General features: G+C 56.3%; 100 protein-coding genes and 1 riboswitch (2 of these 101 running past the window's edge). Of the genes, 53 read left to right on the top strand and 47 right to left on the bottom strand.

The genetic code is table 11. From position 1 onward, the window contains the following. From ACR0CW_RS12165 to ACR0CW_RS12155, 3 genes are all read right to left on the bottom strand, one after another. Positions 1-576, bottom strand: partial view of a sugar ABC transporter substrate-binding protein gene (locus tag ACR0CW_RS12165; protein ID WP_155148560.1) — the 5' portion only. Its footprint begins 345 nt before the window's first position; 576 of the gene's 921 nt are visible here — the first part of the coding sequence; the start codon lies at positions 574-576; its stop codon lies beyond the left edge, outside the window. Between the two features lie 124 nt (positions 577-700). Next, positions 701-1,714 carry an inositol 2-dehydrogenase gene (gene iolG, locus ACR0CW_RS12160; RefSeq protein ID WP_480787988.1) on the bottom strand — a complete coding sequence of 338 codons (1,014 nt, stop codon included), beginning with the start codon at positions 1,712-1,714 and terminating at the stop codon, positions 701-703. A gap of 207 nt (positions 1,715-1,921) precedes the next feature. Further along, positions 1,922-3,901: a bifunctional 2',3'-cyclic-nucleotide 2'-phosphodiesterase/3'-nucleotidase gene (locus ACR0CW_RS12155; RefSeq protein WP_480787987.1), complete on the bottom strand. Its 1,980-nt coding sequence runs from the start codon at positions 3,899-3,901 to the stop codon at positions 1,922-1,924. A 185-nt stretch (positions 3,902-4,086) separates the two neighbouring features. Here ACR0CW_RS12155 and ACR0CW_RS12150 point away from each other — a divergent pair, with 185 nt between their 5' ends. Beyond that, positions 4,087-5,532: a serine hydrolase domain-containing protein gene (locus tag ACR0CW_RS12150; protein WP_480787986.1), complete on the top strand. Its 1,446-nt coding sequence runs from the start codon at positions 4,087-4,089 to the stop codon at positions 5,530-5,532. Between the two features lie 11 nt (positions 5,533-5,543). Here the strand turns inward: ACR0CW_RS12150 and ACR0CW_RS12145 are convergent, their stop codons facing one another. Together ACR0CW_RS12145 and ACR0CW_RS12140 are read right to left on the bottom strand one after the other, a co-directional pair. Continuing rightward, positions 5,544-6,434, bottom strand: coding sequence for a DUF5666 domain-containing protein (locus ACR0CW_RS12145; protein ID WP_480787985.1), 891 nt, complete (start codon positions 6,432-6,434; stop codon positions 5,544-5,546). A gap of 2 nt (positions 6,435-6,436) precedes the next feature. Further along, a complete protein-coding gene (locus tag ACR0CW_RS12140) occupies positions 6,437-7,255 on the bottom strand; it encodes a DUF6502 family protein (protein ID WP_480787984.1) in 819 nt (272 codons plus the stop codon). 152 nt (positions 7,256-7,407) lie between these two features. Here ACR0CW_RS12140 and ACR0CW_RS12135 point away from each other — a divergent pair, with 152 nt between their 5' ends. From ACR0CW_RS12135 to ACR0CW_RS12095, 9 genes are all read left to right on the top strand, one after another. Further along, on the top strand, positions 7,408-9,024 hold the full coding sequence (locus tag ACR0CW_RS12135; RefSeq protein WP_480787983.1) for an amino acid adenylation domain-containing protein: 1,617 nt from the start codon (positions 7,408-7,410) through the stop codon (positions 9,022-9,024). Continuing rightward, positions 9,024-10,337, top strand: a complete 1,314-nt coding sequence (locus tag ACR0CW_RS12130; protein WP_480787982.1) for a ferric reductase-like transmembrane domain-containing protein — start codon at positions 9,024-9,026, stop codon at positions 10,335-10,337. The genes ACR0CW_RS12135 and ACR0CW_RS12130 overlap by 1 nt, the downstream gene beginning before the upstream one ends. Positions 10,338-10,339: 2 nt before the next feature. Continuing rightward, on the top strand, positions 10,340-11,110 hold the full coding sequence (locus ACR0CW_RS12125; RefSeq protein WP_480787981.1) for an enoyl-CoA hydratase-related protein: 771 nt from the start codon (positions 10,340-10,342) through the stop codon (positions 11,108-11,110). A 358-nt stretch (positions 11,111-11,468) separates the two neighbouring features. Further along, complete coding sequence (locus tag ACR0CW_RS12120; protein ID WP_480787980.1) at positions 11,469-12,629, top strand: LacI family DNA-binding transcriptional regulator; 1,161 nt, start codon at positions 11,469-11,471, stop codon at positions 12,627-12,629. Next, positions 12,626-13,981 (top strand): ABC transporter substrate-binding protein, encoded by a 1,356-nt coding sequence (locus tag ACR0CW_RS12115; RefSeq protein WP_480787979.1) that lies wholly within the window; start codon positions 12,626-12,628, stop codon positions 13,979-13,981. The genes ACR0CW_RS12120 and ACR0CW_RS12115 overlap by 4 nt, the downstream gene beginning before the upstream one ends. Positions 13,982-14,038: 57 nt before the next feature. Next, positions 14,039-15,271 carry a carbohydrate ABC transporter permease gene (locus ACR0CW_RS12110; RefSeq protein ID WP_480787978.1) on the top strand — a complete coding sequence of 411 codons (1,233 nt, stop codon included), beginning with the start codon at positions 14,039-14,041 and terminating at the stop codon, positions 15,269-15,271. Continuing rightward, entirely contained in the window at positions 15,271-16,479 is a 1,209-nt protein-coding gene (locus ACR0CW_RS12105; protein WP_480787977.1) for a carbohydrate ABC transporter permease, read from the top strand. The genes ACR0CW_RS12110 and ACR0CW_RS12105 overlap by 1 nt, the downstream gene beginning before the upstream one ends. 5 nt (positions 16,480-16,484) lie before the next feature. Next, positions 16,485-17,732: an MGH1-like glycoside hydrolase domain-containing protein gene (locus ACR0CW_RS12100; protein ID WP_480787976.1), complete on the top strand. Its 1,248-nt coding sequence runs from the start codon at positions 16,485-16,487 to the stop codon at positions 17,730-17,732. Then, positions 17,732-18,787 carry an ABC transporter ATP-binding protein gene (locus ACR0CW_RS12095; protein ID WP_480787975.1) on the top strand — a complete coding sequence of 352 codons (1,056 nt, stop codon included), beginning with the start codon at positions 17,732-17,734 and terminating at the stop codon, positions 18,785-18,787. Before ACR0CW_RS12100 ends, ACR0CW_RS12095 begins: the two co-directional genes overlap by 1 nt. A gap of 430 nt (positions 18,788-19,217) precedes the next feature. Here the strand turns inward: ACR0CW_RS12095 and ACR0CW_RS12090 are convergent, their stop codons facing one another. Together ACR0CW_RS12090 and ACR0CW_RS12085 are read right to left on the bottom strand one after the other, a co-directional pair. Further along, positions 19,218-20,564 (bottom strand): DUF1963 domain-containing protein, encoded by a 1,347-nt coding sequence (locus tag ACR0CW_RS12090; protein WP_480787974.1) that lies wholly within the window; start codon positions 20,562-20,564, stop codon positions 19,218-19,220. 329 nt (positions 20,565-20,893) lie between these two features. Further along, entirely contained in the window at positions 20,894-21,862 is a 969-nt protein-coding gene (locus ACR0CW_RS12085) for a LysR family transcriptional regulator (protein WP_170333544.1), read from the bottom strand. Positions 21,863-21,990: 128 nt separating this feature from the next. Between ACR0CW_RS12085 and ACR0CW_RS12080 the strand changes: the two genes are divergently transcribed. The 7 genes from ACR0CW_RS12080 to ACR0CW_RS12050 all read left to right on the top strand — a co-directional run bounded on the left by ACR0CW_RS12080 (position 21,991) and on the right by ACR0CW_RS12050 (position 29,563). Further along, positions 21,991-22,998 carry a TAXI family TRAP transporter solute-binding subunit gene (locus tag ACR0CW_RS12080; RefSeq protein ID WP_480787973.1) on the top strand — a complete coding sequence of 336 codons (1,008 nt, stop codon included), beginning with the start codon at positions 21,991-21,993 and terminating at the stop codon, positions 22,996-22,998. Positions 22,999-23,079: 81 nt separating this feature from the next. After that, complete coding sequence (locus tag ACR0CW_RS12075; RefSeq protein ID WP_480787972.1) at positions 23,080-25,293, top strand: TRAP transporter permease; 2,214 nt, start codon at positions 23,080-23,082, stop codon at positions 25,291-25,293. A 4-nt stretch (positions 25,294-25,297) separates the two neighbouring features. Further along, positions 25,298-26,536: an NAD(P)/FAD-dependent oxidoreductase gene (locus ACR0CW_RS12070; protein WP_480787971.1), complete on the top strand. Its 1,239-nt coding sequence runs from the start codon at positions 25,298-25,300 to the stop codon at positions 26,534-26,536. 28 nt (positions 26,537-26,564) lie between these two features. Beyond that, positions 26,565-27,305: an aspartate/glutamate racemase family protein gene (locus ACR0CW_RS12065; protein ID WP_480787970.1), complete on the top strand. Its 741-nt coding sequence runs from the start codon at positions 26,565-26,567 to the stop codon at positions 27,303-27,305. 36 nt (positions 27,306-27,341) lie between these two features. After that, the gene (locus ACR0CW_RS12060) at positions 27,342-28,070 is read left to right on the top strand and encodes a TSUP family transporter (protein WP_480787969.1); all 729 of its coding nucleotides are present in this window, start codon (positions 27,342-27,344) and stop codon (positions 28,068-28,070) included. 61 nt (positions 28,071-28,131) lie between these two features. Continuing rightward, entirely contained in the window at positions 28,132-29,103 is a 972-nt protein-coding gene (locus tag ACR0CW_RS12055; protein ID WP_480787968.1) for a D-cysteine desulfhydrase family protein, read from the top strand. A gap of 115 nt (positions 29,104-29,218) precedes the next feature. Then, positions 29,219-29,563 (top strand): RidA family protein, encoded by a 345-nt coding sequence (locus ACR0CW_RS12050; RefSeq protein WP_155148518.1) that lies wholly within the window; start codon positions 29,219-29,221, stop codon positions 29,561-29,563. A gap of 382 nt (positions 29,564-29,945) precedes the next feature. On the opposite strand, the gene ACR0CW_RS12045 is transcribed toward ACR0CW_RS12050, so the two are convergent. From ACR0CW_RS12045 to ACR0CW_RS12035, 3 genes are all read right to left on the bottom strand, one after another. Next, complete coding sequence (locus ACR0CW_RS12045) at positions 29,946-31,055, bottom strand: DUF4172 domain-containing protein (RefSeq protein ID WP_480787967.1); 1,110 nt, start codon at positions 31,053-31,055, stop codon at positions 29,946-29,948. A 486-nt stretch (positions 31,056-31,541) separates the two neighbouring features. Next, entirely contained in the window at positions 31,542-32,609 is a 1,068-nt protein-coding gene (locus ACR0CW_RS12040) for a ParB/RepB/Spo0J family partition protein (protein WP_480787966.1), read from the bottom strand. After that, positions 32,602-33,987 (bottom strand): AAA family ATPase, encoded by a 1,386-nt coding sequence (locus ACR0CW_RS12035; protein ID WP_480787965.1) that lies wholly within the window; start codon positions 33,985-33,987, stop codon positions 32,602-32,604. Before ACR0CW_RS12035 ends, ACR0CW_RS12040 begins: the two co-directional genes overlap by 8 nt. A 581-nt stretch (positions 33,988-34,568) precedes the next feature. Between ACR0CW_RS12035 and ACR0CW_RS12030 the strand changes: the two genes are divergently transcribed. Beyond that, complete coding sequence (locus ACR0CW_RS12030; RefSeq protein ID WP_480787964.1) at positions 34,569-35,828, top strand: replication initiation protein; 1,260 nt, start codon at positions 34,569-34,571, stop codon at positions 35,826-35,828. Positions 35,829-35,878: 50 nt separating this feature from the next. On the opposite strand, the gene ACR0CW_RS12025 is transcribed toward ACR0CW_RS12030, so the two are convergent. After that, on the bottom strand, positions 35,879-38,185 hold the full coding sequence (locus tag ACR0CW_RS12025; RefSeq protein ID WP_480787963.1) for a Tex family protein: 2,307 nt from the start codon (positions 38,183-38,185) through the stop codon (positions 35,879-35,881). Between the two features lie 174 nt (positions 38,186-38,359). Here ACR0CW_RS12025 and ACR0CW_RS12020 point away from each other — a divergent pair, with 174 nt between their 5' ends. Genes ACR0CW_RS12020 through ACR0CW_RS12010 form a run of 3 tightly spaced genes read left to right on the top strand, consistent with a single transcriptional unit; the run spans position 38,360 to position 41,443 of the window. Beyond that, entirely contained in the window at positions 38,360-39,835 is a 1,476-nt protein-coding gene (locus ACR0CW_RS12020) for a DUF4153 domain-containing protein (RefSeq protein ID WP_480787962.1), read from the top strand. Further along, on the top strand, positions 39,813-40,490 hold the full coding sequence (locus ACR0CW_RS12015; protein ID WP_480787961.1) for a response regulator transcription factor: 678 nt from the start codon (positions 39,813-39,815) through the stop codon (positions 40,488-40,490). Before ACR0CW_RS12020 ends, ACR0CW_RS12015 begins: the two co-directional genes overlap by 23 nt. Further along, positions 40,478-41,443 (top strand): sensor histidine kinase, encoded by a 966-nt coding sequence (locus tag ACR0CW_RS12010; protein ID WP_480787960.1) that lies wholly within the window; start codon positions 40,478-40,480, stop codon positions 41,441-41,443. The genes ACR0CW_RS12015 and ACR0CW_RS12010 overlap by 13 nt, the downstream gene beginning before the upstream one ends. Before the next feature lie 14 nt (positions 41,444-41,457). Here the strand turns inward: ACR0CW_RS12010 and ACR0CW_RS12005 are convergent, their stop codons facing one another. Further along, entirely contained in the window at positions 41,458-42,381 is a 924-nt protein-coding gene (locus ACR0CW_RS12005) for a tyrosine-protein phosphatase (protein WP_480787959.1), read from the bottom strand. A 104-nt stretch (positions 42,382-42,485) separates the two neighbouring features. Here ACR0CW_RS12005 and ACR0CW_RS12000 point away from each other — a divergent pair, with 104 nt between their 5' ends. Then, entirely contained in the window at positions 42,486-43,388 is a 903-nt protein-coding gene (locus ACR0CW_RS12000) for a LysR family transcriptional regulator (RefSeq protein ID WP_480787958.1), read from the top strand. 81 nt (positions 43,389-43,469) lie between these two features. Here ACR0CW_RS12000 and ACR0CW_RS11995 read toward each other — a convergent pair whose 3' ends face one another. The 7 genes from ACR0CW_RS11995 to ACR0CW_RS11965 form a co-directional block, all read right to left on the bottom strand. Further along, positions 43,470-44,480: a FecCD family ABC transporter permease gene (locus tag ACR0CW_RS11995; RefSeq protein WP_155148497.1), complete on the bottom strand. Its 1,011-nt coding sequence runs from the start codon at positions 44,478-44,480 to the stop codon at positions 43,470-43,472. Beyond that, a complete protein-coding gene (locus ACR0CW_RS11990) occupies positions 44,481-45,431 on the bottom strand; it encodes an ABC transporter substrate-binding protein (protein WP_196223531.1) in 951 nt (316 codons plus the stop codon). A 12-nt stretch (positions 45,432-45,443) separates the two neighbouring features. Then, positions 45,444-46,220, bottom strand: coding sequence for an ABC transporter ATP-binding protein (locus ACR0CW_RS11985; RefSeq protein ID WP_170333510.1), 777 nt, complete (start codon positions 46,218-46,220; stop codon positions 45,444-45,446). After that, a complete protein-coding gene (locus tag ACR0CW_RS11980) occupies positions 46,217-46,573 on the bottom strand; it encodes a DUF1636 family protein (protein ID WP_480787957.1) in 357 nt (118 codons plus the stop codon). The genes ACR0CW_RS11985 and ACR0CW_RS11980 overlap by 4 nt, the downstream gene beginning before the upstream one ends. A 241-nt stretch (positions 46,574-46,814) precedes the next feature. Then, a riboswitch (cobalamin riboswitch) is annotated at positions 46,815-47,021 on the bottom strand. Positions 47,022-47,080: 59 nt separating this feature from the next. Then, positions 47,081-47,584: a hypothetical protein gene (locus ACR0CW_RS11975; protein WP_480787956.1), complete on the bottom strand. Its 504-nt coding sequence runs from the start codon at positions 47,582-47,584 to the stop codon at positions 47,081-47,083. Continuing rightward, on the bottom strand, positions 47,581-47,802 hold the full coding sequence (locus ACR0CW_RS11970; protein ID WP_480787955.1) for a hypothetical protein: 222 nt from the start codon (positions 47,800-47,802) through the stop codon (positions 47,581-47,583). The genes ACR0CW_RS11975 and ACR0CW_RS11970 overlap by 4 nt, the downstream gene beginning before the upstream one ends. A gap of 214 nt (positions 47,803-48,016) precedes the next feature. Further along, positions 48,017-50,071, bottom strand: coding sequence for an alkyl/aryl-sulfatase (locus tag ACR0CW_RS11965; protein WP_480787954.1), 2,055 nt, complete (start codon positions 50,069-50,071; stop codon positions 48,017-48,019). Between the two features lie 303 nt (positions 50,072-50,374). Between ACR0CW_RS11965 and ACR0CW_RS11960 the strand changes: the two genes are divergently transcribed. Together ACR0CW_RS11960 and ACR0CW_RS11955 are read left to right on the top strand one after the other, a co-directional pair. Then, positions 50,375-51,571, top strand: coding sequence for a hypothetical protein (locus tag ACR0CW_RS11960; protein WP_480787953.1), 1,197 nt, complete (start codon positions 50,375-50,377; stop codon positions 51,569-51,571). Further along, positions 51,517-52,059: a tetratricopeptide repeat protein gene (locus tag ACR0CW_RS11955; protein ID WP_480787952.1), complete on the top strand. Its 543-nt coding sequence runs from the start codon at positions 51,517-51,519 to the stop codon at positions 52,057-52,059. The genes ACR0CW_RS11960 and ACR0CW_RS11955 overlap by 55 nt, the downstream gene beginning before the upstream one ends. 2 nt (positions 52,060-52,061) lie before the next feature. Here the strand turns inward: ACR0CW_RS11955 and ACR0CW_RS11950 are convergent, their stop codons facing one another. The 3 genes from ACR0CW_RS11950 to ACR0CW_RS11940 are packed head-to-tail and all read right to left on the bottom strand — an operon-like array spanning position 52,062 to position 55,835. Next, the gene (locus ACR0CW_RS11950; protein ID WP_480787951.1) at positions 52,062-52,727 is read right to left on the bottom strand and encodes a D-lyxose/D-mannose family sugar isomerase; all 666 of its coding nucleotides are present in this window, start codon (positions 52,725-52,727) and stop codon (positions 52,062-52,064) included. A gap of 14 nt (positions 52,728-52,741) precedes the next feature. Further along, entirely contained in the window at positions 52,742-53,671 is a 930-nt protein-coding gene (locus ACR0CW_RS11945) for a carbohydrate kinase family protein (protein WP_480787950.1), read from the bottom strand. Positions 53,672-53,711: 40 nt separating this feature from the next. Continuing rightward, positions 53,712-55,835 (bottom strand): family 1 glycosylhydrolase, encoded by a 2,124-nt coding sequence (locus tag ACR0CW_RS11940; RefSeq protein ID WP_480787949.1) that lies wholly within the window; start codon positions 55,833-55,835, stop codon positions 53,712-53,714. A gap of 171 nt (positions 55,836-56,006) precedes the next feature. On the opposite strand from ACR0CW_RS11940, the gene ACR0CW_RS11935 reads away from it, so the two are divergent. The 9 genes from ACR0CW_RS11935 (at position 56,007) to ACR0CW_RS11895 (ending at position 66,996) form a co-directional block, all read left to right on the top strand. Continuing rightward, positions 56,007-56,789, top strand: coding sequence for a sugar phosphate isomerase/epimerase family protein (locus tag ACR0CW_RS11935; protein ID WP_480741962.1), 783 nt, complete (start codon positions 56,007-56,009; stop codon positions 56,787-56,789). After that, the gene (locus ACR0CW_RS11930; RefSeq protein WP_480787948.1) at positions 56,789-57,826 is read left to right on the top strand and encodes a LacI family transcriptional regulator; all 1,038 of its coding nucleotides are present in this window, start codon (positions 56,789-56,791) and stop codon (positions 57,824-57,826) included. Before ACR0CW_RS11935 ends, ACR0CW_RS11930 begins: the two co-directional genes overlap by 1 nt. A gap of 29 nt (positions 57,827-57,855) precedes the next feature. Next, the gene (locus ACR0CW_RS11925) at positions 57,856-58,605 is read left to right on the top strand and encodes a basic amino acid ABC transporter substrate-binding protein (protein WP_480741960.1); all 750 of its coding nucleotides are present in this window, start codon (positions 57,856-57,858) and stop codon (positions 58,603-58,605) included. Positions 58,606-58,672: 67 nt separating this feature from the next. Then, positions 58,673-60,316, top strand: coding sequence for an amino acid ABC transporter permease (locus tag ACR0CW_RS11920; protein WP_480787947.1), 1,644 nt, complete (start codon positions 58,673-58,675; stop codon positions 60,314-60,316). Continuing rightward, the gene (locus tag ACR0CW_RS11915; protein WP_480787946.1) at positions 60,313-62,277 is read left to right on the top strand and encodes a beta-galactosidase; all 1,965 of its coding nucleotides are present in this window, start codon (positions 60,313-60,315) and stop codon (positions 62,275-62,277) included. Before ACR0CW_RS11920 ends, ACR0CW_RS11915 begins: the two co-directional genes overlap by 4 nt. 162 nt (positions 62,278-62,439) lie before the next feature. Next, complete coding sequence (locus ACR0CW_RS11910; RefSeq protein ID WP_480787945.1) at positions 62,440-63,564, top strand: extracellular solute-binding protein; 1,125 nt, start codon at positions 62,440-62,442, stop codon at positions 63,562-63,564. Positions 63,565-63,682: 118 nt separating this feature from the next. After that, the gene (locus ACR0CW_RS11905; protein ID WP_480787944.1) at positions 63,683-64,795 is read left to right on the top strand and encodes an ABC transporter ATP-binding protein; all 1,113 of its coding nucleotides are present in this window, start codon (positions 63,683-63,685) and stop codon (positions 64,793-64,795) included. Between the two features lie 12 nt (positions 64,796-64,807). Next, on the top strand, positions 64,808-65,728 hold the full coding sequence (locus ACR0CW_RS11900; RefSeq protein ID WP_155148465.1) for an ABC transporter permease: 921 nt from the start codon (positions 64,808-64,810) through the stop codon (positions 65,726-65,728). Then, complete coding sequence (locus tag ACR0CW_RS11895; RefSeq protein WP_155148463.1) at positions 65,725-66,996, top strand: ABC transporter permease; 1,272 nt, start codon at positions 65,725-65,727, stop codon at positions 66,994-66,996. The genes ACR0CW_RS11900 and ACR0CW_RS11895 overlap by 4 nt, the downstream gene beginning before the upstream one ends. A 40-nt stretch (positions 66,997-67,036) precedes the next feature. On the opposite strand, the gene ACR0CW_RS11890 is transcribed toward ACR0CW_RS11895, so the two are convergent. From ACR0CW_RS11890 to ACR0CW_RS11845, 10 genes are all read right to left on the bottom strand, one after another. Further along, a complete protein-coding gene (locus ACR0CW_RS11890; protein WP_480787943.1) occupies positions 67,037-68,956 on the bottom strand; it encodes a beta-galactosidase in 1,920 nt (639 codons plus the stop codon). After that, a complete protein-coding gene (locus tag ACR0CW_RS11885) occupies positions 68,953-69,813 on the bottom strand; it encodes an SMP-30/gluconolactonase/LRE family protein (protein ID WP_480787942.1) in 861 nt (286 codons plus the stop codon). Before ACR0CW_RS11885 ends, ACR0CW_RS11890 begins: the two co-directional genes overlap by 4 nt. Continuing rightward, positions 69,813-70,415, bottom strand: coding sequence for a 2-dehydro-3-deoxy-6-phosphogalactonate aldolase (locus ACR0CW_RS11880; RefSeq protein WP_480787941.1), 603 nt, complete (start codon positions 70,413-70,415; stop codon positions 69,813-69,815). The genes ACR0CW_RS11885 and ACR0CW_RS11880 overlap by 1 nt, the downstream gene beginning before the upstream one ends. Next, the gene (locus tag ACR0CW_RS11875; protein ID WP_480787940.1) at positions 70,412-71,305 is read right to left on the bottom strand and encodes a 2-dehydro-3-deoxygalactonokinase; all 894 of its coding nucleotides are present in this window, start codon (positions 71,303-71,305) and stop codon (positions 70,412-70,414) included. Before ACR0CW_RS11875 ends, ACR0CW_RS11880 begins: the two co-directional genes overlap by 4 nt. A 4-nt stretch (positions 71,306-71,309) precedes the next feature. Beyond that, positions 71,310-72,077 (bottom strand): SDR family NAD(P)-dependent oxidoreductase, encoded by a 768-nt coding sequence (locus ACR0CW_RS11870; RefSeq protein ID WP_480787939.1) that lies wholly within the window; start codon positions 72,075-72,077, stop codon positions 71,310-71,312. Next, positions 72,077-73,786, bottom strand: coding sequence for an IlvD/Edd family dehydratase (locus ACR0CW_RS11865; protein WP_480787938.1), 1,710 nt, complete (start codon positions 73,784-73,786; stop codon positions 72,077-72,079). Before ACR0CW_RS11865 ends, ACR0CW_RS11870 begins: the two co-directional genes overlap by 1 nt. A gap of 24 nt (positions 73,787-73,810) precedes the next feature. Further along, complete coding sequence (melA, locus tag ACR0CW_RS11860; RefSeq protein WP_480787937.1) at positions 73,811-75,151, bottom strand: alpha-galactosidase; 1,341 nt, start codon at positions 75,149-75,151, stop codon at positions 73,811-73,813. Positions 75,152-75,173: 22 nt separating this feature from the next. After that, positions 75,174-76,022: a carbohydrate ABC transporter permease gene (locus ACR0CW_RS11855; protein WP_155148447.1), complete on the bottom strand. Its 849-nt coding sequence runs from the start codon at positions 76,020-76,022 to the stop codon at positions 75,174-75,176. 1 nt (position 76,023) lies between these two features. Beyond that, positions 76,024-76,950 (bottom strand): carbohydrate ABC transporter permease, encoded by a 927-nt coding sequence (locus ACR0CW_RS11850; RefSeq protein ID WP_155148445.1) that lies wholly within the window; start codon positions 76,948-76,950, stop codon positions 76,024-76,026. A gap of 94 nt (positions 76,951-77,044) precedes the next feature. Beyond that, positions 77,045-78,304, bottom strand: coding sequence for an ABC transporter substrate-binding protein (locus ACR0CW_RS11845; RefSeq protein ID WP_155148443.1), 1,260 nt, complete (start codon positions 78,302-78,304; stop codon positions 77,045-77,047). 144 nt (positions 78,305-78,448) lie between these two features. On the opposite strand from ACR0CW_RS11845, the gene ACR0CW_RS11840 reads away from it, so the two are divergent. Together ACR0CW_RS11840 and ACR0CW_RS11835 are read left to right on the top strand one after the other, a co-directional pair. Continuing rightward, positions 78,449-79,243 carry an IclR family transcriptional regulator gene (locus ACR0CW_RS11840; RefSeq protein WP_480787936.1) on the top strand — a complete coding sequence of 265 codons (795 nt, stop codon included), beginning with the start codon at positions 78,449-78,451 and terminating at the stop codon, positions 79,241-79,243. Then, entirely contained in the window at positions 79,240-80,298 is a 1,059-nt protein-coding gene (locus ACR0CW_RS11835) for an ABC transporter ATP-binding protein (protein WP_170333472.1), read from the top strand. Before ACR0CW_RS11840 ends, ACR0CW_RS11835 begins: the two co-directional genes overlap by 4 nt. Before the next feature lie 52 nt (positions 80,299-80,350). Here ACR0CW_RS11835 and ACR0CW_RS11830 read toward each other — a convergent pair whose 3' ends face one another. Beyond that, positions 80,351-80,860, bottom strand: coding sequence for an N-acetyltransferase family protein (locus tag ACR0CW_RS11830; protein ID WP_480787935.1), 510 nt, complete (start codon positions 80,858-80,860; stop codon positions 80,351-80,353). A 164-nt stretch (positions 80,861-81,024) separates the two neighbouring features. Between ACR0CW_RS11830 and ACR0CW_RS11825 the strand changes: the two genes are divergently transcribed. Genes ACR0CW_RS11825 through ACR0CW_RS11810 form a run of 4 tightly spaced genes read left to right on the top strand, consistent with a single transcriptional unit; the run spans position 81,025 to position 85,177 of the window. Continuing rightward, the gene (locus ACR0CW_RS11825; RefSeq protein WP_480787934.1) at positions 81,025-81,984 is read left to right on the top strand and encodes a dihydrodipicolinate synthase family protein; all 960 of its coding nucleotides are present in this window, start codon (positions 81,025-81,027) and stop codon (positions 81,982-81,984) included. Next, a complete protein-coding gene (locus ACR0CW_RS11820; RefSeq protein WP_480787933.1) occupies positions 81,975-82,907 on the top strand; it encodes a 4-hydroxyproline epimerase in 933 nt (310 codons plus the stop codon). Before ACR0CW_RS11825 ends, ACR0CW_RS11820 begins: the two co-directional genes overlap by 10 nt. Beyond that, on the top strand, positions 82,904-84,145 hold the full coding sequence (locus ACR0CW_RS11815) for an NAD(P)/FAD-dependent oxidoreductase (protein ID WP_480787932.1): 1,242 nt from the start codon (positions 82,904-82,906) through the stop codon (positions 84,143-84,145). Before ACR0CW_RS11820 ends, ACR0CW_RS11815 begins: the two co-directional genes overlap by 4 nt. 9 nt (positions 84,146-84,154) lie before the next feature. Beyond that, positions 84,155-85,177 carry a trans-3-hydroxy-L-proline dehydratase gene (locus ACR0CW_RS11810; protein ID WP_155148435.1) on the top strand — a complete coding sequence of 341 codons (1,023 nt, stop codon included), beginning with the start codon at positions 84,155-84,157 and terminating at the stop codon, positions 85,175-85,177. A gap of 94 nt (positions 85,178-85,271) precedes the next feature. Here ACR0CW_RS11810 and ACR0CW_RS11805 read toward each other — a convergent pair whose 3' ends face one another. Continuing rightward, a complete protein-coding gene (locus ACR0CW_RS11805) occupies positions 85,272-86,288 on the bottom strand; it encodes an Ldh family oxidoreductase (RefSeq protein ID WP_480787931.1) in 1,017 nt (338 codons plus the stop codon). A gap of 136 nt (positions 86,289-86,424) precedes the next feature. Here ACR0CW_RS11805 and ACR0CW_RS11800 point away from each other — a divergent pair, with 136 nt between their 5' ends. Then, positions 86,425-87,114 carry a GntR family transcriptional regulator gene (locus ACR0CW_RS11800; RefSeq protein WP_170333828.1) on the top strand — a complete coding sequence of 230 codons (690 nt, stop codon included), beginning with the start codon at positions 86,425-86,427 and terminating at the stop codon, positions 87,112-87,114. 11 nt (positions 87,115-87,125) lie between these two features. Here the strand turns inward: ACR0CW_RS11800 and ACR0CW_RS11795 are convergent, their stop codons facing one another. After that, entirely contained in the window at positions 87,126-88,070 is a 945-nt protein-coding gene (locus ACR0CW_RS11795) for a c-type cytochrome (RefSeq protein WP_480787930.1), read from the bottom strand. A gap of 97 nt (positions 88,071-88,167) precedes the next feature. Here ACR0CW_RS11795 and ACR0CW_RS11790 point away from each other — a divergent pair, with 97 nt between their 5' ends. Genes ACR0CW_RS11790 through ACR0CW_RS11780 form a run of 3 tightly spaced genes read left to right on the top strand, consistent with a single transcriptional unit; the run spans position 88,168 to position 90,573 of the window. Continuing rightward, positions 88,168-88,692 (top strand): RNA polymerase sigma factor, encoded by a 525-nt coding sequence (locus tag ACR0CW_RS11790; protein WP_209016296.1) that lies wholly within the window; start codon positions 88,168-88,170, stop codon positions 88,690-88,692. Next, on the top strand, positions 88,689-89,435 hold the full coding sequence (locus ACR0CW_RS11785; protein WP_480787929.1) for a hypothetical protein: 747 nt from the start codon (positions 88,689-88,691) through the stop codon (positions 89,433-89,435). Before ACR0CW_RS11790 ends, ACR0CW_RS11785 begins: the two co-directional genes overlap by 4 nt. Before the next feature lie 58 nt (positions 89,436-89,493). Then, positions 89,494-90,573 carry a helix-turn-helix domain-containing protein gene (locus tag ACR0CW_RS11780; protein ID WP_480787928.1) on the top strand — a complete coding sequence of 360 codons (1,080 nt, stop codon included), beginning with the start codon at positions 89,494-89,496 and terminating at the stop codon, positions 90,571-90,573. Here ACR0CW_RS11780 and ACR0CW_RS11775 read toward each other — a convergent pair. Further along, positions 90,546-91,436 (bottom strand): LysR substrate-binding domain-containing protein, encoded by an 891-nt coding sequence (locus ACR0CW_RS11775; protein ID WP_480787927.1) that lies wholly within the window; start codon positions 91,434-91,436, stop codon positions 90,546-90,548. The genes ACR0CW_RS11780 and ACR0CW_RS11775 overlap by 28 nt on opposite strands. A gap of 108 nt (positions 91,437-91,544) precedes the next feature. On the opposite strand from ACR0CW_RS11775, the gene ACR0CW_RS11770 reads away from it, so the two are divergent. Beyond that, entirely contained in the window at positions 91,545-92,546 is a 1,002-nt protein-coding gene (locus ACR0CW_RS11770) for a sterol desaturase family protein (RefSeq protein WP_155148421.1), read from the top strand. Positions 92,547-92,615: 69 nt separating this feature from the next. Beyond that, positions 92,616-93,440, top strand: coding sequence for a 3-methyl-2-oxobutanoate hydroxymethyltransferase (locus ACR0CW_RS11765; RefSeq protein ID WP_480787926.1), 825 nt, complete (start codon positions 92,616-92,618; stop codon positions 93,438-93,440). Between the two features lie 18 nt (positions 93,441-93,458). Here ACR0CW_RS11765 and ACR0CW_RS11760 read toward each other — a convergent pair whose 3' ends face one another. Then, the gene (locus ACR0CW_RS11760; RefSeq protein WP_480787925.1) at positions 93,459-94,763 is read right to left on the bottom strand and encodes a UDP-glucose dehydrogenase family protein; all 1,305 of its coding nucleotides are present in this window, start codon (positions 94,761-94,763) and stop codon (positions 93,459-93,461) included. Between the two features lie 488 nt (positions 94,764-95,251). On the opposite strand from ACR0CW_RS11760, the gene ACR0CW_RS11755 reads away from it, so the two are divergent. Next, complete coding sequence (locus ACR0CW_RS11755; protein WP_480787924.1) at positions 95,252-95,641, top strand: hypothetical protein; 390 nt, start codon at positions 95,252-95,254, stop codon at positions 95,639-95,641. Between the two features lie 118 nt (positions 95,642-95,759). Here ACR0CW_RS11755 and ACR0CW_RS11750 read toward each other — a convergent pair whose 3' ends face one another. The 8 genes from ACR0CW_RS11750 to ACR0CW_RS11715 form a co-directional block, all read right to left on the bottom strand. Continuing rightward, complete coding sequence (locus ACR0CW_RS11750; protein ID WP_480787923.1) at positions 95,760-96,836, bottom strand: DUF2793 domain-containing protein; 1,077 nt, start codon at positions 96,834-96,836, stop codon at positions 95,760-95,762. A 252-nt stretch (positions 96,837-97,088) separates the two neighbouring features. Then, positions 97,089-98,525 carry a mannose-1-phosphate guanylyltransferase/mannose-6-phosphate isomerase gene (locus ACR0CW_RS11745; RefSeq protein ID WP_480788053.1) on the bottom strand — a complete coding sequence of 479 codons (1,437 nt, stop codon included), beginning with the start codon at positions 98,523-98,525 and terminating at the stop codon, positions 97,089-97,091. A 71-nt stretch (positions 98,526-98,596) separates the two neighbouring features. Next, a complete protein-coding gene (gene galU / locus ACR0CW_RS11740; RefSeq protein ID WP_155148408.1) occupies positions 98,597-99,490 on the bottom strand; it encodes a UTP--glucose-1-phosphate uridylyltransferase GalU in 894 nt (297 codons plus the stop codon). A gap of 304 nt (positions 99,491-99,794) precedes the next feature. After that, positions 99,795-101,600 carry an ABC transporter ATP-binding protein gene (locus ACR0CW_RS11735; RefSeq protein WP_480787922.1) on the bottom strand — a complete coding sequence of 602 codons (1,806 nt, stop codon included), beginning with the start codon at positions 101,598-101,600 and terminating at the stop codon, positions 99,795-99,797. A 1-nt stretch (position 101,601) separates the two neighbouring features. Then, on the bottom strand, positions 101,602-102,531 hold the full coding sequence (locus ACR0CW_RS11730; RefSeq protein ID WP_155148404.1) for an ABC transporter permease subunit: 930 nt from the start codon (positions 102,529-102,531) through the stop codon (positions 101,602-101,604). A 10-nt stretch (positions 102,532-102,541) separates the two neighbouring features. Then, positions 102,542-103,465: an oligopeptide ABC transporter permease OppB gene (gene oppB / locus ACR0CW_RS11725; protein WP_155148402.1), complete on the bottom strand. Its 924-nt coding sequence runs from the start codon at positions 103,463-103,465 to the stop codon at positions 102,542-102,544. Between the two features lie 64 nt (positions 103,466-103,529). Continuing rightward, positions 103,530-105,158, bottom strand: a complete 1,629-nt coding sequence (locus ACR0CW_RS11720) for a peptide ABC transporter substrate-binding protein (RefSeq protein ID WP_480787921.1) — start codon at positions 105,156-105,158, stop codon at positions 103,530-103,532. A gap of 465 nt (positions 105,159-105,623) precedes the next feature. Beyond that, positions 105,624-106,859: a lytic murein transglycosylase gene (locus tag ACR0CW_RS11715; protein ID WP_480787920.1), complete on the bottom strand. Its 1,236-nt coding sequence runs from the start codon at positions 106,857-106,859 to the stop codon at positions 105,624-105,626. A 221-nt stretch (positions 106,860-107,080) separates the two neighbouring features. Here ACR0CW_RS11715 and ACR0CW_RS11710 point away from each other — a divergent pair, with 221 nt between their 5' ends. Genes ACR0CW_RS11710 through ACR0CW_RS11685 form a run of 6 tightly spaced genes read left to right on the top strand, consistent with a single transcriptional unit; the run spans position 107,081 to position 113,575 of the window. Further along, a complete protein-coding gene (locus tag ACR0CW_RS11710) occupies positions 107,081-107,995 on the top strand; it encodes a cytochrome ubiquinol oxidase subunit II (protein ID WP_480787919.1) in 915 nt (304 codons plus the stop codon). After that, entirely contained in the window at positions 107,992-110,082 is a 2,091-nt protein-coding gene (locus tag ACR0CW_RS11705; RefSeq protein WP_480787918.1) for a cbb3-type cytochrome c oxidase subunit I, read from the top strand. The genes ACR0CW_RS11710 and ACR0CW_RS11705 overlap by 4 nt, the downstream gene beginning before the upstream one ends. Further along, positions 110,079-110,711: a cytochrome c oxidase subunit 3 gene (locus ACR0CW_RS11700; protein WP_480787917.1), complete on the top strand. Its 633-nt coding sequence runs from the start codon at positions 110,079-110,081 to the stop codon at positions 110,709-110,711. Before ACR0CW_RS11705 ends, ACR0CW_RS11700 begins: the two co-directional genes overlap by 4 nt. Next, on the top strand, positions 110,704-111,030 hold the full coding sequence (locus ACR0CW_RS11695) for a cytochrome o ubiquinol oxidase subunit IV (protein ID WP_209016293.1): 327 nt from the start codon (positions 110,704-110,706) through the stop codon (positions 111,028-111,030). Before ACR0CW_RS11700 ends, ACR0CW_RS11695 begins: the two co-directional genes overlap by 8 nt. 32 nt (positions 111,031-111,062) lie before the next feature. After that, a complete protein-coding gene (locus ACR0CW_RS11690; protein WP_480787916.1) occupies positions 111,063-112,049 on the top strand; it encodes an HlyD family secretion protein in 987 nt (328 codons plus the stop codon). Positions 112,050-112,051: 2 nt separating this feature from the next. Beyond that, entirely contained in the window at positions 112,052-113,575 is a 1,524-nt protein-coding gene (locus ACR0CW_RS11685; RefSeq protein ID WP_480787915.1) for a DHA2 family efflux MFS transporter permease subunit, read from the top strand. Here ACR0CW_RS11685 and ACR0CW_RS11680 read toward each other — a convergent pair. Together ACR0CW_RS11680 and ACR0CW_RS11675 are read right to left on the bottom strand one after the other, a co-directional pair. Then, entirely contained in the window at positions 113,572-113,934 is a 363-nt protein-coding gene (locus ACR0CW_RS11680) for a fluoride efflux transporter FluC (RefSeq protein WP_480787914.1), read from the bottom strand. The two genes, ACR0CW_RS11685 and ACR0CW_RS11680, sit on opposite strands and share 4 nt — an antisense overlap. Further along, entirely contained in the window at positions 113,931-114,299 is a 369-nt protein-coding gene (locus ACR0CW_RS11675) for a fluoride efflux transporter FluC (RefSeq protein ID WP_480787913.1), read from the bottom strand. The genes ACR0CW_RS11680 and ACR0CW_RS11675 overlap by 4 nt, the downstream gene beginning before the upstream one ends. Positions 114,300-114,551: 252 nt before the next feature. Here ACR0CW_RS11675 and ACR0CW_RS11670 point away from each other — a divergent pair, with 252 nt between their 5' ends. Then, positions 114,552-115,343, top strand: the 5' portion of a protein-coding gene (locus tag ACR0CW_RS11670; RefSeq protein ID WP_480787912.1) for a thiamine pyrophosphate-dependent enzyme. Its footprint extends 954 nt past the window's final position; the window shows 792 of its 1,746 coding nt (coding positions 1-792); it begins with the start codon at positions 114,552-114,554; the stop codon falls past the right edge of the window.

Raw genomic sequence — 115,343 nt, 5'->3', positions numbered from 1 at the left:
CTTGGATTCAATTTCCGACGGATCGTTCGAAGTTGGCAGTACTTCAACGTTACCCCCGAAACCTTCGGCAAAGCCGGCGCAACGCAGGTCAAGGGCTACGTTGCCTACTTCGTGGTTCACACAGATCGCGGTACTACCGCCCATCGAGGCCAGCTCCGCACCGGCTGCCTTGCCCGCGTCGAACTCATCCTGACCCACGTGCAGCAAAGCGCCCAGATCTTTTGACACATCTGAACCCGAGTTGATCGAGATTACCGGAATACCCGCTGCGACGGCGCGTTCGATTGACGGGCCAAGCGCGTCCGCATCCGGGATCGAAACGATCAGACCATCGGGTTCCTGGTTCACGGCAGCATCGATCAGCTGCGACATGGCAACCATGTCGAAAGTCTCGGGCGCGCGGTATTCGACGTTTACGCCGACGTCCTTACCGGCCTGCTCGACACCGTTCTTTACCACGTTCCAGAATGCGTCATTGGCCTGGCCGTGCGAAACGACAACAATTTCCTGCGCGAAGGCCGGCGTTGCGAGCGCCAGCGCGCCTGCGGCCAATGCACCTTTAACGAACTTGTTCATTTGGTTTCCTCCCATTGGAACAAATTTTTCTTCGTGTCGGGGTCTCAACCCCAAGCATTCGGCCAAGCCGAATCTCTGCGGCCCCGCACCAAAACGGGGTCTAATTCAGTTTCCGGATATCCAATCATTTTGCAACCGGTTTCAAAATTTCGGACATCGCGACCGGTTGGCCGCTCTGCGCGGAACGCGTTGCGGCCTCGGCCATGGCCAATGCGGCAACACCGTCTTCCAGTGTCACGGGCAGTGACGATCCGGACAGGGTGGCCTGAACAAACGCATCCCATTCCGCCTGATATGCGGGCATATAGCGCTCAAGGAAAAAGTAGGTCGGTTTCGCGCCGACAACGCCGTCCGCTGTCGACTTGATTACGGTGTTTTCCAGCATGTTCTGCGCCTGTAGCAGGCCCTCGGATCCCAGCATCTCAACACGCTGATCATAACCATAGACCGCACGCCGAGAGTTCTTGATAACCGCGATCCGCCCATCATCGTAAGTCATTGTAACAACAGCTGTATCAACGTCTCCGGCGGCCCCGATTTCAGGATCGACGATAGATGTTCCTACCGCTGAAATGACCTTGGGCAGCTGCCCCATCAGATAGTTGGCCATATCAAAGTCGTGGATCATCATGTCCCGGAACAACCCACCGGACACCTTGATATAGCTGACCGGCGGAGGCGCCGGGTCAAAGGACGTGATCGACAGCATTTCAGGCGTCCCGATCTCGCCGGCATCTGCTGCGGCTTTGAGCGCCGAAAAGTTAGGGTCGAACCGCCGGTTAAAGCCAATCATCACAGGCTGACCGCTGGTGGCTGCGAATTTCTGGCAGGCGATAGCACGGTCAAGGTCCAGATCGACCGGTTTTTCACACAAAACCGCTTTGCCAGCCTGTGTCGCCGCCTCGATCAAATCGGAATGGGTGTCTGTTGGCGTGGCAATCAGAACGGCATCAATCGAAGGGTCCGCGATGATTTCTTCGGAAGGCCGCGCCTCAGCTCCGCTTTCCTCTGCCAAACCCTGAGCCGCATCCTCAATGGCATCCGATACAGCGCACAGCTGGCTTTGGGGATGTGCAGTGATGGCCTTTGCATGAACACGACCAATGCGCCCAGCCCCAAGCAATCCGATCCTCAGCATGCAGTTCTCCCGAATCTTTAATTTTCGGGTGCCAGAATGATTCTCTTTGCAACCGGTTGCAAGATATTTTTTGCATGCACCTCAGACAGCCCCGAATTAAGCCTGATCGTAGGGTCTATGCCTCCGGTCCGAACGGATCAGACCCCAGTGCAAACAACAAAAAAGGGCAGCCGATGCGGCTGCCCCAGAACTGAATTGTCCGACCTCTTACAGTTTGATGCGGAACGCAGCGAACCCATCGGCACCTTCGCCTGCATCCTCCAGTGACACGCCCTCGACATCACTCAGATAATCACGGGCTTTGGGTCCGGTTTCAAACAACACACTGGTGTTGTTGAGGGGGGCGAAAGACCAGTTTGCATCCGCCTTTGGATCGATGGTTCCCTGTTCAACGATGTAACGCACGATAACGTCGCGATTGGTGTCCGGTGCCTCGAAGATAATCGTGTCACCCATTGCACCGGGGAAAGATCCCCCACCCGACGCACGATAATTGTTGGTCGCTACGATGAACTCCATATCGTCTGTCACAGGCGCGCCATTGAATTCGAGGTTCACAATCCGCGCCGCATCGGGGTTGAGCTCTTCTCCCTTCGGGCCAAAGCGCGATGGCTGGGACAGGTCGATCTGATAGGTCACGCCATCTATGACGTCGAAATTGTAGGACGGGAAAGACGGGTTCAGCAGAATTGCGTCCTCCGATCCAACCTCGATCTGGTTGAACATTCCTGCGGACCGCTCGAGCCAGCCGCGGACCTGAGCCCCGTTTACGCGTACGGCCCGCACCGTGTTCGGATACAGATAAAGGTCCGCCACGTTCTTGATCGCGACATCACCCACCGGCACATCCGTGTAGTATTCGGGGCCGCCGCGGCCACCGGCCTTGAACGGAGCCGCTGCAGACAGGATCGGCAGACCCTCATGCTCGGTGCCTTTCAGCATCTGTTCGACATACCATTTCTGCGCAATCGAGACGATCTGTACCGAAGGATCATCTGCAACCAGCGCGAAATAGCTGTGCAGCGGCGCCGAGGTCTTGCCAACCGCGCGGCGAACATAAGCAAGGGTCTCGTCATGGTCGGTGGCAACCGAGTCCAGCACCTTTTGGTCATCCCCCACCAGCGCGGTGATCGAACGATCTTCGTTGCGTTTCGAAATGGGGCGCGCCTCGGATGTTGTGGTCACCACCCGCCACGTATCTCCGTCACGTTCGAGCAACAGATCCAGCACGCCAAGATGCGACCCCCAGAAGCCCCCCATGACAGCGGGCTTGCCCATCAAAGTACCCTTTTCGACATCCACACCGGGACGGTCGGCAAAGGTGGGCGATGGGAACACAAGATGGTTGTGACCAGTAACCAGGGCATCGATACCTTCAACCCCCGCCAAGGGTACCGAGGCATTTTCCATCCCTTCCGAATGATCCGCCTCGCCGATACCCGAGTGGGACAAGGCGATGATTAGATCGCAGCCCTGCTCCTTCATTTCTGGAACATACGCCTGCGCAGACTCAACAATGTCACGGGCCTGGACATTGCCTTCAAGATGCTTGCGATCCCAGTTCATGATCTGGGGTGGGGTAAAGCCTATGACGCCGATCTTGATGGGATGCGTGCTGCCGTCGCCCAACTCGATTTCGCGGTCAAGGATTGCGTATGGGTCAACCAGCGTTTTGTCGTCACGCGCAGTCGCGCCTTTTTCCGTGACAATATTCGCCAGAACAACCGGGAATTCGGCCCCGGCAAGCGACTTCTCGAGAAAGCTCAGACCGTAGTTGAATTCATGGTTGCCCAATGTGGCTGCATCATAGCCGATGGTGTTGAACGCTGTGATTATCGGATGGGCGTCCCCGTCTTTCATCCCGCGCTCGTAGGCGATGTAATCCCCCATTGGGTTGCCTTGCAGAAAATCACCATTATCGACCAGCAGCGAATTGGTGGCCTCGGCCCGTATCTGGTTGATGATTGAGGCAGTCCGCGACAAGCCAACCGTATCTCGCGGCTTGTCGGCATAATAGTCATACGGGAACACGTGCACGTGGATATCCGTGGTCTCCATGATCCGAAGATGCGCCTGATTGCCAGCCGCAGAAGCCGAGAATGGATGAAGCGTGGCCAATGCCACCCCGGCGGTTGTCGTTGCAAGAAACTGTCGGCGCGAGATTGAGAAATTACCGGAAACAGACATCTTCAAACCTTTCTGAAATTGAGTTTGACGTGTGTTTAGAGTGCCTTTGACAACAAAAGCATGACACGGGCGGCAATACTGGCCCTTGTCACATGTTCAACATGTCTGAGTCGTAGTCTGCGCTGATATCCCGGGGTTAGTAAAGCACGTCCTGGGCTGACACGTTTGTCAGGCTCCTAAATCTGGTGCCGCGCCGAAACGTAACGGAACAGTGGCAAAAGCTGACATGCACCGACACAGTTCGACCGGATTGGGTCGGCGATAAGGGCCTGAACAATTGGTGGGGAGTATTCGTGTTGCGCAAAGCACTTAAAATATTCGTTGGAACAGTGGCTTTGCTTGCAGTCGCTGCAACGGGGTACTTGCTGTTCGCACCGCCGGATTTGCTAAAGGTTGGCACGAATTACTCAGCCAAAATCGTGTGTTCCAATGTCTTCATTGCAGGCCGTGATCCTGACGAAGTGCTGGAGATCGACGTGCAGGCCCCGGGACATCCACTCCTCAAACAGATCTCGATTGAGGTGGACCAAGACGCACAGACAGTAGAGGCTTGGATGTTCGGCTTTTTCGCACCGGCCACATCGCAATATCGCGACGGTCTTGGATGCACAAATGTTCACGAGGCCGCGCTAGGCGACCAAACGCTCGCAGCGCCCGCGCCTTTGCCAGCCGGTCCATGGCCGCAGGGCAATGATGTGAGTCTGTCTCAAAATCCTGAAGTCCTGAACATAATGTCTGACAACGAACTGTTGGGCGAAGGCTATCGCGCGGTTGTTGTTGTTCGAAACGGACGGATCGTGGCCGAGGCTTACGCAGACGGGTTTGATGAAAACACACCGCTGCTGGGCTGGTCGATGACCAAAACGGTGACAGCCGGACTGATTGGAACGCTGATCAAGTCGGGCCGTATGTCGCTGGATGACACGCTCATAGATAGCTACCCGGATTGGTCGCAGGACAGCCGCAAGGACATCACGGTCAAGGACATGCTCGCAATGACGAGCGGGTTGCAGTGGAACGAAGAATATGGCGATGTATCAGACGTTACCAGAATGCTGTACCTCAACGATGACATGGCGGGATTTGCCTCGGGCCGTGACGCAGGCGTCGAAATCGGCACCAAATTCAACTACTCGTCCGGCACATCCACAATGCTGTCACGGGTCTGGCAGGACAAGCTGGACAAAGACAGCCTCAGCTATCCGCGAGACGCATTGTTCAAGCCGTTGGGTATGACTTCAGTTGTGTTGGAAACCGACACCGATGATACCTTTGTCGGGTCTAGTTACATGTACGCAACCGCGCGTGATTGGGCCCGTTTCGGTCAACTATTGCTGCAGAACGGGGAATGGGAAGATCAACAGCTTCTGCCGGAAGGCTACACGGACTGGATGTTCGAACCGGTAGAGGTTTCAGGCAATCTATATGGCAAAGGCCATCTCTGGCTGGAAGCGCCGGGCGGGTACCCCCCTTTCGAAGATTCAGTCTGGCTTCAGGGGCATGACGGGCAGTTCATCGGCGTATTCCCTTCGCATGACATGGTGGTTGTACGGCTTGGTCTGACGCCCTCTCGGCTCGAGTACTCTTCTCTTCCGCTAGCCAAAGAACTGATCGCCGCTTTCGGCGAGTGATGCCACCGCGATCAGCAACCAAGTTCGGCCTGCAGATCGCGGGCGCCGCTACCGCCCTGATTTTCGACACCTCTGTCGATCAGGCGACCGGTCTGACCGCATCGGATGACACTGTCGTTCTGATCAATCATCTCGGGCCGTTCGGTATAGGCAACCAGCCCGCTACCCAGCACCGTATAAAGACCATCAGGTTGCGGGGCTGAGTAATACCCCTGTACCTGGATGATGCCGACAGTTTCATCGAACAGGCCGGTCTCAAGCCGCGTCGCCTCGATACCGGATGGTTTGGGTTCACCATAGACACGGACCAGATCGCCCGATTGCAGATGTTGTGGACTGATCCCGCTGATAAGGCTGCTGCCAATCACCAATGCGCCGTTCTGGTCTGAAGACAGATATGTACCACTGATGCGCGCCTGATACTCAGTGCCGGTGAGGCGTTCGATCCGCGACGCACGAACCGCCTGTTCCTGCCACAGACCACTGACCGCAACCCAATCCCCCACCAACAAATCCGGAAGCGTCTCGCCGACAGTGACCTTGGTACCGAGAACGGCCAACTCACCGTCACCAAAATCTGTAACCTGGCCCACCAGTGGAAAAACCTGGCGGATATGGCGGGCGTGCCAACCATCATCGACTCGCTCAGCGACAATCGCGACTGTGTGACCGGGTTCCAGATCACCAGCGCTCATAGGCGCAACAGATCCGCTTATCGGCATCATGTCATCGACTTGTATGTGCAGACCGTTCACATGAATGCTGCCCAGATGGGTGATCGTCCCAACAATACCGGTACCGATAATTCCACCTTCTCGCTCTTCCTCACTGCGGCCCTGCGCCGGAGCATAAACCCAGAGCGCGATCAGGAATGCGGCCAATATGCGGGGAAACAAAACCATGGCTACTTTCCGTCTTCCTGCGTCCCATCCGGAGAGGGCAGGATATATGCGCCCAGTGCGAACCGGCCCGTATGGCCACCCTCGTGATCATGGTCCTGCAGCTTGCGAGCCAGCGCATTAATGTCCTGCAGCAAGGTCTGCGCCCGTTCATCGGATATCCGCCTCAGCTCTTCGATCGACTCAGCCGACAGGTGTGAGTATCGGACGGCACGATCGAAATTCCGCGCCGCGCCCGGTTCGGCCAGCAGGTTCTGGGTCGCCGCCATCATGTGCACCGACAGGGTCGCCTGATAGGCCGCCACCTGCTCTGCACCCCCACCCGAAGGCAGAAACGCATGGGTCAGAAGACGTAACCCCCCTGCCCCGTTCTGTTCGACGATATTCTGGTCCAGCAGCGTTTTCAGGACAGTTCCCGGCGCCATGTCGATCCGGGCAAGACGGACCAGATCGTCAAATCCCGGCCCATCCTCACCCCCCTTGCGTGTGAGTTCACGAGGATCACCGGATTCATCCTGAAATTCAGGAGATGTGGCCCAATGGCTGATTACCAGAGCCGCCGCGCTGCAGCTGCGTCTTTCCGGTGTATCCTCATCCAGATTGCGCAGCCGCTTTACATCTTTCCGGTGAAGACCCGTCAAAAGGCTGGCACGACTGTCGCTGAGCGTTGCGTCGGAGCTCTGTTCCGCTGCGGTCAGCAACGCCTTTTTCAGTGCTTCGGTGGCCGATCCTACCGTGACGCCATGCGCGACCATCGCTTGCGCCAACGGCTCAAGCAGTGCGGCCAGCGCGGATTCAAGAGGTGGCTTGGAGTTCGTCGGCATCACGTCACTCGTTACAGGTTGGTCTCTGATAACATTTCTCAGTTGTTAACCAATTCAACGGTTTCGTGACCATAATGTGATTGATTGTGACGATAAATGGGAATTTTTCCCATTATTACTAAGGCGTGACCCTCTCAGAAAAGGAAAACGCCATGCAGAACTTTGCTGTCAATCCTCTGAAAGACTACCATCCCCTGACACTCCCCAAACCCGGCAATGACTGTCTTGCTGATCTCAACTCTGCAGATCGGGCCAAATTCCGGGCCTTTGGATGGGGTCCAACACTTGCACCGCGCCACGCAACAATTGCCGACGCACTGCGCCATCAACTTCATCAGAATTCCGATGCTATAGCCGTTGAATGCAGCAGGCATGCGCTCAGCTATGCGGCGCTGGATGAAGCGTCAAACCGACTGGCCAACGTGCTGCGGGCCCATGGTGTGAAACGCGGCGATGCCGTTTGCCTGTTCCTGCACCGCTCGATCGAGATGGTGGTCGGCATTGTCGCGGTGATGAAGCTGGGGGCTGCCTATGTTCCGCAACATGTGGGTGTTGCACCCACCGAATCCCTACGCCATGTGGCAGGAGTTACCGGCGCTAAGGTTCTACTTAGCCTGAGCTCTCTAGCCGATCAGGTGCCCGTTGCGGTCAATCAAACTCTGATCACCATCGATACGATAATGTTCGATCCGATGTTGGATGCTCCCGCTCCGGATACCGCTGCTCACCGTGCCCGAGCGGACGATCTTGCGATGATCCTGTTCACCTCCGGAACGACGGGTGTACCGAATGGCGTACAGGTCACTCATGCCAATCTGGCCAATATCCTGCTGACATCGCCGGGTGATCTGGGAATGCGGCCGGGGCTGCGGGTTGGTCAGATCCTGTCCATTGCCTTCGACATGGCCGCGTGGGAGACGCTGGGTGCCCTGTCCAATGGGGCAACATTGGTCATTCGCGGTAAATCCATTCAGGATACGGCAGAACAGGTCGATGTTCTGATAGCCACCCCTTCGATCCTGAACGCGCTGGACCATAGCCGGTGCCAGCAAGTAAAGGTCGCCGCCGTCGCCGGAGAGCCCTGCCCGCGCCCGTTGGCAGATGCCTGGTCGTCGTTTTGCACCTTTTACAACTCGTGCGGCCCGACCGAGACCACGATCATAAACACGGCTGAGCCACATCATCCTGACAAACCCATCCTGTCGATCGGCCGCCCAACGCCGAACAATACGGTCTATGTTCTGGATGAAAATCTGCGCCCCCTGCCCATTGGTCAGAAGGGAGAGATGTGGGCTGGCGGTGATTGCGTAACAGCAGGTTATCTGGCCAACCCCCAACTGACCTCAGATCGCTATCGCCCTGATCCGTTCCGGCCCGGTCATGTGATGTTCCGTACCCGTGATCTGGGTCGATGGACCCCGGACGGAGAGCTCGAGCATTTCGGGCGTGTCGATGATCTGGTCAAAATCCGCGGTTTCCGGGTTGAACTGGACAGCGTCACAAATGCGCTTGAAGCATCACCCTGCTGTCAGCAGGCGGTGACCCTGCAATATGACAGCCGAAACCTTGTCAGCTTCATTTCCCCTGGCACGGCCTGTCCCAAACGGGCGACGCAATCGGTCGCAGATCGCCTGCCCTATTACTGCAGCCCGACCATGGTGATGCCCTTGGACGCCCTGCCCCGAACCCCGCGCGGCAAGCTGGATAAGAGACTGTTGCTGAAACTTGCGCAGGATCACATCACCAAGACCGGGACGGAGCTGAACTGATGACAACCGAAGCTACAAATCTGGAATCCCGTGCGCTGAACTGGCGGCGGGTCACCCGGCACCCGGCGCTGATGGAATATCGCCGACTGGCACTGCTGGTCGCGCTGGTGAATTTGGGTGTGTTCGCGATGGGGCTGCGTGAAGGTCGCTGGTTATCCGGGAATGAGTACGCGCTGTCCCTTATTGCGGACATGGCGTTGATCAACCTGAGCATCGGAATCCTGATCCGACAGCAAAGGGTGGTCAACGCTCTGTTCTGGCTGGCCACACGAGTCCCGACATCGTGGCCGCTCTGGATTCGCTGGGGTGCCGGAAAGGTGTTTCACTTTGGCGGATTGCATTCAGGATGCACCGTTGCGGGCACGATCTGGTTCGGTTTTCTGCTGTTTGGCATGGTGTCCAACCGTGTGGTCGGCGCATCCCTCCCCTCGGATCTGACCCTTGGGCTAAGTGCAACAATGGTTGTGCTGATGACAATCATGGTCATCTCAGCGCTGGGGCCAATTCGCGCCCGTTTTCACAACACGTTTGAAAAAATCCATCGCTTCGTCGGCTGGACTGTTCTGGCGCTGTTCTGGGCGCAAACGATCTCGATCACACACGATATGGGCGGTGAACTATTGCAAAGCCCGGCGTTCTGGATGCTATGCCTGATCACATTGTCGATCCTGTCCCCCTGGCTGACCCTGAAGCGCGTGAGTGTTGAGATCGAGAAGCCCTCGAACCACGCTGTAGTCGCTCGGTTCAATTACGGAGATACACCGTTCCCCGGCAGCTCCAACGCGATCAGCCACACGCCGTTTGGCGAGTATCATTCCTTCGCCAATATCCCTGCCCCGGACGAATCCGGCTATCGACTGGCGATCAGCCGGGCCGGAGATTGGACGGGCCGGTTCATTGACACTCCACCAGACAAGGTCTGGGTCAAGGGGATCACCACCTCGGGTGTCGCCCGGATCGAGGTTCTGTTCAAAAAGGTGGTCTATGTCGGCACCGGGTCGGGCATCGGGCCGATCCTGCCACATCTATTGGCGGGTGACGTGCCCAACCGCCTGATCTGGTCAACACGAAGCCCGCGCAAGACCTATGGCGATGCTCTGGTTGACGAGATCGAAGCGAACACCGAAGGGCCACTGATCTGGGACACCGATGCACAGGGCAAACCAAACCTCTCGGCATTGGCATTGCAAGCTGTACGCGACAGCGGTGCAGAGGCGGTCATCGTGATCTCGAACCAGAAACTGACACGAAAAGTCGTACACGACATGGAAAGCCTGGGCATCCCGGCCTACGGCGCAATCTGGGATAGCTGACTATGTTTGAGACAATCGAAACATCCACACAGGGGCGGGTCGCAACGATCCGCTTCAATCGGCCGGACCAACTCAACGCCCTGAACACACAAGTGATGGAAGAGGTGCTCGCTGCTGCATCCGGTTTTGAGGCTAGCCCGGACATCGGTTGCCTGCTCCTGACCGGCAATGGCCGTGCCTTTGCGGCTGGCGCAGACATCGGTGAACTGGCAGTCCAAACCTATGCCACGATGCAGTCCAGCGATTTCTTCGCAGGTTGGGACCGCTTTGCGGCGCTTCGCATTCCCAAGATTGCAGCCGTCAATGGCTATGCCCTGGGCGGCGGATGCGAGGTTGCGCTTATGTGCGATCTGGTCTTCGCCTCGGAGACCGCAAAATTCGGACAACCCGAAATCAAGATCGGCTGTATTCCGGGTATCGGTGGCACACAGCGGCTAACCCGCTTGATTGGGCGCGTTCGCGCGATGGATATGATCCTGACCGGGCGCATGATCGATGCGCACGAAGCCCTGCAGATAGGTCTGGTCAGCCGGATGGTACCCTCTGATGACCTCGCAGATATCGCAATGGAAACGGCACAGATGATCGCGGGATATGCCCCCGACATCACCCAGATGGCACGTTCATGCGTGAATATGGCCGAGCAGAGCACGCTGGACACCGGAATACGGCACGAACGCCAAACCTATCACGCGCTCTATGGTCTGCCTGCTCAAAAGGAAGGCATGGCAGCATTTCTGGAGAAACGATCACCGAAGTTTCATCCTGACTGAGCCAAGTCATCACGTTCATTCCCGGTTTTGAGATGAGATAGACTTGGTTCAGTTGCGGTCTCTTGCGAACGATGGCCTGTTTAGTCGAATACAGATGATCCGAAAAGGATCAGCTCGGCGACGGAGACGGGCCATTCAAACAGCATGCTCAGTTAACCAACTAAGCAGTGCAAGTTTCGAGCCGCGCTCATTCTTCCAAAAATTCGCGACTGAGACTCAGTAATGCGCAGATAGCGGGCTTGTAGCTTTTTTTGCTGGGTTACCGAATGGCGCGCACCTCCAAGCGACCAGGGTGTTGCAGGCAGTAAGATGAGATTTTTTTGTTGCCGAAACCGGTTTCGGAGAACCAAATAATGGAATGATAACGAATCCCAGTCTACCGAAGCGCCAATCTTCGCTCCGTCGCGACCCCTCATCCGGAAGGGTGAAGCTGGACGAATTGGCTCATCACCTCGGACTTTCAAAGAGCACCGTGTCGCGCGCTTTGAACGGGTATTCCGACATCTCAGAGTCCACCAGAAAACGGGTCGAAACTACTGCAAGGAAGATGGGCTATCGCCCGCTCAGCCACGCGCAGGCGATCCGCACAGGGAAAGTGCGTGCAATTGCGATGGTCATTAACAGCGGGGAACCGGACCGGCATAATCCGTTTCTGCAGGACTTTCTGGCAGGCGCTTGCGAAGGTGCCAGCGCATTCGATTGGACGATGACTATCTCAACGGCCAAGTCCGAAGAGGATATGCTCAACGTTCTGGGGCGCCTTGTGGAAGAGCGCAAAGCGGATGGGTTTATTCTGCCCAGGACGGAAGTCGACGACCCTCGTATCAAGTATCTAAGCGCGTTGAGTGTTCCATTCATACTCTACGGTCGAACAGGATACGGGCAGGCGGACACATACAGCGATACATCTTGGTTCGATATCTCGGGTGAAACTGCAATCCATAGCGCGGTCAGCCGTTTGAGCGGCTTTGGCCATCGTCGCATCGGCTTTGTCGGCAGCGATCCGAAATTCAACTACAGCCACCTTCGACGCGATGGCTATCTTGAAGGTCTGAGGGCCGCTGGCCTGCCTATCGATCCTGAACTGATCCGCGAGGGCGCGCGCACCCGTGATGAAGGGGCAATCCAGGCGCGAGCTTTGCTGGAGTTGGAGAATCCACCAACCGGGATCGTCTTTGCTACTGATCTGGCCGCATTGGGGTCATATACTGTTTGCGCCAAGTTTGGTCTGCAAATCGGCCAGGATGTCTCGATCCTTGGGTATGACGGCATACCCGAAAGCCAATACGTCAGCCCGGGCCTTACGACATTCAGCGTCGACTCACAGCGGGCTGGCGAACGCCTTGCTGAAATGCTCATACGGCAAACCCGTGGAGAAGCACCGGAAAGCCTGCGTGAGTTGGGCGAAGCCGTTCTTTTGGAACGGGAATCCGATGGACCACCGCGCCTGACACCTGAAGAGCTGGCGCAAAAAATTACACAATTCAGAAATGGAAATCGGGGAGGAGACCGATCATGAAACTTACACCAAAGGCATCTCGACTGATGCTTGGCACATCGCTGGCGCTGGCCTTGGCAGCCGTGTCAGCACAGGCAGATACAATTCGTTTCTGGACAACTGAGGAGCAACCAGAACGGCTGGCCAAACAACAGGAAATGGCGGACCAGTTCAAAGCGGAAACCGGCACCACCGTTGAGGTGATCCCAGTCACCGAGACCGATCTGGGCACGCGAGCGACCGCAGCCTTCGCTGCAGGCGACCTGCCAGATGTGGTCTATCATCCGTTGCAATACGCCCTGCCTTGGGCCGAAGCAGGTATCCTTGACACCGAAGCTGCGACAGAAGTGATCGAAGAGCTGGGTGCCGACACTTTCGCCCCCGGTGCGTTGGGTATGGCGGCCTTTAATGGAGAAACAGCCTCAGTGCCTGTCGATGGTTGGACACAGATGGTTGTCTACCGCAAAGACCTATTTGACGAAGCCGGGCTGGATGCGCCCAACTCGTTTGACAGCGTCTTGGCCGCACTGGAGAAACTGCACAACCCGCCTGAAATATATGGCTTCGTTGCGGCGACCAAAGTGGATGAGAACTTCATGAGCCAAGTGCTGGAACATGTGTTCCTCGCCAATGGCGTCTCGCCGGTTGGCGCTGATGGTTTCAAGCCACTGGATGAGGCCAAGACAACCGAGGTTCTCGATTTCTACAAAGCAATCTCGAAAGCGTCACCTCCGGGTGAGCTGTACTGGAAGCAATCGCGAGAGCTTTATTTCGACGGCAAGGCAGCGATGATCATCTGGTCGCCCTTCATTCTTGATGAACTGGCCGGCTTGCGGGACAGTGCGCCGCCGACAATCAACGACGATCCGACCTCAAGCGAACTGGCAAGCAAGACCGGCATCGTGACCAACTTCTCTGGCCCGTCCAATCCAGATGGCGCAGCGTGGGGTGATGTGAGGTACTTTGGCATTACCAACGATGCTGACACGGACGCGGCGATGGAATTCGTGAAGTTCGCGATGGATGACGGATACACCCAAACGCTGGCAATTGCGCCTGAGGGCAAGTTCCCTGTTCGTCGCGGCAACGCCGACAATCCGACTGCCTTTTCCGAAGCATGGGCCGAGCTGCCTGTAGGCGTTGACCGTAAGGCCCCCCTGGGTGAGCTTTATGACCAAGCGATGATCGACGAGATCGTTGGCGGTCTGGACGTTGCGCAGCGCTGGGGTGTGGCTGAAGGTCAATTGGCGCTGGCGTCGAAGATGATCAACTCTCAGGCCATCAACCGCGTGGTCCGGCAGTATATCGATGATGAGATTGACGCGGCTGCCGCAGTTGCAGCCATGAACGAAGAGCTGGCCAAAGTTCAGTAATCAACCAGCACCTGCAGCGGCGTTCGCGCCGCTGCTCGCAACCCTTCGAGGTATCCCATGTCTTCGGCCACCCCACCGACCGGAACCGGGGCTCTTGCCAAACGCGAGGCGCGTCTGGCCTGGGCGCTGCTGGCTCCGACCGTGATCAGCGTGTCGCTTGTGGTGATCCTGCCCTTGCTGGCGATCATCTGGATCAGCTTCAAGCCGTTTACCCTGTCCGACCTGCGCCCGCCTGCTCCGGTTGTCCGTGAAAGCCTGCGCGGCTCTGGTGACGATCTGCGGATCGAATACCGTCTAAGGAACTCCAGCCAGGAAATCGCCATCGAAGGCGTGACCCTGACCGATGTGCTGCCCGACGGTGTTGTAGTCGGCGAAATTGCCGCGCCCTGCGTTTTAGACGGGAAGGATTTGTTCTGCGATTTTGGAACCTTGGACGGCGGCCAGCGTGAGCGTATCCGCATCCCGGTCACGGTCGACGGCGATCCCGACGCATTCGAAGAAATCGTCGAGGACTCCGAACCGCGCCTCACCGGCAGTGGTCCGAACGTTTTGACCAACCTTGAATTCAGCCTCGAGAACTTTGCACGTGTCTTTGATGGGTCGGAGTTCTGGGGCGTACTCTGGGTCACGCTATTCTATACGGTCTTCGGGACGATTGGCGCTTTGGTCATGGGATTATTCGCCGCCTTGTTGCTCAACAAGAGCTTTAGGGGACAAGGCTTCATCCGCGGCCTTTACCTGTTCCCCTATGTCGCCCCCGTCATCGCCGTCGCTTTCACCTGGGTCACGCTTTTCGATCCCTTCTCGGGATCGGCCAACGCTTTGCTGGTGCAGATGGGGCTAAGCAGCGAGCCGATTAATTTCTTCGGTGAGCGCCCGCTGGCGCTGATCATGGTCACAGTGTTCGAGATCTGGCGCTACTTCCCGCTGTCCTTCCTGTTCATTCTGGCCCGGATGCAGTCCATCGACTCCAGCATGTACGAGGCCGCCGATATGGACGGGGCCTCTCCGTTCCAGAAGTTCTGGCTGCTGAGCATCCCGCAACTGCTGGGCATCCTGTCGGTCTTGTTCCTGCTGCGCTTCATTTGGACGTTCAACAAGTTCGACGACATTTTTCTGCTAACCGGCGGCAATGCAGGCACCCGCACGCTGACCGTCAACGTCTATGAACAGGCCTTTGCGATCTCGAACATCGGTGCCGGTGCGGCGGTGGCCGTCGTGATCCTGTTGTGCCTGATCGCCTTCAGCTTTGTCTTCTTTCGCTTCATCAGCCGTGAGGAGGGTCTGTGATGCGCAAAGGGTATCTTACAGCTCCGGTTTTGGGCGCGCTGTGGCTAGTAGTGGTCGCCACCACCGTTGCCATCACCATGTCGTTTTCAACCGGGGCCGCTTTTCGCCCGCAAGTTCTGCTCTGCCTGATTTGGGGCGCGATTGCCGGGTTGGTCTATGTCCGTTTTCCCGCGCAGCGTGCTCCGGCCCGCCTCAGCATATCAGCGTTGTTAGGCCTGTCCGGGTTGACCGGATTTGGCCCGGTTCTGATCGGCTCAGACACATCATTGCAAGCGGTTGTGGTCACGGTTATCGCCATGGCCGTCGTCATGCACCTTTCCTTGGCGGCGATCCTGAAGGAAACACCATTCGGAGCGCTTACGCGCCATGAATACGAAGAGGCAGTGATCCGTTTCTGCACTGGGTTTGGCTATATCTTCTTCACGGCAATCGTCGTGATCCCGTTCTACGTGATGGTCATGACCAGCCTGAAATCTCAACAGGCATTGTTGCAGAACCCGTTGGACTTTTCGGTCGACCTGTCTCAGGGCACCGACCTGTTCCGCAGCTACACCGAACTGTTCCGAGACTTCAATTTCGGGACCTACCTATGGACCTCGCTTTATGTCTCGGTCCTGACCGTATTCATCACGCTACTGTTTAGCGTACCAGGCGCTTACGCGGTGGCGCGGTTCCGGTTTCAGGGTCAAAAGGCGTTCTCGCGTTCGATCTTGTTGATCTACATGGTGCCGATGATCGTTCTGGCGCTGCCGATCTATATCGCCTTCTCACTGACCGGCTTGCGCAACTCGATCCTCGGCATCGTCATGATCTACCCGGTCACCACGATCCCGGTCGCGCTCTACATGCTGCAAGGCTACTTCCGGGGTCTGCCGACCGAAGTGGAAGAGGCCGGGCTGATGGACGGTCTGTCGCGTCTGGCGGTGATCTGGAAGATCACCCTGCCCCTCAGCCTGCCCGCGCTGGCATCGGTCTCACTTTATGTCTTCATGATCGCTTGGAATGAATTCCTGCTGGCTTTCATGCTGCTGGACGATCCGTCGAAATTCACTCTGACCCGAGGGGTCACGATGCTGAACTCCTCAGAAATTCCCCGTCAGCACCTGATGGCCGGTGCGGTGATCGCCACCGTTCCAATCATGGCGCTGTTCCTGGGGCTTGAACGTTTCATGACCAAGGGCCTCACAGCGGGGTCTGTCAAAGGATGACACAGATGAACCAACATACGAACCCCGACCGCGAAGCGCGCAATATCCTGATTGCCAACGATCGCGGAGGCTACACCATCCCGACCGAGGGACTGTATCCATACCAGTGGAACTGGGACAGCGCGATTGCCGCGCTTGGCTTTGCCCAGTTCGACCTCGACCGCGCCTGGACTGAGATCGAGACGCTGTTCACCGGGCAATGGGCAGATGGCATGGTTCCGCATATCCTTTTCCACCAGCAGGATGAAGGGTATTTTCCCGGTCCCGATGTTTGGGGATGCAATGGCCCGATCCCGTCTTCGGGCATCATCCAACCCCCTATTGCTGGGACCATGGCACGTAAAATCTGGGAACAGGATACCGCGTTTGGGGATACTCGCATGAAGGAGCTATTCCCTAAACTGTTGGCGTGGCATCGTTGGATCATGAAATGGCGCCTTGATGAATTCGGTGCCGTGTGCACGACCCATCCGTGGGAGGCGGGTCGCGACAACGCCCCTGATTGGGACAACTCCATGGCGCGCATGGATGCATCGGATGTTGGGGAATACCAGCGCCGCGACACCAGTCACGTGAACAGCGACGACCGGCCTACAAAGTTCGACTACGACCGATACATCAAGCTGGTTCAGATCGGCCGAGATGCGGGATGGGACCAGCAAGCCCTGTTGTCCCTGAACCCATTCCGCGTCGCCGATCCCACTATGACTTTCACCACTCTGCGCGCTGCACGGGACTTGCTGATGATCAGCGAGAAGCTCGGACTGGAGGCCGAGGGTCTGAGTGAGGATATTGAAAAGCTGGAAACTGGCGCGCGTTCGCTTTGGAACGATGACCTAGGGAGCTTCGACTCGCGTGATGCGCATACCGGGGAGATGGCCGACAGTATTTCCAACGCGTCATACTTGTGTTGGTACGCTGGCATGGAGTCCGATCGGATGCTTAAGGGATTGAAATCAGTTCTGAAAACTGTGCCTTATCCCGTTCCAAGCTATGACTCGAATATGCCGAAATTCGACGCACGTCGGTACTGGCGAGGTCCGACCTGGGCTTTCATGAACATGATGATCGGGTTTGGCTTGGAGGATATGGGGCATTCACAACAGGCAGAACAGCTGCGCCAGAAAACTGCCGAACTGATATCGGGCTATGGGTTCGCAGAATACTTCGACCCCAAAACCGGCAGCCCTGCGGGTGGCCAGGCATTCACGTGGACAGCCGCTGTCTGGCTTCACTGGGCAGGGAGGGCCTGATGGGTAGCATCGAACTAAAGTCAGTCGAAAAATGGTTCGGCTCTGCGCAAGTCATCAAGGGCGTAGACCTCAAGATTGATGAAGGTGAATTTATTGTCTTCGTCGGCCCGTCCGGCTGTGGGAAGTCTACCCTGCTACGTATGATTGGTGGCCTCGAGGACATCTCGCGCGGGTCGTTGTTGATCAATGACAGCGATGTCACGGATCACCCGCCCTCAAAACGCGGGCTGACGATGGTGTTCCAATCCTATGCGCTGTACCCGCACCTGACGGTTGCCGAGAACATGGGGTTCTCTCTGAAAGTAGCCGGTGTTTCCAAGGTCGAGATAGCCGAACAGGTCAACCGGGCCGCCGAGGTTCTCAAGCTGGGACCATTCCTTGAGCGCAGGCCAAAGGACCTGTCTGGCGGTCAGCGGCAGCGGGTGGCAATCGGAAGATCCATCGTACGTGATCCGACGGCGTTCCTGTTCGATGAGCCGCTTTCAAACCTAGATGCAGCGCTTCGGGTTGAGATGCGGTATGAAATCGCCAAACTTCACCAAAGCCTCAAGCGTACAATGATCTACGTGACGCACGATCAGGTAGAAGCCATGACACTCGCCGACCGGATTGTGGTGCTGGAATATGGTAAGATCGCGCAGGTCGGCACGCCGCGAGAATTGTACGAACGCCCTGCCAATCTGTTCGTGGCCCAATTCATCGGCAGTCCAAAGATGAACATCCTGCCCTGCACGACTGAAGGCGGCACTTACAAGCTGGAGCACGGTCGTAGTGGTGAGTTTGATCTATCCGGCAACGCAACCAAACTCGGCGTGCGGCCTGAGCATATTGAGGTGGTCGCAGCTGGTGATGGTCAAAGCGATGGTATCATTGAGGTAATCGAATATTTGGGCGCTGATACTTTCCTAATCGTTGATTGTGGCGGCGAAGAAAAAGTTACTGTCCGCCTGAATGGAGATACGGATCTTGAGCCCGGGGCTAAGATCGGACTGCATTTCCCGACTGAAAAACTGCACTACTTTGATGAAAACGGGCAGGCTTTGGGGGCGAGTTAATGCCGTTGCCAATCCATCTTGAGAGATCATGTCGAAAAAGATGCTCTGGCTCCTCTTCTTGAGGAACTCAGAGCATTCCTCGGATTTGATCATGAACATCAAATATAGGAATCGCATTACGAAGCAGGCGTGCATATCTTTCCCGTTCCGACCGATGTAGGCACTACTGAATGGCCGGTATGGCGAAACGCAGCATTTGCACCGCTCAATATCCGCTCAGGGTTCAAAGGGTCTGTTCAGGCTCGCCCCAGAGAGCGGCGGCAGGATCTCATTTTTACAAACGCCGCACGGTCAAGACACATCCGATTTTCGGTTCATATTTCATTTAGTTCGGCAAAGATCGAATGGGTAATGCCTTAGGGTCTGTGTACTGCGAATTCAGGTCGAGGCCGCAATTCGGCAGAGTCTCATTGAGAAGACCGATACCTTTCTAAACATTCGTGTGATGGTACATCTTTGTCTTTGACCAATCCCCGGCGGTCAGCGCTTCGATCGGAGTCCAGATCGAAAACCCATCTTGGTGTTCACTCTCGGTGCCAAGATAATAATCAGCTTTGATATCCAGCACGCATTGGACACTACGAAAGTCCAGGATCGAAGTCGTTTTTGGAAGTTTCTGGCCAAAAAGCCTATGTCCGCGCCAGGCGCTAATGTGCTTGCTCACAAAGTCGTGGAAACACTCAGGCAGGTCAGACAGCTTTTCCTCAAGTGTCACATCTCTTTCCAGAAGCAAGCTATGAAGTATATTTGATTGATGATCGCGGTTGAGCGAAGCGATACCGTATTTGGCATTCGCAGGCAGATTTGCCACAAGGTCCATCCGTGCAGACATCAGGCGTTGTAAGGCTTCCTGATCTACGGCGTCGCTTGGATCGTGGTTTTCCGCAAGCTTTCGAAACGCTGCAATCTCTTTCTGCAAGGGCGACAACATGTTCGAGACCTGCCGGTAGAATCTTGTTCTTTCCAGTATCTCTGGGTTGCCGCGCGCCGCAGGCCATTCACTCCGTTTCATTCGACGCAGGTCGCTCAGATGCCTGTTTCGGTCACCCCGATGGCTCCGGATTGAATAGGATGCAGCGTCCAACTCTGCCAAAGCGAGGCCCCAGTTCGTGATCCATTCGTGAGGTTCCTCTTCACCCAATATTCCGGGCGGAGTCGCCTCGGCGCTGTCTAGATAAGGAATCAGCTCAAAATGCCACTTTGGAAACACAACCTTTCTTCGATAATGGAAAGTGGCCTCCAGATCATCTGGCTCTGACCGTTCCCGCAACTGACTATGCTCTGGAAAGATCGTGATCAAATGGCCCAGATCGCCTCGGAAATTGGCAAAAACCACCATCGTGCCGGCCTCGGGAAGCCCGGGTATTCTTTGCGCAGTCTCCGGTTCCGGGGGGATTTCGCCGAGATCTATCTGGGCTACAAAATTCATCGCCTGACCCGCTGTGTTCCTCGGCCATTCAAAATCAGCGGGAAGTGCGGGCCGTCCTCCGAACCAAGAGTTCGGCGGAGGCGTATCTGCATAGGGCGACACCAACCGAATAGCCCAACCCGGTATTTCAGCTGGTCTCGTCGCATGACCTTCCAGCTCTTCCATGACTGCTCCGATTTCCTGGGAATCGACACCAGAAAGCATCTCATCAACAGTCATGTCAGTTCGTGGTTTCTCAGGCTCATCAGGACGTTTCGATGAGGGGCTGCCCAGATCCCAGGGCTCTTTAGCCATCAGCGCAACGAAAGTTGCGAAAATGCCGCCCAGCAACAGCAGAAAATGGGTCATGCTCAGCGGCGTCTTTGCTACCTGGAGCATCCAGAAAAGAGTACCAAAGCAGTAGATTATTGCGCAAATAGCGGCGATCTTTATCAGGGGTCTCAATACAAATCCTAATTCTTTGTTTTCAATAAAGATTAATGCACAAACGCAGAAGCGCAACACCCTTAAGGCACCGAGTAGCCTTAGCTTTTAAGGTCATCAACGGAGTGCTGCCGTTCATGAGGTTCGGTGCTGCAAACGCGACTGGCCCATAGATGACATTCTTTGGCCCGCCAAAGTCGATTCTAAGCGAACCTTCTTCCCCGGCAATTTTCAGTTTGAAGAGCCAAAGTTGCTTAACTCTGCTCGCTTCCCGTTTCATCTATCCCAACTGCATGAGGTTTGGCCTTCACCCCTTTCAACATCTTTAGCACTTCGGCTTTCCAACCCGCTTTGATCTTCAAAGCCAATTGAGACGGTGGACGGTGATCGGGCTCGAGAAGCGCGTATTCGTATCTTAGTGGTTTCTCAAAGGGTAAAAACGCGACCTTTCCGTTTGACAGATTTAGTTCTTGTTCAGTCGCTACGGTCAGCGGGTCCACGATCGAGTAACACTGACCAGAACTCACGAATGGTATCAATGGCAGAAAGTACTGGCAGGTCACCGTTGGATTATAGTCAGCTGAAACATCCTCAAACTCTTGTCTAATTTTGCGCTGGAATGGATGCGTGGCATGCAACCCTCCCATGGGAGCCCCGTCGAGGTCGGAAATGCTTATGATCTTGCGGGAAGCAAGCGGGCTATCACTGTCAACGGCACAAAAACAGTCTGCCCGGATCAGTTCGGTGGAATACTGAGGCTCTTTCCCGGCTGAATGCTCGAAATCCGCAAAGCCGAAATCAATATTCTGGGTCCCTGCAAGCTCCATAATCTGAGGCGAACTGCGCGTGGACAAAGTGATACGTATCTCGGGGTTCTCACCAACCGACTGGCTAATAAAACGCGGGAACAAGAAGGCAGACGGGCCAGGCATTGTAGCGATATTGAGGCTGCCGGAATGCCCCTTGATCAATCCTTCCATTGTGCTGGAAATTGCCGCAAGTCGGTCCAAAATACCTGTGGTTTCAGCTAAAAGGTAATGCGCCTCAGGTACGGGCACCAATCGTCGTCCCTTGCGCTCGAACAGGGTCAGCCCCAGTGCCTTTTCAAGATTCTTCAATGCAAGGCTGATCGCGGGCTGAGTGCGGTTCAGTTTCTTGGCAGTCTGCGAGATGGAGCCGGTTTCCATCACCTCGCGAAATACGGTGAGCTGTGTCAGGTTCATACTCAATACATAAGCGAAACCTTAGTTTTGTGAAATATAACAAATTTGTATTTATGATAATTCTCACTAGGCTTTCAGGATCGAAGTTCGGATCAACCGAATCCAACGAACCAACGACGGAGACTACAATGAAATTTGTGAAGTGTTTGACAGGCCTTGCATTGGCTGGCGCCTTAGCCGCACCCGCGCTGGCGCAGGACCCGACGTTTTTCCGCATCGGCACCGGTGGTGCTGGCGGAACCTATTTCCCCATTGGCGGCACCATCGCAAACGGTATCTCCGCCCCTCCGGGGTCGCGTCCGTGTGAAGAGGGCGGACAGTGCGGTGTTCCGGGTCTGATCGCGATTGCGCAATCCACCACCGCGTCTGTCTTTAACAATGCCGCCGTTCAAAACGGCGAGTTGGAGGCCGGTCTGGCCGCCGCCGACGTCACGCGTTCGATGTATCTGGGTGAAGGCAAGTTTGAGGGCAAACCTCACCCCAACCTGCGCATCGTGGCCAACCTGTTCCCCGAGGACCTGCATCTTGTTCTGCCAGCCGGATCAACGATCAACGATCTGAGCGATCTGGAAGGCAAGCGCGTTGGTATCGCGCAGGCTGGTTCCGGCACGCAGGTTGCCGTGCTGCAGATGCTGGACGCCTGGGGCGTCAACCGTGAAAACATGGACGAAGCCGAACTGAACAACAGCCAGAGCGCCGAACGTTTGGCCGACGGTCAGCTGGACGCCTATTTCTATGCTGCGGGCTGGCCGGTTGCCGCGATGGTGCAGCTGTCCTCGACCAAGGGCATGAACCTGCATTCCTTCTCGGACGAAGATCTGGCGAAGATCAATGAGATAATCCCGGCCTATATCCCCTCGGCCATTCCGGGCGGTGTCTATGAAGGGATCGACGCCGAGACCAAAACCCCCGCGGTCAGCGCGATGCTGGTTGTATCCTCAGATTTGTCTGACGAACTGGTCTATGAGCTGACCAAAGCCCTGTGGAACGACAACACCCGCAAACTGCTGGATAACGGCCATGCTAAGGGCAAGCAGATCACTGCTGAGACAGCGCTGGACGGTGTCGAGGCGCTGGGTGTTCCGCTGCATCCGGGCGCTGAGAAGTTCTATAAAGAAGCCGGACTTCTTCAGTAATTCAGCCTTACACAGCTTAAACGTCCGGTGTCCCTTTTGGGGCACCGGGTACTCTAAATACGCGTAATCAGGGGGGCCATCATGTCCGAGACACAGAAACTTGATGACCACGAGCTGACAGCCGAGGAACTGGCTGCCATCGAAGAACAATTCGACGAAGGTGCCGCCGTCCGGCAGGTTACACCGACGACCGGCAAGGTTCTGCGTGTCGTTGCCCTGATCTTTGCATTCTATGAATTCTTCACGGCCGGGTTTGGCCTGCCGGCCGACCACTGGCATATGGGCATCTATCTGGCCCTGCTGTTCATTCTGGTCTACGCGACTATCCCGATTATCGGGGCAAAAAGCCTCTATGCGCTCAAGGTGAGCCGGTTCCGCATCGGAAACATCCCCCTTTACGATCTGGTCTTCATGGCGCTGGGGATCGTGGCGGCCCTGTATGTGGGTGTCGCCTGGCGCGGTATTCCGTTTCTGGGGATCGAGGAACAGACGTTCCGCATGGGCAACCCCAACACTTACGATGTGATTTTGGGCGTGATCATCATCCTGCTGGTATTGGACATCGCGCGCCGCACGTTGGGCTGGGTGCTGCCACTGATCATCTGTGTCTTTATCTCTTACGCCCTGCTTGGGCCGTATTTCCCCGGCCTGCTGCAGCATCCCGGCGTGAACTTCAAAACTTTCGTGTCGTCGATGTACTTCCCGCAAGAGGGCATCTACGGCGTCACCCTTTGGGTTGTTTCGACCATCGTGTTCCATTTCGTGCTGTTTGGCGTGATCGCGCAGCGCACGGGGTTGGGACAGCTTTTCATCGATAACGCAACGATTTTGGCGGGCCGTTATACCGGCGGTCCGGCAAAAGTGTCGGTGGTATCCTCGGCCTTCTTCGGCACGATTTCGGGCTCTTCGGTGGCCAACACCGTTTCGACCGGCGCGCTGACAATTCCCAACATGAAGCGCCTTGGATACCCCGGCCATTTTGCGGGCGGGGTCGAGGCTGCGTCGTCGGCCGGTGGTCAGATCACTCCGCCGATCATGGGTGCAGCCGCCTTCATCATGGCCGAGTTCCTCGAGGTTCCCTACACAACCATCGTAATCGCGGCGATCTTCCCGGCGATCCTGCACTATGTCGGCGTCTTTGCCGTGGTGCACCTAATGGCGCGCAAGCTGAACCTGAAAGGTCTGGCAAAAGAACAACTGCCGCAGCTCAAGGCTGTCTGGGCAGAGGGTTGGGCCAATATAGTACCCCTGATCGGGCTGCTGGTGGTTTTGTTCACTGGCTACACACCCTTCATGTCGGCCTTCTGCGGCATATCGCTGGCGGTGATCGCGGGCATGTCGCGCATCAAGCAACCGCCAACACTGATCTATGCGGCGGCGTTCCTTGCTTTCGTGCTTTGGAAGTTCTCTGATGGTGGATTCGATCTGACCATGACGGCCATTCTTTGCGGCCTGTCAGTGATCGCTACGCTGAACCCCCAGAAACGGATCGAAGTGCCCGAGATGCTGGCCGCGGTCGAGTTGGGCGTGAAATACTCGCTGGCGGTGGGGGCCGCTGCCGCCGCTGTCGGCATCGTGGTGGGTGTCATCAACACCACCGGCATCGGCTTTCGCATCGGCTTCATGGTTACGCAGGGCGCGGGCAATCTGGCAACCGACCTCTACAACATGACCTCGTTTGGCAGCTTCCAGCTATTTGCTATGGAAGACCTGCAGTTGTTCATCTCGCTGGTCTTCATTGCTGTTGTCTGCATCCTGATGGGCGCAGGCATCCCGACAACTGCGCTGTATATCATGCTGGTATCCGTTGCGCAGCCCGCACTTGCACAGCTTGGTGTCCCGCCCATCGCAAGCCACCTGTTCGTGCTGTATTACGGCGTGGTGTCCGAGATCACCCCACCTGTCTGTACCTCGGCCTATGCGGCCGCAGCGATTGCCAACTCGAACCCGTTCCGAACCGGGTTATCGGCCTTCACCCTTGGACTGGGCAAAGTCATCGCCCCGATGGCCTTTGTCTATGCGCCGGTCTTGCTGTTCGTGTCCTCAACCGGGTTCAATCTGTGGGAGTTCACCTATACCGCAACAAGCTGTATCGCCGGTGTTATCGCCCTGTCGGCCGCTGTCGTGGGCTATTGGCTGAAACCGATGAATATTGCAGGTCGGGTTCTGATGGCTATTGCGGGGATCATCTTCGTTGCGCCAAGTCTGACAGCGGACCTGATCGCTCTGGCCGTGGCCTCCCCTGTCATTGTAACCCAGTTGATCGCGCGCAGCCGCAGTCAATCTCCGGCCTGATGCGATGACGGAACAAGTGACCATCATCGGCGCTGGGATCGTCGGCATTTGCTGTGCCCTGTCACTGCAGGAACGCGGCATCCCGGTTCGGCTGATCGACCGAGGTGAACCCGGGCAGGAAACTTCGTTCGGAAATGCTGGTGTGGTGTCGCCGTGGTCGATCATTCCACAGGCAGTTCCAGGCATTTGGAAGAAACTTCCCCAAATGCTGCTGGATCCGAAAAGCGCGCTATCGGTCCGGACGTCATTCTGGCCCAGGATGATCCCATGGGGGATGCGTTTTCTTGGCAAGTCCGACGAGGGGTCTGTGCGCGAAGTCTCGGATGCGATGGAGATTTTGTGCCGCCCGTCCATCGATCTATATCGTCGGCATCTGCAAGGCACTGGGCACGAAGACCTGATCGCCGACAGCTACTATATCCACGCGTTCCGCAACCCGGAAGAGGCCGACCTGGATGGGCTTGGTTATCTGATCCGCCGGGAAAAGGGAGGTGAGTTGGAGCGTGTAGGCGGCACTGAGTTAAGACACCTGGAACCCGCGCTATCTGAAGAATTCAAAGCCGCAATTGTGATCAAAGGACAGGCGCGCGCGACTTCGCCGGGTCGTTTGGGTGCGGTTCTGGCCGAAAAAGCGCGTGCGCAAGGGGCCGAATTCGTGCGATCCGAAGTCACCAAGCTGACACGCAACGAAGAAGGCAATTGGCAGATCGCCACGTTGCAAAACACATTGCACGCGCGCCAGGTTGTTCTGGCGGCCGGAGTCTGGTCTGCTGACCTTCTGAGACCTCTCGGTTTATCTGTGCCGCTCGTTGCCGAGAGGGGCTACCATGTTGAATTCCCAAGCCCTTCAGCTGTGTTGAACAATTCAATCATGGATGTGGATGCAAAGGTCGTCGCGAGCTCAATGCAAGGCGGTCTCAGGGTCGCTGGTACGGCCGAATTTGGCAGTGTCGATGCCCCAGCCGATCCGCGCAAAGAAAAGATACTGATCGATCAGGCCAAGTCTTTGGTGCCGGATCTCAATACCGAAGATGCACAGTTCTGGATGGGACGGCGTCCCTCTTTTCCCGATAGCCTGCCCGCAATAGGACCGCTCGATGGCAAAGACGGGCTCTACGCTGCGTTCGGGCATTCTCATTATGGCCTGATGATGGCGCCAAAGACCGGAGAGCTTGTGGCGGATCTCATGTCCGATCGCAGCCCAAATATCAATCTGGACCCATTCTTGCTGGCCCGTTTCTAAATCTTCAATTCGAAAGGATCTTTGCATCATGCCAATCTACGAAGGCGGCCAGAATATCTGCGGGGCTTCGATCGGGGTTTTGTGCCTTGAAAGCTATTTCCCGAAACCGCCCGGGCATATCAAGAATCCGTCCAGTCTGCCATTTCCGGTGCTCTATGAAATGATCGACGGCATTACGGTCCCGACACTGCTCAACAACCCGACGCCTGAGTTGCTCGCCCCCTTTATTGAGGGCGCAAGACGGCTTGAAGCTGAGGGCGTTCGGGCCATCACTGGAAGCTGCGGTTTTCTGGCCTTGTTTCAAAAGGAACTGGCCGCAGCGGTTTCCATTCCCGTCTTCGCGTCCAGTCTGATCCAGGTGCCACTGGCCTTTCACATGACCGGAGCGAATGCCCCGGTAGGCGTGCTAACCGCAGATGCATCAGCACTGACACCGAGGCATTTCGAAGGTGTCGGGGCTGCTGGTATTCCTGTCGCGGTGCAAGGGTTGGAGGATACCAGCGAATTCGCTGAGGTTATCCTGAGGAACACGCGGACCCGCATGGACACTGATCTGATCGAGGCCGAAGTTCTTGGGGCCGCGCGGCGACTCAAACAACAAACACCTGAAATACGGTCGCTGGTGCTGGAGTGTACTGATTTGCCTCCATATGCCGCGCGCCTTCAGGAAGAGCTTCAGCTTCCAGTCTTCGATTTGACGACACTGGCGCAGATGGCACATACCGTTGCGACGCGCCAAGCCTATACCGGCATCATGCCTTGGGCGTAACGAGACATCAGTATCGCGCGGGACGTGGGGGGGTTAGTGTCCGTTGACTTTGCCATCCTGATGGCTGCCATCGGCCTTGGCGCAATGCTGCAAGTCGGTGTTGGCATCGGGTTTAGCATCCTTGCGGGGCCGCCGATGATGATCCTGCTTGGGACTTCAACAGCGGTTCCCTTGTTGCTGCTGTTGAACACCCTTATTTCAGCAGTAGCAACGGACAGGCACGTGCTCAGGTCCGACAGACAGACAATTCGCACGGCAATTTTAGGATGCCTCGCCGGAGTCATCGCGGGGCTCGCAATCTACCCCTTGCTGAGTGAGGCGTTTGTCCTGGCATTGACGGCCAGCCTGTTGCTGATCGGGCTTATTACGACCTTGCTGCCCTTGCGGCGTTCAATTGGAACAGCGGGATTTTCAACCGTCTCTGGATTGTCTGGGCTGGCAACCGTTTGGGCGGCGACGCCCGGTCCCCTGATGGTTTTCGGATTGATTGCGAAAGGCCGCTCAGCCAAAGAGGTTGCAAAGCTGGTGCAACCCATTGCGCTTGTGGCGTACGGCATAGCGTTCCTGTTGCATAGCCTGTCTCAGCCACAGGCGTTCACTTATGGACCACAACTATGGGTTTTCGTCGCACTCACACTGATTGGTAGCCTTCTCGGTCGCGTCATAGGCCCTTATTTGGCACAATCGCTAGTCACTGCAGCTATCCGCGTAGTTTCTTTGATAGCCTGCGGTGTTCTCTCTCATCGCGCATTTACGATCGCGTAAAATCGAAGGGCAGACGATGACACAAAGAAATAACTTGGACAGATTTCCGCGAGCCCAGCTCATGTCTGGTGCAACACCTTTGGAACGGTTGGACAGATTGTCTCTAGAATTGGGGATAGACCTTTGGCTTAAACGCGATGATCTGACCGGTCTGGGGTTCGGTGGAAACAAAACACGGCAGCTCGAGTTCTATTTTGGGGACGCCCTTCAGCAAGGTGCCGATACCATTTTGATTACCGGTGCAGTTCAGTCCAACTTCGTTCGGTCCGCGGCAGCCGCTGCCGCCAAATTAGGAATGCAGTCCGTGCTGCAACTGGAAGAGCGTGTGCCGGATATGGGCAAGGAATACTACAGTTCTGGGAATGTCTTGTTGGCTCAGATTCTAGGCGCTGAACATATGAGCTATCCTGAGGGTGAGGACGAAACAGGCGCGGATGCTGCGTTGCACGCGCGCGCCGACGAACTGAAAGCTCAGGGGCGCAAACCATATGTCATACACTTGGGATTGAACCACCCACCCTTAGGTGCCTTGGGCTATGTCGTTGCCGGACAGGAATTGTCCCAGCAGATGCAGGATATTGATGCCGTCGTCGTCCCGTCTGGTAGCGGAGCCACACATGGAGGCTTGTTGACAGGAATAGCCTTGGAAGAAAACGATGCTTCCGTTTTTGGGGTCTGCGTGCGCCGGGATCGCAAAAAACAACAGGCCCGAATGAATACCGTTCTGCAGAAACTGGCGGATTTGCTGGATATCAACGCAGCACCCCTGCAGGACCGGATAAACGTTCTGGATGAGGCGCTGCCCCCGGGGTATGGCAAACTAAGTGGAATGACCCACGCGGCTCTAAAAAAGATGGCGCGCACAGAAGGAATATTCCTCGACCCAGTCTATTCCGCAAAAACCTTTGCCGGGTTGTTGCATCTGGTGACCGTAGGTGAAATCCAACCCGGGCAGAAAGTCGTCATGTTACACACTGGCGGGTTGCCTGCGCTCTTTGGGTACCAAAACGAACTGACAAACGACCAACCATAAAACCAGCCAACACTGTCCCGAAAGCCCAGCAAGACGCAATAAATCTTATCTGCCAATCGCCATTTGGCATCACACAACATCACTCAAGCTTCCCAAAACTGGAAGGGTACAAAACATGACTATCACTCGGATCGAAACCGGCCAGCGCATGAGCCGGATCGTCAAACACAACGGCGTAGCTTATCTTTGCGGCCAGACCTCGGACGCAGCTACAGTATCCGAGCAAACGCGCGATATCCTGGCCAAAGTTGAAGACCTGCTGATCAAAGCCGGCAGTGACAAGACCCGTATTCTTAAATGTGAAATCTGGCTGGCCGACATGGCTGATTTTGCCGAGATGAATGCTGTTTGGGATGCTTGGGTGCCCGAAGGCCATGCTCCAGCCCGGGCATGCGGAGAGTCGAAACTTGCTCGTAGCGTATTGAAAGTAGAAATGATTGTCACAGCTGCTTATGACTAATCCTCTTTCAGGCAGAGCCGGTAAGATCGGTGAAGTGCATTGTGAGGTATGGCAGGCATAAGCTCTCGGGATTGCTCCGTTGGTAGCAGAGTTTTATTGCCTGCCGACTAAATGCGGCCCCAACAGCGCTCAAGCCGAGTGAGAGGCTCTTTTCAGGGGTATCCTGAGCTTAGCACTGAGTCCTCACGCAATTCAGCCTTTAGTGGCTGTTTTTGGTCATGAATTTATGGTGTTGAATGCTTGCTCTGAAGGTCATGTGTGGATGTTGGCATTGATGCAGCGAAGGCCTGCTTTCACTGCTCATAGCGCACTTAGGGGGCAGTTCTGTCGCTTGACACTAGGCAACTATGTAAAAAGTACGCTGGTGCCGTTTCTCAGCCCCCTACCCTTCTTGGTCCAGTTTTAGCCAATAGCGTGTATACCGAAGTTCACCCGTTCGGGTCAGAGCACCCTTCTCTACCAGATCATGCAGATCGCGCGTCGCGGTAGCGCGCGACGTTCCGGTGATCGATATATAGTTCTCAGCGCTCAGCCCCCCGTTGAACCCGTCCGGCCCAGCTTTGAACAAACGGGCTATTACCTTGTTTTGACGGGCGTTGAACTGATTGCGATACCGGTCATAAAAATGCGTCTTGGAGATAAAGAAACCAACCCGGTCGAGAGTCACTTGCTGTGCTTTCAGGACGGTTTCGGCAAACCAGATGAGCCATGATGTGACGTCCAGCGTCTTTTGGTGGCGTTCAAGTTGGTCGTAGTAAGCCTTCCGCTCTCGCTCAATCGTGAAAGCCAGCGCGATAAGGCTTGGCTGACCAATATTCTGTGCCAGAGACTTTTCAGCCAACGCCCTGCCCAACCGGCCATTGCCGTCTTCAAAAGGGTGAATGCTCTCAAAATATAGGTGGCTCAACCCGGCGCGGATCAGTGCTCGCAGCGGTTTGGGACCATCTGGTGCAGTGCGGTTGAACCAGTCTACGAACTGGTCCATTTCAGTTGGAATACGATGTGAAGGTGGTGCTTCGAAATGCACCGTTGGGCGGTCTAATCGGCCTGATACGATTTGCATCGCATCCTCGTGGCTCCGGTAGGCTCCAATCGTCTCTAACTGCTTGTCATACGAAAGCAACATGTCATGCCACCGAAAAAGGGTGCTGTGTGACAGTGGCTCCGAATAGTTGGAGTAAACATCCACCATCATCTCAGAAACCCCCTGCTCACGAGGTTTGGATGGATAGCTGTCAGGGGTCAGTCCAAGATGCCGACGCAAGGACGACTGCACGCTAAGCCGATCCAGCATCTCACCTTCGATCGCGCTGGTTTTCAGCGCTTCTTCGCTCAGAAGGTCGATATGCAATTGGTCTCGATCCAACGCGTTTACATGATGTACCGCACCTATAACTTCCCCTGACGACAACAGGAACTGTTGTTCGTAAGGTTCAAGTCTTGCGGCGTCGTAACAAAATGTCGGCCAATTTGGGTTCTGCCAGTTCCACATCTTGAGGTATAATAACCCACTCTATAACTCACTATTTATGTAATTATGATCCATAGAGGTCAATCCTATAGCTCATCTTCCCTATTACTGTTCGATCCAACCGTCCGCTAGAATGGGCAATCTGCGAACGCACTGCTCCTCTATGTTGAATAGAATCTGATGAGCATTAGAGGTCCGAGACAGCATTGCCTTTAGAGATGCTCTCACTTTTCGAACCTGGCCAGAAGAGAAAGCTAATAAGCCCTAGGAGACCAAGTTTTCTCCGCAGGTTGAAAGGTCTAGCGCAGTACATCGTCCCTATCGACAGAGTGGTGACTGCATCTTTGTTAACTTTCTGTAAGTCGGGATCCCTGACCTATAATGCGCAATATTCCATCATTTTGGGGATCACATGGAAAGCACGTTTAAGGTACCCATTTCCGGGATGACCTGCAGCTGACCGTTTGAAGGACCGACCGCAGGCCTTTATTGGGTTTCGCAACGAAACTAGTTCAGCTTTCGGGCGATTTCACCCAATAGCTTTTGAGCTTCTTCGACGGAAATCGACCGCCCTCGAATACGAATACGCAACTCATCTGAGGTCACTTCGGCGCGCATGTCACCTCCGCCCGACAATGCCTGTGAGGGAATGCGCTGGACCTGTTGTGGACGACCGCCCTTGGCTTTGTCCTTGGACACCTCAGGAGCCTCTTTCAGCGCGGCCTCCAACAGCATCCACTCGGACTTCGGGTCTGCAACCGTCGCACCGGCCAAAGCTTCACGCAGTTTGCTTTGGGCACCATCACGCAAGGCCGCTGCCAGTTTCAGACCGGCTTTCTCGGTCAATGAAATCGGATGCTGCAACAAATCCCCAAGCGCCTCATGTACCACTGCGAAACTGCGCACCTTGGATCGCTTTGCTTTCGAGGCCGCTGCAAAGAGAACATCAACAGCGGCCTCGGTTGTTGGGAAGACCCCCTGCCCTGCTGCCAGAACCGCGATGCGTCCCCGCTCATACGGGCTGAGGTTTGCGCGCAGTTCGTTCTCTTCGACCATTGAGACATAAGCGCCCTGCCCCGTTCCGGCTTCGCGAATAAAGGCCGGGATCTCGGCAAAGCGCGGATCGGTTTCAGCGAGACGTCGAAACGCATCAAGGCGCCGGAACCCCGAAATCAGACCAAAACCATCGTCCACTTTCGTGACTTCGATTGGCGTACGTAACCCGTGAACGCGTAGCGACTCCAACAGTTCCGCCATCGCCTCTTCGTCTTCGACCATCCGGTCACGGCGAATAAAGTCGGCGTCGATTTGGTCCAGCGGCAGCATTTCTGCAACCAGACCGGCGTCCTGCGCATCGCGCCAGCGCGCCGCGTCACCCTGATCCTGCGCTAATGCGACCCGATCTGTCACAGCGGCCATACCATTCAGAGATGCGGCTTCACCGGCCACCTTGGCAATCGGGGGTGTTGTCGACTTGGTTTCAAACGGGCTGATCGAGGGTTTCGTCGCGAAACCTGCCTCCATCTGTTCCAGTTCAGTCGTATCCGGGGCGATCAGTCTTCTGCGTTTAGCCATCTGCCTCTCCTCCCATCTGTGCATCGCGCCACCAGCAACCGATCAGAACCTCTTTGAATTCCGCATAGGTCCGATCAAAGGTTTCTCGCCCGCGCACATAGGTGTCGCGGTTGAAATCGCGATAGTCTGCTTCGTAGATGCCGTTCACCTGCTCGCCAGCCTGCCCGACTAATGCCGTATAATCCTGCCGATAGGCATTCATAAAATCTCCGAAATACGCCTGGATTACGTTGGCCATGTCCGTCTGCTGGCTTGCATCGAACCGCGTGATTATCGCGCGCACTACATCCCATTCGAACTTTAGTTCCGGTAAACCAGCCGCGCGTTGCGCTGCATTCTCTCCATCTTCGATACTGGCGAAGGTGGTATAGAGCATGTCAAAGAACCGTCCGGTCGAGTCGAACTCAAGAAACGATGCCCCAAGCGGCACCAACAAAATGTCTGCCGCAGCCAGCGCATTGATCGTTAGGTACCCAAGAGCAGGAGGCGTATCGAGGAAAACGATGTCGTAATCATTCAGCACACCTTCATCCTGTAGGAAGTTCGTCAAGCCATCCCACAGCGGCCAGCTACGCAATCCCATGCGCCAGACCGGGATCTGAAATTCAGCCCAGTAAAGGTTCAGCTGAGCGCCAATCAGATCAATATTAGGCCAGTGGGTTTTCTGGATGACATCGCCGGGCAGTGTGGTCAGTGCCTCCTGCAATGTCTCATCCAACGGAATCTCAGGCTGACCAGCGGCGGTCCGAACGCGGTTTTCCTCTTGCACAGCACGCGCATAATCCTTGGCGATCAGAGGGAAGACCGTCTGCCATTCATCTGCGACCCGTCCCCCAAGTATGGATGTCATAGAACCCTGGCTGTCGAGATCGATCACCAGAACCTTGTAGCCATCCAGCGCAGCGGACATAGCCAGATGTGCAGCTGTCGAGGTTTTGCCTACGCCGCCCTTGAAATTGGCGACAGCTACAACCTTGGCTGGCAAACCTTCAGGCCGATAAGGAAGATACTCTTTGGTGCTGACACCTTCGGCTGCAAAGTGGCGTCTGAGCGTCAGGACCTCTTCCAGCGTAAACCATTTGGAACCCGCTTCCCCTTCGCCTTGCGGCAAATCGGGATTTGCTTTCAGAACGCGGCGCAGATGTGCTGGCGCGACGGGGATAAGATACTTGGTGATTTCCCAGATTGAGAAACGGCGAAGGCGCTTTTCGCCGTCAGGGGCATAGCCGCGCCGGGCAAGATCTTCGCGCCCTTTGGCGCAGAAAGCTGCGGCTTTAGCGAATCGAGAAGTCCCGATAGGATCAGGTAACTTCGTCGCTGAAATCTCGGGATCGAGATTCAAATAGGGCGGCAGGGGAGGTTGGGTGCTTTTTTTCACTGTCGATGCCTCAGATAATGTTCGCCTTACCGGCGTATATCGGGCAATGTAGCGAACATTTCGTTTCGAAGCTATCCTAGAATGCAGAGTTTTCCACAGAAGAAGCGCCCTTAGCCAGGTTTCGCCACGAAACCATTCAAATAGATAAGAACACAAGCGAACAAATCGTTTATTATCTTTAGATAGTTTACAATATTTAGCATGCTATTAGTTAACTAAAACAATTAGTTACACTAAATACGGTACCAAGATACGGTCTTAAGGGTACCTGTATACAGGATCAATGGTACCCGGATACAGGTGCTAGAGCGCCAGAATCCAGTAGCAAGGGTGCCGATTCGCAGGACATTGGAAATATTACCGTTTCAGGGTCTATTGTTGCGGTATCTGATCCGCTAGTCGAACCTGATTTGGGTGCTCGGACTCTTATTCAGGTCCCAGCCTGGGGACAACTCTGCCTCGCTGACTCTTAGGTACCTGTTTCCGGGATTTGCTTCATCCTGTATTTGGGCACCCAAACAAGATTGATCCATGGGTACCTTTTGTGCCACAAATACCAAAACGAGCAGTCAGGCAGAATCATGCCAGATACACAATTGGACATGGACCACCTTTCCGGCGCATTGCGACGGGAAACGGTGAAGAAGAACGTTGCCGCGATTCACATCAGCGGCAAGCTTTCGTTGTTGCAGCGAAAGCTATCGAATGTGTTGCTGCTCAATGCCTATGATGCGCTGACCTCTGCGACCACGCATACGATCGATGCCCGTACTCTGGCGATGATGGTCGGCTACAACTCGAATGATTTCGATACACTCCGCGCGAGCTTGCGAGCCCTGGCAGAAACCGTGGCCGAATGGGATATGCTCGATGAGCAAGGCAGACAGGAATGGGGGGTGTCATCGCTCCTTAGCTTTGCCAAGCTTAAGAATGGCGTGTGTGAATATGCGTATTCTCCGGCCTTGGCGCAAAAGCTGTATGACCCAAAGATCTACGCACTCATCAATGTGCATATTCAGCGTAACTTCAGCTCTGGTCACGGGCTGGCCCTTTATGAAAACTGCTACCGGTTTGTCCGCACAGGCTCGACCGGATGGTGGGCGCTTGATGTGTTCCGCAAGTTGATGGGGGTGGATGGCAGTGATTACTACTCCAGCTTCAAACACCTCAATGCCAAGATCATCAAGACAGCAGTTGCAGAGGTGAACAAAAGTTCGGACATTCTGATCGAGCCTGAGTTCCGCAAGAAGGGCCGCAGTGTCACGGACATTCGTTTTAGGATCAAAGGCAATCCGCAAAAAGCGATGTTCGAGATTGATGACAGCGATGGCGTACGCAATCTGGATGTCTACAAGACGCTGCGCAAACAGGGTGTCTCGGATCGTCTGGCACGTCAGTGGATCGCTGAGCATGGGGAAGACTATGTACAGCAAAAGCTCGACTATGTGACGGGGCAGGGGGACGTGAAATCGACGGTCGGGTATCTGTCGGCTGCTTTGCGTGACGACTATCAAGCGCCCGGGAAAGAAACACCACCAGAACCCAGCCCCGAAGCAATTGCCGCCGCGCGCCAGCGCGCTGAAGAAAAGGCGAAAGAAGATCAGGCCTTCGATGCACGCGCAGCTGAAAGAACAGAACGGGCGCGCAAACTTTCGATCGTCGAGGAACTGGTTTCGCGGCGAAACCCCACGCAAAGGGACGCTGATAAGCGGCTGTTCATGGCAGGACTAAGTGATGAGCTGGACCGTGAACATTTTCGTGCGCATGGTTGGCGGTCCGGATTGAACGCATCGGCGATATTTGATTTTTGGGAAGAACTGGAACCGGACGCATTCCAGTAAAAGAAACCCTCTGGCACAGGAAAGGCAGAGGGTTTCGTAGTCACCAGCCTTTATTGCTTTTTGAATGCGTCGCGCAGCGCGTCACCAAGTGCGCTGTGCTGCGCATTATGGCCAGATTTTGCGTGTTGTGATGATCGTGGTTTTGAGTGAGCATGTTGCTTCTTAGGCCCGCGAGAGGCCTGATCATCGCGGGCAGATGCACCACCGTCCTTGCGCATGGTCAGCCCAATGCGTTTGCGAGGCACGTCCACTTCGACAACGCGGACTTTGACAACCTGCCCGGTTTTGACCACCTCATGCGGATCTTTGACGAACCGGTCTGCCAATTGGCTGACGTGAACCAGACCGTCCTGATGAACGCCAATATCCACAAAGGCACCAAAGGCGGCGACATTTGTGACTGTCCCTTCCAGCACCATTCCGGGTTTTAGATCCGTGATCTCTTCGACGCCGTCCGTGAAAGAGGCGGTCACAAAGCTGGGGCGAGGGTCACGACCTGGTTTCTCGAGCTCGGCAAAGATGTCCCGCACGGTTGGCAGCCCGAATGTGTCATTTACGAATTGCTCGGCGCGCAGCCCTTTCAATGCACCGTCGTTCCCCATGATCTGGCGGATATCGCGTCCACAGGCAGCGACAACTCGTCGTGCAACGTCATAGGCCTCAGGGTGAACCGAAGAGGCGTCCAGCGGTTCGGCCCCGTCGCGAATGCGTAGGAAGCCCGCACATTGTTCAAAGGCGCGTGGTCCAAGTCGGGCCACATTCAGCAAATCCTTGCGTGATCCGAATGCGCCATTCAGATCGCGATGTGTGACAATTGCTTCGGCAAGACCCGGGCCAAGACCCGAGACATGAGAGAGCAGGGGAGCTGAAGCCGTGTTCAGATCGACCCCGACAGCGTTTACCACATCTTCGATCACTGACTCGAGCGATTGTGACAGGCGATGTTGGTCCACGTCGTGCTGGTACTGACCGACACCGATCGACTTGGGCTCGATCTTCACAAGTTCTGCCAGAGGATCCTGCAGGCGCCGGGCGATGGACACAGCACCACGCAGGGACACGTCCAGATCCGGGAATTCACGCGCCGCCAGTTCTGAGGCTGAATAGACCGAGGCACCGGCCTCGGACACGACAACCTTGGTTGGCGCTTTCACCGTTTTAGGCAACAGGCTGAGGGTGTCTGCCACCAGCCGCTCCGTCTCGCGGCTGGCAGTGCCATTGCCGATGGCAATCAGCTCGATCTTATGAGCGCTGATCAGGTTCAGAATAGCAGCCTGCGCGCCGCGCAGATCGTTCTTGGGCTGAAATGGATACAGTGTATCCGTCGCGACCACTTTGCCGGTTGCATCGACTACTGCTGCTTTCACTCCGGTCCGAATACCGGGGTCCAGACCCAACGTGGCGCGTGCCCCGGCAGGGGCGGCGAACAGTAAGTCCTTGAGATTGCGAGAGAAAACCTGAATTGCCTCATCTTGTGCGCGTGAGCGCAGATCAGCCATCAACTCAACCATCATCGACAGCGACAGTTTCACCCGCCAGGTCCAGCCCGCCACTTTGCGTAGCCATAGATCGCCCGGCTGATCGCTGCGCGTCTGCAGATGAGAGGCAACAATGGCTTCAGCCCTTGCCGCGCCTGCCTCGGGTTCCGGCGCGATATCCAGCGTCACAATTCCTTCTTTGGACGCGCGCAACATTGCCAGTGCACGGTGAGAGGGAACCTTTGCCCACAGCTCGGAGTGTTCAAAATAGTCGCTGAATTTGGCGCCTTCTTTGTCTTTGCCCTCTATCAGCTTAGAGGTCAGCAGGGCTTCGCTTTGCATGAAGCTCCGCAACTCACCCAGCAAAGTCGCGTTTTCTGTCAGGCGCTCGGTGATGATATCCCGGGCACCGTTCAGAGCGTCCCTTGTGGTTGGCACCGCTTCGGTCACGTAGGCTTCGGCCATCGTTTCGGGGTTTGCCGACCGGTCATTCAGGATTGCATCTACCAGCGGCTCCAACCCGTTTTCGCGCGCGATCATGGCCTTGGTGCGGCGTTTGGGTTTGTAGGGCAGATAGATGTCTTCCAACTGCGCTTTGGTATCAGCCTGCGCAATGGATTTGACCAGATCATCGGTCAGCTTTCCCTGATCCTTGATCGAGTTCAGGATCGTTTCACGCCGGGCCTCAAGCTCTCGCAGATAGGTCAGGCGATCAGCCAGCGTTCGTAGCTGGCTGTCATCCAGCCCGCCCGTTACCTCTTTACGGTAACGTGCGACAAAAGGCACGGTCGCCCCTTCATCCAGAAGCCTGACTGCGGCACCCACCTGCTCGGGTCGCGCGTTGATTTCCGTGGCGATAGTGCGGGCGATACGATCCAAAGGGGCCTCCTGAAATTCGGTTGGGAGAACTTCTTAGCCAGCAGGGCAGGGGAGGGAAAGAGCATCTGCCCGGCCCAAGAGAAAATTCGCCTTCTGCACAAATTCTGCACGACCGATACGCGGTGATCTGCACCTGTTCGGGCCAGACATGGTCGCACAAAAAAGGAGCAGATCATGGGACAGTATGTTGTACGGGGCGTTCCGGCCTCGGTGTTGCAAGACAGCTGGTGGCTGGACGAACCGGAAAATTCCCCGGACCGGTCTGATGGGACCACAAGTCCGAACAAGAAACTGGCCGGCGGTGCGCTCGCACTGTTGGTTGCATTGGCAGATGTGTTGTTTCTGGACTATGCGCCGGGGATTTCGCTGGCAGTGTTCGCGCTGGTTGTTGCGGGTTTAGTTTGGGTATTGCTGGGTCGGCGATCAGGTCTTTTTGGTCCGGCATTGCTTCTGATCCTCAGCGTTTTGCCTGTTGTGGAATATGTGCAGGCCTTGTCCATCGCTTTTCTGATTGGCGGATCGACAGTGGCGCTGTGCTGGGCTGTTTTGGGCAGCAGGCATGATCTGGGCGCTGCCGTCCGCCGGTTTCTGGGTCTGTGGCCTATTCTGGCTATCTGGCAATTGATCGGTGCGCTTCGCAATGGTCAGGCATTGCCTGACAAAGACAGAATTGGTCTGCAGTTTCTGCGGGCCTGGGCCTTTCCGATTGGGGGCGCTCTGGTTCTGGCGAGCCTGATGGTCTCGGCGAATCCCGTTCTGTTTGAATGGGTGGATGGTCTTTGGAGTTTTGATATCCGGTTTGAGCGGGTGCTGTTCTGGATTGGCACTGCGATAATGATCTGGCCTGTCCTGGCGGTTGCATCCCAGCCGGGAATACTGTCACCGAAGTCCGGGCCCGCCAAACAGCGAAAACTGCCGGCGATTGGGCTGAACGCGCAATCCGTGGCGAATGCATTGATCCTCTTCAATCTGATGCTGGCGGTTCAGACCGTAATGGATGCCTTTTTCCTGTGGGGTAATGTCGAATTGCCCGACGGTATGAGCCATGCCGAATATGCCCATCGCGGGGCATACCCCCTGTTGGTTACTGCCTTGCTCGCTGGCGCATTTGCATTGGCCGCGCGGCCTTATCTGACCGAGCGCAAGGGGTTAACCGGTTGGATGATGCTTTGGCTTGGGCAAAACGTTTTGTTGGTGATTTCGTCGATCCTGCGTCTGTCGATCTATGTGCAGGAATACGGTCTGACCTATCTGCGCATCCATGCGGCGATCTGGATGGGACTTGTTGCGGCGGGGCTTTGCCTGACTGCATGGCAAATCCTCAGAGGGCGGTCAAACAGATGGTTGCTGCTGCGATCTGCTGCCCTTGGACTTGTGGTCCTTTATGCGTGTTCATTTGTGAATTTTGCCGCTGTCATCGCCCGTGAAAACCTACGGCACACCGAACGATACGATGAGTACTATGTTTGCCAGCTGGGTCCGATGGCCTCGGCCGAGATTGCGGCCTCTCCGCGCCCGACGGGTTGCGCAATTTACCCCCCACATATTGACAACTGGCGCGAATGGGGGTTTCGCGTGGATCGGGTGAGCCGTAGTCTGAACGCTGAATTGGGATCGGAGACTGGCTATGAAAATCCTCGTCGTGGATGACGACCCGCGCCTGCGCGAGCTGGTTTCCATCACATTGGAGCGCGCCGGATACCAGGTCGTTACTGCGCGCGACGGGCAGATGGCCCTGACCCATGCCATGCGGGAGGCGCCTGATCTGGTTGTTCTGGATGTTGGCCTGCCCGAGTTGGATGGGCTGGAGGTCTGTCGAAGGCTGCGTGCGCGGTCGGACATACCGATCCTGTTTCTGACCGCACGCGATGATGAGATTGATCGGGTGCTGGGACTTGAACTCGGTGCGGATGATTATGTCACCAAGCCCTTCAGCCCGCGTGAGTTGGTGGCGCGAATCAAGGCCATTTTAAAGCGCAGTACAGTCCGTGGTGCTGCAACGGTTCTGCGCTATGGACCACTTGAATTGGACCCGACTGGGCATTCGGCAAAGGTGGAGGGCGAAGCACTGACGCTGACCGCGACTGAATTGTCGATCCTGCGGCGCTTGATGCAAACGCCCGAGGCAATTGTTTCGCGGCCGCAACTGATCGACGCCATTTATGGTTCAGGCAGCCCTGTCTCGGACCGTACGCTCGACAGTCACCTGCGAAATTTGCGGCGCAAGCTGGGGGATCAGGGCTGGGCAAGTGCGATTGAAACCGTGCACGGCATCGGGTTGCGGATGGGCCAATGGCAAGGCTAAGGCGTAAATGGCGCCCATCACTTGGTTTGGTTCTGGGTGGAGGATTGGCCGGAACATTGGCCTTGTCTTTGCTTGGCCTAATTGCCCTGCGTTATCTTGGCCCCGAGATTGGGTTTCGCAACGCTGCAATTCTGCTTGCCGTGTTGATTGGTCTGGCCACCGCATTTCTGGGATATTTGCTAGTACGTCTGTTGTTGAGGCCGATAACTGCACTGGCTGAGTATTCATCCGCTGTTCACAAGGGCGAATCTGCCTCGCCACCGGGTCATTACGGAACACAGGAGCTATCTCGCCTTGCAGGATCGGTTCTGGATATGGCGGCTACGCTGCAGAGGCGCGAGGCGTCGATCCGCAACTTCGCCGACCATGTGACGCATGAACTGAAAACGCCGGTTACAGCCGTGCGCGCCGCGGCAGAATTGCTGCAGGACGCAGAAGGGTTGGATGATCAGGATCGCGTCGTTTTGAATCAGATCATCGGTGCCAATGATCAGATGCAGACCCAACTGCGCGCTTTAAATCAGGTCGCCGCGTCTCGTGTGCCCGAGCATCACGGCCAAACAACACTTGCGGAGCTGGAGGCGACACTGCGCGATGAGTTTCCTGAAATTGAGCTGTCCATCGATGGTGCTGAGGTGCCGCAGCCCCTGGCTATTTCGGGCATGAAAGTGGTGTTTGGGCAGCTATTGGACAATGCGCGCCGCCATGGGGCAGGGCGGGTCAGCCTGACCTCGACCCCGGGGCGAGTGGTCGTGCAGGATGACGGCCCCGGCATTTCCGAAGGGAACCGGGACCGTATCTTTGCGCCATTCTTCACCACTGCGCGTGAACAGGGTGGCACAGGAATGGGTCTGAACATTACCTCAAATTTGCTGGCCGCACACGGTGCCCGGATCGATCTGGTTTCGTCCGATTATGGCGCCCGGTTTGAAATCCTGTTTCCGCAGGCCTGAAGCACGCTTTTTGATCAGTTCTGGATTAGCAAGTTCTGCCGGATCATCTGAACCTCAGCGTCACTGATTCCCAGAACATCACGACGATAGGCTTCGAATGAACCGTGTTTGTCGGTGATGGTCTGCAGCGATGCATGGATCTGCTCGGGATGGGCCCCAAATGCGGGTTGGAGCGATTGCGGACCTTTGCCAACCAACTGTTCCAATTCGTCGAAAGTATAGAGATTTGTGGTCAGGTAATCGCGCATCACATCCTGCTCGGAATAGCCCAGCGTCAGCAGAGTGACCGCCGCCAGATATCCGGTCCGGTCTTTGCCTCCGGCACAGTGAAAAAGCAGTGGGAAGTTCTGATCATCGGTCAGCAGATGCAGGAAACGTGAGACCTGCGGATCGAACTTGGTCGCAAAATCACGGTAGCGATCGATCCGTACCTGCGGCAGGTCTACGTTATGATCATCCAGTAATTGATCAATTTCGTCGAACTTGCCATCGAACCACAAGGGACGGATCTGCGTTGCAACTTCGACCGGCATGATCTTGGCTATGTCAGCGGGATCAGAGCCGATTGGCAGATTGACATCAAAACTGACCGTATCAAGCCGCGTGTTAGGGTGGGTTTCCAGCTCTTCATGCGAACGCAGGTCGACTATGGTTTCAATACCAATGGCGGTCAGTTCTGATACTGCGCTCTCGGACAACTCATCCAGTTGATCCGAACGAAATAGCAGATTTGGTTTGATCCCGTTGTCGGGTGTGGTCAGCTGCCGAAAATTCCCAAGCCCTTCAACGGGATGTGTCACGGGAATGGTCTCGCACTCGGCCGGAACATCAATATCCAGCGAAGTCTGACATGCCGGCGATTGTGCAGCAGCCATGTGCCCGGGGGTAAGCAGGCTCAGTGTTCCTGCACCCATGACCAGAAGAGGGAGCGTTCTCATTTGTGTTGTCCTCACAGCAAAGCCGATTCTTTCCGCGCCCTTTAACCAGACTGATATGTGATATAGAAAGTTAAACTCTATCGTAATTTCTGATGGAGTTTTCAATGTCTGATATCGATCAGCTTCGTGCGTTTGTTGCTGCTGCCGACTGTGGCTCATTCTCTGCCGCAGCACGTAATCTGGGCAAGGCTCAGTCCGTTATCAGCACGACGATCTCAAATCTCGAAATTGACCTGAATCTGCCGCTCTTTGATCGAGAAGGCTATCGGCCGGTTTTGACCGAGCAGGGCATCTCGGTGCTGCGACATGCCAGAACAGTGCTGGAAAGCGTTGACGCCTTGCGTGGTCAGGCAGAAGCGCTGAACGGTGCGATGGAGCCTAGTTTTTCACTTTATGTCGAGGATGGGTTGCTGGTCGAACGGGTCAGAAGCTTAATTGGGGAACTGTCCGAGACCTTTCCCGTGATCGAGTTGAGCATCGAACAGCAACCAAGGGACATGATCCTGAATGCGTTCGAGAGTGGCGAGGCCAATGGCGCATTTGTAACTCAGGCACTGGAAGGGGAACGACATTATCAAAGCCGCGGCATCGGGTTTCAAAGGATTGTTCCGGTTTGTCGTGCTGATCACCCTCTGGCAGCTAAGAAACGTGTCAGCCGAAGTGATTTGGCCTGTTACCGGCAGATCGTGGAAGGGTGGCCATCGTCAAGCAAACGACACTTCAGCCCGGATGTCTGGGTGTCCGTAAATCCGGATATTCGCAAGCAGTTGGTGAGCGATGGTCTCGGCTGGGCCGAGCTCCCGGTTACTACGGTCGAGCGTGATGTGTTGGATGGCGAACTAAAGGTGATTGACTATGCGTTTGCGCAGAATGCGATCCTGAAAACCGTTGATTTTCTGACCTCAAATCCTTCGGTGGATGGTCCTGTCATGAGATGGGCAATTGAACAGATCAGCAGTTGGGATCAGCGCGCCTGGATAGGTGATCATCAGGTTGGCAGAAGATAGCTGAGACCCCCCGACTCAGCAAGCGGTCTGCAAGAGAACACCCGCTGGTCACCAATCATCCCATGTGACCGGTTCAACCGGTCAGCCACGCCTTCCCGATCTGAACAGGTAAATGAACACAAAGAGCGACCCGATCGATGTTGTCACGATACCCACGGGCAGTTCCTGTGGTGCCAGCAGAAGTCTGGACAGAATGTCTGAGAGGGTCAGCAGCACGGCTCCTACAAGCGCCGCCGTTATCAACAGGTTCTTGTGAAGTGGCCCGGCAATACCGCGTGCAATGTGCGGGACCATAAGGCCGACGAACCCGATCACGCCCGCCACAGATACAAACGCTGCCGTCGCCAAAGCTGCTGCAAAGAACAGTCTGTATCGCAGTCCTTTGACAGGTATGCCCAGAGTCGAAGCGGTGAAGTCTCCGGTCAGCAGCGCATCCAGCCATCGGCTGCGGTAGAGTGCATAGGCTAGGATCAGGCCAAGCCCTGCAAGGACAAGAGGGAAGGTTTCCCACCGCGCCAATCCAAGCCCGCCCAGCATCCAGAAAATCACGGAATGGGCTGCTCGGTTGTCGCCGGCAAAGATCAGATAGTTGGTAATTGCCGAGAACAGGAATGAGACCGAAAGCCCGGCAAGGATCAGTTTTTCCGGTGCACTTGTGCGTAAGCTCTGCACCAAAGCCAGAACAACCCCGGATGCGATGAGACCACCGCAAAAGGCTGCAAGCGGCAAGGTCCAGATGCCCAGAACATCGCCGGTAACGGTGATAACCAGAACTGCACCTGCGGCAGCGCCAGAGGACAGGCCGAACAGGAACGGGTCGGCAAGATCGTTTCGGGTGGTGGTCTGAAGCACGACCCCGACAACACCAAGGCCCGCGCCGATGACAGCAGCAAAAAGAGCGCGTGGTAAACGCAGGTCGAACACGATCCGATGCAGCGGGGACATGTCGCCTTCGCTGATGCCAGTGCCAAGCGAAATGGCGGTCAGGACGTCCGCAACAGGGATCGGCGTGGTGCCATAGATTGTCGACACCAGCAAAAGGGCGACCAGAACGGCCGCCCCCAGCAGTGTTGTCCGGCCCAACGGGCCCATTCAGTTGATCTCGGCGTGCATTTCGCGCGCCATTTTCTCGATCGCTTCGATGTTTGCCGGTCCAGGTGTCAGCTCTTCGTAGCGCAGACCGATCCAGCGTTCATTCTTGACTGCGTCGGTCTGGGACATCACGGGGTGCTCCTGCAGGAATTTGAAGGTATCCGCAGCGCCGTTGCCGGTCTGGTAGTCCAGCAGAACCAGGAATTCAGGGTTCGTGGCGGCGACGGCCTCCCACGAGGTGCGGCCCCAGCTGGTGTCCAGATCATGGGTTACGTTTTCGCCACCAGCGGCAGTGATCATCGCGTCAGGGATTGCGAACTTGCCCGCGGTAAAAGGCGCATCAGCCGGACCATCCAGCAGGAAGACGCGGGGTTTCGCCAGATCTGCGGTTTTGGCTTCGATGGCAGACAGCTGGCCTTTCCAGCCATCGACCAGTGCTTCGGCCTTGTCCTCAACATGCATGACTTTGCCCAGACGCAGAACGTCATCGAACAACAGGTCCATGCTGGCTTCAGGCCGGTCCTTGTTCAGATGCACGCAGCTTTCGGTCAGGACCATGGTCTTGATACCAAAGGGGGCCAGCGTGTCCGGAGTGACTTCGCCGCCGGGCTTCATGCCATAGTACCACCCGGCAAAGAAAAGATCGGGTTCTACTGCTACCAGATTTTCGACAGTGGGGTATTTCGGCGCCAGTTCGGGGATGTCACCGCGCAGCGTATCGAATTCCGGGCTGGTCTTGTACCATCCAGTGATGCCAGTCAGGCCGACGATCTTGTCCTGCAGGCCAAGCGCAAAGGCCATGTCGGTCATGTTCATGTCGTGCACGACCAGCCGTTCGGGCGTTGAGTCAAAAACAAGCGGTTCGCCGCAATTGTCTACGGTGACCTCATGTGCGGCCGCACTGGTGGCGAGGCCGGTGATCAGCGCCACGGGCCAGAGTTTCAGGTTCATGGAAAGCTCCTGTCAGTTTGTAAGCTTGGTTTTTCGGATGTCGAGTGCGGGGATCACCCGGTCTTCGTGTTGAAAACACAGGTATTCGACGCCAAAGGTTTCGCGCACGCGCTGTGGCGTCAGGATGTTGCTGACTGGTCCAAAACCCGTCAGTCGGGTGGATTTCATCAACGCAACATGGGTGGCGAACTCAGGGATCATGACCAGATCGTGGACGATCATGACCACGGTGATACCAAGATCGGCGACCAGCGAGAGCATGCGCCCCTTGGCATCGGGATCCAGATGGTTGGTGGGTTCGTCCAGAAACAGCAGCGACGGGTTTTGGGCCAAAGCGCGCGCAATATGAGCGCGCTGACGCTCGCCTCCTGATAGGGTCGACATCTGCTTGCCTGCCAGATGATGCAGCTCGGTCAGGTCAAATATCCTGTCCAATGCCTGTTTATGTTCATCTGCAGATCGGTCGCCTTTGATGGGAATCTGCCCCAAGGCTACGTAATCTCTCAGTCGTAACCGTCCATCGGGCAGTTCCTGCTGGCTTACAACAGCGATGGTCCGGGCGCGGTCCTGAGGCGATAGCGATCGCAGGCTTTGACCGCGTATCAGTACATCCCCAAGCGCGATGGTTTCGACACCACATAGCAGGTTCAGCAGGGTGGTTTTGCCCGCGCCGTTCGGGCCTGCGATGGCCAGTACTGATCCCTCGTCCAGATCAAAGGACACACCCTGCAGCAGCACATCACCGTTCAATGCATAGTACTCGAGATTTTCGGCAACCAGAAATGTCATGCCTGACCTCCAGACAAGATGCGCGGCATGCGCGACAAGGTTTTGGTGTAAAGGGCAGGGGGTCTGTCCGTGGCATTGGTCCAGCCGTCGGCGCTGTCCTGATATTGCCAGGCAAACGCGGCCAGCGCTTCAATGTCCTGCGCTGAACTAATGCGACCGAACAGGTATTGCGCTTTGTCCGCAGCCTGAAAGCCAACGGTCGTAGGATGTGAACAGCCAGCCATGCAGGAAACCCCTCGGATTGCGAAGCAGGACGGAAGCTTGTCCGCAATCGCCGTTCGAAGCGCATCGGCACTGTCCGAGCCCTGACAGGTCTCGCAAATCAACAGGAAATGATCAGAGTTTTCAGGCATTACGCGCTCCACTTACTGACAATCCGGGTGATAAGCAATGTAATAACGTAACAAGTAATTTATTACAGCTCGGATTTGCGATGCTGTGCCACTGCCGGTTTTGAAAATACAAAGCGAAGAGTTTATTTGCTTCCGGCATGGTCCGCTCCACTTGTTGCCAAGTGCGGACAGAAGGTGCCGTATATGTACACACGCAGATTACGCGCCATCAAAGCCTCCTTCCAGGACGCCCCGCCCCGGGTTGGTTAAACATCTGATGGCAGGTCTCCTGACTTGCGGGTCGATGCTTGGCCAACCTTCCCGGCCTTTGGGCCAGTGGTCTTTTGGCTTCGCTCTCCGCCTACAGTTGCGGGGGCAGTCACGGCATTGGTACGCAGAACGCACCGCACCGTATTCCCATTTTCATCCCTCGGACAAACCGCCGGGAACCATCTCGTGTCAGCTAGTCTGGTGTCGATAGCGTTGTCAAGCGCCAGCTGAAGGCTTGGTCAACGCAGGGATAGGTTTTTACTTCACGACCCGAAGCATCGGCCGGCGGGTGGTGTCGCCGCGTCGGTCGCTACCGGTCGGAAAGCGATTGGCAAGCGTCAGACCAGCCTGAATCAGATGGGGATCCGGATAGCCGCCTGTAACAAGGTTGACGGCATCGCGCGCTTCGGGCGTGTTGTCGCGCCGCATGTGATGCAGCATCTTCATCAGCGCAAGCTCATCGCATGTCAGTGACCCACGCTGTTCAAGGCAAAGCGGGTCGTTGAAGGCCAGCCCCGCCGGGCGGCAATGCAATGTGACCTTGACGATTTTATAGATCAGATGCGCGATGTTCAGGCCCTGATCAACGCCCCAGCGTTCGATGGCCGTGGAATAGGCGTGTTGCCACGATTGCGTATCGGGATCGGCAAAACTGAGGATGAAGTGTCGCATAACAGGCAACAGTCCCAGCTCAAAATCATCGAAGTCTGGTCTGCCCGCAGCTGGTCTGTCGCCGTTTGATCCATAGACTGAAAAGCTCATGCGCGCTTCCTTTCAGAATTTGGGGAATGCGCCGACAGGCTGAGCACGTTTTCCGGCAGCTCATCTGCGGTCAGTTCTGTTTGTGGGCGGGGTGCGGTGGCATGTGCAGGGAACCGCAGGTCGGCTTCGATGGCCTCGCGGAGTTTCGGTTTCAATGCACATCCATGTCGGCTGGCAACAGCATCCATGGCCAGCAGGTCAGCAAGCGATTTTGTCATTATCTGGTTGTCTCTTGGTCAGCGTCGGGCAGGGCGGTGACCGGGCGTGAATCCAGAGAATCTGACTAGGTCGGTGCTTAACTGACAAAAATAGTCGGAAAAAGCAATAAGGAAAAGACGGACCGGTTGCGACGGCCCGTCTTCCGGCGGGAAAACCCGCCTTCCAAGGCGAAAGCCAACCCTGCGAACCTGGGTCAGCTAACTGATGGGGTTATCAGCCGCCGTTGGAATTCGCGAGCGCAGGCTGGGCAAAGTCATTCGCTTCAGGGGTCAGATCCTGCGCGCCGGTGCCCGGCATCAGTTCGAAGCCAAGATCGAACTGATCGAGTGTCGAAGCCAGTTGTGCCACGATCTCGGTATCGCCTTCAGATTTGGCGGTGCCATCTGCCAGCATGTCGGTCAGCTTACGTTCGCCGGTCATGACCTTTTCTAGATCAGCGCGGTTCAGACTGATCGACAGGTCGGCGTTTTCCGCAGTCTGGTCAACGATATGGGTCAGGGTGGCGTTGCTCATTTCAACCACAATGTTTTCATCGCGATCCGGAATCGACAGGTTGATGGTGAACTCCATGTCGGCCGCTTTTTCGCTGTTGACGCGGATGCCGAGAAAATCCAGCCACATGGTGGTCTGCATCGCCTTGATCGTGTCCGGACCGGTGGTCTCGATGGTGGCGCCCTGCGGGATACCGTTGCGCAGTTCATAGGCCGCGCCCAGGAATGAGTTGCGAACCGACGGGCTTTCCTTTTGGTACCCGATCTGCTCGAACGCGTCGGCAAGCAGGTCTTTGGCAGCCTGGTTCTGCGGTTCGGCATAAACCAGTTTGTTGAGGATCTCGGTCGCCTCCAAATACTTGCCGGCATCGACCAGTTCTTGCCCTTTCGCCATGATCGGTTCGGCCCCGCCCATCATCTCGACAAACAACGGAGCGCTGTCTTCGGGCGAAAGCGGTGTCAGCGTGGTCGGGTTAGCATCCCAATACCCCAGGTATCGGTTGATAACCGCACGGCTGTTATGCTCGACGGAACCGTGATAGCTGCGCGCCGCCCATTGCTGCTGCAGGCTTTCCGGTACCTCATAGACATTGTGCACCTCATTGATGGTGACACCCTTGTTGGCGAGGTTCAGAACGCCGTTGTTGAGGTTGGCATAGGTATCGCGCTGCGCCCGCATCACTTCCTGAATGCGGTCATTGCCGAACCGTGGCCAGGAGTGAGAAGCAAACATCACCTCTGCCTCCTGGCCGAACTCGTACAACGCATCGTTGATGTGCTTAGACCAGCTCAGCGCATCGCGGACCAGTGCACCGCGCAGGGTGTAGATATTGTGGATCGTGCCGGTGATGTTTTCCGCCGCCCAGAAGGCCTTGAGGTCTGGGAAATAGGTGTTCATCTCGGCAGGGGCTTCGGTGCCGGGCGTGTTCTGGAAGATCATACGGACACCATCAATGGTGATCTCTTCATAATCGTCCGAGACATAGCGGGTTGGCTCGATCAGGCCGGTGGTCCCGGCCGAGATGTTCTTACCGATCGACTGATCCACGTGACCATAGGGGTTACGCGGCAGCAGCACGCCATATTGGAAGAACAGGCGGCGGTTCATCACGTTGCCTGCATAGACGTTCTCGGAAACCGCATGTTCCATGAAGCCAGCTGGCGCGATGACCTCGACTCCGTCTGCAACGTCTTCGTCAGTGATGACACCACGAACGCCGCCATAGTGGTCAGCATGCGAGTGTGAATAGACTACGGCCTTAACGGGAAGTTCGCCGACCGTGTCGTTTAGTAGTTTCAGCGCTGCTGCGGCTGTTTCTTTCGAAGCCAGCGGATCAAAGATGATCCAGCCAGTGTCGCCCCGAATGAACGAAATGTTGGACAGGTCGAAACCGCGGACCTGATAGATTTTGTCATCCAGAATCTCAAACAGACCATAGTTCATGTTCAGAATTGCCTGACGCTGAAGCGACGGGTGGATCGAGTCGAATTCCTGACCTTCCTCAAGCAGGAAGTCATAGCTGCCGATGTCCCAGGCAACGGTGCCGTCTTCGGTTTTGATCTGACGGTAGTCGGGGACGGCGATTAGACCCTTGCTGCTTTCTTCAAAGTCGCGCTGATCTTCGAACGGCAGAGAGTCACGCATCAACTCCTGAAATTCGACGGTGAAGCGCGAGGGCGCTTTGCCCTTGGGGTCAAAATGTTCCTGCGCGGTCGCGACGCTGGCAGTGAGGCCCAGCAGCGCGGTTGTCAGTACCAAAAAGTTTCGGCGTGCCATATTTGGAACGGCTCCTGTGGATGGTGGTGTCAGAATTCGTATGGGGCAGAAAAAGAATGGGCGTCGCCGCGCGTATATTCGGCATACGTAGATGCGTCGGTGGCGATGATGGCCGACATTCAGGCGCTCTCCTTGACCCCTTGAAGCTCGCCGAATTGGCAAACAGTCCGCCTGTCCTAGCCATCCGCATCGTTCCGTGAAGTGCGAACATGTTGCTACCTGTGAGGTAAACAGAGTAAGAGCCGTTGATCGCACACGGTAACTCACCGGTTTTAAAAGCTTTTAGTGTTGGGGCTCTGACGAGTGACAATTTCGGAACAGGACATCCGCGAACAGCTTTCGCGCTTACTGAAGCACCCGGATTTTGCCGCGACGCCGCAACGCCGGGCATTCCTGACCTATGTTGTCGATGAGTATTTGGCGGGGCGCGCGGATCAGATCAAAGGCGTTTCGATCGCCATGTCGGTCTTTGATCGCGACGCAAGTTTTGATCAGCAGGTCGATCCGGTTGTCCGGCTCGAGGCGCGCCGGTTGCGTCAGGATATTGACGGCTATTATGCGGGCCCGGGACGAAATGACCCGATCCGGCTGTCGATCCCAAAGGGTGGATATGCACCCCGATTTGAGCGTGTGGAAATCGTAGAACCCCATTCGCAGGATGATCCGAACACGAGCGTCGAACCCGAACAGCGTTTTCGCTGGCCATATCTGGTCGCAAGTTTCGGGCTGCTGCTCGGTTTGATATTGTTTGCGGTAGTTCAGATCACTCTGGCCACCGGGCGCGATCCAGAATTGCCCAACGGACCGGTCATCGCTGTTCTTCCCTTCACATCACCAGATGATGCTCAGGAAACGCTTGCAGATGGAATTACGCAGCAACTGACCACCGAATTGGTTCGGTTTCGCGATCTCTGGATATTGCCGCTGGGTACTGTCAGCCGGTATCGCCAGCAGGAGATGGACCCGCAACAATTGCGGGACGAGTTCGGGGCGGATTTCGCACTGGAAGGGTCAGTGTTGGAAACCGGAGATCAAGTCGCCCTGTCAGCACGTCTGATCGATTTGAATGAGGGGCGCTATTCCTGGGTGCGCTCCTACACGGTCGGGCAGTCCCCGGGCGAGATCTATGCGGCTCAGGATCAGATTGTTCGGGATGTGACTGGTCAGCTGGCCGGAAAGTATGGGTTGTTGACGCAGGACGCGATGCAAACCGCTGCACGCACGCCGCCGGGAAATCGCGATGCCTATGATTGCGTGCTGGATTACTACAGCTATCAGATCACCATCAATCTTGAGCGGCATGGCGACGTACTGGCCTGCATTCAAAATGCGGTGAAACAAGACCCCGGTTATGCCGAAGCCTGGGCTGTGTTGTCGAACCTTTATCTGCAGCAGATCCGGTTCAACCTCGGGGGGATCAAGCTGAAATTCTTGCGTCAGCGGATATGGCTGCGCGTAAAGCGATTCAGGCGGATCCCAATTTGGCCGCAGGTCATCTGATGTTGGCGAACATGCGATTTGTCACGGGTGATATCGAAGGGTTCAAACAGGCCGGTCAGGCAGCGGTTGCGCTCAATCCCAACGACGCGACTGTTCTGGCCCACTACGGGATGCGGCTGGCGTTTGGAGATGATTGGGTCGAGGGGCTGGCCATCGTTGATCGGGCCATTGCGCTGAACCCCGTACACCCACACTGGTATCATTTTCCGCGCGTGTTCTATCTGTTCGATCAAGGTGAGTACGAAGATGCTCTGACCGTACTCGACCGGATCGATATGCCCGGATTTTTCTGGACACATCTCTGGCGCGCGGCCCTGAGTGTCGAGGCCGGGGACCAGCAGCAAGCTAAGACTGCTTTGGACAGATTACTGGAACTGCAGCCGGACATCGCGGCCAAAGCACCTGACATTTTTTCGATCTGGCAGCTGGATGAACCATTCAAACGCAAGCTGATGGATAGCCTGAACAGCGCCGGATTGGGCAGCTGACCCTAGTAGTCCGCCACCAGCAGAAAATCGGGTTCGGCATCCTCTTCGATGTTGGCGAAACGAGGGATCGGAGCTTCGAACACGTTGTCGGTGCGGTCATCGTTGACGGTTGAAACTTCGCCGATCAGACAATCGCCCTGTTCCGCCCAAAAGGCGTGCCAGATACCGGGCATCAATGTCACGCTTTGACCGGGTTTCAGACGCAGATGCTCTCCGGGCTGGATGGTCACTGGGCAGGCATCACTTGGCACAACCACGGGATTGTCGCGATCGATCCCACCATTCGCGTCAGATGCGTAGATCTCCATTACGAGATCACCGCCACCACGGTTGATGATATCTTCGGCTTTGACGATGTGACGGTGCATGGGCGACAGCTGGTTTTCGCGCGAAATCAGCAGTTTTTCGGCATAAAGCATACCGCGGCCTTCGCTGAGGTCTTTCTCATCGCCGTTGCGCAGGGTGAACAGAAACAGACCCAGCTCGTCGAACTTTCCCTGCCCGTAATCCGTGATGTCCCAGCCAAGGCTGCGTTCGCGAATTCCGGCGGCCTGTTTGCTGCGCATCTGATCCGGCGACCAGTCTGCAAATGGCGGCAGGACTGCGCCAAAGGAGTGGATGAAAGCCTGTGCTTCGGCCTTGATGCGATTGATCTCGGATCGTTTCATTTCTGGTCTCGTCTTTATCTGAGCTCGTGCGCCCATGGCGGGTTTGCCCCGGCGCGAGATACGGTGATTGCGGCCACTTCGGCCCCAAGGGTAAGCGCGGCATTCAGGTCTGCCGGCTTCATAGACCGTAAACCTGCTTTGGTCAGATGGCCCGAGCGGTCCAGTTCGGCCAGAACGCCAGCGTTGAATGTGTCGCCGGCACCAACCGTGTCCACAACCTGAACCGCCTTTACAGAAACCGATGTTTCCGATCCATCGGCCAGATAACCTGATGCGCCTTCGCTGCCACGGGTGACGATAACCACCGCTGGTCCGGCCTGCAGCAATAGTGGAACTTTATCATTCAGGCTTTCAGGGCCGGGGATGATCCAGTCCAGATCTTCATCAGACACTTTCACGATGTCAGCTTGTGCGATCATGGCGTTCAGCCGGGTGCGATAGCGGGTTTGATCCTTGATGAAACCCGGTCGAATATTCGGGTCCAGCATGACAGCACGCTCTGACCCATGACGCTGCAGCAAGGACGCATAAGCATCGGCGCAGGGTTCACAGGCCAGACTAATCCCCCCAAAATAGAGCGCGGAGACCGCAGGCAATTGATCCGGCATATCATCAGGTCGCAGCATCCGCCCGGCGGTGTTTTCATCAACAAAATTATAGCGTGCCTGACCATCCTGTAGCTGCACAAACGCCAATGTCGTTGGCCGATCTGAGCGAATTACATGGCTCGTATCCACGTGGCTTGTCTGCAAAGCTTCGGCCAGTTGAGTGCCGAACATGTCCGTGGAAAGACCGGTCAGCATTCCGGCCGGAACACCCAAGCGCCCCAAAGCGATGGCAGTATTGAAGATGGCACCGCCCGAATGAGGCACAAAGCCTTGTTCGCCTGAAACCGTAGGTGCGGCGATCATGTCGATCAGGGCTTCACCGCAGCATAAGATCATGCCGGGCTCCTTTGATGCTAATGGGTTTCAGGTGACGAGTTTAGTGTGCGAGCGCATTTTTGCAGAAATTGTTAGCGCCAACAATGCCAAATTCGTCTTGCTCTGAAACGTAAAGGTTCATCGAACGCCTCAGATCATCGAACCGTCCGCCTGCGTTGAAGGCTGCCAGAAAGTCATCCTGAAACAGCCAGCGGTTTTTCTCAGCAACGCCGCCCACAAGAAACACACCCCCGGCGGGCACAAGTGCGACCGCAAGATCCCCCATGATCGCGCCAAGGTGGGTGGTAAACATATGTGCCGCCCGGACCGCATATTCATCCAATCCCTCTCGGGCATCGTGCAGAATATCCTTGGCATTTCGCAAGCTCTCTTTGGCCTCACCACCAGCTATTGCGACAGCCTGATACAGGATTGGCAGTCCGGTTCCGCTCAGGAACATTTCAGCCTCGAGTGTCAGGCTATCGTCAAAGAAACACTCCGGGGCGATCTGCCGGGCGGCTTCAAAGATCTCGACTTCATCACGATGCCGGGGGGAAAGCCCCATATGACCACCTTCGCCGGAAACGGTGTGATAGTGCCCTTCGGAATAGAGCAGCGCCCCGACCCCAAGCCCGGTGCCCGGGCCGACGACCAGTCGCGTGCCTTTGGGTGGGGTGGCTTCACCCTGCAAAACCTCGACATCCGCGGCGGTGATTTCTGCTACCGACCATGCAGCGGCGGTGAAGTCGTTGATGACGTAAGTATGTTGAGCGCCCGTTGCCTTGGCCAGTTCATCCTCTGACAAATCCAGATGGGCGTTGGTCAAGCGGATGGTTCCGTTCTTCACCGGTCCGGCCCCGGCAGCGACAACAGCGCGTGGATCGGTGCCAATCTCATCACGCAAATCATGTAGCGCTGCCAGCAAATCGGGCAGCTTTCCGGTCGGGTATTTCCGCAGGTCGGTAAGCTGGCCATTGGAGACAACGCCAAGCCTTGTATTGGTTCCGCCGATGTCGGCGACCAGGTTCCAGTGTTCATGCATGGCGCCCGCCGGCTGAGACAACGGCAGGGAAACGGGCTGTACTTTTGTGAGTACGGTTTTCAGGGTTTCAGGATCTGCCATCGGCCCAAGAAAGCAACCTTTGATCGGGTGGTTTTGCTTCACAGCTCCCAGCGTAGCGTTCAGATGTTGAGACAGGCTATCGGAGCGCTGACCCGTGGGACTCGTTGCATTGTTGTCGGTAAGATAGATCGGCAGATCACCTGTGTAATCCTTGCGGATTCTGGTCAGGACCTGTGACAGTGCACCGGAAGTGTCTTTGCCGTTATGTGTGGCCGTATCCGATGAGGTAGTCTGATTCTGAGCGCCAAAGGTCAGCCCATACCAATCAATCGGAGTACCAATCGTTTCCAGGTCGTTTTGCCAACCTGAAGGCAAATGTGGCTCCAACTCCTCCAACACAGTTTCGGGATAGGCCCTGAGGAACAAACCACCCAGAATGAAGCGCTGGTAGAAATCGTTGCTGAAAAGAGCAGTTGGTGCTGTTTCTGAAGGGTCAGCCGACGCATTGATCCAATCCAGATCGAACATGGCACCCAGATTGGACATGCCCAAACCGCGCATCGCCTGAACAGCGCACCCATGCGCCAGCAACACATGGTGCATGGTACGTGCAGTGGCGCGTATGTCGGGATGTCCGGACGGTTCGCAGCTTTCGATATGGCTGTGCAAACTGATGTGCCCAGGCTCGCCGATTGGGGCGACGCTGTACATACGATCCCCGATCCGGTCCATGATCACTTCGGTAAAATCAGCAAACCAGTTGGCAACATCTGGATTGCGCCAACCGCCAAGATCAGTGATGGCGAGTGGGAGATCGTGTTGAAAGAGCGTGGCGCATGGGCGTAATTCGCGCTCCAACAGCGCATCTGCCAGAAGGTCGTAGGAATCTAGCCCCGCTTGATTGATCCCGCCCTTGCCCTCGGGCAGCACCCGAGCCCAATCGATCGGGAACCGATAGCCATCAAACCCTATAGACTGAACCAGATCAAATTCCTGGGATTGGTGGCCCAAGCGATCGCCAGCTCTGTCAGAGATGCTCGGGACATGATGTTCAACCGAATTGGCAGAGGCGACCGCACCAAAGAGGAAATCTTTGGGAAAGTCAGTACGGGTGAGCTTCATGTTCGGAACCTGTTGGGGCTGGAATGATTGCGCTATCATCTAGCAGTTCAATCACTGAAACTCCAGTTCTATGAACTCTTGATCAGAAAGTGCTCTGATTTCGGATATTCTGACAAACACGCCCGTAGGAACGACATGCTTGACAAGTCGGGTTGTGATGTTTCACGCTAATTGAAACGTTTCAAAATATTCATAAGCGACAGTATGCGGATATCGGCACAGCTTTATACCGTCCGACAGATCGGCGATCTGAAAGCCCAGCTTGAGTTGGTTGCAGGCACTGGGTTTGCCGATGTTGAAACGATTGGCTTTCATGATCTCAGCCCGTCGCAGATGGTCGATCAGGTTCGACAATCCGGGCTGAATGTAAGATCCGCTCATTTTGAGTGGTGGGAGTTTGAAAGCCGGTTTCAAGACATTCTCTTTCTGCTCAGGGAATTGGAATGCCGTGTGGCTGTCATGCCTTGGCTGACGCCCGAGGCAAGGCCCGACACTGTTAGGGGATGGAGGGCAGTGTCGGGCCAGTTGAACATTTGGGCGGATCAACTGGCGGCCCACGGTGTCAGGCTGGCGTATCACAACCATGATTTCGATCTTGAAGTCTATCAGGGTGTCACACCGCTGGATCTGATTCTTGCGCAAGGGAACATCTGGTGGCAGCCAGATATCGGCTGGTTGGTTGCGGCGGGGCTGGATCCGGCTGCAGCGATTAAGCGTTACGGTGATCGCATCATTTCCGTACATGCCAAGGACGTTGATCCGCTGGCCGGGCACGGGGACGAATGCTGGCGCGATCTTGGGCAAGGTGTCGTGGACTGGCCTGCCGTGCTGGCTGCGCTTGGCAACACTGGCTGCACTGACCTGTTTGTAGAGCATGATGAGACGCTTGATCATCGGCGTACGATGGAAACCGGCCGCCGGTTTCTGACTGATCAGCTTTGTGAGGGCGTGTAATGGCCCGTGCAACGATCAAGTCGATTGCCAAACGCACCGGATACTCTGTCGGTACGGTGTCAAACGCACTTCGCGGCACGGATTCCGTCAAACGCGAAACGCGTGAACAGATTCAACGGGTCGCCAAGGAACTTGGTTATCGTGTCAATCTGGATGGCCTGAAGCTGCGCACCAAGAAATCCTATCGCATCGCCGTTTTGGTAGGCGTCTCGGCAGATGTACCTGAGGAATGGGAGGGGGTGGAATTCACCCGCATCCTTGCCGGGATTTCGAATGCACTGCGGGGATCCATGTATGAGCTCAGCGTGTTCAGCGTGGCTGATATCGACGGGTCGATGAAGACACTGCAATCCATCGTTCGTGAGGGGTTGGCCGATGGGGTGATCTTTTCCGGCACTCGCCGGAATGATCCCCGTATCGCTTACTTGCAGGAACAGGATTTCCCCTTTGTCACTTATGGTATGAGCGACAGTTCCCAGCCCCATCCTTATGTGGATTTTGACAGTCAGGCAGCGGCGTTTGATGCGACCGTCCGTTTATTGAAACTCGGTCACCGCCGCATTGCCCTTATCAATCCGCCGCAAGAGCTGATCTATGCTGCGCAGCGGGAGCAGGGATATTCAGACGCCTTGTCTTCTGCGGGAGCGTCTCAGGATCCTGCGCTTATTTTCAGCGGCCCAACAACAGCCAAAACCGGCCAACAGGGCTTCATATCCCTGATGAAGATGCCGGATCGTCCAACCGCCATCATCTGCGCGAATGAGGCGATGACCCTTGGTGTGTTGTCGGCTGCCTCTGATACCGGCATTCGGGTCGGGCGCGATATTGTCGTAATCTCAACCGACGATCTGCAGCTCAGCCGCTATTTCGTGCCACCGCCCAGCACCTATTACGTACCGATTGCTGAGACGAGCCACCTGCTGGGTGAATTCATGCTTAAATCCCTCGACGGTGTTGATCCGTCCGAGATTCAAAAAAAGATCAGGGCCACCTTAATCGAGCGGCAACCTGACACCCCGGCGCCGGAAGCGGCGTAAACCACAGACCAACAAAGGAGAAACCGGACATGTTCAAGAAACTGCTTGCTGCCGCAACGCTAGCCGCGATGACAGCGCCTGCGGCCTTTGCCGCTGATCTGGAGGGGCGAGTGCTCAAGATCGGAACGGACGCCACGTACCCACCGATGGAAACCGTTGATGAAACAACGGGACAGATCGTGGGCTTTGACGTGGATGTGATGAATGCGATCTGCGAAAAGGTCAATTGCGTCCCGAACTTCGTCAACACCGCCTGGGACGGCATCTTTGCCGCGCTTCAGCAGGGCGAGTTCGATCTGGTGATCTCTGGCGTTTCGATCACACCGGAACGCGAAGAAACCATGGATTTTTCCGAGCCTTATATCGTGGTCAGCCAGGCGATCCTGCTGCAGGTCGACAATGCCGCTATGACACTGGATGACTTCAAGGCTGGCGGTCAGAAACTGGCGGCTCAAACTGGCACCACGAACGCGCAACTGGCCGAAGAACTGGTCGGGCGTGAAAATGTCAGCCTCTATGACAACTTCTCGGCCGCCATTCTGGCGCTGCAGAACGCGGACGTGCAGGGCGTCATCATCGATGGAACCTCTGCCGCCGCATATGAGCAGGAGTTTGCGGGCGAATTGACCGTCGGTATCACGGGTCTGCAGTCCGATCCGCTGGGCATCGTCTTTCAGGAAGGTGACGCAACCGTTGACGCAATCAACGAAGGACTGGCGGCAATCAAAGAAGACGGAACGCTGGATGCTCTGATCGGTAAGTACTGGAGCACGAACTGATCCGATAAAGCTTCCATAGGCTCCGGCGGCCGCAGTCGCCGGAGCCCTGTCCCAGCGGAGAGAATTCATGTCGCGCCTAAGCCGGATTCGCCCGAGCAACCTTGTGTTGCTCGCTGCAGCCCCGTTCATCATCTACCTGTTTGCCACGTCGTCAAAGTACCTGAGATCGCTGATCGCGATTCTGGGGGTAGGCAACAACGCAGGGCCAATCTTTATCGGGTTTCTGTTGATGCTGACTGTGGCGGTGCTGGGCTATCTGTGTGCCCGAAATGCTCGTTTCGCGACCGCACCAAACTGGCTGCGAATTGCGGCTTTGGCCGCGTTACCAGCAGCGCTGGGACTGGCCGTTCTGGGACTTGTTGCGCCTCAGGTGTTGATGCCCTTTGCTGAATCCGTGTTCTTTCATGCACTCAGCGAAAACACCTCGAGCCTAATTGATCGGACAAATCAGACCTGGGTTCTGTTTCCGGAAGTGGTCGGACAAGTGCAGACCGGATTGCAGGTGCTTTTGGCTATCTACGCGATCGTCATTGCCTTGTGCCTCGCGTCCGGCCGATTACGCAATCCGCTAAGGGGTCGCGTTACGTTGGGGTTCGAAATTCTGACCGGCGCAGCGCTGTTCTACATGCTGTTCATGGCGCATTGGCAGTTTGCCACCGGCGTCGCCATTACGTTTCGGGCCGCAATTTTCGCGTATATCTTTGCCGCAATCCTAGGATTGATCTGGGTGGGGTTACAGTCGTTCAAGCCAAAGGCACGAACAACCGTAACCTATGGTTCGATCAGTCTGGCGCTGCTGGCAATCTCGGCTTTTTTCTTCATGCAGCCGCAGGTCAGTTATGTACTGGTCGGCAGCACCGAAGCGCGTATCGCGATCGTACGTGGTACACCGCAGGCGCAGGCAGATATCATCAGGTTTGGTGAATTCGAAGGTGGCGAAGAACGGCAGTATCGCATCCGCAGCGCGACGGATCCGGCAAGTGCGTTGGAACAGATCGAAACGGTCGACAGTGTCTCAGGCGCCTTTGTCCCGGTCGAGGCGCATACGCAAGGTTATCCCGTTCTCTGGCAGACGAGCTTTCTGCCGGACAAGTATCGCAATCCGGCGCTGACTTTCGCTGTTTTTGGCTTTCTGCTGCTGACGCTTACCATTGGAGGGTCACAGCACAAGTTGCACCCGCTGGCTGTCGGGGCCGAGTTCTTTGTCGACACGATCCGGGGCATACCGATGCTGGTGATCATCCTTTATATCGGGTTGCCGCTGGCAGGTGCGGTCAAGGATGCGACTGGTGGCGGGATCGACATGACCAATATGACCCGCGGGATCATCGCGATCTCGGTCGGTTATTCTGCTTACATGGCCGAGATTTTTCGGTCCGGCATTGAGGCAATTCCCAGAGGGCAGCTTGAGGCCGGCAGCTCGCTTGGCCTGTCGCGCTGGCAGACTGCACGATTGATCATCCTGCCTCAGGCATTGCGCATCGTAACGCCGCCCTTGGGGAACGAATTCATCGCGATGATCAAGGATACATCGCTGCTGTCGATCCTGTCGGTCCGCGACATGACCCAGCGCATGCGCGAGTTTCAGGCAGCCAGCTTTCTACCCTTCGCACCCTTCAATACGGCGGCAATACTCTATGTCGTCATCACGCTTGGCTGCGCCAGCTTCCTGAAATGGATCGAGCGGCGCACCGCAAAGGACGAAAGATGAGCAAACTTGAACTGGGGGTTTGTTACTACCCCGAACAATGGGATCGGTCCCAATGGCGTGATGATGCGGCGCAGATGATCGCGATGGGTCTGGACTGGGTTCGGATCGCTGAATTCACCTGGGGGCTGATTGAACCAGAGCGGGGTCGTTTCGACTGGGACTGGCTGGACGAAGTGATCGATATTCTGGGCACGGCCGGTTTGCAGGTAATGATGTCCACGCCCACCGCAGCACCGCCAAAATGGCTGATTGATGAACATCCCGAGATCCTGCCAGTTGGACCAGATGGTCGGGTTCGTGGTTTTGGTTCACGCAGACACTATTGCTTTTCCAGCGAGATCTATTTGGAAGAAGCCTGTCGCATAGCGCGCGAATACGCCCGAAGATACGGGCAAAATCCGCACGTTCATGCGTGGCAGATCGACAATGAGTACAATGATCACGACACGGTGCTCAGCTACTCCGATGCCGCAAAGCATGGGTTCTGTCTTTGGCTGCGACAGCGTTATGGAACGATTGAGACGCTCAACCAGACATGGGGTACGGTCTTTTGGGGATCGCAGTATTCTGACTTTGATCAGATCGAACTGCCAAATGGTCTGGTCGCGAACCCGAACCCGACACATGCGCTGGACTTTGCACGGTACTCATCCGACCGGGTTCGATTGTTCAACAAGGCGCAGGTGGATATTCTGCGCGAATATGCGCCCGGACGGGACATCACGCACAACTTTATGGCCGGTAGTTTCGAGTTCGACCACCACGCTGTTGCCGCTGATCTGGATGTTGTGGGATTTGACAGCTATCCGCTGGGAAATCTGCTGGGCTCAACCCTGTCTGATCAGGAAAAGCACCGGTATCTGAGAACCGGCGCGCCGGATTATCAGGGCTTTCATTGCGATCTCTACCGATCGCAGGGGCGTGGTCGGATGTGGGTTCTGGAACAGCAGCCGGGGCCGGTTGATTGGGCCGAAAAGAACCCCTCGCCCGCCGACGGAATGGTGCGGCTGTGGACATGGGCAGCCTATGCCCATGGTGCACAGGCTGTGATGTTCTTTCGCTGGCGGCAGGCGAAGTTTGCTCAGGAACAGTTTCACACTGCACTTCTGCGATCTGATGGAAGTCCGGATCAGGCAGCAGAGGAACTAGCGCAGATCGTAGCGGAACGCGAGGTTATACCACCCGCCGTTCGGACATGTGCGAAGGTGGCAATGGTGCTGGATTACACGTCAATCTGGGCCGCTGATATTCTGCCACATGATGATGCGTTTCCGAACGCGCAGATCATCCGCGAATGGTATGCGGCATTGCGCGAACTCGGCGTTGATCTGGATTTTCTGGGGCCCGAAGATGATCTATCGGATTATGCACTGGTGATCCTGCCGCAGAATATGATCGTGACATCGGATTTTGCGGCCAAACTGCAGGATTGCCAGGCGAAGCTTTTGATTGGAGCCCGGTCAGCCAGCAAGACCGAGAATATGCATACCCCGGACAACCTCGCTCCGGGTGTTCTGGCCGATCTGGCCGGGGTTCGAATCAATCGCGTCGAAACATTGCCGGAGTTGGCGGAGGAGGCCGTTCGATTTGGCGACGCTGCCACCTTTGATTTCATTGGGTGGCGTGAAATTGTTGTGACAGAACAGGAAGTTATGGCCAACTTTGTCAGCAAATATCGCGATGGTAGTCCTGCTGTGATCAGGTCCGAGCGGGCCACTTATCTGGCAATGGTGCCGCAAGGCCAGCTTTTGCGGATGATTCTAGAGGATGTTTTGGCCTGGGCTGGAATCGAATTCACTGTCTGCGATCCGGATTTGCGGATTACGCAGCGCGGTGATCTGAAATTTGCATTTAATTTCGGCGATGAAGATATCCGCCTGCAAACGGACCAAACACGGTCCTTTCTCGTTGGTGGAGAGGTCGTTCCCCCTTACGGCGTTTGTATTTGGCGAGGTAGCTAGACTAAGCAGAGCGCGCCGGATGTAGGTCCAGCACGAGGCAATCTGCCGAACTGGACCTAAGAAAACCGCGAACTGTCACTTTTGGGCTGACGCGGGCGCCGCAAATCTCTACGCTGTTAAAAAAGAACAAAAACAACACAATCCAACTACGGGAGAAAACCAATGGTGAAAACCAAATCTGTTACCCGCCGCTCGGTCTTGAAGGGTGCGGGTGCCGCTGCTTTGGCAGCGCCACTTTACAGCAAGAGCGCGCTGGCTTCGTCGGGTGAAATCAACATCCTGATGTGGTCGGACTATCTGCCGCCCAGCTTTATTCAGGAGTTCGAAACTCTGACCGGTATCAAGGTGAACTACACCGGCATCGGGTCGAACGAAGAAATCATCAACAAGATGAAGGCGACCAAAGGTCAGGGCTTTGACATCGTCTCGCCGACCAACAACCGTTCGCTTCAGTGGGAGCCGCTGGAATTGTTGCAGCCGTTCGACATGAACAAGGTTCCGATCGATCTGGTGAACCCTGCGATGGCCAAGATCGGCACCGAGGCATGGAACTTTGGTGACAGCGGCGCGCACTGGCTGCCGCATATCTGGGGTACCGAAGGCATCGCCTATCGTACTGACCTGTGGCTGCCCGAAGGCGACGCGCCGTCCTATGGCGACGTGTGGTCGGAAGAAAACGCTGGCAAGACCATGGGCCGTGCGCACTCGATGATGCTGGGTGCGGGTCTCTACATGGAGCGCGCCGGCGAGATGGAACCGGGTTCTGTCTGGGCCGCTTATGGTGACGAAGACACCATGCGCAAGGTCTGGGGCCAGATTGCCGACTGGTGCATCGAGCGTAAGAACCGGATCAAGCTGATCTGGAACGACGCGGATACCCAGAAGAACGGTCTGCTGAACGAAGGTGTGGTTGTCGGCCAGACATGGGACGGCCCGCCGCTGGCCCTGAAATCTGCCGGTGAGCCTGTGCACTATCAGGCGCCTGTCGAAGGTGCGATGGCGTGGGTTGACGGTATCTCGATGCCGACAGGCGCGGCGAATATCGATCAGGTCTATGCCTTCATCGACTTTGCCTATCAGGCCAAACCGGCCGGTGTCGCAATCGACAGCCACGGCTATAACTCTCCAGTTCTGGGTGCCGATCAGTATTCGGGCGACACCTACAAAAAGAACTTTGCCGAAGCCTATCCGGGCGACTCGCTGGCCAACCTGAACCCATGGCCGGCCGAAGCACCCTGGTATGCTGAAACCCGGACCGAGTTCGTCAATAAGTTCAAGAGCGCCTGATCGCCTTGAAACCGGGCCCCTCGCGTAACACGCGGGGGGCTGCTACCCGTGCGCCGCCCCGGTGTAACGGACAGTTATGTGACACGGCCCTGTGCCGTGCTCCAGGGAGATACCAAAAATGAGTGCAGGGGTCGGAGTCGATCTGGAAAACCTGTGGATCCGCTTCGGTGATTTTGTCGCCGTGCGTGATGCGAACGTAAACATCAATGGGGGCGATTTCTTTTCGTTCCTTGGCCCCTCTGGCTGTGGCAAGACAACCATCCTGCGCGCCGTTTCGGGCTTTCTGGAGCCCAGCGAAGGCAATGTTCTGATCGGCGGCAACAACATGAGAGGGATCGGGCCGAACAAGCGCCCGACCGCATTGATCTTTCAGAACCTTGCGTTGTTCCCGCTGATGAAGGTCTGGGAAAACATCACCTTCTCGATGGAAATCAAAGGCGCCAGCGCTGCCGAACGCCGCAAGCGTGCTGATGAGTTGCTGGACATGATCGCGCTTCCGGGGCAGGGCGATAAGTTGCCCAGCGAATTGTCAGGTGGTCAGCGTCAGCGTGTGGCAATCGCCCGCGCTCTGTGCGCCGAACCCGATGTTCTGCTGCTGGACGAACCCCTGTCGGCGCTGGACCTCAAACTACGCCAGCACATGCGGACCGAGCTGCGTGAAATTCAGCAGCGTGTCGGTATTACTTTCATCTACATCACCCATGACCAGGGCGAGGCGTTGACCATGTCGGACAACATCGCCGTCATGCGGGCAGGGGTGATTGACCAGATTGCAGACGGCAAGACCATTTACAACGATCCAAACACCGCTTTTGCAGCCTCTTTCGTGGGCGAAAACAATGTGTTCCGTGGCAAGGTCAAACAAGTCATGGGAAGTGAAGCGCTGATCGCGACTAACCGTTCAGGTGATTTGGTCGCGCGGATTTCCTCCGCCAATCAGGGCAAGATGAAAGAGGGTGATGACGCCATGATGTTCATCCGCCCTGAAGCCTTTGCAATTGCTTCTGACGGTGCGGCCGGAGATCACTTTGTCACCGCGCGTGTGAACCACGAGGAATTTGAAGGCAATGTCTTCAACATCTTCACCGAAGGTGAGGGCGGCAAAGAGATCAAGGTCTCGATCCCGAACCTGGGTCAGTCCTTTGAGGATCACACCGGGCAGAACATCACGCTGGAATATGAGACCCGCAATGCGGTTGTCGTTCCTGCGGGTGAACTGGCTGCGGAATAGGGAGGCCCCACGATGCCAGGCTTCCTAAAGGAGTTTTTCAATCGCAACGGCACCGGAATGGGGCTGGCGATATTGGGCTTGGTCCTGTTTTGGACCATCGGCCTGATCATCCTGCCCCAGTTGTCGATGCTGGACTTTTCCTTCCGTCCGAACTTGCCGCCGCCAGAGATTGGTGGACCTAAGGACGTCTATACGCTGGAGAACTACAAATACCTGATCTACGGACCCGAAGGGGGCAGTCAATCTTATAACGCTGTCGACTTGCGGGTGTTTTTCCGGACGCTGATTGCGGCGGTCTGTGTAACGATCTTCAACCTGATCATCTGTTACCCGATCGCCTATTACCTCGGTCAGTCCAAGGGCAGCCATATCCGCATCTTTGCGATCATGCTGATCATCCCCTACTGGATCAACGAGATCCTGCGCGCCTTTGCCCTGCGGATCATCTTTGGCGAAACAGGCGTGTTGAACACGTTGTTCATGGGGCTGGGTATCTTTGATACGCCGTTTGACTTCATCCGCAACGATATCGCGCTCTATGCGGGTCTGGGCTATGCCTACATCCTGCTGATGATCTTCCCGATGTACAACGTGATCGAAAGTCTGGATGGAAACCAGATCGAGGCCGCGCGTGATCTTGGTGCGCCCTGGTGGCGGATTCACTGGCGTGTGGTCATCCCCTACGCCAAACCTGGCATCAGTTCGGGCTGTACGATGGTCTTCATGCTGAGCGCCGGCGCGCTGGCCGCGCCACAGATTCTGGGCGGGCCGTCCAGCTTGTGGTTCACGCAGTTGATCTATCAGCAGTTCAATGACAACAACGACTGGCCGCAGGGTGCTGCATACGCCATCGTTCTGCTGGTGACCTGTATCCTGTTCGTGCTGGCGATGATGCGCCTGTTCAAGGTGAACATGGGGGATATCGGGAAATGAACACTTCCTTCCTCCGCATAAGCATCTGGGTCTATCTGGCGATCTTCTTCGCCTATCTGCTGGGGCCGCTGGTGATCATGTCGATCACCGCATTCAACTCGTCCGGTTTCCCAAGGATGTCGCCCTGGGAATGCCTGACCTTCCAGTGGTTCAGTGAGCTGTTTCAGGATCAGCGCATTCTGAACGGTATCAAGAACTCGCTGATCATCGGTGCCGGAACAGTTGTTCTGTCGGTAGCGATGGGTCTGGCCGGGGCGCTGATGCTGACCCAGATCTGGCCCAAGCTGCGCGCGACCTACTACACGATCATCATCGCACCGATCCTGATCCCAGGTGTTGTTCTGGGTATCTCGACACTGGTGTTCTGGGATCGGATCAACCGAATGTTGGGTCTGGGTGCTGACAGCTTCTTGTCCAACGGTGTTTTCCTGACGGTGATCGGTCAGTCCACCTTTATCGCCAGCTACTGCATGCTGGTACTGGTGGCGCGTCTGCAGCGTTACGACATCGCCCTGACCGAAGCGGCGCTGGATCTTGGCGCAACTCATGCGCAGGCATTTCGTAAGATCCTTCTGCCGTTCATGCGTCCGGCGATTGCCTCAGCTGCGGTGCTGGCGTTCCTCGCCTCGTTCGAGAACTACAACACCACCACCTTCACCTTTGGCGAATATCCGACGCTGACGATCGAGCTGGCCCAGAAGGTCCGGTACGGCATCACACCTGCGATCTCTGCGCTGGCCTTCATCATCGTGGCGTTGACTGTGTTCTTTGCGCTGTTGAACGAAGCCAAGTTGAAGCGTCAGGAACTGGTGGCTGCGGCGCGCAAGAAAGCCACGGTTGAAGAACTGGCGGGCAAGATCAAGCTGCCAAGCTTTTTTGCAGGCAACATGGCTGCGGTTTTGTTGGTTGTGTTCGCGGTTGCCACGATCACAGTTGTGGGCACGGCGACGGCCTATAACCCCGCGCAGTGTATCGCCAACGTGAAAGAGCAGAAGCAACTGGAAGCCGAACAGCGCATTCAGGAACTGCGCAAGCAGCGTGAAGAGCGCCGCAAGCAACGCGAAGCCGAAGAGGCCGAGCAGGGCGATGCGCAGCAGTCGGCTCCGAAACCGTCAAATAACAGCGGCTTTGGCAACGTCTTTGCGCCGAACACGCTGGGCGGTGAAGAGGATGAAGGCGCTGCGGATACCGAAGAGCAACCTTCGGGCTCCAATAACAGCGGCTTTGGCGGGGTCTTTGATCCCAACAGCCTGCAAAACGATCAATAGGCACACACGCCTTGCATAAACAGCGTCCCGCCCGGTCAGGTCAGTCTTGTCCGGGCGGGTTGCGTTTCAGGATGGTGACATCGCATCCACCGATGTCATGATCGTTCCACGTAACCGGTTGTGCGTTGTAATTGATCAGAAACACATGCTCTGCCGTTTCGCGCCGTCGCAATCCGGCGGGCATGGGATGCAGCGCGATGCCGGCTTCGCGCACGGCCAACTCAATGACGCGGTCCCACAGGGCTTCATCCGGAAAGCACCCGAGATACCATAGGTTGCCCGAAGTCATCAGCGCTGGGTTTCCGTCTGAGAATGTCAGTAAATTCCCGGCTTCGCCGGACAGCCGTTCAACCCAATGCAATGCAGCGCCACCACCCTCAACTGACCGTTCACTGGTTGGGGGCAGGGTTTCGATGAGATCAACGTCGCAATCCAGACCTGACAGACCGGGGCGACCTTGTTGCGGGATTTGAAAATCATCTGTTATCGCGCCGGTTCTTGGTCCGAGGATGACCAGTGATCCGGACGCTTCCAGACGATCTGTTTGTTCAGTGTCCAGTGACGCCAGACCCGGCGCCAGGACCAGCTTGTACTGATCTGCCGGGATATCTGCAGCAGATACAAAATCTACAGACAGGCCAGCGCGTCGCAAGGCTTTGTAGGTCGAGAAAACCAGTCTGAAGTAGTCGAACCCGGCACCCTGAGGTTGGGTGTTCCAGGCCCAGTCCGAAGCATAGTCGAAGACGATCGCAACCTCTGCCACCTGCTGATGAACATCGCCGAGCTTGGTCAGGTCATCAGCCACATGCCGCGCTTCAGTCAGTGCGGGTGCTGCGCGGTTATGCGGCGTCATAAGCCCCGCGTGCATCTGTTCCTGACCAAATGAGGCCTGGCGCCAGCGGAAATAGCTGACGACTTCGGCACCATGCGCAACGGCCTCAAGTGACCACAGGCGCACCATGCCGGGCAGTGGGGCAGGATTGTAGGGCGCCCAGTTCACCGGGCCCGGTTGTTGTTCCATTACCCACCATCTGCCACGCCCGACCGCACGATAGAGATCGTGATGAAAGGCCTGCATATCCGGGTCGCCCTGCTGCAGATAGGCGGTTTTGTGTGCCTCGTCTGCCTCAAGCCGATCTGAAAGAAAGCCGATCGGATAGCTGTCCCATGTAGCGATATCCAAATCTGTCCCGACCTTGAAATGATCGAAATCCAATATGCGTCCCATGTAGTTGTGCAGCAACGGGGCATCGGTCAGCGGACGCAGCGCATTTACCTGCGCCGTGTTGAATGCAACGACCTGATCCGAACTGAAACGACGGAAAGCCAAAACATGGGATGGGTTGGGCTCGGTCACAGTCAGGTTCGGCAGATCAATCTGGTCAAAACTGTTGTATTCCATCGACCAAAAGACATTTCCCCATGCCTCGTTCAAGGCGTCGATGGTGCCGTACTCGGACGCCAACCAGTTCCGAAATGCCTGCAGGGCAGATGCGCTGTAGCTGACAGTGGTGTCATGACAGCCATATTCGTTGTCGATCTGCCAGGCGGCGACATGCGGGTTTTGCCCGTATCGTTCCCCCATGATGCGCGCGATGCGCCAGCATTCGTCGATATAGCCCTGATGGCTGAAACAATAGTGCCGGCGTGACCCGAATTTGCGCGGGTTACCTTGGGCATCAACGGCCAGCATGTCTGGGTGCTTTTCCAGCATCCAGCGCGGCGGTGTTGCCGTGGGTGTCCCCAGGACAACCTTCAGCCCGGCGTTCCCGAGCGTCTCAATCGCTCGGTCCAGCCAGTCGAATTTCAGATGGCCGGGCGTGGGTTCCATCCGGCTCCAGGCAAACTCGCCGATGCGAACCCATGTCAAACCTGTTTCGACCATGCGGGCAGCATCGTCGGCCCACATCGCCTCGGGCCAATGTTCGGGATAGTAGCAAACGCCAAGTTCCGGCTTCATAGGATGACTCTGTGTTCCGCCTGACCCTGTGCCACGTTTGGTGCGGCGAAGGTCATTCCGTTAGAAGGTTGTGTTTCGATTGTATGCGCATCCAAGCCCTCGCGGGCCGTTGTGCAGAAAAGCGTCGTCAGATCGTCGCCGCCAAAGCCGGGGCACGAGGCGTGCCGAGCGTCAAACTGCACGGCCTTGAGGAACTGTCCACTGGGGCTGTAGGCCGCAACGCGCGATGCGCCCCATTGTGCAATCCAGATGTTTCCCTCGGCATCCACCACTGCACCATCCGGGTTCAGGCCTTCGCTGCGAAGGTCCAGAAACCCCGCGCTGTTCCCTTCGGGCCAACCGGTTTCGGGGTTCAGACCCCAACGCCTGACTTGTCTGGTCACGGTATCGCAGAAATAAGCGCAGGATTGGTCCGGCGCAAAACTGATGGCGTTCGAGATGGTGATGTCCGAAACCAACTGACGCAATTCCCCACGGTAGAAACGATAGATCGCTCCGGCGCCGGGTTCGGCCTGTTTTCCCATGGTCCCGATCCAGAACCCGCCCCAGGGATCGGCGCGGCCATCGTTTGATCGGGTTACCGGATTGTCTGCTTCCATGGGTGAGATCAGTTCTTTCTGACCATTCTCCAATCCAAACCGCCAAAGACCGGTTTCTGAGGCGACAAGCAGCGTGTCCCGGTCAACCCATCCTGCGGCAGAGACATGTTCAGCAAAATCCCAGCTTTGGGGCTCATTGTTTGCTCGCGTCATCAGGCGCTTGTTGACGATGTCGAACCAGAAAAGCTGTTTCCGTTCAGGGTGCCACAGCGGACCTTCGCCCAACTCGCAGGGCCGGTCGTCATAGATGAAGCTCATCAGGCGGCCTCATCATAGGCGGCAACGATTTTTTGGGCACGATCAGCGATTTCGTTGACATCCATACCCGGCTTGTAAAGCGCTGAACCTATACCAAACCCGTCGGCTCCGGCTTTGATCCAATCACCGAAGTTATCCGGCCCGGCACCACCGACGGCAAAGACAAGTGTTCCTGCCGGCAATACAGGCCGCAATGCAGCCAAGCCGGTTGGGCCTGCCATCACACCGGGAAACAGTTTCAACCCGGTTGCGCCGGCCTTGAGTGCGGCAAAGGCTTCGGTCGGTGTGTAAACACCCGGCCAGCTTTGCAGGTTCAATTCAACGGATCGGTGGATCACATCCGCATCGTAATTTGGCGACACGATCAGCTTGCCACCGACATCGGCAACCGCATCGACCTGTTCCGGCGTCAGCACGGTGCCCGCGCCGATCAGGGCTTTGTCACCAAACTCTCGGGCCATCGCGCCGATGCTGTCCAGCGGGTCTGGTGAGTTCAAAGGGACTTCGATCCGGTCGATCCCCGCATCGATCAGGGCGTGTCCCACCGGAATGGCCTCATGCGGACGTAAACCACGCAGGATCGCAATGATGGGTCGGCTCATGCGTGTTGCCTCGTCAGGTTTCGGGCCTGCATCAGACCTGCCAGAGTTGATTGGGTTGCGTCAGCGCTTTCCACAAAGGCGCCTTGCTGTTGCAACGCATTTGAATATGCATCCGCCAGACCCGGGGCGCCAATGATTGCCAGTTGCTGCCCCAGCCAATAGGGGCGAGTGGCGGCCAGTTCGGCTCCGATCAGATAGCCTGACAGGCGTGCCCGGGCGGTATCCCCATCCTGCCCGTGCAGCAGATCGGCTGCGCGCAGGCCAAACAGTCGAGCGGCCAATTGCTCGGGTTTCGACAGCGTATCTGCAACGGCTTCGGCAAAGGCACCATCATCCCAGCCATCCGCAACCGAGTGTCGCAACACGGATTGACCGCGCAGCAGATCGAATAGCTCTCCGGTCATGAAGGTGCGAAAACTGACCACCTCGCTGGCGCTGATCTGCACCCATTTCGTATGGGTTCCGGGCAGACAGATCACGCCGTCCCAATTTGGACGGGTTGCGAGATACCCTGCGATCTGGGTTTCTTCGCCTCGCATGACATCTGCCGGATTGACCTGTTTCAGACCGGGCACAACAAAGGCCCGGATGCGGGGATCTGTATCCGGCACGCGAACTGGTCTGTTGGGCAAAGGAGCAGAGGGTACAGCCGCATACGGAGCCTCAACCCAGCCCTGCCGTGCACCCACCATGCCGCAGGCGACCACGTCGGTTGGCGAAGTGCCCAACCAGCCACCGATCAGTTCTAACAATGCCACCTGAAAGTCGCCACCCGCCACGCGGGACATGCCGTTTTCTGATTGCGCGTGATCCTGCACAGTCTCGCCCTGCATGGCCCAGGCGCGCAGGTGTGACGTTCCCCAATCGACCGCTATCCATTCTGTATTCATGGCACTACCCCGTTGTCACTACGCCGCCATCGACCACCATGCACTGACCGGTCATCGCGCGGCTGGCGTCTGAGGCCAGAAACAGCGTCGGTGCGATCATGTCCTCGGGCGTCAGATGCTCTTTCAGGCATTGGCGTTCCATATGAGCTGCCAGATCTTCGGGTGTGGCCCACATGTCCAGTTGTTTCTGTGTCAGCACCCACCCGGGCGCCAGCGCGTTGATGCGGATTTTCTGCGGCCCCAGTTCGCGGGCCAATGACCGTGTCATGCCGGTAATCCCGGCATTTGAGGTGGTGTAGATCGGATAGCCGGAATTACCCATCATATAGCTGATCGAGCTGAAGTTGATGATCGACCCGCCGGTATCCTGCATCTGCCGCGCGGCCTCCTGACAGGCAAAGTAGTAGGCCTTCAGATTCACCTCGATCATCCAGTCCCAGAACTCTGTCGTGGTCTCGGACAACCCGTGGCGTTTGTCATTGGCGGCATTGTTGACCAGTACCTTGATTGGCCCAAAGGTTTCGGCGGCCTTGGCCATCGTTGCATGCAGCAGTTTAGTATCGGTGATGTCACCTTGCAGGAACAAGGGCTCGCGCCCGTGTTTGTCCCGCATCTCTTCAACAAAGCCGGTGGCATCAGAGCGGCCGATAAAGGCGACATTGGCGCCCTGTGCCAAAAAGCCGTCGGTCAGTGAGGCACCTACCCCGGACCCACCCCCGGTGATGAAGACAGATGCGCCCTTGAGGTCGTGGAATGTGGCTGGTTGATCCATCAGTGGCTCTCTCTGGTCACAAGGCGGGTGTCTTTGCCGACAAGGAAATCAAGGTCCGCGCCCTGATCGGCCTGCAGGACATGATCGATGTAAAGCTTGGCGTAACCGCGTGTATAATACGGTGCATCCGGTTCCCACGCGGCGCGGCGAGCGGTCAGCTCTGCCTCATCGATCAGCAACTCAAGCTCGCCCTTACTGGCCGAAACACGGATGCGGTCGCCGGTTTTTACCAGTGCAAGTGGGCCACCTGCCTGCGCCTCGGGGCTGACATGCAGGATGACAGTACCGAACGCAGTGCCGGACATACGCGCATCCGAGATACGGATCATGTCGCGTACGCCTTCCCTCACCAGTTTGGCCGGGATCGGCATGTTGCCCACTTCGGGCATGCCCGGATAACCCTTTGGACCGCAGCCTTTGAGTACCAGAATGGTTTCTGGCGTGACCGGCAGGTCGTCGCGGTCGATATTGGCCTTCAGGTCTTCGATGTTTTCAAAGACATAGGCCTCGGCCTCGGTTTCCAACAACTCATCCGTTGCCGCAGAAGGCTTCACGATCGCGCCGTTGGGGGCGAGGTTTCCGCGCAATACACGCAGCCCAGCGGCGGGTTTTACCGGGTCATCGAAACTGTGGATCACGTCGCTGTTGAAACACTCTGCGCCTTCGTAATGGGCCGAGATATCCTTGTTCAGAACAGTTTTTGCCGGGCGCAGGAAGGATTTGAGCTCGTTCAGCACTACAGGCATACCGCCTGCATAGCAGAAATCCTCCATCAGATATTTGCCCGACGGCATGCAATTGACGAGCAGTGGGATGTCCGATCCGATTTCAAAGTCCTTGAGTGTTAGATCAACACCCACCCGGCCTGCCAGCGCCAGCAAATGAACCACCGCGTTGGTCGAGCCGCCAACAGCGGCATTGGCCAGAATGGCGTTTTCAAACGCTTCCTTGATCAGAATGTCCGAAGGCTTCAGGTCCTCGTCCACCATCTCGACAATCCGTTTGCCGGTCAGATGCGCCAGCGCCATGCGGCGGGCGTCAACTGCAGGAAGTGCGGCGTTGGTGGGCAGGCTCATGCCCATCGCTTCGACCAGCGACGCCATAGTCGACGCCGTACCCATGGTCATGCAGACCCCGGCGCTGCGGGACATGCCGGATTCGGCGTTCATAAAGTCCTGAAGGGTCATCTCTCCAGCGCGCACAGCCTCAGAGAACTTCCAGACATCGGTGCCGGAGCCAATGTCCTGACCGCGATACTTGCCGTTCAGCATCGGGCCAGAACTGACCACGATCGAAGGCAGATCGACCGAGGCCGCGCCCATCAACTGTCCCGGCGTGGTCTTGTCGCAGCCGCCAAGTAGCACAACGCCGTCGATGCCATAGGCGCGGATCGACTCTTCAACATCCATTGCCAGCAGGTTGCGGAACAGCATGGCGGTGGGTTTCATTTGGGTCTCGCCTAGCGACATGACGGGAAACTCGACCGGAAACCCTCCGGCCTCCCAAACGCCACGTTTGACGCCTTCGGCCAGATCCCGCAGGCCCGAGTTGCAGGGCGTCAGTTCCGACCAGGTGTTGCAGATGCCAATGATCGGACGACCATCGAAGGCGTGATCGGGAAAACCCTGATTTTTCATCCACGACCGGTGAATGAAGCCATCCTTATCCAGCTTGCCGTACCAATGTTGCGAGCGGCGCTTTTTTGTCATTGTTTTCAGCCTTCTAAATTGGGGTCAGGCAGCCTTGGCGGGTTTGCACCAATCCGGCAGCCAATCGGCATGTGCCACTAGTAGATCATTTACCAGGCTGCGTATCTGCCGCAGATCCAATTCAGCCGCAGTGTGGGGGTCCATCATGGCGGCGTGATAAATGTGTTCCGGGTTCTGCTCAACCAGTGCACGCACAGTCAATTCCTGCACGTTTATCTGCGTGCGCATCAAGGCGATCAATTGCGGGGGAATGTCCGTCACGACGGAAGGCTGAACACCGTTGGAATCCACAAGGCAGGGGGTTTCGACAGCTGCCCCCAGCGGCAATTGTGGAATCTGACCGGTATTGGGTAGATTGCCGTATGCCACATAGGGAGTATCAGTCGTGATTGCATTCATCAGGTCGGCGGCAAATTCGTGGCTGCGGACAACCTTGATATCTCGTCCGTCGGTCAGGGTTTTGGCCTGTTCCTTCCAGCCGGCGACCTGTTCCTCGCATCGTGTTGGATATTCGTCGAGAGGGATGCTGAATTGATCGATCAGGTCCTGCCGTCCGTCTTTGATGAACCACGGCACGTACTCCGCCAGATGTTCCGAGCTTTCCGTACAGAAATACCCCAGATGGTCCATCACTTCATAGCGTACCTTGTTGGGGCAACGTGGCATCAACAGCGGTGGTTTTGGAATGCGCCCACCGGCATATCCATGACGCAACGAAGGGTAGAGATCACGACCGTCATGGTCCAGTCGCAGGAAAAATGCGACGTGATTGACGCCGGCGACCTTATACCGGATTTCATCCTTGGGCAGGTCCAGATCATGGGCCAGTTCTTCGACCGTGTTTTGTACTGAATGGCAAAGACCCACATGTTTCAGTGCAGGGAAACGTTCCGCAAGCGCCCAAGTATTGATTGCCATTGGGTTGACGTATTGCAACAGCGTCGCGTTCGGGCAGAGCTGCATCATGTCCTGCGCCACATCCCACAGAACCGGAACGGTGCGCAGCCCGCGCATGATGCCTCCGATACCCAGTGTGTCGGCGATCGTCTGGCGCAGGCCATACTGTTTGGGAATCTCGAAATCGGTCACCGTGCAGGGTTTGTAGCCACCGATCTGAAAAGCAGTGATGACGAAATCGGCCCCGTCCAGCGCAGCCCGGCGGTCGGTATGAGTTGATACGGTCGCGCCTGTTCCCACCGAGCGGATCATGGCATTTGCCACGGCCTCACTTTCAGCCAGCCGAACAGGATCGATATCCATGAGTGCGAAATGGCTGTCCGCCAATGCTGGGGTCAGCAGCGCGTCGCCCACGATATTCTGCATGAAGATCGTGGAGCCCGCCCCGATAAAGGTGATCTTGGTCATTTTTCAAGTCTTTGGTTTGACGTCATTTTACAGCTCCGAGCGTCAGGCCCGCGATGAAGTGTTTCTGCATGAGGAAGAACATGGCCACCGGCGGCAGCGCCGCGACGATGGAACCGGCACTCATTAACTGATAAGCCGCCCTGAACTGAGCGTTGAAACTGGTGATACCTGCCGTAACAGGCTGACTTTCTGCGCCTTGAGTCAGCACCACGGCCCAGAAGTAATCGTTCCAGATGAAAGTAAAGATCAGCACGCTGAGCGCCGCAATTGCTGGCTTCATCAGTGGCAGAACCACGTACCAGAAAATGCGCCATTCGCTGATGCCTTCAACGCGCGCGGCCTCGATCAGCTCAAAGGGCAGAGCACGGATGAAGTTGCGCATGAAGAGCGTGCAAAATCCGGTCTGGAACGCGATGTGGAACAGGACAAGCCCGGTTTTGGTATTGTAGAGGCCTAGCTGCAGGGTCAGGTCGCGCACCGGCACCATCAGGATCTGGAAGGGAACAAAGTTACCCGCGACGAACATGAAGAAAATCCAGAGGTTCGATTTGAACTTGTATATCCCCAGCGCAAAGCCGGTCATGCAGCTAAGCGCAACTGCGCCGATAACCGTTGGAATGGTGATCAGGAATGAGTTTAGCAGGTAACGCGGCATGTCTGAATTGAAGAAGACCTGCCCATAGTTGAATGCCCCCTCAAAGCTAGATGGCATGCCCCAGTAGTTGGCGTTGGTAAAGTCAGCCTCGGGCTTGACCGAAAACAGGGCAACCGCCAGCAGCGGCCCCAGCCACAGCAGCAATGCCAATGGCAGCATGGCCTGATAGGTGATTTGCGCTGCGCGAGGTTGTTTTTCGATAGGTTTGGGAAACATCTCAGTGCCCCTTCTCTTCGCGGTACATCGACCAGAGGAAATAGGCGATGAAGCACAGCATGATCAGGAACAGGATGACTGCGATTGCGGCACCATATCCCATGCGGAAACCGTATTCGGATAGCGCGACCTCGAACATGTAGTAGGCCAGCACACGCGACGATCCGAACGGCCCGCCCTGGGTCATGATCGAGATCAGGTCAAAGGATCGCAAAGCGCCGATGATGGTGACGACAAACGCGATGAAGGTCGCGGGGCGCAGTTGCGGCAGGATGATGTGCCACAGCATCCGAAAACCTTTGGCGCCGTCCAGACGTCCGGCCTCGATCTGTTCGGGGTCTACCGCATTCAGGCCGGTGAGATACAGGATCATGCAATAGGCCGTTTGCGGCCAGAGGCCCGCAAAAATGATGCCATAGGTGACATAGCGCTCATCGCCCAGAACATTCAGCGGGCCCATTCCAAACAGGCTGAGGAATTCGTTCAACAGGCCAAAGGTCGGGTCGTAGAACCATGTGAAGACCAGACCGACGACAACCTGTGAAATTACAAAGGGAAAGAAGAAGAGCGATTTATAGAGGCGGATGCCCCACACGGTCTGGTTCAGGAACAATGCGATAAACAATCCCGCCGGGATCGCCAGCAGATAAAGGATCAGCCAGATCAGGTTGTTCTTGAGCGATATGAAAAAGGCGTCGCGGTCGACCCATTCCCAATAAAGGTCTTCATAGTTACGAAAGCCTACGTATTCGGCAGCCCCAAGTCCGTCCCACTCGTAAAGAGACAGGTTGAAGGACTGGAACACCGGGATGATCACGTAGACCATGAAGAACAACATGCCCGGAGCCAGAAACAGCCACGGCGCTATGCGCTGTTGGTTTCTGTGGAACCAGCTTTCCTGTTCTGGTGCATCAACGGCAATGGTCATGGAGCATCTCGGGTTTGGTTGGGGTGAAGGCGGGCTGACGCCCGCCCTGCAATTGGTGGTGACATAGGCCAGGCTTAGCCCGGCCTAAGCCTGATCAGTTGTCGTAAATGCGCTGACGTGCGCGTTCCAGCTTGGCCAGAATCTTGTCTGCATTGTCAGGCTTGACCATGAATTCCTGGAAACCTTCCATCGAGACCTTTGCCATTTCGGCAGGCGCGTCGCGGTCCCAGAACTGGGCAACACCGCCGGGGCTGTTGGCCGAAAGCATTTCAAAGCCCTGGTTCAGGAACTTGTCGTTATCAACCGAAGACTTTGCGTTGACGGGCAGTTGGCCCAGGTTCGCGCCGTTGTTGATTTCGGTCTGCTCGTCCGCGGACACGACAAAGCGCAGGAACTCACGAGCTGCTTCTTTGTTCGATGCGTTGGCCGGAATGTGGAACGTATCGGTTGGCGCATCTTCTGCCAGTTCGACATCAGGGTTGATCGCAACGAACTGGTAGAAGTCCAGTTGATCGTCGGTCAGACCCGCATCGCGCAGCGGTGCCACCGCGAAGTTACCCATCAGATAAGCCGCGGCATCACCCTTGACCATGAACGGCAGGGCTTCCTGCCAGCTATAGGTCTGATGGTTATCGATGAATGCGCCCATGTCGATCAGCTGTTTCCAGTTCGCGAAGGTCTGTTTGACTCGATCATCTTCCCAGCTGACTTCGCCGTTGGCGAGTTGCTGATGGAAGTCGAACCCGTTGGTGCGCATGTTCAGATAGTCAAACCAGCCACCAGCAGTCCAAAGAAACTTGGTGCCGATGGTATAGCAGGCGCGACCGGAATCGACGATCTTCTGGCAGTTGGCCAGCTCTTCTTCCCATGTGGTCGGCTCGGACAAGCCCAGCTCGTCAAAGATGTCTTTACGATAGTAGACACCCCACTGATAATAGGTATAGGGCACGCCCCATTGCTTGCCGTCGATGGTCATCGCACCTTTGGTTGAGGCCAGGTTCTCGGCAATTTCAGGCTCGGCCCACAGGTCCGATACATCCTCGAACAGGCCCGCCTCGACATAAGGCTTCATCCGGTTCGCGGCGTACCATGTGGCAACGTCCGGTGTATCCGCAGTCAGGAAGTTGCGGATCTGAGTCTTATACGCCTCACGGTCGATCACCGTCGTTTCAATCTCCAGCCCCGGATGCTCTGCCGCAAACCGGTCGATCATCGCCTCCATCGTCGCACGAGGCGCCGGGTTCGACGTGTCGAGAAAGATTCGCAGCTCACCGGTGAGTTCGGCTGATGCCGGAGCAGCAATTGCCACACTGGCAGCCAACGCCGCCGCCGTGCGCTTGAACATGGAATGCATGGTTTCCTCCCTTAGCTTCCATTTAGAGGTTCCAAATAGTGAAACCAAGTTTTATATATTGAAAACTACACATCGAATCGGTTAGCGTTGTCAATACTCTCGTGAGGAGGATGCGAGGGTATAAGTGGAGGAGATCGGGCACCCGTGGCAGGTGACGGAACAATAGGCAAAGCATGTGACGTGCTTGAACAGGTGGCCGCGTTTCAGCGGCCCGTCCGGTTTGGAGAGCTGTTGGACAGCAGCGACTTTCCAAAGGCGTCCCTGTACAGAATTCTACAATCCCTGACCAATCAGGGCATGCTTTCATATGATCCTGACCGGCAAACCTATTCGCCGGGATTGCGACTTGTCAGATTGGCGCATTCGGCCTGGACCCAAAGCTCGCTGGCGCCGATCGCACGGCCCATATTGGATATGCTCAGCGTTGAAACAGGCGAAACCGTGCATTTGGCGCAGCTTGATGCAAGCCAGGTTCTGTATGTGGACAAGCGCAACGCCAAGAACCCGGTCGAGATGTACTCAGAAGCTGGCAAAGTCGGTCCGGCCTATTGCACAGGCGTAGGTAAGGCCATGCTGGCCTATCTGGATGAAGACAGGCTGCAAAAGGCAATTTCATTGCAGAGCTTTCACCGCTTTACAGATCACACGCTTACGTCTGCTGACGCATTGCGGGCTGATCTGGAGCTGATCCGCAATCGTGGCTATGCGGTTGATGATGAAGAGCATGAGCCCGGCATCATCTGTATCGCCTGTCCGATCCTAACCTCTGGTGGACGGATGCTGGGCGCGATCTCCGTGACCGGTTCGACCGAGCGGATGGGCTTTGATCAATTGGAGAAATGGGTTCCACGCGTTCGGCAGGCCGCTGAACGGATCGGGGCCGAAGCACAAGCGTGGCGGTTTCCGGAAAGCCGCGAGAACAGGATGCAAGCATCATGACGGGCGTTACTCTGAATGGCGCAATCAAGCGCTATGGCCAGACACAGGTTATTCACGGCGTGGACCTGCAGGTCGAGGATGGCGAATTCTGTGTATTCGTCGGACCTTCGGGATGTGGCAAGTCAACATTGCTGCGAATGATCGCGGGGTTGGAAGAAACCACCGAGGGCGAAATTCACATCGGTCAACGCGAAGTCACGCATGTTGATCCCGCCAAGCGCGGCGTTGCGATGGTGTTCCAGACCTACGCGCTCTATCCGCATATGAGTGTGGCCGAGAATATGGGTTTTGGCCTGCGCATGAATGGTGTGCCCAAGGCAGAGATCGACACAAAGGTTCAGGAAGCGTCTGAAATTCTGAAACTGGGCCCGTATCTCAAACGTAAACCCAAAGCCCTGTCAGGTGGTCAGCGCCAGCGCGTTGCCATCGGCCGCGCGATCGTTCGCGGGCCGGAAGTTTTCCTGTTTGACGAACCCCTATCGAACCTCGACGCAGAGCTGCGGGTCGAAATGAGGGTTGAAATTGCGCGTCTGCATCAGGAAATCGGTGCGACGATGATCTATGTGACCCACGATCAGGTCGAGGCGATGACCATGGCCGATAAGATCGTTGTGCTGCGTGATGGGCGGATCGAGCAAGTCGGTGCACCGATGGATCTGTATCGTGATCCGGATAACCAGTTTGTGGCGGGTTTCATCGGCTCCCCTTCGATGAACTTTCTTGATTGTGACATCGTTGACGGGATGGTGCGGCATCCGGCTCTGACGGATGCGATCCCCGTAACCTCGTCTGTGCCAGCAGGTGCAACGAAGGTAACGCTGGGCATTCGCCCTGAACATATTCAGGTGGATCGCGCAGGCGACACCTGCACTGTTGATCTGACCGAAGCGCTTGGCGGGGTGTCCTACACCTATCTGATCGCTTCGAACGGCGACAAGATGATCGTGGAAGAGCGGGATGATCAGCGCAGTGCGCAAGGTGAACGGATCGGTATTTCAGTGCGTCCTGAACGTGCAATGCTGTTTGATCCGGAAAGCGGGCAACGACTGCGGTGATAGTGGTCCGCAGACCTGTAGTTTCACTGTCGGGTGAAACGCCTACACGGGTTCACGTCAGGCGATAAAGATACACGTTGTTCAGATATCCCTGATCCTCGATAAGGAAATGGGTTTCACCGATCTGCTCGAATCCTCGCGCGAGATAAAAGGCGATGGCTGGGTCATTCTCGGCATTGGTTGTCAGCCAGACTGACTCGGCTGATTGTTCTTGGCAGTATTGCAGGGCTGCGTCCAACAGGCTTCCGCCGATACCTTTGCCATGGTGGCGAGGTTGAACGTAGAAAGTCGCGATTTCCATCTCAGAGCAACCCGCCACAGGGGCTTTGCTTGCTGAGGAAACGCGGATGAAGCCGTCGATGCCGTCTTTGTTTTCGGAAACCAGAATGAACTCATCCGGGTCTGAAATGAGCGTTTCGGTTTTTGCAGTTGTGAATTCGTTCAGCGCATAGTCAGCGAAGAACCCGCTGACTCCATGTTTCAAGTAGGTCCCAATCCACACTTCAATCGAAATGGCTGCAATGCTGGACGCGTCTGATTTATGGGCTTTTCTCAAAGACATGACGCCATAGGTGCCAGAAAGCCTGCGGGGTTCAATGTCTAAATTCGTGTGGTTGAGGGTGGCGGCATAAATGATGTGGATTTTGTATCCAATATCCGCTAAGCCCTTATGCAATGAACCTCGGATCAAGCCTGGCCCCGGCCATTCTTTGAAGGATAAGCCCAATGCAATCAGATGTTTTTACCGGCACGATGCCTGCCCTCATGACCCCCTGCACAGCGAATCGCGAGCCGGACTTCGATGCGCTTGTCCGTAAGGGCCTGGAAATGATCGATGCCGGAATGTCGGCAGTGGTCTATTGCGGCTCGATGGGTGACTGGCCCTTGCTGACGGATGCCCAGCGGATGGAAGGTGTCGAGCGCTTGATAGGTGCAGGTCTTCCCGTGGTTGTCGGAACCGGGGCGATCAATACAAAGTCAGCCGTGGCGCACGCGGCCCACGCGCAGAAGATGGGTGCAGCTGGTTTGATGGTCATCCCGCGGGTGCTGTCGCGCGGCAGTTCACCCACGGCACAAAAGAACCATTTCAAGGCCATCCTGACGGCCGCTCCGGATGTACCTGCGATTATCTACAACAGCCCTTACTATGGCTTTGCAACGCGGGCTGATTTGTTTTTTGCTCTGCGTGCAGAACACTCCAATCTTGTTGGTTTCAAGGAGTTTGGGGGGAAGAATGATTTGCGCTATGCTGCCGAAAATATCACCAGCCAGGATGATCAGGTCACGCTGATGGTTGGGGTGGACACAGAGGTTTATCATGGGTTTGTCAATTGTGGTGCGACCGGCTCGATCACCGGGATCGGAACGGCACTGCCGCGTGAGGCCCTGTTGCTTGCGGCGTTGTCGCAAAAGGCTGCATCGGGTCATGCCGAGGCACGCCTGCGTGCACAAGAGCTGACCGAAGCTATTCATGTGTTGTCCAGCTTTGACGAAGGTCCGGATCTGGTGCTGTATTACAAGCATCTTCTGGTGCTGAACGGTGAGCAGGAATACCGTCTGCACTTTAATGAAACCGACGAGCTGACCGATGCGCAGCGCAACTATTGCGAACAGCAATACGCACTATTCCGCAACTGGTTTGCCGATTGGTCCAAGCAGGGCGGAGTAATCGCTGAATGCATGTGATCGACAGCCATACCGGCGGCGAGCCAACCCGGGTGATCCTGGATGGAGCCCCTGATCTGGGCGCAGGCCCTTTGGCTGAGCGCGCGCACCGGTTGGCGACTGAGCATGAAAGCTTCTATCGTTCGGTGATGTTGGAGCCGCGCGGCCAGCCTGCCATGGTGGCTGCGCTGCTCGTTGAGCCGGTTGATCCGACCTGTGTGACCGGCGTGATCTACTTTGACGTCGATGCGGTTCTGGGCATGTGCGGTCATGGGACGATCGGGCTGGCCGTGACGTTGGCGCATTTGGGCCGGATCGGCGTTGGGACGCACCGGATTGAAACCCCCGCAGGGGTAGTGACGATCGAATTACACGATCCCAACACCGTGACCGTGACCAATATCGAAAGCCGCCGGGTCCATCAGTCCGTGACCATTGACGTTCCCGAATACGGCGAAGTGATTGGCGATGTGGCCTATGGCGGCAACTGGTTCTTTATTGTTGATCCAAGCCCCATCCCGGTAGATGCCAACAACATCCGCGCATTGACAGATATGACCATCGCAATCCGCGAGGCTTCGATCGCGCAGGGCGTTGGTGGTGAACAGAGCGAACCCATTGATCATGTGATCTTTCAGGGCATTTCACCAAATGCAGACGTGCATAGCCGCAACTTTGTTTTGTGTCCGGATGACAATTACGACCGCTCCCCCTGCGGTACCGGCAGCTCGGCGCGACTGGCTTGTCTGGCAGCGGATGGACGCCTGGTGGCGGGGGAGGAAATTGTACAGGAAAGCGTTATTGGAAGTTCCTATCGCCTGTCCTATCAGTCGGGTCCGAACGGAGGGGTGATCCCCTCGATTACTGGGCAGGCCTATGTCATGGCTGAGGCCAAGCTGATCTTTGATGGGCAGGATCCGTTCCGGGACGGGATTGAGACGTGACGCAAGAGCCGGTCATTGTCATTGGTGCCGGTGTCATCGGCGTCAGCATCGCGCTGGAATTGCAACGCAAAGGCAATTCGGTCCGGGTGTTGGACCGCAAAGGGGTGGCCGAAGAAGCATCGGCAGGAAATGCCGGAGCCTTCGCCTTTGCAGAAATCGAACCATTGGCAAAGCCGGGCATCATGCGCAAGGCGCCAAAATGGTTGCTGGACCCGCTTGGGCCGCTTTCGATACCACCTGCCTATGCGTTGAAGATCGCGCCATGGATGCTGCGCTTCTGGCAAGCCAGCAGTCATGATCGCTATGAGCAATCGGTTGGCAATCAGGCAGCGTTGATGGAGCATTCTCGCGCGGCGTTGGATCGGCAAATTGCGTATGCCGATGGCGAGGCGATGATGCAGCGCGACGGGCAAATGCAGCTATATGAATCCGATGCCGAGTTTCGCGACAGCCTGCCCGGTTGGGAGTTGCGCCGCAGAAATGGCGTCGCGTTTGATCTGCTGGAAAGCCCTGAGGCCATTGCCGAGATTCAGCCGGGCCTAAGCCCGCGGTTCACCCACGCTGGGTATACGCCAGGCTGGATGAACACGACCGACCCTAAACGCTGGGTCCAACATCTGGCGCAAGTGTTCGAGGGGCTTGGCGGGACAATTGAACGACAAGACGTTCGCGCGCTGGAAGTCACAGGTGACCGGCTGCGGGTTGTATCACGAGATGGATCAACCGAATGCTCTCAGGTGATTGTCGCGGCGGGTGCATGGTCACATCAGTTGGCCGCAACAGTTGGGGACAACATACCGCTGGAAACCGAACGTGGTTACAATACGACCCTGCCTGAAGGGGCATTTGACCTGCGGACCCATCTGACCTTCCCGGCTCATGGATTTGTTGCCAGCCGTATCAACGGCGGGGTGCGGATAGGCGGTGCAGTTGAATTGGGCGGCCTCAAACTGCAGCCAAATTACAAGCGCGCGGATGTCCTTTTGCAGAAGGCCAGTCAGTTTCTGCCCGGTCTCAATACCGATGGCGGAACGCAATGGATGGGTTTCCGGCCATCCCTGCCTGATAGCCTGCCCGTTATCGGCCGCTCCTCCAAGTCAGCCGGACTGGTCTATGCATTCGGGCATGGCCATCTGGGGCTGACCCAATCGGCGGGCACAGCCGAACTGATTTCGGCAATTGTTGAAGGCCAGACGCCAGCCATCCCTCTCGATCCGTTTTCGGCCAACAGATTTTAAGGAAAGCTCATGCGCAGCAGCAAAACCATTCATGTGATTTCAGCCCATGCAGAGGGTGAAGTTGGCGATGTGATTGTGGGCGGTGTGAACCCACCGCCGGGTGAGACGGTCTGGGATCAGCGGTCCTTTATCGAAAGCGATCAGGTTTTGCGAAATTTCGTTCTGAACGAGCCGCGCGGTGGTGTGTTTCGCCATGTTAACCTGTTGGTTCCACCCAAGAACCCCGAAGCAGACGCCGCATTCATCATCATGGAGCCGGAAGATACACCCCCCATGTCCGGTTCGAACTCGATATGTGTTTCAACGGTTCTGCTGGATGGTGGGATCTTGCCGATGAATGAACCTGAAACCCACCTGATGCTCGAGGCTCCGGGCGGGTTGGTTCGGGTGCGGGCCGAGTGCCGAAACGGAAAGGCCGAGCGCATCTTTGTGCACAATGTCCCAAGCTTTGCTGACAAGCTGGATGCAATTATCGAAGTTGAAGGGATCGGCACTTTGCGCGTCGACACGAGCTTTGGCGGAGACAGCTTCGTTATTGTCGATGCCGAAGATCTGGGTTTTGCACTGACCCCGGACGAAGGTGGCGATCTGGCGCGTCACGGAGCACGCATCACGGATGCCGCCAATGAGCAACTGGGGTTCAGCCACCCAACCGAGGACTGGAACCACATATCCTTTTGCCAGATAGCTGGTCCGCTTAGTCGGCAGGACGATATCCTTACGGGTCGAAACACCGTTGCGATCAAACCTGGCAAGCTTGACCGATCCCCTTGCGGAACCGGTGCCTCGGCCCGGATGGCGGTCTTGCTGGCTAAAGGCCAGATGAGTGCAGAGGATCAGTATCATGCACGTTCGATCATCGACAGCGAGTTTCGGTGCCGTATCGTGGCCCAGCATGACCTGAACGGGCGCACCGCCATTACGCCCGAGATATCAGGGCGCGCCTGGATTACAGGAATACATCAACACATGCTGGATCCGGATGATCCCTGGCCCGGCGGATATCGCCTCAGCGATACCTGGGGGGCTTAGTTTTTGGGGAAACCTTGAACCGCCAATACCCTGCCGCGCTTCGCACTCTTGGGACATTGGCGGTACAGAAAGTACTGTGTATTCCCCAAAAGCTTTAGACCAACAACGCCAGCAAATCGGTGTGTAGCTGTTCTGGAATTTCCGCATAGCCGCGCTGATGGTTTTGGGCGCGGGCTGCAAAACGCCGTTGCGAGGGCAGGCGAGCGCCCTGATCCAGAATGTCAGCAAACAGGCGTTCGGCACGGGCATCATTGGCCTCGGCTTTCCCGCCGCTGAACTGGTTAGGGTCAAAGGCGATGATAATTTCGCCGTGATACGGCGCACCGCCCGTTCCCTCGGCAAATTCCATACTTTCAAGGCTGGTCAGATCATCAATCAGCGGACCGGCCAGAAGCTCGATCATGATCGATAGGGCAGAGCCCTTATAGCTGCCGAATGTCAGCATTGCGCCATCCATCGCCGCCTGCGGATCGGTTGTCGGGTTGCCATCCTTGTCGATTGCAACACCCTCGGGCAGAGGTTTGCCCGCCCGTTTGTAAAGCTCGATCTCGCCACGGGCAAAGGCGCTGGTGGCGAAGTCGAAGGTAAACGGGTCTTTGCCCATGCGTGGCCAGCTGAACGCCAGCGGATTGGTGCCCAGACTGCCCCGCGTACCACCCGCTGGGGCGACCCACGAGTGACTTGGCACCATGGCCATTGCCGCCAGTCCGGCAGAGGACAGGCTTTCAACCTCGGGCCAGAGCGCCGAGAAGTGAAAGCACCGATTGATTGCCATGGCGGCAATCCCGTGCGTGCGGGTTTTCTCGATCAGAACGGGCAGCGCTTTCTGAAATGCAAGCAGCGACATGCCGCCCTGTGCATCCACCCGAACAATCGCATTGTCGGAAGGTTCCAGAACCGGTTCTGCATGGCCGTCGATCTTGCCTGCCTGCATGGTCTGAGCACACATGAAGAGACGGAACAAACCATGGGACTGACAATCATCCAACTGACAAGTGGTCAGCATTTCCGCAATTGCGGCTGCATGGTCAGGGCCATAGCCCGAATGCGACAGAACCTTCAGGGACAGGTCCCGGATTTCTTCGGGTGTCAGTTTTACTGTTGTGCTCATGTCCCATCCCCTGTGCTGATAGGGGATGGATAGCGGGGAAAAGGGCCGGGTTTCAACTGCATTGGCGGGTGTTTCAGGTTGGAATGACACGAAAAGCCGGATATTTGTATCCAAAATTCAAATGACGGATATCCACTTGCCAGCAAAGCGCGCAATAGCCCGGCAGAGCCTTCCTGACGTCATCGCAAATGACTTGCGAGAACGTATTCTGAGCGGCGAACTGGCCGAAGGTGAGATTATCCGGCAGGAAGCACTGGCCGAAGAATATGACGTTTCGCGCATGCCGGTTCGCGAGGCGCTGAAACAGCTGGACGCCGAAGGGCTGGTGTTACTGACCAACAATCGTGGGGCCAGTGTCACCAAGCATTCCCTGACTGAGATTGGTGAGATTTTTGATCTCCGCGTTTTGCTGGAGGTCGATCTGTTCCGTCGCGCCATTCCGTCGATGACGTCGACAGATTTTGCCCGTTGCGAACAGATTCTCAAGCAAATGGAGGCATCATATGACGCCAATGATGTGGGTCGCTGGGGGGCACTGAACTATGAATATCACTCGGCGCTTTACGCACCCGCAGGGCGCAGCCTGACCAATGAACTGCTGCAGCGGGTCAGCTTGCAATCAGACCGCTACATTCGCATGCACCTGAGTGTGATGAAACAACGCGAACCAGCGCGGAAAGAGCACCGTGAACTTTTGCGGTTGGCGAAAGAAGGGCAGGTGGACGAAGCCTGTGCTTTGCTGACCCTTCATATCGGTCGTACCAAGGACCAGCTTGTAAAACTGGTGGCCGACAAGAGGGCATCCGAGGCTTCGCCAACAGAGTAACTCGATCAGGCTCAGCCCTGAGTTTCTGCCTGAATATACGCGATCACATCGGCGATATCGGAATCCTTCTTCAGACCCGGAAAGGCCATCCGGTTTCCTGGGATGTTTTTGCGAGGATTGGCCAGAAACTCGGTCAGTGCAGCTTCGGTCCAGACAATTCCTGAATCCTGCAGCGCTCCGGAGTATTTGAAACCTTCGACTTGTCCCGCGCTGGCATTGATCACGCCATGCAGCGTCGGGCCTACCGTGTTTCGACCCGGTTTCAGTTCATGGCAAGCCTTGCACTTGCGAAAGACCTTTTTACCCGCCTTTGGGTCTCCGGCAAGACTTGCGGTCTCTACGACTGCGGCAGCGGCCGGAGCAGCCTCAGCTTTCTTGTCATCCAATGTAAACATAAAGCGGGCGGTCACCGGAACGGTGCGCGTAATGCCGGGTAGTTCCGCGAGTTCCATCAGCTTGTCGACACCCGCGTTGACGCCAGCATCCTCGGTGCTGATGAAAACCATATCGTTGGTCGATACCATCACGGTGGTTTCGGACAAACGGGCCACGAACATCTCGGCATCGAATTCGACCTGCGTCCCGGCCAGCGACAGCACAGCCTCGGCATCCACGATGGCGGTTGCCCCGGTCGCGAGACCCGAAATCTCCTCCATATCAAACTCGGCTGTCAGTGTGGCAGAACCGGCTTTGCGAAATACGTATTCGATCATCCGTTCATTGCGGATGTCGATATTGGTCTCGACCGAAGATAGGTCAATTTTGATCTCGGCCTTGCCATCAGCGCTGACCCGTCCACTGAGATTGGTAAAGCTGTTGACCTCGCCCACGGTGTCTTTCTTGATCGTGCCATAGGCCAGATGAGAACCCTCAGGGGTCAGCGTCCAGGTCTCCGCAGACGTCTGGGTTGCAACAATTGCCGACACAATTGTGACTGCCTTCAACAGAAGTTTCATTTCTTTCCTCCTAGATTTGTGCCAGTCCTGACCGCGCGGGTCCGGCCCGTGCAAAGACAAACACACGCAGGTCGCGATTTATTCGATGGTTGGCGAAATGAATTCCGAACAGGCCGTGCGCGGCGCGATCCAGACGCATTCGAAACGCGTCTGGCGGTTTGGACTTGCCTTGTCGGGCGCATCCGATGTTGCGGATGATTTGCTGCAGTCGACCTGCCTGCGGGCTTTGGAACGGCATCATCAGGTTACATCGTATGAACGGCTGGATTCCTGGCTGATGACGATCTGCCGATCGATCTGGCTGAACGAAGTGCGTGCAAGGTCTGTTCGACGCGCGCAGGCTTTGTCGGTGACGCCCGAGGCGGAGCTGGTTGCAACCGGTCCGGATTCGGAAACGAATATTTTCGCCGCTGAAGTGTTTACACAAGTGATGCAGCTGCCAGAGGCGCAGCGGGAAACGGTTATGCTTGTGTTCGTCGAGGGCTACAGCTACCGCGAAGCTGCCGCGTTGCTGGACGTTCCCATCGGTACGATCATGAGCCGGCTATCGAATGCCCGGCAGAAACTGAAAACCGTGATGCAGCATGATTTGGCTGACACCGCGCGACGGAGTGGCAAATGAAGTTTTCCGACGAGACGCTGCTGGCGTATCTGGAAGGCAGTCTTGACGAGGATCAGTGCCGCGCCATTGAGGCTGCGGTCGAGGAAGACGTCACGCTGGAACAGCGCCTGATGTCGCTTGATCCTTTTGCGCCGGTTGTTCAGCAGGTCTTTGAAGGTTTGCCAGCCAATACGCCGCAAGTGGACTTGCCGGAAATGGTTGCAGCGTCGCCTGTCCGTTCATCCGGCGGGTATCTGCGTCTGGTGGGTGTCGCGGCGGCGACCGCAATTGCTGCGGTGGCCTTGACCTTTTGGGCCACGCGGCCGGTTGAGCCGGGTTGGGCGGAACAGGCAGCGATTTATCAGTCGCTTTATGTTCCCGAAACGATTGCGTCCCTGAACAGCTCTCCGCAATCGCTTGATGTGCAGTTTGAAATGGCCGAGGAAAAATTGGGCCGTTCACTGAACCGCGATGCATTGGAAGCATTGCCGGGGCTGGAGCTGAAACGTGCTCAGATCCTGTCTTTCAAAGGCAAACCCCTGGTGCAGATCGTGTTTGCGGACGCGCAGGGTGAACCATTTGCGTTCTGTGTCATCCGGCAGGGGCCAGCAGCGCCGAACAAGGACGTCAAACAGGCGGTTCTGAGCGGTCTGGCAACTGCAACCTGGGCGCAGGATGGCTATGGCTACATGTTACTGGGCAGCAATCCGCAGACCAATTTGGATGGCGAACTGGGTGTTCTGCACGAAACCTTCTCGGGCTAACCTCACTTAAACAGAAAACCTCTTGTGAACCGGTGGAAATGCCCAAAGAATGGCGGGTATGAAGTCGAAACGTGTCATGCCTGATCCGGATGACGAGGCCGCGGATGTTGGGCCTCAGAGCATCTATGACACTGACGAGCCGGATGAAGAGGATCTTTGGTTTCTTCCGCCCGAAGATGATGAAGTCAGGGATGACTTTCTTCCACCCGGTCCACGGGCAGACCGGCGTCTTCTTTTTGATCCGCGCGACTGGCGGGCGGCGCAGGATGAGCTGTCATCTGAACTGGCTGATCTGGCCGTCACATTCGGCGCATTGGACGAACGTTTGCGCGCCGGACCGGATGGCTGGACGCATCGTCTGGCTTTGATGGATGTATCCGATTTGGGCTGGTGGACCGGTGACCGGATCAGCGTTGACCGGCTGGCCCTGTGGACAGGGCTTCGGATCGGTGCGACCAGTGATGACGTGCAGGCCCTGTTTCGCGCAGGTTGGGCCGTGCGCCGCCTGACTTCGGGTGCACCACCTGCTGCGGGTGGGTGGGAAGACGGGCTGACGGCATTTCTCGATCGGCTGGCGCAGGGGATCGAAGATGTTCCCGAAACTGTGGGCGATCTTGCCGAAGTGATGCGTAACGCCGAAGGCTTGCACCCCGTCACACAGGCCGCGATCGCCTTTCATGCGTGGCGTGCCTTGTCGCAAGGAATAGGCCACGATACCGAGGCGGCGATCATCGCATCCCGCCATGCGGCGTCCATGGGGCGCGGTGGAGCGATGTTCATGCCTCTGGCCTTGTCGGGGCCCGGCGCACTGCGCGGTGTGGGTGAGCCGGCCGAGAAACTGTCGGCGTGGATACGCGGTGCAGGACAGGCGGCGCTGGCCGCCTTGCTGCATCTGGATCGGGTAAGCGCCTGGGAAAAACGCGCCAGAGAGGCAACCGGGGATCTCAGCGGGCGGACACCACCGATATTGATTGACGTGCTGACGGCATGGCCGATGGTTTCCGTCCCGCTGGCCGAAGAACTGACCGAAGCCTCACGGGCGGCAGCACAGCGGAACATCGACATATTCACCCGGCGTGGTCTGATCCGCGAGGTAACGGGGCAGGGCCGTTACCGCGTCTGGACGGCGGCACTGTAATCCAGCAACCAATCCCGAAAGGCACGTGCAGGCGGCCGCAGCGCTGCGCGATCCGGATAGATCAGGTGATATGCTTCCTGACCCTCTACTTCGATATCCGGCAGACAAGGCACGAGGCCAGACAGTTCCATAATGCGATCCGATGCGGGCGCGCGCGCCAATGCGACGCCACCGCCGCTGGCAGCAAGCTCGGCCGCCATCAACGAATTGTCAGCAAAGAAGTAGCGCGCTTGTCCTGCAGGCAGGCGCAGGCTTTCGAACAGATGGGGCCAGCTGGCGCGATGCGTTGAAACCTCGATCAGGTTGAACTGGAACAGGTCTTGCGGATGCTGAATCTGGGCAGCGATGTCAGGCGGAGCCACCGGATAAAGGCGTTCGCGCAACAACTCGTCACCATCGGTGCCAAAAAGTGCGGGATTGCCGAAGACGATTTGCAGATCGGTAAATCGGTTTGCGAAATCAGCGACCATGTTCCCTGTCGACAGCGACAGATTGATCTGCGGGTGATTGGTCTGAAATTCTGTTAGGCCACCCGCAAGAATGCCGTGTGCAAACAGCAGAACGGATTGCACGTAGAGCCTCTGTTCCCGCGTTTCGCCGAACAGCCCCGTGGTCGCTGTTTCCAGCATCAGCAAGGATTGCTGCACGGATGGTAGATAGGCACGGCCAGCTTCGGTCAGTGTCACGGCATGGGCGTGGCGATGGAATAGGGGAGTTCCCAACCGGGTTTCCAGTGCCTTGACCTGTTGACTGACGGCGGCGGCGGACATGTTCAGCTGCACGGCCGCGCGGGCAAAGCTCTCGGTTCGCGCTGCTGCCTCGAACACGCGCAGCCAGTTGAGGGATGGGATACGAGTTGCCATGCACGCAGACTAAGCAAAACTTAGGCTGACCGGCAAGACATTACGTTCTGAGGATTACGCGACGAGTCGTACTGTGCGTGGCAGCGAACAGAAAGAATGAGCTACGTCATGTCAGATCCCGCCACCCAACCGCGCCCCAAGCGCAAGATCTGGAACTATACCCCGCAACTGCCGATCCAAACCTCGCCCTATTGGGACTGGCCGATGAAGCCGCTGGCTACATTGCGATACCTGTTGCAGAGCTGGAATCCGCTGGCTTTGCGGGCGTTTCTGCTGGTCTTTGCGATCATCACCTGGAACTACCTGACACCTTCGCTGGCCCGGATCGAGACATTGAGCTGGGACTGGGTCGCTGAGATATGGTTCCGCAATTTCTGCATCCTGATGGTGGTAGCAGGCGGTTTGCATCTGGCCTTGTGGAAGTTCCGAACGCAGGCTGACGAATACCGCTATGACATGCGCCCGATGATGAAGGGTGCAAAGGTCTTTACCTTCAAAAACCAGGTTTGGGACAACATGTTCTGGACGCTTGGCCCGGCACTGACATTCTGGACCTTTTGGGAGTGTTTCATCCTCTACTCCTATGCCAACGGCTGGGTAACGATGATCACTTTCGACAGCAATCCGGTCTGGTTTATCGCGATGGTGGTGTTCATCCCGATCTGGGCTGGTTTCCACTTTTACTGGCTGCATCGGCTGCTGCATGTCGGTCCGCTCTACACCAAGGTTCACGCGTGGCATCACCGCAATATCAATACAGGTCCTTGGTCAGGTCTGGCGATGCATCCCGTCGAAAGCTTCTTTCTGATGTTCGACACGATGATCTTCTTCCTGCTGCCGTCGCACCCGGTCCACGCCATTTTCCTGCTGTTCCATCACGGGATCGGCGCCCCGACCTCTCATGCCGGGTTCGAGCATGTGAAACTCGGCAACAAGGCCAGATTCCAGGTTGGCGACTTTTTCCACCAGCTGCACCACAAGTTCTTCGATTGCAACTATGGTACGTGGGAGACGCCGTGGGATGAGTGGTTCAACACGTTCCACGATGGCACCGATGAGGGCAACGACATGGTCAAGGAACGCCGTCGAAAAATCTGGGCCGCCGAATAGCTCGACCAGAACAAGACTGTGCCGGGTCCTGATGGGCCCGGCAATTGCTATGAAAGAACAGGGTACATCATGAAAAACATCTACACGTTTGGCCGCCGTCCCGCGCAACGCAACTATACGGTCAAGGACCTGCTGGATCTCAAGAAAACCGGCGAACGGCTGACCATGTGCAACCCGGCGAATGAGGCCGAGATTAAGGCTTGTGTCGATGCCGGAATCGATCTGCTGACGCTGTGGGATGTGCATCTAGATATGGCGCGTGAAATTGCGCCAACCCATTTTGCCGGGACCGCCATGAACTGGGGTCAGTTCGCCACAAATGACGAGATCATGCGCCATGCCATCGACTGTATGGAGAAGGGCGCAGACATGTACTTCACCAACCGTTCGTTCGAAGTGGTTGAGATGCTGGCGCGCGAAAGCATACCGGTTCAGGTTCATATGGGGCTGGTGCCATCGCTCAGCCATTGGGCAGGTGGGTTGCGCGCATTTGGCCGGACTGCGGATGAGGCAATGCAGATTTACCAGACGTTCAAACGCTATGAGGATGCGGGTGCGATCGCGTGCGAGATTGAATGCGTGGCCGAAGACACTCTGCGCCTGTTGAATGATCGAACATCGATCGTCACCATCTCATTGGGGTCAGGCAATGCAGGCGATGTGATCTTTCTGTTTATGGCCGATATCTGCGGTGAGGCTGAAAACCCGCCGCGCCATGCCCATGCTTTCCGCGATCTTGGGCGTCTGCACCGGCAAATGTATCAGGAGCGCGTCGAGGCGCTGAAAGAGTTTCAGTCCGAAGTCCGCGCCAAAGCCTTTCCCTATCCGGCTCAGGCCATCTCGATGCGAGATGGCGAGCTGGCCAAACTGGAAGAGGCTTTGGACAAAGTCTGACGTAGTGATCGGGCGCGCTCAGCGCCCGACACCAACATAGGATTCAAAGCCGGATTTCAGTGCTTTGCTTTCGGCATAGATATTGCGCAGATCAACCATTCGGGCGGTCTTCATCGCGCCTGCCAGCTCTTCAAGGTTCAAGGCACGGAATTCGTTCCATTCGGTCAGCAGAACCACCGCGTCGGCATCCTTGGCGGCTTCGTAAGGATCTTCTGCCCATTCGACGCCCGGCAACAATGCCTCGCCTTCGGCTTTACCCTGCGGATCAACGACGCGCACTTTTGCGCCTCCGCCAATCAGTGCTGGAACAATAGTCAAGGACGGGGCATCGCGCATGTCGTCAGTGTTGGGTTTGAACGTCACCCCAAGGATCGCGACGGTTTTGCCGTTAAAGCTGTCATCGCAAGCATCGCGGATTTTCTCGGTCATCCGTTTCTTGACCTCATCATTCACGCGAATGACGGTCTCGGTGATCTGCATCGGGTGCGCATGTTCCTGTCCGATCCGGGCAAGCGCAGCGGTGTCTTTAGGAAAGCACGAGCCGCCATAGCCGGGACCGGCATGCAGGAATTTGTTGCCGATGCGGCCATCCAGCCCGATACCGCGCGCCACCTCTTTGACGTCGCCGCCCACACGTTCGCACAGGCCCGCGATTTCGTTGATGAAGGTGATCTTGGTCGCCAGAAACGCATTGGCTGCGTATTTGATCATCTCGGCGCTTTCCAGATCGGTGGTCAGGATCGGAAAGTCGCGCAGGTAAAGCGGGCGGTAAATCTCGGCCATGACTTCGGCAGCGCGATCGCTTTCGACGCCTACGACTACGCGGTCAGGGCGCATGAAATCGTCGATCGCCGCACCCTCACGCAAAAACTCGGGGTTCGAGGCCACGTCGAATGCCGCCTTTGGGTTCGCCGCGGTGACCACCTCATGCACTTTGCGGTTAGTTCCCACAGGAACGGTCGATTTTGTGACGATGACGGTATAGTCGGTGATCGCGTTTGCGATCTCTTCCGCAGCTGCCATCACATAGGTGAGATCGGCATGGCCATCCCCACGGCGCGTGGGTGTCCCAACGGCAATGAACACAGCATCCGCCCCGTCAACAGCCGCCTTCAGATCGGTGGTGAAACTCAGTCGGCCTGCAGCAACGTTTTTGGCCATAAGGGTATCTAGGCCGGGTTCATAGATGGGCACCTCACCGGCTTGCAGCATGTCGATCTTTTGATCCGCCTTATCAACGCAAACCACGTCGTGACCGAAATCCGAAAAACACACCCCCGACACCAGACCAACATAGCCGGTGCCGATCATCGCAATACGCATACTTAAAAATCCTTCTTACCAATTACGCCGATGGCGCGCATACATTCGAAGAAACTGCTGGCGGATTCAATGCCTGTCAGTGATCTTGGGTTGCATTCAATAGTTTCTCGCCGTCATTGAGACAACAGACAGGACCTCGAAATTGCGAGGCGGAACATCGACCAAGATCGCATTGATAATCGATATTGCCGGTTGGGACGGCTCAAATCTGGCCTCGACATCGGACAGTTTGGATTGGTAGGGGAACGCCTCAGCGTTAAGCCACTCCGTTTTATCTCCGGCTTCCCTATGCGGTGGTCAAACTGTATTCCTTTGGGATCACGAAGACCCGCAACGGGGCGGAACCTCTGTGACGCGAAAAATCACGTGAGGTCTGGCAAGCATCTCGCAGGGGTTGAAAGATTGTCCGTTCATGGGCAATCTCAACAGCCAGCGCGATTGGGGTGCTGCCGGAGTTTTCGAGAGAGAGCGTAAATTAGGTTGCAAAGGTGATTGCGGTCGAAGTCGACCATGCGCTGGCCTTGAAAGCATGTGACGTGATCAAGCGCATCGATTCCCAATATTCCCGCCTGGTCAACGAGACATTCATGCGCAAGACTTACATGGCAGAGCGTCGCGGGAAGGTTGGCTGCGCAATTCTGTTTATGTTACGTGAGCGGCAGAATGCTCGTGAAATGCTGTACCTTGTTACTCGCAACCGTAGGGGGTTTGACATGACGGACCAGTCGGCGGCGCCGGAGTTCTTTCAGGCACTACGACTTGATGTTGTGTTTCTGGCTGCGGCCAAGGTTGGTGGCATTCACGTGAACAATGCTATCTTGCAGACTTTGAACACGAAAACCTGCGATCGAGAACAAGGTGATCCATCAAACCCTTGACGCTGGGGTGCAACGGCTTCTGCACCTTGGCTGCTCTCACATATCCGACTTGGTATCTGAATCAGGTCACCAGGATTTGCGGACAAGGTGACCGTCCGGTTTCGGACGGTCTGACTGTTTAGAACCAGCGTCCGATAGCTGTGACTGAGGGTGCCTTTGCGGTGGCATCCGATGTCGCGCAAAGCACCTGCAGCGTCACCTGTGTTTCAGACGGCACATCAATTCCTGCGAACCGCCCAACAGCGCCACCGCTTCCGCTCAGTACTGGGACAGAGCCTGCTGCAAAAGCCGTCGGAAAGGTCCAAGTCGTTGAAGCGCTGGCAAAAAGAGCCCCCACAGAGGTAGTACAGTTTACGGGGTCCAGATTGGCGGTACAGATCTGTGTGCCATCAGCAAACCGTACAAACTCACCATTTGCCGTGCTGCCGCGCTCGATAACCGCACCGGTTGGTGTGCCGGAGGCTTCGGAAACTGAACCCAACAAATTTCCTGGCCCATAGCCGTAGTCAGCGCGCATCAAACGCCCGGCTGTCGTGTCTGTAGCGTTCGCCTGCACAGCCGCGCCAGCAGCTGTGCCTGTAACTGGATCAATACTCAGCGATTCGGTCCAGTTGCCACCATCTGGCGAAACCTTGATGGCAAATCCCGTGTTGCCCGATAAACCCATCTCGGCATGACCGGTCCAGTTGGATTGAAAAAGCAAAGATGCGGTATCGCCTTCACTAGCTTTGTTGATCTTCAGCTGATGGCCGCCGCCATCATGGCTCAGCAATGTAGCCGGGCTGCGAACGGACAGGCGATTGGTTGCGTCATGTCCGGTTTGGATGCCGATACCCGGCAGGTTCTGGGTTTCGACGGGCGGGTCAGTCCAGGCGCTTCCATCCCAGATCTTGATGCGATCCGTGTCCTGATCCCATGCACGCCAACCTGTATCCGGTTCGATAAAGTGCCACGCATTGTCCAGCCAGGCTGCAAGCTGCCCGGGGTTGTCGCTCCAGCCTCCGGTCGGTGATGTCCCAAGCGCATACACATCTCCTTGCCCGGGGACGGCAGGAGGGGTGGTTGCATTCATGGACACGACACTCAGCTGAACAATTAAATCCAGCTGACGCAGTGCTTCGTTATGGGTGACATGTTTCTGGGCCTGCGAGGGTTGCAAAAACGGCAGGTTTAGACGGGGTGAGTTTTGTGACATGGGTATCCTCCTGTGGCTGTCGGTTCGACAATGTCGTTGCCCGCCAACCTGCCCTGAAGGGTGTGAAACCCGTCTGACTGGCCCGGATGCCGTGATAATTTTCTGGTAACTTAGGATTTCCGAAATGGAAACAAATCATAGAAAGGCCCGGTGTTGTGGAAGGGTGTGTCGCCACTCCTCAAAAAGTGATTCTATCCGTTTGGTATTGTGCGATGCAGCTCTACTGCATCGGCGCAGCGACCACGCAGGCCGCTATTTCCGCGCGTAGAAATCTTCGTACCGGATAATGTCATCCTCACCCAGATAAGCTCCGGTCTGCACCTCAATAAGCACCATCGGAACTTTACCGGGATTTTCCAGTCGATGCTTGGCCCCGAGCGGGATGTAGACCGACTGGTTTTCACTCACGAGCTGCTCCGCAGCGTCGATCGTGACCTTTGCGGTTCCTTTCACCACGATCCAGTGTTCAGAACGGTGATGGTGTGATTGCAGGCTCAGCGCGGCGCCGGGATGAACGTGAATGCGTTTGACCTGAAAACGATCATCAACGACCAGGCTTTCAAACCAACCCCATGGGCGGTGATCGACCGGCAGAAACTCGGCCTGTTTCGCACCCTTCGCCTTTAGTGCTGTAACCGCCCGTTTGACATCTTGCGCACGATCCATACTGGCCACCAGAACTGCATCGGGCATCGCGACGGTTATCAGGTTCTCAACACCCATTGCCACCACGGTCTGAGCAGGGGATTCTGAACGAACCAACACATTTTGACAGTCGATTGTTGTGACATCGCCGGTTTGGGCGACACCATCAACATCTGGGTAGCTGAGTTCCTGAACAGCAGACCAACTACCAACATCCGACCACCCTGCGGCATAGGGGACGACGCTCAGGTTGTCGGCCTTTTCCATCACCGCATAGTCGATCGAAATGCCCTCAACCTGTTCCCAGGATGTCGCATCCAACCGCAGAAAACCCAAATCCGTCTGAGCCTGATCAACAGCTTGTCGAACCGGTACAACCAACGCAGAAGCATGTTCTTTGAAAGCGGCAATGATATCGCGCACGGCAAACAGGAATATGCCCGAGTTCCACATATAGCTTCCATCCGCCAGCATGGCTTTGGCGCTATCCAGATCGGGTTTCTCGACGAACCGGTCCAGAGGCACAGCTGAGCCCGATGTGTCCGGTACGCTGCCGAGTTTTAGATAGCCATAGCCGGTTTCAGGACGATCTGGTGTGATTCCGAATGTAATCAGGTCGCCGCGTTCTTCGATGGTTATCAAACCTTCGGCTACAGCTGCATGGAAAGCCGCTTTATCGGGCACCACGTGATCGGATGGGGCTACCAGCATCACAGCATCGGGGTCTTGATCAGACAAATACAGTGCAGCCGCCAGAACAGCCGGTGCGGTATTGCGACCTTCGGGCTCGATCAGGATCGGCCCCGGATCAATGCCAATCGCAGATAGTTGTTCCGGAACGACAAAACGAAATGCTTCGTTGGTCAGCATCAGTGGCTTGGCATATGGCGCAGTTGCCGGGCCGCGCATCCGTTCGGCGCAATCCTGCAGCAAACTTGTCTCGCCAAGCAGTGGAACGAACTGCTTGGGATAGCTTTTACGCGACAGGGGCCATAAGCGCGTGCCCGACCCTCCGCACAGGATGACAGGACAGACAGTTTTCATGAATTGCATGCCTTAGGACTGCTCATCACAATCGGTATCGTCAAAATGCAGTCAGAGGAAAGAGCACCCGATTATTGTGCCGCCCGCTCCGTTGCAACGATGTCATGCAGATACTGATTCAAGTCCGCGCGCAGATCATCACGGGCAAGCGCAAACGCTACGGTTGCCTGCAAAAACCCGGCTTTTGAACCACAGTCGAATCGTTCGCCTTCAAACTGATATCCAAAGACGGGAACACCGTTTCCGATATCCGCCGCAATCGCGTCAGTCAGCTGGATCTCCCCGCCGCTGCCCTTTTTCTTTTGGTTCAGATTGTAAAGAACGGACGGGCCAAGAATATACCGACCGATCACAGCAAGGTTCGAAGGCGCTTCTTCGGGCTTGGGTTTTTCAACCATACCTCTCGCGCGAACGACCGTGCCCATGTTTTCGCCCACATCCAAAACACCGTATGAGCTGGTTTTTTCCGCTGGCACTTCCATTGCGGCGACCATATTGCCACCGGTTTCTTCGTAGGCTTCGACCATTTGCTGCAGGCAGGGCTTGTCTGCAGCGATCACGTCGTCAGGCAGCATGACGGCAAAGGGCTCATCCCCGATAAGACGGCGTGCGCACCAGACGGCATGTCCCAGACCCAAGGCCTTGTGTTGGCGGATATAGGCGATAGCGCCGCTTTCCATGTTGGTCGCATTCAGCGTTTCCAGCAGGTCATCTTTGCCCTTAGCCTTCAGCTCCTGCTCAAGGACCAGATTGTGGTCAAAATAGTCTTCCAGAGCTGATTTTCCGCGCGACGTCACAAAGATGAATTCGGTGATGCCGGCCGCCCGCGCCTCGTCAATAGCGTATTGAACCAGTGGGCGATCAACGAGAGTCATGATCTCTTTCGGGACGGATTTTGTCGCTGGCAGGAAGCGGGTGCCGAGCCCTGCAACAGGAAAAATCGCCTTGGTGACCTTGCGTGTCATGTTACCTCTCAAATTCAATTCTTCGCCCGGTGGTCCGGGGCTTCCTCTTAGGCCGAGAAACCAGATCAATCAATATTGCCCGGTTGACTGGGCATAGACCCCGCAAAAGGTGCCAGCTTGTCGGTGCGGAGTCAAAATCAGGTATCGTTGTTCTCAGCCCTATATTGGTACTTTGGCAGCTTTTGGGCCTGTCTGGCACGGTTGAGCTTGATAGGCGAGATTGTGCCTGTGAAATCACATAAAGTTCAGATTGGCCAGCAACAAAAAAAGCCCCGAAGCTGGTTCGCAACTTCGGGGCTTTTTCTCAAGTGTTTGCCATAATGGCTTCCAGCGTGTCGTGCTCTGCCACAAAGTGATCGGTCGCGACTTCGCTGAGTTTTGGAACATAGTCCGTCTGGCCACTGTTCAGCCTGCTGGGCAGGAAGCGCAGCGCAGCCTTGGGGTCCATGGGCGATGGCAACTCGCCCGGCAGCTTGAGCCGCTGGCGGCTGCGTTCCACATCCGGATCCGGGATAGGCACCGCTGAGATCAGCGATTTGGTGTATGGGTGGATCGGCTCGGAACAGATCACCTCACCATCCCCCAATTCGACGATCCGACCGAGATACAGAACCATGATCCGGTTCGATACCGCGCGAACCACAGACAAGTCGTGGCTGATGAAAATCATCGACAGGCCGAATTCCTTTTGCAGTTCGCGCAAAAGCTCCACGATCTGAGCCTGAATGGAGACGTCCAGCGCCGAAACCGCCTCGTCACAAATGATCAGCTTGGGTTTGTTGATCATCGCACGTGCAATGCCGACCCGCTGGTTCTGCCCGCCGGACAGCTCATGCGGGTAACGGTTGATCATGTTAGCCTTGAGACCGACCCGTTCCATCATTTCGGCGACCATGTCCTTGCGTTCACGCTCGGTCAGGTCAGGGCGATAGGTCTTCAGCGGTTCGGCAATCGAGGCCGAGATGGTCATACGCGGATCAAGGCTGGCCAACGGATCCTGAAACACGATCTGCAGATCCTTACGGTACTTGTTCAGTTCGGCGCGTTTCAGTCCGACGATGGGATGACCCAACCAGCTGACATTGCCCGCACTGGGCTCGATCAGTTGCAGGACAGCCCGGGCCAGTGTGGACTTGCCGCAACCGGATTCGCCCACAACACCCAGCGTTTCGCCTTTGCGGATGTCGAAGCTGACACCATCAACGGCTTTCAGGGGCACTTTGCGACCAAACAATCCGCCTGAGACGTGGATAGGAAAGTGAACCTTGACGTCATCGACTTTGAGCAGTGGCTCTTCGACTTTGTCCAGCGCTTTGGGGGCGTCACCCGCATCTATCCGCGGCATCGCATCAAGCAGAGTCCGCGTGTACTCGTGCTGGGGCGCGCGGAAGATCTCGCGCGTATCACCGGCTTCGACGAATTGACCCAGTCGCATGACCTGAATGCGGTCACACATACGTGCGACGACACCCATGTCATGGGTGATCAGAGCAATCGCGGTTCCCTCGTCCTTTTGCAGGCGCACCATCAGATCCAGAATGTCCGCCTGTACGGTTACATCCAAAGCTGTCGTTGGTTCGTCAGCAATCAGCAGCTTTGGGTTACACAGCATCGACATCGCGATCATGACCCGCTGGCGCATACCGCCCGACAGCTCATGGGGATACTGATCCAGACGCCGCTTGGCTTCTGGGATGCGCACGCGATCCAGCCATTCCAGGCAACGAGCCCGCGCCGCCGAGCCTTGCAGCCCTTCGTGAACCTGCAGCACTTCGCGCATCTGCTGACCGATCCGCAGATGCGGGGTCAGTGCCGTCAGCGGATCCTGAAAGATCATGCCGACATCGTCGCCACGGATCTGGTTCAGTTTGTTGACCGGCAGGTTCAGGATTTCCTGCCCGTTCAGCATGGCAGATCCCGAGGCCTTGCCAGCCGGAGGCAGCAATCCCATCGCGGCCATGAAGGTTTGGCTTTTGCCAGACCCGCTTTCGCCCACGATGCCCAGACATTCACCCGGGTTGATATCAAAGCTGATGCCTTTGACAGCCTCGACCACACCATCGGGTGTGTCGAACTGGACGCTCAGGTCTTTTACGGAAAACAGACTCATATCAGCGATCCTTCGGGTCCAGAGCGTCGCGCAGGCCATCTCCGATGAAGAACATCGTGATGATAATTGCGACGTAGAATGTGAGCGGGAACATCAACTGCCACAGGGTGCCATAACCCATCGTTCCGGCCCCTTCGGCGATCAGACGACCCAACGAAGTGTAAGGTTCCGAAATCCCCAATCCGAGGAACGAAATGAAACTCTCGGTCAGGATCATCTCGGGCACTAGGAGCGAGGCATAAACGATCACCACCCCCAGAAGGTTGGGCAGGATGTGGCGATACATGATGGTGAACTCGCTGACACCAGCGGCTCGGGCGGCTTCGATGAACTCGCGGTTTTTCAGGGTCAGGGTCTGTCCCCTAACGATCCGCGCCATGGTCAGCCAGCCGACCGCACCAAGTGCAATGAACAGCATGAAGAATGACCGCCCTGCAACCACCAGCAAAAGGATGATGACCAGTGTCGCCGGAATGGCCAGCAGGATGTCGACAAATCGCATCATGGCGCCGTCGGTGCGGCCCCCGATGTATCCTGCAGTGATCCCGTAACAGGTTCCAACGATCAGAGCTGTCGCAGCGCCGATCAAGCCCACCAACAGCGATGTGGTCGTCGCCTGAATGACCCGGCTATAGAGGTCACGCCCAAGATCATCGACACCAAAGTAGTGTCCTGTTTCAATGGACGGCATCCCCATGCCGCGTACGTCACCCATGACGTTCCAGTCGATTTCCTCGTTGTTCCACACGGCAAAGTAGGGCCCGATAATCGTGAACAACACGATGAGACCCAGAATGAAGACGCTCGCCATTGCGGCCTTGTTGCGGACGAAACGCATACGCGCGTCCTGCCAGAGTGATCGCCCCTGAATGACCGTGTAATCGGTGATTTCTTCGGCCAGATGGGCGGCTTTTTGTGATTTTCCAAGCATTGCCAGCCCCTCAATAACGGATTTTCGGATCGAACCAGGCATAGGCCAGGTCGGTCAGAAGGTTCACGAAAACGGTAAGAACGCCGTAGAGGATCGTAACCCCCAGCAGCACGGCATAATCGCGAGACAGAGCAGATCCCACATAGGCCTGTCCCAATCCGCCGGTCGAGAAGTAGATGTCCACAAAGACCGAGCCGGTCAGAACGTAGACAAAGACCGGACCCAGATAGGATACGACTGGCAGCAAGGTTGGCTTCAGTGCATGGCGCCAGATCACAGTTCTTGTCGGCAGACCTTTTGCGCGGGCGGTGCGGATGAAGTTCGAGTTCAGAACTTCCAGCATCGACGATCGCGTGATCCGGGCGATTGATCCCATGTAGGACGTCGCCAGCGCGATCACGGGCATAATCAGATAGGGCCATTGACCGCCATTCCAGCCACCGCCTGGCAGCCATCCCAGCCACAGGGTAAATGTCAGGATCAGGATCGGACCCATGATGAAGTTCGGCAGTGCCTGCGCAGCGATGCCCAGACCAACGGCAAAATAGTCGATCCAGCTATTGTGCTTGATGGCAGCAGCAATCCCAAGGCTGACACCGACAAAAGTAGCAACAAGAAACGACAGCGAACCATAGGTCAGCGAGATCGGGAAACCCTGTGCGATAATGTCATTTACGTCGCGGTCCTTAAACTTGAAGGACGGGCCGAAATCGAAATGCACGACAATGTTGTAGAGGTAATCCCAGAGCTGCTTCCAAAGCGGCTGGTCCAACCCGTACCGCGCCTCGATATTGGCCAGAACCGCCGGCGGCAGTGGCCGTTCCGAGGTGAAGGGTCCACCTGGCGCGAAGTGCATTAGAAAGAAACTGGCAACGATCAGCAAAAGGATCGTTGGAACGGCGATCAGCAATCGCCGGATGATATAGGCAAGCATTCCATGCCCCCATTATTGGCTTTGCCCCGGATAGGGTTCCGGGGCAAAGCACGATTTAGGATGATTATTCGGCGATCTTGTAGAGGTTCTTGGAATACCAGTTCTGCTCTACGTTATTGATCGGCCAGTTCCCCAGGTCGCTATCCATCATGTAGACGCCAGCATAGTGATAGATCGGAATGACAGGGGTTTCTTGCGCGATGATACGCTCGACTTCAGTGTACAGAGGTGCTGCATCATCTGCTGTCTTTGCTTCGGCCAGCAGCTCATCAACGCGGGCATTGTTGTACTTGCCGTCGTTGTAGCCGGAATCCGACTGCAGCAGATCGAGGAAGGTGGATGCTTCGTTATAGTCGCCACACCATGCGCCACGTGCCAGATCGAAGTTCTGGTTGCCGCGCTCTTCCAGGAAGATCTTCCACTCCATGTTGGCGAGCTCGACGTTGGCACCCAGCTTCTGTTTCCACATCTGGCTCAGCGCCACGGCGACTTTCTTGTGCGCCTCTGAGGTGTTGTAGACCATCGAGAAGGTCAGTGGGTTGTCAGGACCGTAGCCCGCCGCAGTCAGCAGTTCTTTGGCCAGTTCGTCACGCTCGGCTTGCGACATCGACGCCATTTCCACCTCCGGAACGTCAAAGCCTGCTGTCGCTTCGGGTGCGAAAGTGTAGGCCTGCGGCTGACCGCCAGCCATGATGTTCTCGGTGATGATCTTACGGTCAACGGCCAGGGACAGGGCCTGACGCACGTTCGGGTCCTTGAACGCCTCGGGACCACCTTCGGACAGGTTGAACGTATAGTAATAGTTGCACAGACGTGGATAGCTGATCGCTTCGTCAGGATATTCTTTGCTCAGACGCGGGAACTGACCTGCGGGAACATCGGTACGGTCCAGTTCACCTGCCAGATAGCGGGTCAGGGCAACGTTCTCATCATTGATGACCAGGGCAACGACTTTGTCGAGGATGGTGTTCTCGTTATCCCAGTACATTTCGTTGCGCTCACGAACCGAACGCTCCTGCGGCAGGTGCTCGGTCAGAACATAAGCGCCATTCGATACGATGTTACCGGGTTTGGTCCAGGCATCTCCGAATTCCTCGATCACCTTCTGCGGGGCCGGGAATGTGGTCGAATGTGTGGTCATCTGCGGGAAGTAGGGCAGGGGTGCGCTCAGTCTCACTTCCAGCGTTTGATCGTCGATTGCTTTGACGCCCAGTTCGTCAACCGGCTTTTCACCGGCAATGATTGCTGCCGCATTTTCAATCGACATCAGTTCCATGAACCACGCGTAAGGAGAAGACAGCGCGGGATCTACGGCACGTTTCCAAGCATAAACAAAATCGCCTGCGGTTACCGGATCACCATTTGACCATTTGGCATTATCGCGCAGGGTAAAGGTGTAGATGTCTTTGGTATCGTTGACGGTAAAGTCTGTCGCTACCCCGGGAACGAGGTTGCCGTTTTCGTCCTGGTTCATCAGACCTTCGAACAGGTCACGGACAATATCGGCGCCATCGGTATCTTCGACAACCTGCGGATCGACCGAGCTGTGTTCATCAAGAACGCGATAGATAAAGGTCTGGTCGTCGGCCAGCGGCTCACCGGTTTCCGGATGGGTGCCTGCAGCAAAGGCGGCACCTGCGATCATGGTCGAGGACAGCAGCCCCGCCAGCGAGTTTCGAATGTATTTATTCATGTTGTTGCTCCCATTTGTCGGCGCCAGAATTGCACTCTGAAAAGGGGGTGGCATCCGGCAGCCTGATTTGTCCGACGTCCGCTGGGACTCAGTTCAATTCGATTTTGGTTTTGCCAATTCGCAAGGAACACTGCGTCGCAGCTTTCTTGATTGCAGTCGGTGAGGTGGTTGCGAAAGTCGACTTTCACTGCTGCAGAACGTGGCATTATTTGGGCAGGGGATAAAGGCTTGGTCAGTCATTTGAGCAACCAAAGGTAGAAAGAAACCCAAAGCCGGGGGGTGCTCGAAATTTTCTGAGGCGGGGCAGTGTCATCGTGATATTTTTGTGAAGGCCCTAGTCTTTTGCAGGGAAAACCTAAGTCCAGAACGTTTGTTTTCTGAGGCTCCAAAGCCCAAAATCAACCGAATCGCTGGTCGGTTTTACGACTCGCTACTGTGCGCTGGAGTGCATCGAAGATGAGTGTTTCAGGGCTTGAGTTGTGACTTCATACGGCTTTCAGGAAAGCACGTGGGTGCCTGACCGGTCGCCTCTTGCCACCTGCCGATCGAACGTCGGGTTTTAAAACCGGGAAGCCCGTCAGCACCGCCCACATCATGCCCCTGCTGCTCAAGTGCACGTTGCATGCTGGCGACATCAGATCGGTACAATCCACCGACTTTACCCCAGCCACTGCTGAAGTTGCCCATCCCATACTGAATGCGGTCCCCAACATGGCCCACGAACAAAGCATAGAGGTCGCTCATATTGTAGTCTTTGAGAACGTAGAAATTAGGCGTGACGATAAAGGCAGGGCCATTTCGCCCGGCGGGCATCATGAGATATCCTTCTCCGGACAGTTCATGAGATGGAAACGGTTTGCCCGAGGTTCGCGCAATACCCATCGCCGCCCAGTCCCGAATTGGCCGCCCCTGATCCGGGCCTTCCAACGTACAGGACACAGATAAAGGTACTGATACCTCGAAGCCCCAGTCGCGGCCTGCGACCCAACCGTGCCGGGCCAGATAATTGCCGATCGATGCGAGCGTATCATCGGTCGACCCCCAGATGTCCGCGCGTCCGTCGCCATTGCCATCTGCAGCAAAGTTTAGAAAACTCGATGGCATGAACTGTGGCTGCCCCAATGCACCGGCCCAGCTGCTTTTCATGGCCCTGCCTGAAACATGTCCCGCTTCTGCGATTTGCAGCGCGGCGATCAGCTCATCGGTAAAATAATCTGATCGGGTACTCATGAAGCCCTTGGTGCCAAGGACCTGGAATGCATCATGACGGATTGCGACCTGCCCATAACCGCTTTCACGTCCCCAAACGGCCAGAATGATACGTCCCGGAACTCCGGTTTGTGCCTCGATGCGGGCTAAAGTCGCCGCATGACGTGCAGCCATTTTGCGGCCAACCGATGTTGCACCCTGAACTGACCCGGCATTGAAGTATTTTCCCGGTGATCCGAACTCGGCCTGCCGCTGTTTTTTGGGTGTGCTGGCTTTGGTGCCCGGTGGCACCAGATCGGGAAGATCCCAGTTCAGCGTGACGCCAGCAAAGGCCTGGTTCATGGTTTGACGAGAAACGCCTTTGGCACGGGCTTTAGGCCAGACCTCTTGTTGCAGCCAGTTCTGAAACTGTTGTTCAACCGCCGCCCGATTTTGTGCGGCAACATTGGTTCCAAACAAGGTCAGGCTAAGGAGCAAAAGAAATATACGCATCATGAACCGGTCTCGCCTGCCTTAAGAGTCAAGTCAACAGGCTGGTTGTTCGATCAAGCCAGCGGTTGAATGCCCGGTGGCCCTGACAATCACCGGTTTGGAAAAAACCTTGAGAAATTTCATGACTTTGCCGATAGTTGGACGGAATCGAGGGCATGAAAGGACGGGTGGGCGTGAGCATTTTCAGGTTGTCCCTTGCGTCAGTGCCAATACTGGCGGCAATGGCAGTTTTGTTTGCTTCGGCGCAGGTGGCCGGAGCGAGTGACAGTTTCATGGATCCACAGGGTCCAATCGCAGCGGTCCAGAAAACGCATCTGTTGCGGGCAACGGGCTTGATCCTGATCGCTGTTATTCCCGTTCTGCTGCTCGTCCCGCTCATTGCCCTGCGATACCGTCGCCGAAAGGGTGGCACCGCGGCCTACCGGCCCGATTGGGATTTCTCGGCAAAGCTCGAGTTCTTGATGTGGGGTGTTCCGGTCGTGATCGTCGCCATTCTTTCCTTCTATTTGTGGAAAGCGACACATCGGCTGGACCCATATGCTGCGCCCTTCGGCGATGAACCGGCTTTGAGAGTGCAGGTCGTGGGCCTGGATTGGAAATGGTTGTTCATCTATCCCGATCTCGGCATCGCCAGCGTGGGTGAGCTTGGCATACCGGTCAAACAACAGGTGGCGATGACACTGACGACCGATACCGTGATGCAATCCTTCATGATTCCCGCTCTGGCAGGCCAGATCTATGCCATGCCGGGTATGACAACCCAGCTGCATGTGGTGGCAGATCAGCCCGAAACGATGCAGGGTGAGAACACGCAATACAACGGCCGCGGCTTTACCAAGCAAAAGTTCCAGACAGTCGCGATGCAGCCGGATGAGTTCGATGCCTGGGTCGAGAAGGTACGCGGCAATGGCATTCTTCTGGATCCGACGACCTATCAGACCCTAGCCATGCGCACGGATCGGGATGAGGTTCAGGCCGCGCTGGGAACCACGCAGATGCCAGAGAATGCTCTGTACTTCAAATTGGACGACGGCGATCTGTTCCACACGATCCTGCACCGATACCATAGCGGCAAGGCATTGCCGCTGGATCAGCAACCCGGCACCACCGAATTTGGTCAGGAGGCGAGCCAATGACATCCACCGATAGCGGTTTCTTTGGTCGTCTGAACTGGGACGCATTCCCGATTGCGGGGCTTATCCAGAACCCCAATACGAATGAAATCGTCGCCAATGCTGCTGCTGGCATAGTGATCGTTGGCGTTTTGGCCGTTTTGGGTCTGCTGACATGGTTCCGACTTTGGGGACCGCTCTGGCGAGACTGGCTAACCAGCGCCGATCACAAGAAGATCGGTATCATGTACATCGTGTTTGCAATCGTGATGCTGGCACGTGGTGTGCTTGAGGGCGTGGTCATGCGCGCGCAGCAAGCGGCGGGTCCGGGTGACGGGTTCCTCGAGGCCGAGCATTTTGCCGAATTGTTCAGCACCCACGGCACGATCATGATCTTCTTTGTCGCGGTGCCTTTTGTGTTCGGTGTGGCAAACTTTCTGGTGCCGTTGATGATCGGGGCGCGGGATGTCGCCTTTCCGGTGATGAACCAGATCAGTCTGGGTCTGACAGTCTCTGCTGGCATGATGCTTATGGTATCTCTGGTTGTGGGCGAGTTCTCGACCGGTGGCTGGACAGCCTATCCGCCCTATACGGGTGCAGCCTTCAATCCGGGCGTCGGGCCGGACTACTGGATCTGGGCCATTGTCGTCTCGGGTATCGGCACGACGCTGACGGGCATCAACTTTGCGGTCACGATTTACAAGCTACGCGCGCCGGGGATGAAGTTCATGCGGCTGCCGATGTATTGCTGGACAATCATCTGCAGCTCGATCTTGATCATTTTCGCCATGCCGCCGCTTGGGGTTGCCGCGCTGCTGCTGGCGGCTGACCGCTATCTGGATTTCCACTTCTTCACCAACGACCTTGGCGGCAACATGATGAACTATGCCAACCTGTTCTGGCTGTTCGGCCATCCCGAGGTCTATCTGCTGGTGCTGCCCGCGTATGGTATCTATTCCGAGGTCTTCGCCACGTTCTCGGCGAAACGGCTTTACGGGTACAACTCACTGGTCATAGCCACCATGTCCATTGCGGTGCTGTCATTTACTGTCTGGCTGCATCACTTTTTCACCATGGGCCAAAGCGCTCTGATCAACGCAGTATTCGGTATTGCTACGATGTTGATCGCAATTCCGACAGGTGTGAAGGTGTATGACTGGATGGCGACGCTATGGCGTGGACGCATCCGGTTCTCGGTTCCGATGCTGTATGGTCTGGCCTTCCTGATGCTGTTTGTCATCGGAGGGCTGAGCGGCGTGATCCTGGCCAACCCGACCGTTGATTATCAGGTTCACAACACCCTGTTTTTGGTCGCGCATTTCCATAACGTGCTGCTGCCGGGTGTGTTGTTCGGTCTGTTGGCGGGATACAACTATTGGTTCCCCAAGGCTTTCGGTTTCCGCCTGAACGAGTTCTGGGGCAGGGTGACCGTGGTGCTTTGGACTGTCGGCTTCATGCTGACTTTCCTACCACTGTACTTTGTCGGCCTGATGGGTATGCCGCGCCGTTCCTACAGCTGGGAAGACCCCAGTTTCCATCCCTATATGATCGTCGCCGTTCTTGGTGCGCTGGTTATCCTCGCCGCACTATTGTCGGTATTGGTGCAGCTTTGGGTCAGTATCCGCGACCGCGAAAAGACCCGTGTGCCAGTGGGCGATCCTTGGGATGCACGGACGCTGGAATGGTCGATCCCGGCACCGCCGCCTCCGTATAACTTCGCCATCATTCCCAATGTCACTGATCGCGACAACTTTGCCGCAGCAAAGGAGCGCGGTGACGCCTATCCAACGCCAGACGAATACGAAGACATCGTGATGCCGCGCAATACATCGATCGGTTTCATACTGTGTGTTGTCAGTGGGATCTGGATGTTCGCCCTGGTCTGGTGGATCTGGTGGCTTGCCGCCTTGATGACCGTGCTGATCATTCTGTCGATCATCGTGTGGAGCTTTGATACAGACACAGAAGAGGTCATCACGGCAGAACAAGTGCGCAAAGAACACGAAGCCTGGCTGGCTATCGTCCACAGTGCGGCCGCAGTGGACCGTGATCATGAGACCGCTCCTGAAAACCGCGGACTGGCCCGTCCTGATCTGGAGGCCGTGACATGAGACGAGCGCCATCCCATAGCTATCCCGGTCTGAACCTGGGCGAAAATCATGCCAGCGCCCACAAGTCGAGTGAGGTTGTTACCTTCGGCTTCTGGGTCTTCTTGATGAGCGATCTGGTCTATTTCGGCCTGATGTTCGCGATCTACATTACGATGATAGACGCGCAGGCGGGCGGGCCGGGGCCGCATGAACTGTTCGATCTGAAAAGCATCTTCGCCCAGACGCTGATCCTTCTGACCAGCAGCCTGACGGTCGGGCTTGCCATGCTGGCGCTGAAATACAATCTGCCGCGCGCCCGGATCGTGCTGTGGTTTGGGGTAACCCTTGTTCTTGGGATCAGCTTTCTGGTGCTGGAAGTCCGCGATTTCATGGCGATGGCTGAACAGGGGGGAATACCGCAGCGCAGCGGTTTTCTATCCGCATTTTATGGTCTGGTTCCCCTGCACGGGCTGCATGTCGCTGCGGGCTGTCTCTGGCTGATTGTACTTGGCATTCAGCTCAGGGTCATGGGCATGACGGACCTCGTGATTTCGCGCGTGATGCGACTGGCGCTGTTCTGGCACTTCCTAGATCTGATCTGGATTGGCATCATTACCATCGTCTATTTCGGAGGGCTGACCTATGGATAAGCGTACCGAGATGCACCGCCGTGAACGCCGTCGTTATGTCATCGGTTATGGCGGTTCTTTGCTGCTGACACTGGCCGTGTTTGCGATTGCCTACTACTTCGGCATCGAAACCAAAGGGGTATACCTGACTATTGGATTGCTGGGCCTCGCGCAGCTAATCGTCCAGCTTGTGTATTTCCTGCACATCGACCGGCGTCGCAGCAGTCGCGAAGATCTCGACCTCGTCCTGTTCTCGACAATGGTATTGCTGATCATCATTCTTGGCACAGTCTGGATATTGGGCAACCTGGCCATTCGGATGCACATGCACGTTATGTGATCGATCGCGCAAAAGATAAAGGATACAGGCGCATGAAATCTCTCAAAGCTGTAGCGGTTGTCGCCATGCTTGTTGCCATCGCGATTGGCCTTTTCCTGTTTTGGAGGCATGAAGAGAGATATCCATCAACCAAGGATGCCTATGTCGGCGCCAACATAATCAATGTTGCCGCGCAGGTGACCGGGCAGGTCGCCGAGGTGTCAGTGGTCGAAAACCAAAAGGTCAAAACTGGGGACCTTTTGTTCACCATCGACGAAACGCAATTCCGTGCATCTGTCGATCAGGCCAAAGCCGATCTGGACAGCGCCGAACAACAGGCAAAATCCTTTGCGACACAGCTTCCATCGGCAGAAGCCGAAGTTGATAGCGCGCAATCGGCATTTGATACTGCGCAGAACAATCTGGAACGCGCCAAAGCGCTGTTCTCGACAGGAGATATTGCACAGGCCTCTCTGGACCAGACCACCTCGGCCTTTGCGCAGGCATCAGCGCGCCTTACCACAAGCAAGTCCAGCCTGCTGGCACTGGAGAGCGGTCTGGCTGCCAAGCAGGATGACATTCTGTCGTCGCAGGCCCAGTTGGAGATTGCACAAGCCGATCTGGCTTGGACCAAGATCTATGCCGCAGCCGATGGCTGGGTTGCCAATCTGACCTTGCGTCCCGGATCGTCGGTATCGGCTAACTCGCCGCAGTTTTCCATCGTCGAGTCATCTGATTGGTGGGTCGATGCAAATTTCAAGGAAACATCCCTGCCGCGTATTCGCCCCGGTCAGCCTGTGAAGATCGAGATCGATATGCTTCCCGGCATACAGCTGACAGGCACGGTGGCCTCGATCGGACGCGGGTCGGGTGATACGTTCTCGCTTCTGCCATCCGAGAATTCCAGCGGCAATTGGGTCAAGGTCACCCGGCGTTTCCCGGTCAGGGTCGAGCTAGATCCGACGGATGCACCGCTGCGCGTCGGTGGCAGCAGCAAAGTGACCGTCGACACCACTGTGACACCCAAGGCATCGCAATGACAATGGCAGGTTCCGCAGCTGGCCGGGTCAACCCGGTCATTGTGGTCGCCGTTGTACTCAGTGCCATGCTCGAGGTGCTGGACAGCACCATCGTCAATGTTGCGCTGCCCCATATTCAGGCTGCTTTCGGAGCAACCACCGATCAGGCGACGTGGATCCTAACCAGTTATATCGTTTCGGCAGTCGTGATCATGCCGCTCACCGGGTTCGTGGCCCGGCGCGTTGGGCGGCGGCGATTGATCCTGACTGCGGTAACAGGATTTGCGACAATGTCCGTGATGTGCGGTCTGTCGTGGAGCCTTGAGACCATCGTGGTATTCCGTCTGGCTCAGGGCATGTTTGGCGCCTTTCTGATCCCGCTGTCGCAATCCATTCTGTTCGATGCGTTTCCGCGCGAAAAACGTGGTCAGGCGATGGCGGTTTTCGGTCTTGGCGTCGTTGTTGCGCCGGTCCTTGGCCCGACGGTGGGTGCTATTTTGACCGAATATTTCTCGTGGCGCATGGTGTTCTTCGTCAATCTACCCGTTGCGGCGATGGCGCTGTTGTTGCTGGCCGGTGAGTTGCCCGATGATGAAACCGAAGATGTAAAAATCGACTGGGCGGGTCTGGCCATGCTCGCTATTGGCATCGGCTGTCTGCAATTCGTGCTCGATCAGGGTGAGACCAAGGACTGGTTGTCGTCTCGGGTCATTCAGGTGGCCGTTATCGCTTCGCTTCTCGGAACGCTTGGGTTCATTATCCATGCCGTGACGAAAAAGGGTGCGATTGTTGATCTGCGCCTGTTTGCGGATCGCAACTTTGCCCTGTCCAATCTGATCATTGCCGGTTTTGCTGTGTCCCTGTTCGGTGGCATCGCGATCCTGCCGACCTTTGTTCAGAGCCTGCTGGACTATCCCGTTATCGAATCCGGGCATCTGTTCATTCCGCGCGGTATCGCAGCTGGGGCTTCGATGGTTGTCACGGGTTCAGTTTTAGTAACCCGCTTTGATCCCCGCGTGCTGGCAGGTTTGGGCCTTTTGCTGACGGCAATCGGAAACTTCATGCTGGGTATGCTCAATCTGAACGCGGGATTCTGGCAATTGGCATGGCCCGGTGCGGTCAGTGGCCTGGGCATGGGGCTGGTCTTTGTTCCCCTGTCGATCCTCGCTTTTGAAAGCATCAGCCAACGTCGACAGGACGAGGCGTCGGGATTGTTCAATGTAACACGTCAACTTGGTTCTTCGGTTGGCATTGCGCTGGTCGGAACCTGGGTCGTGCGCGGATTACAGACGAACACGGCCAACCTCAGCCAGAATGTGACGCCCTACAACCAGGCAGCACAGGCCTATCTGGAGCCGCTTGGTTTGACGCCGGACAGTGCTCAGGGCGCGGCCATTCTGGGTCAGGAAATATCGCGTCAGGCTGAGCTGATCTCATATCTGACAGTATTCAATAATCTGGGTTTGTTGGCGCTGGCGACGATACCGCTGTTGTTCTTTTGCAAGGCGCCAAAGCCGGGCACACAAGCCACTGTTCACGCGCATTAACGCATCAGGAACAGGCCTAGCCACAGGGCAATCCAACACATCGCAAGACTGAGAAGAATGTTGCCTGCGGCCATCGCAATGGTGCGTTCTCGGTGTAATTGAAGCGATTGATAAGCGAAGCTGGAGAATGTCGTGAACCCGCCACAAAAGCCAAAGACAAGACGCTTTTGCTCTTCACCCATTTCGACCGGTCCACCGAGATAACCGATCCAAACCCCAAGCAGCAGACTGCCAAGGACATTCACGATGAGGGTGGAAAAGGGTAGGTCATGAGTCACTCGAAGCGCGATCCAGTGTCGCAAAGCCGCTCCCAGCCCGCCGCCGAGGCCAAACATTGTATGCAGAAACAGATCGTTCATTCGGGTGGCCGTTCGGAATGAGATGAACGGCCAATGGCTTCACCAAGCATGGCGGCAGCAATACCCACAATGATCTCAGCCGCCAGCGCGATGATCACGGTCCAGCCATTGGTTTCTGCAATACGCTCAAGCTCAGCTACAAACGATGAAAAGGTGGACAGCCCACCACAAAACCCCACTGCACCCAGATGCAAGACATGTGCATGAACTTTGTGCCGGATCGCATAAAGCCATCCCAGAATGAAACAGGCCACAATGTTGATGCCGAAAGTGGAGGTCAGAAACGGGGCGCCGGGGATTTCGAGAGAGAACGCTTCGCGCAACAACGAACCTGCTGCGCCGCCCACAAAAACGGACGTATACATCAAGGCGCGTTCCCTGAATGCAGTTGCCGTTTTTGCCACTGATGAAAACCTTGCTCAGCCTCAAGTTGCCTTTGGCATACCGTCTGCCTGAACCCGGATCAACCGCTCTGGGTCAGGATCGACCAGCTGACGAGCGTTCACGAATCCGCTTGCTATGGTCGTAACCGGTTCAAACTCTTGCAATTCTACCCCAAGATACTCCACGATTGGTATCGAAACGGCACCGCAGGGTCCGCTACCAGAGGGCAGGTCATGACATCCAATTCTGTTTGCAAAGTGTTGCTGGACATTCTGGCGGATGCAGGGGGGAGGCAGATCTTCGGCGTAACCGGGGATGCGCTCAATCCGCTGCTCGAGGTGATGCGCAGCGATGACCGGTTCGAGTGGATTGGCGTCCGGCATGAAGAGAACGCGGCCTATGCGGCCTATGCCCAATCTCATCTGACAGGGGGCATAGGGATTTGCGCCGGTACCGTGGGGCCGGGGGCGTTGCACCTGATCAACGGTCTTTATAACGCGCGGCGCGAGGGGGCCGGGGTCGTGGCCATTACCGGTCAGATCGCACATCGCGAACGCGGCACTGGTTACCATCAGGAGGTCAATCTCGAAAAGGTCTTCGAGGATGTCTGCGGTTTTCAGGCCGTGATCCATACTCCGGATCAGATGCCCCGTCTGGCACAGATTGCGGTTCAGCGCGCACTGATCAATCGCGAGGTGGTGCGGATCGAACTGCCGATTGATGTCTCAGAACAACAAGTGCCCAGCCTGCATCAGCTCCATCCGATCCTCAAACACCCTTCAACCCTGATCCCGCCTGCATGTGAAATTGATCGTGCCGCCGAACTCATCAACGCAGGCAAAAAGGTCGCCCTGTTTGCCGGTGTCGGATGTCGTGAAGCAAAAGACAAGGTTCTTGCGCTGTCCGAAAAGTTGAACGCACCGATTGCGCATTCTCTAAAAGGCAAAGACATCTTCGACTATGACGACCCGAATGTTGTCGGGATGACTGGCCTGATAGGCAATCCGGGCGGTTATCATGCCGTT

This window comes from Ruegeria sp. CH6 (assembly GCF_056537005.1).
Note: the sequence above shows the minus strand (reverse complement) of the source record. Positions and strands in the feature narration are given on the sequence as shown.

Excerpts from the sequence above, each read along its gene's own strand:
- ACR0CW_RS12010 (WP_480787960.1), top strand. The coding sequence starts at position 40,478 with ATGGCAAGGCTAAGGCGTAAATGGCGCCCATCACTTGGTTTGGTTCTG.
- ACR0CW_RS11730 (WP_155148404.1), bottom strand. The coding sequence starts at position 102,531 with ATGCTTGGAAAATCACAAAAAGCCGCCCATCTGGCCGAAGAAATCACC.
- ACR0CW_RS12030 (WP_480787964.1), top strand. The coding sequence starts at position 34,569 with ATGCCAGATACACAATTGGACATGGACCACCTTTCCGGCGCATTGCGA.
- ACR0CW_RS12000 (WP_480787958.1), top strand. The coding sequence starts at position 42,486 with ATGTCTGATATCGATCAGCTTCGTGCGTTTGTTGCTGCTGCCGACTGT.
- ACR0CW_RS11775 (WP_480787927.1), bottom strand. The coding sequence starts at position 91,436 with ATGGCAACTCGTATCCCATCCCTCAACTGGCTGCGCGTGTTCGAGGCA.
- ACR0CW_RS12115 (WP_480787979.1), top strand. The coding sequence starts at position 12,626 with ATGAAACTTACACCAAAGGCATCTCGACTGATGCTTGGCACATCGCTG.
- ACR0CW_RS12070 (WP_480787971.1), top strand. The coding sequence starts at position 25,298 with ATGACGGAACAAGTGACCATCATCGGCGCTGGGATCGTCGGCATTTGC.
- ACR0CW_RS12005 (WP_480787959.1), bottom strand. The coding sequence starts at position 42,381 with ATGAGAACGCTCCCTCTTCTGGTCATGGGTGCAGGAACACTGAGCCTG.
- galU (WP_155148408.1), bottom strand. The coding sequence starts at position 99,490 with ATGACACGCAAGGTCACCAAGGCGATTTTTCCTGTTGCAGGGCTCGGC.
- ACR0CW_RS11980 (WP_480787957.1), bottom strand. The coding sequence starts at position 46,573 with ATGCCTGAAAACTCTGATCATTTCCTGTTGATTTGCGAGACCTGTCAG.
- melA (WP_480787937.1), bottom strand. The coding sequence starts at position 75,151 with ATGACCAAGATCACCTTTATCGGGGCGGGCTCCACGATCTTCATGCAG.
- ACR0CW_RS11790 (WP_209016296.1), top strand. The coding sequence starts at position 88,168 with ATGAATTCCGAACAGGCCGTGCGCGGCGCGATCCAGACGCATTCGAAA.
- ACR0CW_RS11720 (WP_480787921.1), bottom strand. The coding sequence starts at position 105,158 with ATGAATAAATACATTCGAAACTCGCTGGCGGGGCTGCTGTCCTCGACC.
- ACR0CW_RS11690 (WP_480787916.1), top strand. The coding sequence starts at position 111,063 with ATGAAATCTCTCAAAGCTGTAGCGGTTGTCGCCATGCTTGTTGCCATC.
- ACR0CW_RS11770 (WP_155148421.1), top strand. The coding sequence starts at position 91,545 with ATGTCAGATCCCGCCACCCAACCGCGCCCCAAGCGCAAGATCTGGAAC.
- ACR0CW_RS11990 (WP_196223531.1), bottom strand. The coding sequence starts at position 45,431 with ATGAACCTGAAACTCTGGCCCGTGGCGCTGATCACCGGCCTCGCCACC.
- ACR0CW_RS11705 (WP_480787918.1), top strand. The coding sequence starts at position 107,992 with ATGACATCCACCGATAGCGGTTTCTTTGGTCGTCTGAACTGGGACGCA.
- ACR0CW_RS11735 (WP_480787922.1), bottom strand. The coding sequence starts at position 101,600 with ATGAGTCTGTTTTCCGTAAAAGACCTGAGCGTCCAGTTCGACACACCC.
- ACR0CW_RS12105 (WP_480787977.1), top strand. The coding sequence starts at position 15,271 with ATGCGCAAAGGGTATCTTACAGCTCCGGTTTTGGGCGCGCTGTGGCTA.
- oppB (WP_155148402.1), bottom strand. The coding sequence starts at position 103,465 with ATGCTTGCCTATATCATCCGGCGATTGCTGATCGCCGTTCCAACGATC.
- ACR0CW_RS11915 (WP_480787946.1), top strand. The coding sequence starts at position 60,313 with ATGAGCAAACTTGAACTGGGGGTTTGTTACTACCCCGAACAATGGGAT.
- ACR0CW_RS11780 (WP_480787928.1), top strand. The coding sequence starts at position 89,494 with ATGAAGTCGAAACGTGTCATGCCTGATCCGGATGACGAGGCCGCGGAT.
- ACR0CW_RS12095 (WP_480787975.1), top strand. The coding sequence starts at position 17,732 with ATGGGTAGCATCGAACTAAAGTCAGTCGAAAAATGGTTCGGCTCTGCG.
- ACR0CW_RS11940 (WP_480787949.1), bottom strand. The coding sequence starts at position 55,835 with ATGAAGCTCACCCGTACTGACTTTCCCAAAGATTTCCTCTTTGGTGCG.
- ACR0CW_RS12040 (WP_480787966.1), bottom strand. The coding sequence starts at position 32,609 with ATGGCTAAACGCAGAAGACTGATCGCCCCGGATACGACTGAACTGGAA.
- ACR0CW_RS11910 (WP_480787945.1), top strand. The coding sequence starts at position 62,440 with ATGGTGAAAACCAAATCTGTTACCCGCCGCTCGGTCTTGAAGGGTGCG.
- ACR0CW_RS11905 (WP_480787944.1), top strand. The coding sequence starts at position 63,683 with ATGAGTGCAGGGGTCGGAGTCGATCTGGAAAACCTGTGGATCCGCTTC.
- ACR0CW_RS12090 (WP_480787974.1), bottom strand. The coding sequence starts at position 20,564 with ATGACCCATTTTCTGCTGTTGCTGGGCGGCATTTTCGCAACTTTCGTT.
- ACR0CW_RS12125 (WP_480787981.1), top strand. The coding sequence starts at position 10,340 with ATGTTTGAGACAATCGAAACATCCACACAGGGGCGGGTCGCAACGATC.
- ACR0CW_RS11945 (WP_480787950.1), bottom strand. The coding sequence starts at position 53,671 with ATGATCTTATGCTGCGGTGAAGCCCTGATCGACATGATCGCCGCACCT.
- ACR0CW_RS12080 (WP_480787973.1), top strand. The coding sequence starts at position 21,991 with ATGAAATTTGTGAAGTGTTTGACAGGCCTTGCATTGGCTGGCGCCTTA.
- ACR0CW_RS11865 (WP_480787938.1), bottom strand. The coding sequence starts at position 73,786 with ATGACAAAAAAGCGCCGCTCGCAACATTGGTACGGCAAGCTGGATAAG.
- ACR0CW_RS12050 (WP_155148518.1), top strand. The coding sequence starts at position 29,219 with ATGACTATCACTCGGATCGAAACCGGCCAGCGCATGAGCCGGATCGTC.
- ACR0CW_RS11995 (WP_155148497.1), bottom strand. The coding sequence starts at position 44,480 with ATGGGCCCGTTGGGCCGGACAACACTGCTGGGGGCGGCCGTTCTGGTC.
- ACR0CW_RS11850 (WP_155148445.1), bottom strand. The coding sequence starts at position 76,950 with ATGACCATTGCCGTTGATGCACCAGAACAGGAAAGCTGGTTCCACAGA.
- ACR0CW_RS11765 (WP_480787926.1), top strand. The coding sequence starts at position 92,616 with ATGAAAAACATCTACACGTTTGGCCGCCGTCCCGCGCAACGCAACTAT.
- ACR0CW_RS11675 (WP_480787913.1), bottom strand. The coding sequence starts at position 114,299 with ATGTATACGTCCGTTTTTGTGGGCGGCGCAGCAGGTTCGTTGTTGCGC.
- ACR0CW_RS11810 (WP_155148435.1), top strand. The coding sequence starts at position 84,155 with ATGCGCAGCAGCAAAACCATTCATGTGATTTCAGCCCATGCAGAGGGT.
- ACR0CW_RS11875 (WP_480787940.1), bottom strand. The coding sequence starts at position 71,305 with ATGAATACAGAATGGATAGCGGTCGATTGGGGAACGTCACACCTGCGC.
- ACR0CW_RS11985 (WP_170333510.1), bottom strand. The coding sequence starts at position 46,220 with ATGACATTTCTGGTTGCCGAAAATCTCGAGTACTATGCATTGAACGGT.
- ACR0CW_RS12140 (WP_480787984.1), bottom strand. The coding sequence starts at position 7,255 with ATGCCGACGAACTCCAAGCCACCTCTTGAATCCGCGCTGGCCGCACTG.
- ACR0CW_RS11930 (WP_480787948.1), top strand. The coding sequence starts at position 56,789 with ATGGCCCGTGCAACGATCAAGTCGATTGCCAAACGCACCGGATACTCT.
- ACR0CW_RS11715 (WP_480787920.1), bottom strand. The coding sequence starts at position 106,859 with ATGCGTATATTTCTTTTGCTCCTTAGCCTGACCTTGTTTGGAACCAAT.
- ACR0CW_RS11890 (WP_480787943.1), bottom strand. The coding sequence starts at position 68,956 with ATGAAGCCGGAACTTGGCGTTTGCTACTATCCCGAACATTGGCCCGAG.
- ACR0CW_RS11825 (WP_480787934.1), top strand. The coding sequence starts at position 81,025 with ATGCAATCAGATGTTTTTACCGGCACGATGCCTGCCCTCATGACCCCC.
- ACR0CW_RS11710 (WP_480787919.1), top strand. The coding sequence starts at position 107,081 with ATGGCAGTTTTGTTTGCTTCGGCGCAGGTGGCCGGAGCGAGTGACAGT.
- ACR0CW_RS11895 (WP_155148463.1), top strand. The coding sequence starts at position 65,725 with ATGAACACTTCCTTCCTCCGCATAAGCATCTGGGTCTATCTGGCGATC.
- ACR0CW_RS11955 (WP_480787952.1), top strand. The coding sequence starts at position 51,517 with ATGGCTGCGCGTAAAGCGATTCAGGCGGATCCCAATTTGGCCGCAGGT.
- ACR0CW_RS11835 (WP_170333472.1), top strand. The coding sequence starts at position 79,240 with ATGACGGGCGTTACTCTGAATGGCGCAATCAAGCGCTATGGCCAGACA.
- ACR0CW_RS12135 (WP_480787983.1), top strand. The coding sequence starts at position 7,408 with ATGCAGAACTTTGCTGTCAATCCTCTGAAAGACTACCATCCCCTGACA.
- ACR0CW_RS12120 (WP_480787980.1), top strand. The coding sequence starts at position 11,469 with ATGATAACGAATCCCAGTCTACCGAAGCGCCAATCTTCGCTCCGTCGC.
- ACR0CW_RS12110 (WP_480787978.1), top strand. The coding sequence starts at position 14,039 with ATGTCTTCGGCCACCCCACCGACCGGAACCGGGGCTCTTGCCAAACGC.
- ACR0CW_RS12015 (WP_480787961.1), top strand. The coding sequence starts at position 39,813 with ATGAAAATCCTCGTCGTGGATGACGACCCGCGCCTGCGCGAGCTGGTT.
- ACR0CW_RS11830 (WP_480787935.1), bottom strand. The coding sequence starts at position 80,860 with ATGTCTTTGAGAAAAGCCCATAAATCAGACGCGTCCAGCATTGCAGCC.
- ACR0CW_RS12085 (WP_170333544.1), bottom strand. The coding sequence starts at position 21,862 with ATGAACCTGACACAGCTCACCGTATTTCGCGAGGTGATGGAAACCGGC.
- ACR0CW_RS12055 (WP_480787968.1), top strand. The coding sequence starts at position 28,132 with ATGTCTGGTGCAACACCTTTGGAACGGTTGGACAGATTGTCTCTAGAA.
- ACR0CW_RS11965 (WP_480787954.1), bottom strand. The coding sequence starts at position 50,071 with ATGGCACGCCGAAACTTTTTGGTACTGACAACCGCGCTGCTGGGCCTC.
- ACR0CW_RS12075 (WP_480787972.1), top strand. The coding sequence starts at position 23,080 with ATGTCCGAGACACAGAAACTTGATGACCACGAGCTGACAGCCGAGGAA.
- ACR0CW_RS11845 (WP_155148443.1), bottom strand. The coding sequence starts at position 78,304 with ATGCATTCCATGTTCAAGCGCACGGCGGCGGCGTTGGCTGCCAGTGTG.
- ACR0CW_RS12130 (WP_480787982.1), top strand. The coding sequence starts at position 9,024 with ATGACAACCGAAGCTACAAATCTGGAATCCCGTGCGCTGAACTGGCGG.
- ACR0CW_RS11695 (WP_209016293.1), top strand. The coding sequence starts at position 110,704 with ATGGATAAGCGTACCGAGATGCACCGCCGTGAACGCCGTCGTTATGTC.
- ACR0CW_RS11880 (WP_480787941.1), bottom strand. The coding sequence starts at position 70,415 with ATGAGCCGACCCATCATTGCGATCCTGCGTGGTTTACGTCCGCATGAG.
- ACR0CW_RS11820 (WP_480787933.1), top strand. The coding sequence starts at position 81,975 with ATGCATGTGATCGACAGCCATACCGGCGGCGAGCCAACCCGGGTGATC.
- ACR0CW_RS11745 (WP_480788053.1), bottom strand. The coding sequence starts at position 98,525 with ATGAAAACTGTCTGTCCTGTCATCCTGTGCGGAGGGTCGGGCACGCGC.
- ACR0CW_RS12045 (WP_480787967.1), bottom strand. The coding sequence starts at position 31,055 with ATGTGGAACTGGCAGAACCCAAATTGGCCGACATTTTGTTACGACGCC.
- ACR0CW_RS11920 (WP_480787947.1), top strand. The coding sequence starts at position 58,673 with ATGTCGCGCCTAAGCCGGATTCGCCCGAGCAACCTTGTGTTGCTCGCT.
- ACR0CW_RS11950 (WP_480787951.1), bottom strand. The coding sequence starts at position 52,727 with ATGAAACGATCCGAGATCAATCGCATCAAGGCCGAAGCACAGGCTTTC.
- ACR0CW_RS11680 (WP_480787914.1), bottom strand. The coding sequence starts at position 113,934 with ATGAACGATCTGTTTCTGCATACAATGTTTGGCCTCGGCGGCGGGCTG.
- ACR0CW_RS12145 (WP_480787985.1), bottom strand. The coding sequence starts at position 6,434 with ATGGTTTTGTTTCCCCGCATATTGGCCGCATTCCTGATCGCGCTCTGG.
- ACR0CW_RS11885 (WP_480787942.1), bottom strand. The coding sequence starts at position 69,813 with ATGAGCTTCATCTATGACGACCGGCCCTGCGAGTTGGGCGAAGGTCCG.
- ACR0CW_RS12020 (WP_480787962.1), top strand. The coding sequence starts at position 38,360 with ATGGGACAGTATGTTGTACGGGGCGTTCCGGCCTCGGTGTTGCAAGAC.
- ACR0CW_RS11685 (WP_480787915.1), top strand. The coding sequence starts at position 112,052 with ATGGCAGGTTCCGCAGCTGGCCGGGTCAACCCGGTCATTGTGGTCGCC.
- ACR0CW_RS11795 (WP_480787930.1), bottom strand. The coding sequence starts at position 88,070 with ATGAAACTTCTGTTGAAGGCAGTCACAATTGTGTCGGCAATTGTTGCA.
- ACR0CW_RS11975 (WP_480787956.1), bottom strand. The coding sequence starts at position 47,584 with ATGAGCTTTTCAGTCTATGGATCAAACGGCGACAGACCAGCTGCGGGC.
- ACR0CW_RS12155 (WP_480787987.1), bottom strand. The coding sequence starts at position 3,901 with ATGTCTGTTTCCGGTAATTTCTCAATCTCGCGCCGACAGTTTCTTGCA.
- ACR0CW_RS11700 (WP_480787917.1), top strand. The coding sequence starts at position 110,079 with ATGAGACGAGCGCCATCCCATAGCTATCCCGGTCTGAACCTGGGCGAA.
- ACR0CW_RS11870 (WP_480787939.1), bottom strand. The coding sequence starts at position 72,077 with ATGGATCAACCAGCCACATTCCACGACCTCAAGGGCGCATCTGTCTTC.
- ACR0CW_RS11760 (WP_480787925.1), bottom strand. The coding sequence starts at position 94,763 with ATGCGTATTGCGATGATCGGCACCGGCTATGTTGGTCTGGTGTCGGGG.
- iolG (WP_480787988.1), bottom strand. The coding sequence starts at position 1,714 with ATGCTGAGGATCGGATTGCTTGGGGCTGGGCGCATTGGTCGTGTTCAT.
- ACR0CW_RS11785 (WP_480787929.1), top strand. The coding sequence starts at position 88,689 with ATGAAGTTTTCCGACGAGACGCTGCTGGCGTATCTGGAAGGCAGTCTT.
- ACR0CW_RS11750 (WP_480787923.1), bottom strand. The coding sequence starts at position 96,836 with ATGTCACAAAACTCACCCCGTCTAAACCTGCCGTTTTTGCAACCCTCG.
- ACR0CW_RS11900 (WP_155148465.1), top strand. The coding sequence starts at position 64,808 with ATGCCAGGCTTCCTAAAGGAGTTTTTCAATCGCAACGGCACCGGAATG.
- ACR0CW_RS11855 (WP_155148447.1), bottom strand. The coding sequence starts at position 76,022 with ATGTTTCCCAAACCTATCGAAAAACAACCTCGCGCAGCGCAAATCACC.
- ACR0CW_RS11970 (WP_480787955.1), bottom strand. The coding sequence starts at position 47,802 with ATGACAAAATCGCTTGCTGACCTGCTGGCCATGGATGCTGTTGCCAGC.
- ACR0CW_RS11925 (WP_480741960.1), top strand. The coding sequence starts at position 57,856 with ATGTTCAAGAAACTGCTTGCTGCCGCAACGCTAGCCGCGATGACAGCG.
- ACR0CW_RS12065 (WP_480787970.1), top strand. The coding sequence starts at position 26,565 with ATGCCAATCTACGAAGGCGGCCAGAATATCTGCGGGGCTTCGATCGGG.
- ACR0CW_RS12100 (WP_480787976.1), top strand. The coding sequence starts at position 16,485 with ATGAACCAACATACGAACCCCGACCGCGAAGCGCGCAATATCCTGATT.
- ACR0CW_RS11805 (WP_480787931.1), bottom strand. The coding sequence starts at position 86,288 with ATGAGCACAACAGTAAAACTGACACCCGAAGAAATCCGGGACCTGTCC.